The 113,905-nt window shown below is 60.4% G+C and carries 105 protein-coding genes, 1 other RNA gene and 1 pseudogene (2 of these 107 cut by a window edge); 35 read left to right on the forward strand and 72 right to left on the reverse strand.

Features of this window, described 5'->3' with window-relative positions; genetic code table 11:
• Nucleotides 1–1,187, forward strand: the 3' portion of a protein-coding gene (locus DKB71_RS31625) for an L-cystine transporter (RefSeq protein WP_274075682.1). 205 nt of this gene lie to the left of the window's left edge; 1,187 of the gene's 1,392 nt are visible here — the last part of the coding sequence; its start codon lies beyond the left edge, outside the window; the stop codon is at nt 1,185–1,187.
• Between the two features lie 87 nt (nt 1,188–1,274).
• On the opposite strand, the gene DKB71_RS31630 is transcribed toward DKB71_RS31625, so the two are convergent.
• Entirely contained in the window at nt 1,275–2,237 is a 963-nt protein-coding gene (locus tag DKB71_RS31630; protein WP_408597243.1) for an IS110 family transposase, read from the reverse strand.
• 220 nt (nt 2,238–2,457) lie between these two features.
• Nucleotides 2,458–2,970 carry a dihydrofolate reductase gene (locus DKB71_RS31635; protein WP_408599250.1) on the reverse strand — a complete coding sequence of 171 codons (513 nt, stop codon included), beginning with the start codon at nt 2,968–2,970 and terminating at the stop codon, nt 2,458–2,460.
• 85 nt (nt 2,971–3,055) lie between these two features.
• On the opposite strand from DKB71_RS31635, the gene DKB71_RS31640 reads away from it, so the two are divergent.
• Both DKB71_RS31640 and DKB71_RS31645 read left to right on the forward strand, forming a co-directional pair.
• Nucleotides 3,056–4,426 (forward strand): DUF2868 domain-containing protein, encoded by a 1,371-nt coding sequence (locus DKB71_RS31640; protein WP_408599251.1) that lies wholly within the window; start codon nt 3,056–3,058, stop codon nt 4,424–4,426.
• The gene (locus tag DKB71_RS31645) at nt 4,419–5,795 is read left to right on the forward strand and encodes a GTPase/DUF3482 domain-containing protein (RefSeq protein WP_323606640.1); all 1,377 of its coding nucleotides are present in this window, start codon (nt 4,419–4,421) and stop codon (nt 5,793–5,795) included. Before DKB71_RS31640 ends, DKB71_RS31645 begins: the two co-directional genes overlap by 8 nt.
• A 137-nt stretch (nt 5,796–5,932) precedes the next feature.
• On the opposite strand, the gene DKB71_RS31650 is transcribed toward DKB71_RS31645, so the two are convergent.
• The 8 genes from DKB71_RS31650 to DKB71_RS31685 form a co-directional block, all read right to left on the reverse strand.
• Entirely contained in the window at nt 5,933–6,490 is a 558-nt protein-coding gene (locus DKB71_RS31650; RefSeq protein WP_248685973.1) for a phosphonate degradation HD-domain oxygenase, read from the reverse strand.
• Nucleotides 6,490–7,623, reverse strand: coding sequence for a TIGR03364 family FAD-dependent oxidoreductase (locus DKB71_RS31655; RefSeq protein ID WP_408599252.1), 1,134 nt, complete (start codon nt 7,621–7,623; stop codon nt 6,490–6,492). The genes DKB71_RS31650 and DKB71_RS31655 overlap by 1 nt, the downstream gene beginning before the upstream one ends.
• 302 nt (nt 7,624–7,925) lie before the next feature.
• On the reverse strand, nt 7,926–8,984 hold the full coding sequence (locus tag DKB71_RS31660) for an IS110 family transposase (RefSeq protein ID WP_274078160.1): 1,059 nt from the start codon (nt 8,982–8,984) through the stop codon (nt 7,926–7,928).
• A gap of 196 nt (nt 8,985–9,180) precedes the next feature.
• Nucleotides 9,181–10,206 carry a putative 2-aminoethylphosphonate ABC transporter substrate-binding protein gene (locus DKB71_RS31665; RefSeq protein ID WP_274075688.1) on the reverse strand — a complete coding sequence of 342 codons (1,026 nt, stop codon included), beginning with the start codon at nt 10,204–10,206 and terminating at the stop codon, nt 9,181–9,183.
• Between the two features lie 33 nt (nt 10,207–10,239).
• A complete protein-coding gene (locus tag DKB71_RS31670) occupies nt 10,240–11,964 on the reverse strand; it encodes a putative 2-aminoethylphosphonate ABC transporter permease subunit (protein ID WP_408599253.1) in 1,725 nt (574 codons plus the stop codon).
• Complete coding sequence (locus tag DKB71_RS31675; protein WP_408599254.1) at nt 11,964–13,040, reverse strand: putative 2-aminoethylphosphonate ABC transporter ATP-binding protein; 1,077 nt, start codon at nt 13,038–13,040, stop codon at nt 11,964–11,966. The genes DKB71_RS31670 and DKB71_RS31675 overlap by 1 nt, the downstream gene beginning before the upstream one ends.
• Before the next feature lie 212 nt (nt 13,041–13,252).
• On the reverse strand, nt 13,253–14,116 hold the full coding sequence (locus tag DKB71_RS31680) for a LysR family transcriptional regulator (protein ID WP_274075691.1): 864 nt from the start codon (nt 14,114–14,116) through the stop codon (nt 13,253–13,255).
• Between the two features lie 16 nt (nt 14,117–14,132).
• A complete protein-coding gene (locus DKB71_RS31685; RefSeq protein ID WP_408599255.1) occupies nt 14,133–16,391 on the reverse strand; it encodes a heavy metal translocating P-type ATPase in 2,259 nt (752 codons plus the stop codon).
• Between the two features lie 85 nt (nt 16,392–16,476).
• Here DKB71_RS31685 and cadR point away from each other — a divergent pair, with 85 nt between their 5' ends.
• Nucleotides 16,477–16,926 carry a Cd(II)/Pb(II)-responsive transcriptional regulator gene (gene cadR, locus DKB71_RS31690; RefSeq protein WP_408599256.1) on the forward strand — a complete coding sequence of 150 codons (450 nt, stop codon included), beginning with the start codon at nt 16,477–16,479 and terminating at the stop codon, nt 16,924–16,926.
• Between the two features lie 126 nt (nt 16,927–17,052).
• Here the strand turns inward: cadR and DKB71_RS31695 are convergent, their stop codons facing one another.
• From DKB71_RS31695 to DKB71_RS31705, 3 genes are all read right to left on the reverse strand, one after another.
• On the reverse strand, nt 17,053–18,024 hold the full coding sequence (locus tag DKB71_RS31695; protein WP_274073599.1) for a thymidylate synthase: 972 nt from the start codon (nt 18,022–18,024) through the stop codon (nt 17,053–17,055).
• A gap of 49 nt (nt 18,025–18,073) precedes the next feature.
• Nucleotides 18,074–18,880, reverse strand: a complete 807-nt coding sequence (lgt, locus tag DKB71_RS31700; RefSeq protein WP_408599257.1) for a prolipoprotein diacylglyceryl transferase — start codon at nt 18,878–18,880, stop codon at nt 18,074–18,076.
• A gap of 90 nt (nt 18,881–18,970) precedes the next feature.
• Nucleotides 18,971–19,753, reverse strand: coding sequence for a sulfite exporter TauE/SafE family protein (locus DKB71_RS31705; RefSeq protein WP_408599258.1), 783 nt, complete (start codon nt 19,751–19,753; stop codon nt 18,971–18,973).
• 133 nt (nt 19,754–19,886) lie between these two features.
• Between DKB71_RS31705 and DKB71_RS31710 the strand changes: the two genes are divergently transcribed.
• The gene (locus DKB71_RS31710) at nt 19,887–20,633 is read left to right on the forward strand and encodes an NRDE family protein (protein WP_408599259.1); all 747 of its coding nucleotides are present in this window, start codon (nt 19,887–19,889) and stop codon (nt 20,631–20,633) included.
• Nucleotides 20,634–20,745: 112 nt separating this feature from the next.
• Here the strand turns inward: DKB71_RS31710 and ptsP are convergent, their stop codons facing one another.
• Nucleotides 20,746–23,025 carry a phosphoenolpyruvate--protein phosphotransferase gene (ptsP, locus tag DKB71_RS31715; protein WP_408599260.1) on the reverse strand — a complete coding sequence of 760 codons (2,280 nt, stop codon included), beginning with the start codon at nt 23,023–23,025 and terminating at the stop codon, nt 20,746–20,748.
• 22 nt (nt 23,026–23,047) lie between these two features.
• The gene (locus tag DKB71_RS31720; protein ID WP_007897732.1) at nt 23,048–23,527 is read right to left on the reverse strand and encodes an RNA pyrophosphohydrolase; all 480 of its coding nucleotides are present in this window, start codon (nt 23,525–23,527) and stop codon (nt 23,048–23,050) included.
• 143 nt (nt 23,528–23,670) lie between these two features.
• Between DKB71_RS31720 and DKB71_RS31725 the strand changes: the two genes are divergently transcribed.
• Nucleotides 23,671–24,327 carry an HAD family hydrolase gene (locus DKB71_RS31725; protein WP_406592326.1) on the forward strand — a complete coding sequence of 219 codons (657 nt, stop codon included), beginning with the start codon at nt 23,671–23,673 and terminating at the stop codon, nt 24,325–24,327.
• A 108-nt stretch (nt 24,328–24,435) separates the two neighbouring features.
• On the opposite strand, the gene DKB71_RS31730 is transcribed toward DKB71_RS31725, so the two are convergent.
• Nucleotides 24,436–24,861 carry a DUF2269 family protein gene (locus DKB71_RS31730; protein ID WP_408599261.1) on the reverse strand — a complete coding sequence of 142 codons (426 nt, stop codon included), beginning with the start codon at nt 24,859–24,861 and terminating at the stop codon, nt 24,436–24,438.
• 39 nt (nt 24,862–24,900) lie between these two features.
• Nucleotides 24,901–26,415 carry a threonine ammonia-lyase, biosynthetic gene (gene ilvA / locus DKB71_RS31735; protein ID WP_274073606.1) on the reverse strand — a complete coding sequence of 505 codons (1,515 nt, stop codon included), beginning with the start codon at nt 26,413–26,415 and terminating at the stop codon, nt 24,901–24,903.
• A 272-nt stretch (nt 26,416–26,687) separates the two neighbouring features.
• On the opposite strand from ilvA, the gene rpiA reads away from it, so the two are divergent.
• Nucleotides 26,688–27,362: a ribose-5-phosphate isomerase RpiA gene (gene rpiA, locus DKB71_RS31740; RefSeq protein ID WP_046818391.1), complete on the forward strand. Its 675-nt coding sequence runs from the start codon at nt 26,688–26,690 to the stop codon at nt 27,360–27,362.
• A gap of 123 nt (nt 27,363–27,485) precedes the next feature.
• On the opposite strand, the gene DKB71_RS31745 is transcribed toward rpiA, so the two are convergent.
• The 4 genes from DKB71_RS31745 to DKB71_RS31760 all read right to left on the reverse strand — a co-directional run bounded on the left by DKB71_RS31745 (nt 27,486) and on the right by DKB71_RS31760 (nt 31,702).
• Nucleotides 27,486–28,403, reverse strand: coding sequence for an SdiA-regulated domain-containing protein (locus DKB71_RS31745; protein WP_274073607.1), 918 nt, complete (start codon nt 28,401–28,403; stop codon nt 27,486–27,488).
• 119 nt (nt 28,404–28,522) lie between these two features.
• Complete coding sequence (locus DKB71_RS31750) at nt 28,523–29,449, reverse strand: SdiA-regulated domain-containing protein (protein ID WP_274073608.1); 927 nt, start codon at nt 29,447–29,449, stop codon at nt 28,523–28,525.
• Between the two features lie 156 nt (nt 29,450–29,605).
• Nucleotides 29,606–30,271, reverse strand: coding sequence for a fumarylacetoacetate hydrolase family protein (locus DKB71_RS31755; protein ID WP_408599262.1), 666 nt, complete (start codon nt 30,269–30,271; stop codon nt 29,606–29,608).
• Nucleotides 30,272–30,307: 36 nt separating this feature from the next.
• Complete coding sequence (locus DKB71_RS31760) at nt 30,308–31,702, reverse strand: FAD-binding oxidoreductase (protein ID WP_408599263.1); 1,395 nt, start codon at nt 31,700–31,702, stop codon at nt 30,308–30,310.
• A 204-nt stretch (nt 31,703–31,906) separates the two neighbouring features.
• Here DKB71_RS31760 and serA point away from each other — a divergent pair, with 204 nt between their 5' ends.
• Nucleotides 31,907–33,136: a phosphoglycerate dehydrogenase gene (serA, locus tag DKB71_RS31765; protein ID WP_020797315.1), complete on the forward strand. Its 1,230-nt coding sequence runs from the start codon at nt 31,907–31,909 to the stop codon at nt 33,134–33,136.
• A 51-nt stretch (nt 33,137–33,187) separates the two neighbouring features.
• On the opposite strand, the gene DKB71_RS31770 is transcribed toward serA, so the two are convergent.
• Nucleotides 33,188–33,613: a DUF4399 domain-containing protein gene (locus tag DKB71_RS31770; RefSeq protein ID WP_408599264.1), complete on the reverse strand. Its 426-nt coding sequence runs from the start codon at nt 33,611–33,613 to the stop codon at nt 33,188–33,190.
• Between the two features lie 135 nt (nt 33,614–33,748).
• Between DKB71_RS31770 and DKB71_RS31775 the strand changes: the two genes are divergently transcribed.
• On the forward strand, nt 33,749–34,333 hold the full coding sequence (locus DKB71_RS31775; protein ID WP_274073611.1) for a transporter substrate-binding domain-containing protein: 585 nt from the start codon (nt 33,749–33,751) through the stop codon (nt 34,331–34,333).
• A gap of 124 nt (nt 34,334–34,457) precedes the next feature.
• On the opposite strand, the gene DKB71_RS31780 is transcribed toward DKB71_RS31775, so the two are convergent.
• Both DKB71_RS31780 and DKB71_RS31785 read right to left on the reverse strand, forming a co-directional pair.
• Nucleotides 34,458–34,943 carry a DUF523 domain-containing protein gene (locus DKB71_RS31780; RefSeq protein ID WP_408599265.1) on the reverse strand — a complete coding sequence of 162 codons (486 nt, stop codon included), beginning with the start codon at nt 34,941–34,943 and terminating at the stop codon, nt 34,458–34,460.
• 2 nt (nt 34,944–34,945) lie between these two features.
• Nucleotides 34,946–35,578: a 2OG-Fe(II) oxygenase gene (locus tag DKB71_RS31785; RefSeq protein WP_408599266.1), complete on the reverse strand. Its 633-nt coding sequence runs from the start codon at nt 35,576–35,578 to the stop codon at nt 34,946–34,948.
• Between the two features lie 108 nt (nt 35,579–35,686).
• On the opposite strand from DKB71_RS31785, the gene DKB71_RS31790 reads away from it, so the two are divergent.
• Nucleotides 35,687–36,439, forward strand: coding sequence for a DUF2059 domain-containing protein (locus tag DKB71_RS31790; RefSeq protein ID WP_408599267.1), 753 nt, complete (start codon nt 35,687–35,689; stop codon nt 36,437–36,439).
• Between the two features lie 117 nt (nt 36,440–36,556).
• Here the strand turns inward: DKB71_RS31790 and DKB71_RS31795 are convergent, their stop codons facing one another.
• A complete protein-coding gene (locus DKB71_RS31795) occupies nt 36,557–37,507 on the reverse strand; it encodes an alpha/beta hydrolase (RefSeq protein ID WP_408599268.1) in 951 nt (316 codons plus the stop codon).
• A gap of 95 nt (nt 37,508–37,602) precedes the next feature.
• On the opposite strand from DKB71_RS31795, the gene DKB71_RS31800 reads away from it, so the two are divergent.
• A complete protein-coding gene (locus DKB71_RS31800) occupies nt 37,603–38,184 on the forward strand; it encodes a DUF6436 domain-containing protein (RefSeq protein WP_323606653.1) in 582 nt (193 codons plus the stop codon).
• 111 nt (nt 38,185–38,295) lie between these two features.
• Nucleotides 38,296–40,707, forward strand: a complete 2,412-nt coding sequence (locus DKB71_RS31805; protein ID WP_408599269.1) for a penicillin acylase family protein — start codon at nt 38,296–38,298, stop codon at nt 40,705–40,707.
• 120 nt (nt 40,708–40,827) lie between these two features.
• Here the strand turns inward: DKB71_RS31805 and DKB71_RS31810 are convergent, their stop codons facing one another.
• The gene (locus tag DKB71_RS31810) at nt 40,828–41,793 is read right to left on the reverse strand and encodes a GlxA family transcriptional regulator (RefSeq protein WP_408599270.1); all 966 of its coding nucleotides are present in this window, start codon (nt 41,791–41,793) and stop codon (nt 40,828–40,830) included.
• A 192-nt stretch (nt 41,794–41,985) separates the two neighbouring features.
• On the opposite strand from DKB71_RS31810, the gene DKB71_RS31815 reads away from it, so the two are divergent.
• A complete protein-coding gene (locus DKB71_RS31815) occupies nt 41,986–42,627 on the forward strand; it encodes an HD domain-containing protein (RefSeq protein WP_406592318.1) in 642 nt (213 codons plus the stop codon).
• A 148-nt stretch (nt 42,628–42,775) separates the two neighbouring features.
• Here DKB71_RS31815 and DKB71_RS31820 read toward each other — a convergent pair whose 3' ends face one another.
• The 8 genes and pseudogenes from DKB71_RS31820 to DKB71_RS31855 all read right to left on the reverse strand — a co-directional run.
• The gene (locus DKB71_RS31820) at nt 42,776–43,666 is read right to left on the reverse strand and encodes an ABC transporter permease subunit (RefSeq protein WP_274073620.1); all 891 of its coding nucleotides are present in this window, start codon (nt 43,664–43,666) and stop codon (nt 42,776–42,778) included.
• Nucleotides 43,663–44,544 (reverse strand): ABC transporter permease subunit, encoded by an 882-nt coding sequence (locus tag DKB71_RS31825; RefSeq protein WP_274073867.1) that lies wholly within the window; start codon nt 44,542–44,544, stop codon nt 43,663–43,665. The genes DKB71_RS31820 and DKB71_RS31825 overlap by 4 nt, the downstream gene beginning before the upstream one ends.
• Nucleotides 44,545–44,579: 35 nt before the next feature.
• On the reverse strand, nt 44,580–45,722 hold the full coding sequence (locus DKB71_RS31830) for an ABC transporter ATP-binding protein (RefSeq protein WP_274073621.1): 1,143 nt from the start codon (nt 45,720–45,722) through the stop codon (nt 44,580–44,582).
• 73 nt (nt 45,723–45,795) lie between these two features.
• Nucleotides 45,796–46,893, reverse strand: coding sequence for a polyamine ABC transporter substrate-binding protein (locus DKB71_RS31835; RefSeq protein ID WP_274073622.1), 1,098 nt, complete (start codon nt 46,891–46,893; stop codon nt 45,796–45,798).
• 246 nt (nt 46,894–47,139) lie between these two features.
• On the reverse strand, nt 47,140–48,252 hold the full coding sequence (locus DKB71_RS31840; RefSeq protein WP_406592317.1) for a polyamine ABC transporter substrate-binding protein: 1,113 nt from the start codon (nt 48,250–48,252) through the stop codon (nt 47,140–47,142).
• 169 nt (nt 48,253–48,421) lie between these two features.
• Nucleotides 48,422–49,786 (reverse strand): aspartate aminotransferase family protein, encoded by a 1,365-nt coding sequence (locus DKB71_RS31845; protein ID WP_408599271.1) that lies wholly within the window; start codon nt 49,784–49,786, stop codon nt 48,422–48,424.
• A gap of 59 nt (nt 49,787–49,845) precedes the next feature.
• Nucleotides 49,846–51,204, reverse strand: coding sequence for a glutamine synthetase family protein (locus DKB71_RS31850; RefSeq protein ID WP_274073625.1), 1,359 nt, complete (start codon nt 51,202–51,204; stop codon nt 49,846–49,848).
• A gap of 125 nt (nt 51,205–51,329) precedes the next feature.
• Nucleotides 51,330–51,602 (reverse strand): annotated as a pseudogene (locus DKB71_RS31855) (gamma-glutamyl-gamma-aminobutyrate hydrolase family protein); the annotation flags it as partial.
• 278 nt (nt 51,603–51,880) lie between these two features.
• On the opposite strand from DKB71_RS31855, the gene DKB71_RS31860 reads away from it, so the two are divergent.
• Together DKB71_RS31860 and DKB71_RS31865 are read left to right on the forward strand one after the other, a co-directional pair.
• The gene (locus tag DKB71_RS31860) at nt 51,881–53,257 is read left to right on the forward strand and encodes a glutamine synthetase family protein (RefSeq protein ID WP_274073626.1); all 1,377 of its coding nucleotides are present in this window, start codon (nt 51,881–51,883) and stop codon (nt 53,255–53,257) included.
• 221 nt (nt 53,258–53,478) lie between these two features.
• Nucleotides 53,479–54,114 (forward strand): TetR/AcrR family transcriptional regulator, encoded by a 636-nt coding sequence (locus tag DKB71_RS31865; RefSeq protein WP_323625683.1) that lies wholly within the window; start codon nt 53,479–53,481, stop codon nt 54,112–54,114.
• A 94-nt stretch (nt 54,115–54,208) separates the two neighbouring features.
• On the opposite strand, the gene DKB71_RS31870 is transcribed toward DKB71_RS31865, so the two are convergent.
• The 9 genes from DKB71_RS31870 to DKB71_RS31910 form a co-directional block, all read right to left on the reverse strand.
• On the reverse strand, nt 54,209–54,424 hold the full coding sequence (locus tag DKB71_RS31870) for a molybdopterin-binding protein (protein WP_007967989.1): 216 nt from the start codon (nt 54,422–54,424) through the stop codon (nt 54,209–54,211).
• A gap of 33 nt (nt 54,425–54,457) precedes the next feature.
• Complete coding sequence (gene ssuB / locus DKB71_RS31875; RefSeq protein WP_408599272.1) at nt 54,458–55,264, reverse strand: aliphatic sulfonates ABC transporter ATP-binding protein; 807 nt, start codon at nt 55,262–55,264, stop codon at nt 54,458–54,460.
• On the reverse strand, nt 55,261–56,043 hold the full coding sequence (gene ssuC / locus DKB71_RS31880; RefSeq protein ID WP_274073629.1) for an aliphatic sulfonate ABC transporter permease SsuC: 783 nt from the start codon (nt 56,041–56,043) through the stop codon (nt 55,261–55,263). Before ssuC ends, ssuB begins: the two co-directional genes overlap by 4 nt.
• Before the next feature lie 8 nt (nt 56,044–56,051).
• Nucleotides 56,052–57,200, reverse strand: a complete 1,149-nt coding sequence (ssuD, locus tag DKB71_RS31885) for an FMNH2-dependent alkanesulfonate monooxygenase (protein WP_408599273.1) — start codon at nt 57,198–57,200, stop codon at nt 56,052–56,054.
• Between the two features lie 26 nt (nt 57,201–57,226).
• Nucleotides 57,227–58,207 (reverse strand): sulfonate ABC transporter substrate-binding protein, encoded by a 981-nt coding sequence (locus DKB71_RS31890; RefSeq protein ID WP_408599274.1) that lies wholly within the window; start codon nt 58,205–58,207, stop codon nt 57,227–57,229.
• A gap of 89 nt (nt 58,208–58,296) precedes the next feature.
• On the reverse strand, nt 58,297–58,890 hold the full coding sequence (gene ssuE / locus DKB71_RS31895) for an NADPH-dependent FMN reductase (protein ID WP_408599275.1): 594 nt from the start codon (nt 58,888–58,890) through the stop codon (nt 58,297–58,299).
• A gap of 331 nt (nt 58,891–59,221) precedes the next feature.
• The gene (locus DKB71_RS31900) at nt 59,222–59,860 is read right to left on the reverse strand and encodes a peroxiredoxin (RefSeq protein WP_274073633.1); all 639 of its coding nucleotides are present in this window, start codon (nt 59,858–59,860) and stop codon (nt 59,222–59,224) included.
• A 295-nt stretch (nt 59,861–60,155) separates the two neighbouring features.
• The gene (locus tag DKB71_RS31905; RefSeq protein WP_408599276.1) at nt 60,156–61,496 is read right to left on the reverse strand and encodes an OprD family porin; all 1,341 of its coding nucleotides are present in this window, start codon (nt 61,494–61,496) and stop codon (nt 60,156–60,158) included.
• 403 nt (nt 61,497–61,899) lie between these two features.
• Nucleotides 61,900–63,237: an OprD family outer membrane porin gene (locus DKB71_RS31910; RefSeq protein WP_408599277.1), complete on the reverse strand. Its 1,338-nt coding sequence runs from the start codon at nt 63,235–63,237 to the stop codon at nt 61,900–61,902.
• A gap of 363 nt (nt 63,238–63,600) precedes the next feature.
• Here DKB71_RS31910 and tauA point away from each other — a divergent pair, with 363 nt between their 5' ends.
• Nucleotides 63,601–64,590, forward strand: a complete 990-nt coding sequence (tauA, locus tag DKB71_RS31915) for a taurine ABC transporter substrate-binding protein (RefSeq protein WP_408599278.1) — start codon at nt 63,601–63,603, stop codon at nt 64,588–64,590.
• 104 nt (nt 64,591–64,694) lie between these two features.
• On the opposite strand, the gene argA is transcribed toward tauA, so the two are convergent.
• Together argA and argE are read right to left on the reverse strand one after the other, a co-directional pair.
• Nucleotides 64,695–65,993, reverse strand: a complete 1,299-nt coding sequence (gene argA, locus DKB71_RS31920; RefSeq protein ID WP_008064942.1) for an amino-acid N-acetyltransferase — start codon at nt 65,991–65,993, stop codon at nt 64,695–64,697.
• A gap of 246 nt (nt 65,994–66,239) precedes the next feature.
• The gene (gene argE / locus DKB71_RS31925) at nt 66,240–67,409 is read right to left on the reverse strand and encodes an acetylornithine deacetylase (protein ID WP_408599279.1); all 1,170 of its coding nucleotides are present in this window, start codon (nt 67,407–67,409) and stop codon (nt 66,240–66,242) included.
• Nucleotides 67,410–67,565: 156 nt separating this feature from the next.
• Here argE and DKB71_RS31930 point away from each other — a divergent pair, with 156 nt between their 5' ends.
• Nucleotides 67,566–68,933, forward strand: coding sequence for an inorganic triphosphatase (locus tag DKB71_RS31930; RefSeq protein WP_408599280.1), 1,368 nt, complete (start codon nt 67,566–67,568; stop codon nt 68,931–68,933).
• Between the two features lie 87 nt (nt 68,934–69,020).
• Here the strand turns inward: DKB71_RS31930 and DKB71_RS31935 are convergent, their stop codons facing one another.
• Complete coding sequence (locus tag DKB71_RS31935; protein WP_274073639.1) at nt 69,021–69,485, reverse strand: Lrp/AsnC family transcriptional regulator; 465 nt, start codon at nt 69,483–69,485, stop codon at nt 69,021–69,023.
• Between the two features lie 125 nt (nt 69,486–69,610).
• Here DKB71_RS31935 and DKB71_RS31940 point away from each other — a divergent pair, with 125 nt between their 5' ends.
• From DKB71_RS31940 to DKB71_RS31955, 4 genes are all read left to right on the forward strand, one after another.
• Nucleotides 69,611–69,949, forward strand: coding sequence for a hypothetical protein (locus DKB71_RS31940; protein WP_323625688.1), 339 nt, complete (start codon nt 69,611–69,613; stop codon nt 69,947–69,949).
• 89 nt (nt 69,950–70,038) lie between these two features.
• Entirely contained in the window at nt 70,039–71,823 is a 1,785-nt protein-coding gene (locus DKB71_RS31945) for a GspE/PulE family protein (RefSeq protein WP_274073641.1), read from the forward strand.
• A gap of 67 nt (nt 71,824–71,890) precedes the next feature.
• Complete coding sequence (locus DKB71_RS31950; RefSeq protein ID WP_169857239.1) at nt 71,891–72,211, forward strand: DUF2388 domain-containing protein; 321 nt, start codon at nt 71,891–71,893, stop codon at nt 72,209–72,211.
• A 192-nt stretch (nt 72,212–72,403) separates the two neighbouring features.
• Nucleotides 72,404–73,462: an IS110 family transposase gene (locus DKB71_RS31955; RefSeq protein WP_274078160.1), complete on the forward strand. Its 1,059-nt coding sequence runs from the start codon at nt 72,404–72,406 to the stop codon at nt 73,460–73,462.
• 350 nt (nt 73,463–73,812) lie between these two features.
• Here the strand turns inward: DKB71_RS31955 and gcvP are convergent, their stop codons facing one another.
• The 10 genes from gcvP to DKB71_RS32005 all read right to left on the reverse strand — a co-directional run bounded on the left by gcvP (nt 73,813) and on the right by DKB71_RS32005 (nt 86,345).
• Complete coding sequence (gene gcvP, locus DKB71_RS31960; protein WP_408599281.1) at nt 73,813–76,686, reverse strand: aminomethyl-transferring glycine dehydrogenase; 2,874 nt, start codon at nt 76,684–76,686, stop codon at nt 73,813–73,815.
• A gap of 201 nt (nt 76,687–76,887) precedes the next feature.
• Nucleotides 76,888–77,271, reverse strand: a complete 384-nt coding sequence (gene gcvH, locus DKB71_RS31965; protein ID WP_274073643.1) for a glycine cleavage system protein GcvH — start codon at nt 77,269–77,271, stop codon at nt 76,888–76,890.
• A gap of 50 nt (nt 77,272–77,321) precedes the next feature.
• Entirely contained in the window at nt 77,322–78,404 is a 1,083-nt protein-coding gene (gene gcvT / locus DKB71_RS31970) for a glycine cleavage system aminomethyltransferase GcvT (protein ID WP_406592770.1), read from the reverse strand.
• Nucleotides 78,405–78,559: 155 nt separating this feature from the next.
• The gene (locus tag DKB71_RS31975; RefSeq protein ID WP_406592769.1) at nt 78,560–80,176 is read right to left on the reverse strand and encodes an ABC transporter permease; all 1,617 of its coding nucleotides are present in this window, start codon (nt 80,174–80,176) and stop codon (nt 78,560–78,562) included.
• A gap of 126 nt (nt 80,177–80,302) precedes the next feature.
• Nucleotides 80,303–81,307, reverse strand: a complete 1,005-nt coding sequence (locus tag DKB71_RS31980; protein ID WP_274073646.1) for an extracellular solute-binding protein — start codon at nt 81,305–81,307, stop codon at nt 80,303–80,305.
• Nucleotides 81,308–81,535: 228 nt separating this feature from the next.
• The gene (locus tag DKB71_RS31985) at nt 81,536–82,753 is read right to left on the reverse strand and encodes a 2-octaprenyl-3-methyl-6-methoxy-1,4-benzoquinol hydroxylase (protein WP_408601179.1); all 1,218 of its coding nucleotides are present in this window, start codon (nt 82,751–82,753) and stop codon (nt 81,536–81,538) included.
• Between the two features lie 9 nt (nt 82,754–82,762).
• Nucleotides 82,763–83,248 carry a DUF4442 domain-containing protein gene (locus tag DKB71_RS31990; RefSeq protein ID WP_274073647.1) on the reverse strand — a complete coding sequence of 162 codons (486 nt, stop codon included), beginning with the start codon at nt 83,246–83,248 and terminating at the stop codon, nt 82,763–82,765.
• Nucleotides 83,241–84,428: a 2-octaprenyl-6-methoxyphenyl hydroxylase gene (gene ubiH, locus DKB71_RS31995; protein ID WP_274073648.1), complete on the reverse strand. Its 1,188-nt coding sequence runs from the start codon at nt 84,426–84,428 to the stop codon at nt 83,241–83,243. Before ubiH ends, DKB71_RS31990 begins: the two co-directional genes overlap by 8 nt.
• Entirely contained in the window at nt 84,425–85,759 is a 1,335-nt protein-coding gene (gene pepP / locus DKB71_RS32000; protein ID WP_408599282.1) for a Xaa-Pro aminopeptidase, read from the reverse strand. The genes ubiH and pepP overlap by 4 nt, the downstream gene beginning before the upstream one ends.
• Nucleotides 85,760–85,787: 28 nt before the next feature.
• A complete protein-coding gene (locus tag DKB71_RS32005; protein ID WP_274073650.1) occupies nt 85,788–86,345 on the reverse strand; it encodes a YecA family protein in 558 nt (185 codons plus the stop codon).
• Between the two features lie 194 nt (nt 86,346–86,539).
• Here DKB71_RS32005 and DKB71_RS32010 point away from each other — a divergent pair, with 194 nt between their 5' ends.
• From DKB71_RS32010 to DKB71_RS32025, 4 genes are all read left to right on the forward strand, one after another.
• Nucleotides 86,540–86,749, forward strand: a complete 210-nt coding sequence (locus DKB71_RS32010) for a TIGR02449 family protein (RefSeq protein ID WP_007982902.1) — start codon at nt 86,540–86,542, stop codon at nt 86,747–86,749.
• Nucleotides 86,746–87,063, forward strand: a complete 318-nt coding sequence (locus tag DKB71_RS32015) for a cell division protein ZapA (RefSeq protein ID WP_008055229.1) — start codon at nt 86,746–86,748, stop codon at nt 87,061–87,063. The genes DKB71_RS32010 and DKB71_RS32015 overlap by 4 nt, the downstream gene beginning before the upstream one ends.
• A 30-nt stretch (nt 87,064–87,093) precedes the next feature.
• Nucleotides 87,094–87,272, forward strand: a non-coding RNA gene (gene ssrS / locus DKB71_RS32020) — 6S RNA.
• 87 nt (nt 87,273–87,359) lie between these two features.
• Nucleotides 87,360–87,965 (forward strand): 5-formyltetrahydrofolate cyclo-ligase, encoded by a 606-nt coding sequence (locus DKB71_RS32025; protein WP_274073651.1) that lies wholly within the window; start codon nt 87,360–87,362, stop codon nt 87,963–87,965.
• A 35-nt stretch (nt 87,966–88,000) separates the two neighbouring features.
• Here DKB71_RS32025 and DKB71_RS32030 read toward each other — a convergent pair whose 3' ends face one another.
• Nucleotides 88,001–88,156: a hypothetical protein gene (locus tag DKB71_RS32030; RefSeq protein WP_274073652.1), complete on the reverse strand. Its 156-nt coding sequence runs from the start codon at nt 88,154–88,156 to the stop codon at nt 88,001–88,003.
• Nucleotides 88,157–88,352: 196 nt separating this feature from the next.
• Here DKB71_RS32030 and DKB71_RS32035 point away from each other — a divergent pair, with 196 nt between their 5' ends.
• A complete protein-coding gene (locus DKB71_RS32035; protein ID WP_408599283.1) occupies nt 88,353–88,805 on the forward strand; it encodes an EVE domain-containing protein in 453 nt (150 codons plus the stop codon).
• A 140-nt stretch (nt 88,806–88,945) separates the two neighbouring features.
• On the opposite strand, the gene DKB71_RS32040 is transcribed toward DKB71_RS32035, so the two are convergent.
• Entirely contained in the window at nt 88,946–89,350 is a 405-nt protein-coding gene (locus DKB71_RS32040; RefSeq protein WP_274073654.1) for a flagellar basal body-associated protein FliL, read from the reverse strand.
• 150 nt (nt 89,351–89,500) lie between these two features.
• Here DKB71_RS32040 and DKB71_RS32045 point away from each other — a divergent pair, with 150 nt between their 5' ends.
• Entirely contained in the window at nt 89,501–90,478 is a 978-nt protein-coding gene (locus DKB71_RS32045) for an NADPH:quinone oxidoreductase family protein (protein WP_408599284.1), read from the forward strand.
• Nucleotides 90,479–90,581: 103 nt separating this feature from the next.
• On the opposite strand, the gene DKB71_RS32050 is transcribed toward DKB71_RS32045, so the two are convergent.
• The 4 genes from DKB71_RS32050 to DKB71_RS32065 form a co-directional block, all read right to left on the reverse strand.
• A complete protein-coding gene (locus DKB71_RS32050; RefSeq protein WP_408599285.1) occupies nt 90,582–91,766 on the reverse strand; it encodes an MFS transporter in 1,185 nt (394 codons plus the stop codon).
• A complete protein-coding gene (locus DKB71_RS32055) occupies nt 91,763–92,704 on the reverse strand; it encodes a phosphotransferase (RefSeq protein WP_408599286.1) in 942 nt (313 codons plus the stop codon). The genes DKB71_RS32050 and DKB71_RS32055 overlap by 4 nt, the downstream gene beginning before the upstream one ends.
• Before the next feature lie 20 nt (nt 92,705–92,724).
• A complete protein-coding gene (locus DKB71_RS32060) occupies nt 92,725–93,720 on the reverse strand; it encodes a hypothetical protein (protein ID WP_408599287.1) in 996 nt (331 codons plus the stop codon).
• 441 nt (nt 93,721–94,161) lie between these two features.
• On the reverse strand, nt 94,162–94,776 hold the full coding sequence (locus tag DKB71_RS32065; protein ID WP_274073659.1) for an energy transducer TonB: 615 nt from the start codon (nt 94,774–94,776) through the stop codon (nt 94,162–94,164).
• 319 nt (nt 94,777–95,095) lie between these two features.
• Here DKB71_RS32065 and glpT point away from each other — a divergent pair, with 319 nt between their 5' ends.
• Complete coding sequence (glpT, locus tag DKB71_RS32070; protein WP_408599288.1) at nt 95,096–96,445, forward strand: glycerol-3-phosphate transporter; 1,350 nt, start codon at nt 95,096–95,098, stop codon at nt 96,443–96,445.
• Here glpT and DKB71_RS32075 read toward each other — a convergent pair.
• The 6 genes from DKB71_RS32075 to DKB71_RS32100 all read right to left on the reverse strand — a co-directional run bounded on the left by DKB71_RS32075 (nt 96,421) and on the right by DKB71_RS32100 (nt 102,642).
• Nucleotides 96,421–97,089: a gamma-glutamylcyclotransferase gene (locus DKB71_RS32075; RefSeq protein ID WP_274073661.1), complete on the reverse strand. Its 669-nt coding sequence runs from the start codon at nt 97,087–97,089 to the stop codon at nt 96,421–96,423. The genes glpT and DKB71_RS32075 overlap by 25 nt on opposite strands.
• A gap of 312 nt (nt 97,090–97,401) precedes the next feature.
• Entirely contained in the window at nt 97,402–98,370 is a 969-nt protein-coding gene (locus tag DKB71_RS32080; protein ID WP_323607211.1) for a CDP-6-deoxy-delta-3,4-glucoseen reductase, read from the reverse strand.
• A complete protein-coding gene (gene ubiD / locus DKB71_RS32085) occupies nt 98,370–99,836 on the reverse strand; it encodes a 4-hydroxy-3-polyprenylbenzoate decarboxylase (RefSeq protein WP_323607210.1) in 1,467 nt (488 codons plus the stop codon). Before ubiD ends, DKB71_RS32080 begins: the two co-directional genes overlap by 1 nt.
• Before the next feature lie 139 nt (nt 99,837–99,975).
• Nucleotides 99,976–101,235, reverse strand: coding sequence for a transcription termination factor Rho (gene rho / locus DKB71_RS32090; RefSeq protein WP_003206716.1), 1,260 nt, complete (start codon nt 101,233–101,235; stop codon nt 99,976–99,978).
• A 248-nt stretch (nt 101,236–101,483) separates the two neighbouring features.
• Nucleotides 101,484–101,813: a thioredoxin TrxA gene (gene trxA, locus DKB71_RS32095; protein WP_003206727.1), complete on the reverse strand. Its 330-nt coding sequence runs from the start codon at nt 101,811–101,813 to the stop codon at nt 101,484–101,486.
• Between the two features lie 121 nt (nt 101,814–101,934).
• Nucleotides 101,935–102,642 (reverse strand): FadR/GntR family transcriptional regulator, encoded by a 708-nt coding sequence (locus DKB71_RS32100; RefSeq protein WP_408599289.1) that lies wholly within the window; start codon nt 102,640–102,642, stop codon nt 101,935–101,937.
• 256 nt (nt 102,643–102,898) lie between these two features.
• Here DKB71_RS32100 and DKB71_RS32105 point away from each other — a divergent pair, with 256 nt between their 5' ends.
• From DKB71_RS32105 to ppx, 5 genes are all read left to right on the forward strand, one after another.
• On the forward strand, nt 102,899–103,684 hold the full coding sequence (locus DKB71_RS32105) for a transporter substrate-binding domain-containing protein (RefSeq protein WP_274073665.1): 786 nt from the start codon (nt 102,899–102,901) through the stop codon (nt 103,682–103,684).
• A gap of 22 nt (nt 103,685–103,706) precedes the next feature.
• Nucleotides 103,707–104,375: an amino acid ABC transporter permease gene (locus DKB71_RS32110; protein ID WP_274073666.1), complete on the forward strand. Its 669-nt coding sequence runs from the start codon at nt 103,707–103,709 to the stop codon at nt 104,373–104,375.
• Nucleotides 104,372–105,022, forward strand: a complete 651-nt coding sequence (locus tag DKB71_RS32115) for an amino acid ABC transporter permease (RefSeq protein ID WP_408599290.1) — start codon at nt 104,372–104,374, stop codon at nt 105,020–105,022. The genes DKB71_RS32110 and DKB71_RS32115 overlap by 4 nt, the downstream gene beginning before the upstream one ends.
• On the forward strand, nt 105,009–105,746 hold the full coding sequence (locus tag DKB71_RS32120; protein WP_408599291.1) for an amino acid ABC transporter ATP-binding protein: 738 nt from the start codon (nt 105,009–105,011) through the stop codon (nt 105,744–105,746). The genes DKB71_RS32115 and DKB71_RS32120 overlap by 14 nt, the downstream gene beginning before the upstream one ends.
• Before the next feature lie 207 nt (nt 105,747–105,953).
• A complete protein-coding gene (gene ppx, locus DKB71_RS32125; protein WP_323625774.1) occupies nt 105,954–107,456 on the forward strand; it encodes an exopolyphosphatase in 1,503 nt (500 codons plus the stop codon).
• Nucleotides 107,457–107,612: 156 nt separating this feature from the next.
• Here the strand turns inward: ppx and ppk1 are convergent, their stop codons facing one another.
• Together ppk1 and hemB are read right to left on the reverse strand one after the other, a co-directional pair.
• Nucleotides 107,613–109,835, reverse strand: coding sequence for a polyphosphate kinase 1 (gene ppk1 / locus DKB71_RS32130; RefSeq protein ID WP_274073669.1), 2,223 nt, complete (start codon nt 109,833–109,835; stop codon nt 107,613–107,615).
• 18 nt (nt 109,836–109,853) lie between these two features.
• Nucleotides 109,854–110,867 carry a porphobilinogen synthase gene (gene hemB, locus DKB71_RS32135; RefSeq protein WP_408599292.1) on the reverse strand — a complete coding sequence of 338 codons (1,014 nt, stop codon included), beginning with the start codon at nt 110,865–110,867 and terminating at the stop codon, nt 109,854–109,856.
• Between the two features lie 205 nt (nt 110,868–111,072).
• Between hemB and DKB71_RS32140 the strand changes: the two genes are divergently transcribed.
• The gene (locus DKB71_RS32140; RefSeq protein WP_408599293.1) at nt 111,073–111,705 is read left to right on the forward strand and encodes a DedA family protein; all 633 of its coding nucleotides are present in this window, start codon (nt 111,073–111,075) and stop codon (nt 111,703–111,705) included.
• Here DKB71_RS32140 and DKB71_RS32145 read toward each other — a convergent pair.
• Complete coding sequence (locus tag DKB71_RS32145; protein ID WP_408599294.1) at nt 111,686–112,921, reverse strand: sterol desaturase family protein; 1,236 nt, start codon at nt 112,919–112,921, stop codon at nt 111,686–111,688. The genes DKB71_RS32140 and DKB71_RS32145 overlap by 20 nt on opposite strands.
• 115 nt (nt 112,922–113,036) lie before the next feature.
• Between DKB71_RS32145 and elbB the strand changes: the two genes are divergently transcribed.
• Entirely contained in the window at nt 113,037–113,705 is a 669-nt protein-coding gene (elbB, locus tag DKB71_RS32150; protein WP_046818466.1) for an isoprenoid biosynthesis glyoxalase ElbB, read from the forward strand.
• A 116-nt stretch (nt 113,706–113,821) separates the two neighbouring features.
• On the opposite strand, the gene DKB71_RS32155 is transcribed toward elbB, so the two are convergent.
• Nucleotides 113,822–113,905 carry the 3' portion of a YaiI/YqxD family protein gene (locus DKB71_RS32155; RefSeq protein WP_408599295.1) on the reverse strand. It continues 372 nt past the right edge of the window, so 84 of the gene's 456 nt are visible here — the last part of the coding sequence; the start codon falls outside the window, past its right edge; it ends in the stop codon at nt 113,822–113,824.

The raw sequence follows: 113,905 nt of genomic DNA on the forward strand, positions 1-113,905 counted from the left end.
GCAACGGTTATGTGCAGCTACTGCAAATGATCGTGATCCCGCTGGTATTCGCCTCGATCCTCAGCGCTGTGGCTCGCCTGCACAACGCCTCGTCGCTAGGCAAGATCAGCTTCCTGACCATTGGCACGCTGCTGTTCACCACCGCCATCGCGGCCTTGATCGGCATCGGCCTGACCAACCTGTTCGGCCTGACCGCCGAGGGCCTGGTGGCCGGCACCCAGGAAATGGCGCGCCTGCAAACCATCCAGACCGACTACGCCGGCAAGGTCGCGGACCTCAATGTGCCGCAGTTGCTGCTGTCGTTCATTCCGCAAAACCCCTTCGCCGACCTGGCGCGGGCCAAGCCGACGTCGATCATCAGCGTGGTGATCTTTGCGGCGTTCCTCGGGGTCGCGGCTTTGCAGCTGCTCAAGGATGACGTGGAAAAAGGTCAGAAAGTGATCAACGCCATCGACACCCTGCAAGCCTGGGTGATGCGCCTGGTTCGCCTGGTGATGAAGCTGACCCCTTACGGCGTACTGGCGCTGATGACCAAGGTGGTCGCTGGCTCCAACCTGCAGGACATCATCAAGCTCGGCAGTTTCGTCGTGGTGTCCTACATCGGTCTAGGCCTGATGTTTGTGGTGCATGGCGTGCTGGTGTCGGCGGCGGGGATCAACCCGCTGCGGTTCTTCCGTAAGATCTGGCCGGTGCTGACGTTTGCGTTTACCAGCCGTTCGAGCGCCGCGACCATTCCGTTGAGCATCGAAGCGCAGACCAGCCGCCTGGGCATCCCGCAATCCATCGCCAGTTTCGCCGCTTCGTTCGGCGCGACCATTGGCCAGAACGGCTGCGCCGGTTTGTATCCGGCGATGTTGGCGGTGATGGTGGCGCCGACCGTAGGCATCAACCCATTGGACCCGTTGTGGATCGCGACGCTGGTGGCGATAGTGACCTTGAGTTCGGCCGGTGTGGCGGGCGTGGGCGGCGGCGCGACCTTTGCCGCGTTGATCGTGTTGCCGGCGATGGGTTTGCCGGTGTCACTGGTGGCGTTGCTGATTTCGGTCGAGCCGCTGATTGATATGGGGCGTACGGCGTTGAACGTCAGTGGTTCGATGACGGCCGGGGCGATTACCAGCCAGGTGATGCAGCAGACGGATAAAGAGCTGCTGGATGCGGATGAGCATTCGGCGTTGGCGCACGCTTAAGTCTTTCATTGCCTGAGCGGGCCTCTTCGCGAGCAAGCCCGCTCCCACAGGGGATGTGTGTCGTTCACAGATCCAATGTGGGAGATTCTATGTTTGGGGGGAAGCCCCCAAGACTGGATTTGGCTGATACTCGCTCTGGTTCTTCATCAGGGCGAACGCCACTCGTGCCAGCTTTCGAGCCAGGATGACCAGCACTTGAGTCGTCTTTAATCCTCGCTCCAGATAGCGTTCGTAAAATGGCTTCCAGGTCTTCGAGCGACTGGCAGCCATCGCGGCGTTATGCAGCAGACGCCGTATTTCTGAGTCACCTTTCTTGGTCAGCTTTCGACGTCCGTTCATCTGCCCCGAATCAGAGACTCTCAAATCCATTCCAAGAAACGCGATATAGGCGTCACCACTGGCGAAGTCGCCACGTTGAAATGCCATCGTCAGTGCGGTGGCGGTAAGAAAACCGACCCCCTCTACGGCCTGGCAGCGTTTGACTTGATCCAACAGACCCGCCTCTTTGACGACTTCCAACAGCTTCTTCTGGATGAGTAAATCCAATCGACCCATGGCAGCTATCTGTTGTTTGAATGCCGCTTTCAGCAGCGGCTCGTCGTTCCAGCTTTGAGTCAGGCTGACACGCGCCTGGACCAATGTCGCTCGTCTTCGAAGCAGGCTTTGAAGCTTGGTATAGACCTTCGGCGGCGGGCTCCAAGGACGTAGCTCTTCCTCTTCGTTCTTCAAGTAACGCGCCAGTAAACGCGCGTCGCTGGCATCTGTTTTGGCGCGGCCACCCACTCCTTTGCGGTAGTTACTCAAACGGAAACCGTCGATGACATAGACGACATGTCCCATTGCATGAGCCAGCTCAACCGTATCCAGGTGATAGATATTGGTGGCTTCAATCGCGATGGCGCTGTTTGCAGGTAACGTTTTCAGCCACTTTGTAAGAGACGGTTTATCGTTTGACACGGGCAACAGCAGATCCGTGTCGGCCTGATAGACCACCACTTCGGCCTTGGCGACATCCACTCCGACTACAGAACGCGAGACACTCATTGCCACAAAGAAAGCTCCGGGTTAGGGTTTAAAGGCTTGTCGGGGCTTCACCATTGCGCTGGCTTGCTTCTATCGTCGGTCATGGCCGATGCATTCCTTATCGGCGCTTTGGTGAAGGGGTGGGGCGAAGTCTCCCACGGTCTGTACTGGCTAGAGTCAGATGCTGGCTTTTAGTCCCACCACCCCTACAAGTCTAAACATACAAGCGGGCTTGCTCGCGAAGCTTTCAGGCTTTTTCCCAGACTTCGAAGTTGTACGCTGGCTTGTCATCCACAGCCGGATTTTCGGTGTTGGACACCAGCTTCCACTGCCCCAAATCAAACTCCGGAAACCACGCATCCCCTTCCGGGCTCAACGCCACGCGGGTCAGGTACAGCCGATCGGCCTGCGCCAACCCCTGCGCATACAACTGCGCCCCGCCAATCAGCATCAGCTCATCGACGCCCTGCTCCTTCGCCCACTCTTCAGCGCGAACCACGGCCGCCTCCAGCGACGGATAAACCTCCGCGCCTTCGAGCACCAGATCCGCCTGACGGCTGACCACGATGTTCAAGCGCCCCGGCAACGGGCGACCGAGGGAATCCCAGGTCTTGCGGCCCATGATGATCGGCTTGCCCAGGGTAGTGGCCTTGAAGTACTTGAAGTCCCCCGGCAGGTGCCAGGGCATGCTGTTGTCGACGCCGATCACACGGTTTTCACCGAGGGCTGCGATCAGGCTGAGGGGGAGTGATTTAGTCATGCCGGCGAGGATACCAGAGCCTCGCTTTCCCCGATAAGCGCCACAGCGGTTATGCTCACAGTTCAATTAAGCGACGGGATGCTGCGTGACTGAACTGAATACTCTCTGGCTGACAGAAACCATCCGCCTGCGCGAAGAACACGCCGGTCCCCTGGAAGATCTGGAAGCCAACCGATTGGCCCGCAGCGCCGGCGGCGATCTGCCGACGCGCATTCAACGCCGGGCCCTGTGGCTGGCCGAGCGCGATGGCCTGAGCGATGCACTCAAACACTGGCAACAAGGCGCGCGACTGGCGCTGATCGTTATGGCGGTGCTGGCCGTGGTCAGCGGCGCCGGCCTGGCCTTTGCCGCCATGGGCGACGGCCTGCACCCGGTGAATGTGTTCTGGGCGCTGGGCAGTCTGCTCGGGCTCAACCTGATCCTGCTGCTGAGCTGGGCCCTCGGCCTGGTGTTCGCCGGCGAGCACGGCGCCAGCCTCGGGCGCCTGTGGTTGTGGCTCAGCGAAAAACTCGCCCGGGACGCCAAGGCCGCGCAACTGGCACCGGCCCTGCTGCTGTTGCTGCAACGCCGGAAACTCAATCGCTGGGCCATCGGCGTACTGGTCAATGGCCTGTGGTTATTGGCAATGCTCAGTGCCCTGGTGGTTCTGCTGACGTTGATGGCCACCCGGCGCTACGGCTTCGTCTGGGAAACCACGATCCTCAGTGCCGACACCTTCATTGCCGTGACCCAGGCCCTCGGCGCCCTACCGGCCTTGCTCGGCTTCAGCGTGCCCACCGAGGCGATGATCCGCGCCAGTGGCGACGCCGCACTGAACATCGAAAGTGCCCGCCAGGCCTGGGCGGCTTGGCTGGTAGGCGTGTTGCTGGTCTACGGCGTGGCGCCGCGCCTGGTGTTGGCGCTGTTTTGCCTGTGGCGCTGGAAGTCCGGCCGGACAAGCCTGCAGCTCGACCTGAACCTGCCCGGTTATGCCCAACTGCGCGAACGGCTGATGCCCACCAGCGAACGCCTGGGTGTCAGCGATGCCGCGCCGGCACAACTTCATCGCGTGGAGAGCGGCGTCAGCGAACAGCACAGCGATGGCGCACTGTTGGTCGCCATTGAGCTGGACGACGACCGTCCGTGGCCGCCCCAACTGGCGAAGAACGTCAGCAACGCCGGGATCCTCGACAGCCGCGAATCGCGCAACAAACTCCTCGAGCAACTGAGCCGTTTTCCTCCTGCGCGCCTGGCGATCGCGTGCGATCCACGGCGCTCGCCGGACCGCGGCAGCCTGGCGCTGATCGCCGAACTGGCCCGCAGCGCCAGCGCCACCCGCGTGTGGTTGTTGCAGGCGCCGCCCGGGGAAGCGCTGGACGCCGAACGCCTGGGCGACTGGCATGTGGCGCTGCAACAGCTGGAATTGCCGTTCGCCGATTGCGCTCCGATGAACTGGCTGGAGACGGGTCATGACTGACACCAGCAAGCAGCCCCTGAAACTCGCCGTGGTCGGCCACACCAACGTCGGCAAAACCTCGTTGTTGCGCACCCTGACCCGCGATGTCGGTTTCGGCGAAGTGTCCCACCGCCCCAGCACCACGCGGCATGTCGAAGGCGCGCGGTTGTCGGTGGACGGCGAGCCCTTGCTGGATCTCTACGACACCCCGGGACTGGAAGACGCCATCGCCCTGCTCGACTACCTCGAACGCCTGGAGCGGCCCGGCGAGCGACTGGACGGCCCGGCACGACTGGCGCGTTTTCTTGAGGGCAGCGAAGCCCGGCAGCGCTTCGAACAGGAGGCCAAGGTGCTGCGCCAGTTGCTGGCGTCGGACGCCGGGCTCTATGTGATCGACGCCCGGGAACCGGTCCTGGCCAAGTATCGCGATGAGCTGGAAGTGCTGGCCAGCTGCGGCAAACCCCTGCTGCCGGTGCTGAATTTTGTCAGCAGCGCCAACCACCGCGAGCCGGCGTGGCGTGAAGCCCTGGCGCGCCTTGGTTTGCATGCGCTGGTTCGCTTCGACAGCGTCGCACCGCCGGAGGATGGCGAACGCCGGCTCTATGAAAGCCTGGCGCTGCTGCTGGAAACCGCACGGCCACAACTGGAACGCCTGATCGCCGACCAGCAGGCACAACGCCTGGCCCGTGAGCGCAGCGCCGTGCGCCTGATTGCCGAATTGCTGATCGATTGCGCCGCGTGCCGGCGCAGCGTTGTCAGCGATGTGCAGCAGGAACAGCAGGCGATCGATGAGCTGCGCAAAGCCGTACGCCAACGCGAGCAGCGTTGTGTCGAAGCGCTGCTCAAGCTCTACGCGTTTCGCCCGCAGGATGCCGCGGCCAGTGATCTGCCGCTGCTCGACGGGCGTTGGGGCGATGACTTGTTCAACCCCGAAACCCTCAAGCAACTGGGCGTGCGGGTGGGCGGTGGTATCGCTGCCGGTGCCGCCGCGGGGGCCGGCGTCGACTTGCTGGTCGGCGGCCTGACGCTGGGTGCTGCCGCCCTGGCCGGGGCGATTGCCGGCGGCGCCCTGCAAACCGCGCGCAGTTATGGCAGCCGCCTGCTGGGCAAGATCAAGGGCCAGCGCGAACTGACGGTGGATGACAGCGTGTTGCGGCTGCTGGCGTTGCGTCAGCGGCAACTGCTGCAAGCGCTGAACGCCCGTGGGCATGCGGCGATGGACAGCATTCAGGTGGCCACGCCGCAGGACAAGAGTTGGCGGGAAGGTAAATTGCCGGAAGCGCTGAACAGGGCGCGGGCGCATCCGCAGTGGTCTTCGCTTAATGCGCATCCGAAGTTGAATCAGGCGGAGCGGCAGGAGCAGGTTGAGGTGTTGGCGCAGCAGCTATAGCGGCTGGGTCGATTAGCTATGTTGCCAGCACTGGCCCCTTCGCGAGCAAGCCCGCTCCCACATTGGTGCGGCGGCTATCACAAATCCAATGTGGGAGCGGGCTTGCTCGCGAATGCAGCAACTCGGTATCACAGGCTTTACGCCGCCAGCAGGCGCGATGCTTTGCCCTTCAACACCGCCAGATCAATCACCGGCACATGCATCTCCTTGGCCAGCTCATCCCACTGGCGCATGCGCAAACTGACCGCGCACAACGGGTCCTGCTCGAATGCATCGGCCTCGGCCTCGGACATCACGCCGCCCTGATATTCCAAGGTGCGACGGCTGGCTTCGCTCAGACGCTCGTAGTACCCCGGCTCTCTGAGCGTCAGATAGCGCTTGGCTTGAACGTGATATTCCACCAACCGCGCCATCCGCTCGCTGAAACCTGCACGGCGCAAATAATCAGCGCCCAACCGCTCATGACTCACTATGCCGAAGCCGCCCATGTTCTCGGCACTGTCGGTACAGATATGCCCGATGTCGTGAAAAAACGCCGCCAACACCACTTCGTCATCGAAGCCTTCGGCCATCGCCAGTTGCGCGGCCTGGGACATGTGCTCGATCTGCGACACCGGCTCGCCGATGTAGTCGCTGTCACCGAAGCGCTCGTACAAAGCGAACACGTCGGCGATCACTTGCTCGTTGCGTTGCATCAGATTTCTCCCAACAGGGTGGCGACGTTACGTTCGGCCATGGCCGGCCCGACGCTCATGCCAACGCCGGTGTGCATCAATGCCACGCTCAGGCCCTTTTCCGGACGCAGGAACGAAAACGGTCCCGGCCCCCGTGAACCATAGACACCCTGCCAGCGTTCGACCACTTGCACTTTGCAGCCCAGCGTTTGCTCGGCCAACTCGATCATCCAGTCGTCGACCTGCTCGGCATTGAAGGGCGACGGATCACTGCCGTAATGGTGGGAGTCGCCAATGATCAACTCGCCATAGGGCGTCGGGCTGATCAGCAGGTGAATGCCGTGTTCATGCAAGTGCGGCGCGTGTTGCAGGATCTCGGCCTGCACCGCCGCGGCTTCGGGCAAATCGGCGAAGGCACCGTAATGCACGCAGCTCAAACCGGTGAGCACTGCGTGTTGCAGGTTAAGGTTGATCTGCGGCCGGGCGCGGAGCATCTGCAGGCGGCAGATTTGCGGGTCGAGCTGGGCGATCTGCTCGGCAAGCAACGTCTGATAGTCGTGACCGGAACAGAGGATAATCTGCTCGCCACTGAAACTGCCGGCGGTGCTGTGCAGGCGGCCCGGTTCGATGTCGCGCACCAGGGTGGAGAAGTGAAACTCGACGCCCAGGTCGCGACGCAAAAAGTCGATCAGCGCCGGAATCGCTTCGCGCGAATACAGTTGCTGGTCGTCCATGCCGTGCAACGCCGCGCGGTGATGGCGGAACTGGCCGTTGTACAGATCTCCCAGTTGGGCGTCACGCAGCAGCTCGACGCGGTAGCCGTGTTCCACGGCGCGACCGGCGCAAAAGGCTTCCAGCAACTGTTCTTCGGCTTCGGTGCGGGCGAACAGGTATGAGCCGTTGCGCTTGAGTTGCAGGCCGGCGAGCTGCGCCCAGTCGCCCCAGATGTCGCGACTGGCCCGGGCCAGCTCCAGCATCGGGCCCGGGGGTTGACCGGTGACCAGTGCCTGGCCGAAGTTGCGCACCGATGCGCCTAGAGGCGTTGCGCTGCGTTCGAAAACCCTGACCTTGAGACCGCGCTTGGCGGCGGCATAGGCATGGGACAGGCCCAGGATGCCGGCGCCGATGATCAGCATGTCGTTGTGTTGTGTCATCTAGAGGTGCTCTGAATGAGAGACCGCCTTCGCTGGCAAGCCAGCTCCTATGTATGGACTCGCCCCCACTGTCTACCCGCTTTTAAAAAACCGTCGCCCCGTTGCATCTATGTATAAGGCCTATTCGTGGAAGCCGTCTTCGGCTTCTGGCCAAAATTGGAAAAGCTCGTGGTATGCCGATTACATTCAGGCCTCGAAGGCCAGTAGGAGCTTAGGCATCAATCCACGCCGGTCTTACCTGGGGTCAATTTTTTTCAGCAAAGGGTCGGACAGTTGGTACCTCGGTGGCAGAACTCTGTCGCTCAGTGGCTCATCGTTGCCTGCTGGCCATCTCCGGCGTGGCGACGATAAGTCTGGTCATTCTGTAGAAGCACCCAGACGATTCGCAGGTTGCGGTTGGCTAGCCTGATCGCAGCTTCCTTACGACCCAACCGGCTCATCCAGTGCAACAAGCGGCGGTCATCGGGTTGCTGGGAATCAGGTCGTAGTTGTTGCAGCACCGCGTGGGCTCCTTGGATCATCAGGCTGCGTAAATAAGCATCACCTCGCTTGGTCATGTCCCCCAGCCGGATCTTTTCCCCGCTGCTGTGCTGGTCAGGCACCATGCCAAAGTACGCGGCAAACTTGCGGGCATTGGGAAATCGCTCAGGCTTGGTTTCCTTGGCCACCAGGGCCGTGGCTGTGACTGGGCCGATGCCGCGCACAGTCATCAGTCGCTTCGCCGTCATGTCGGCGTTGGCGGCCACTTCCAGGCGTCCCGTCAGTACGCTGATGCGCTCGCCCAAATGGCGCCACTCGGCCAGCAGTTCGTCGATCAGTTCACGCAGCAGGGCCGGCACCGGCTGGGTAGCATCTTCCAGCACCCGCGGAATTTTCTGGCTGATCGCAACATCGCCTTGCGCCAAGGCGACACCGTGCTCGAGCAGCAGGCCGCGCATCTGATTACTGACGGCCGTGCGCCGACGCACATAGCCCTGACGGGCGCGATGCAACGCCTGCATGGCCAGCGCCGCGACGCTTTTGACCGGTACTGCGCAGATTTTTTCATCGCGACCAGCCCGCAGAATCGCCAACGCATCGTTGCGATCATTTTTTGGCCCACTGCGATGTTTGGCCACCAAACCGGCTGGAAGAATCCGCGCCGAATTACCTTGGTCTTGCAGTTGCCGGGCCCAGGCTTGAGCACCCGGACCGGTCTCCATCAAAACCACAACATGAGGCGGCAACTTTTGGAGAAACTCATAGAACGCCTCGCGCGACTTGATCCGTTGCTCGAAGCGCACCTGGCCGAGAACATCTTCACCGGCGACCTGAAAAACCTGCTTGGCCAGATCGACCGCCAAGGTTGTGCAGGCCGACAAATCGGTAGAAGACAGGGATTGATCAATCGAACTATGCTTTTTCATGGACTCGCCCTCGCTGCCGTTGGCTGTTTAGACTGCCACCGTGGCGCATTGACGCCTCGGCTGGGGCGAGTCCATCCAATTACAAGGGGTATGCCATTACCTGTAGGGGCTGGCTTTGCCAGCGAAGAGGCCCTGTCAGCCGATGAAGATCTTACTTGGCCGCCACTTTCTCGGACTTGCCGTCATAGCGCTTGCGCCATTCGGTCAGGATCTCGTCACGGTTTTTCGAAGCCCAGGCGAAGTCGTTCTTGATCAAACGCTGCTCGTAGTCCGCTGGCAGTTCGGTCTGCGGCTTGGCAATGCCTGGCTGCGCAAGAACCGCGAAGTTCTCCTTGTACAGATCCATCGCTTCGGCGCTGGCGGAGAAATCAGCCAGTTTCTTCGCCGCTTCTTCATGTGGAGTGCCCTTGATCACGGCCGTCGCTTCGATCTCCCAACCCAGGCCTTCCTTCGGCAGGATGATGTCCAGCGGTGCGCCTTGGCGTTTCAGCTGAACAGCCGGGTATTCAAAGGAAATGCCGATCGGGAATTCCCCTGCCGCCGCCAGTTTGCAAGGCTTGGAACCGGAGTGAACGTACTGGCCGATGTTCTGGTGCAGGCCGTCCATGTAGGCCCAGCCCTGCTTCTCGCCGAAAGTCTGCAGCCAGGCGCTGACGTCGAGGAAACCGGTGCCGGACGATGCCGGGTTAGGCATGACGATCTTGCCTTTGTATTCAGGCTTGGTCAGGTCCTGCCAGCTCACGGGCTTGGTCAGGCCCTGTTTCTCGGCTTCGACGGTGTTGAAGCAAATGGTCGCGGCCCAGACGTCCATGCCGACCCAGGCTGGCGGGTTGGCGGCGTCGCGGTAGTTCGCGCCGATCTTGCCCAGGTCTTTCGGGGCATAGCTTTGCAGCATGCCTTGCTGGTCGAGGATCGCCAGGCTCGAAGCGGCCAGGCCCCACACGGCGTCAGCCTGCGGACGGGCTTTTTCGGCCAGCAGTTTGGCGGTGATGATCCCGGTGGAGTCACGCACCCATTTGATCTCGACGTCCGGGTTGGCCTTCTCGAAAGCCTCTTTGTAGGTCTTCAGTTGCTCGGCTTCGAGGGCGGTGTACACCGTCAACTCGGTTTTCGCCGCAAAGGCGTTCAGGCTGAAAGCGGTGAGGACAGCAGCGGCCAGGGCCATAGGCTTGAACATGATCTTTTCCTGTATGTGAGTTGAGGGTATGAATCAGTGACCGGGCGCGGTCTGCCGCCAGGCTTGCGAGCGGCGCAGCAAACCGCGCGAAGCCCAGGCCAGCAGCAGGGACACGCCCGCCGAGGTGAACAGAATCAGGGTCGACATCGCCGCCGCACCGCCGACGTTGCCGGCGTCGTCCATGTTCAGCACCGCCACCGCCGCGAGGATGGTGTCGGGGCTGTAGAGGAAGATCGCCGCCGAGACGGTGGTCATGGCCGAGACGAACAGGTAGCGCACGATGTCCAGCAGCGCGGGCAGACAGATCGGCACGGTGACCCGCAGGTAGTGCCGATACAGCGGCGCCTTGAGCGACAGCGCGGCGGCTTCGAACTCGGCATCGAGTTGGCGCAGCGCGGTGGTGGCGGTCATTTGCGCAGTGGTCAAATAGTGAGCAATGGTGCAGACCACTAACAGCGTCATGGTCCCGTAGAGCACGTGCAGCGGGTTGCCGGTGAGGTTGAAGAAGAAGACGTAACCCAGGCCCAGCACCAGCCCAGGCACCGCCATCGGTACGAAACTGAGCATTCGCAAGGTCAGGTTCAGCCCGCGCTGGCCCCTGGTTTTTTCCATCAGGTAGGCACCGGTGAAAATCAGCACACTGCCGATCAGCGCCGTGCACAACGCCATCTTCACGCTGTTGCCGTAGGCCAGCCAGCCACCGCCGGCGGTTTCGTTGAACTGGTAGTGGTTGAGCGACAGCGACAGGTTGTACGGCCAGAACTTCACCAGGGACGAGAACACCGCCATGCCGAACACCAGCAGCAAGGCGCTGCAGATCAGCAGGACCACGACCAGGTAGCAGCCGTCGCGCAGTTTCGAGGGCGCAGGCTTGAACACCTGGGCACGACCGCTCATGGAATCGCCATGACGGCGACGCAACCAGGCATCGACCCCGAAGCTGAACAGCGCCGGCAGCAACAGCACCATGCCGATCAATGCGCCGCGACCGAACTGTTGCTGGCCGACCACCGCCTTATAGGCTTCCAGCGCCAGCACCTGATAGTCGCCACCGACCACCACGGGTACGCCGAAGTCAGTGATGGTCAGGGTGAACACCAGGCAGAACGCGGCGAATATCGCCTGGCGGGTCGCTGGCCAGGTGATGCTGCGGAAGGCTTTTGCCGGGCTGGCACCCATGCTGGAAGCGGCATCGAACAGGCGCGCATCCGCCAGGGACAGGGCCGACAGCAGGATCATCAAGGCATGCGGAAAGGTGTAGATGACTTCACCGAGCACAATGCCCCAGAAGCCGTAGATGTTGTCCGAGAGCAGGCTACGCAGCATGCCCTGGTTGCCGAACAGGTACACCAGCGCGATGCCGGGCAGCATCGACGGCGCCATCAACGGCAGCAGCGAAATGCCACGCCAGATGCCTTTGCCGGGAATCAGGGTGCGTTGCAGTGCGTAGGCAAACAGGTAGGCCAGCGGTACGACAATGGCCGCCACGCTGAGGGACACCTTCAGGCTATTGCCCAGCAGCCAGTGGAAGTTCTCGCTGGTCACCAGCTCTTTGGCAGCGACCCAACCACCCCCCTGCCCGGCCTCGGCGCTGAAGCCACGCCAGAATATCGCCAGCAACGGCATCAATACGGCGACGCCCAACAACGCCAGCAGAAGGACTTTGCCGCCGACCACGAACAGCCGGTCGCCTATCTCGGCACGGGAAGTCTGCCGCACCTGATTTTGCGGCAGCGGCAGCGCGATATTCGCGCTCATCAGGCAAACACCTGCAGGCTGCGTGGTGGCAAGGCGACCATGATCTGCTGGGCGCCCAGGCGCGGCATGGCTTCCGGGGCCAGCTCCGCCAACAGCGCATGGCCCGGCAATTGATCGAGTTCGAAACTCATGCGGCAACGGTTACCGAGGAAGGTGATTTCACGAACCTTGGCCGGGAACAGGTTTTCCTCGTGCACCGGCGGGTTGACGTTGATCGCTTCCGGACGGCAGAACAGACGGCCCGACGCGGTCTTGGCGCCGCCATCGGCCAGGCGCATGTTCATCCCGCCGACCTGGGCGTGGCTGTCGCTGCTGCGCTGGAACGGCAGCCAGTTGCCCTGGCCGACGAACTCCGCCACGAACGGCGTGGCCGGGCGGTTGTAGATTTCCTGCGGCGTGGCGTACTGCTCGACCTTGCCGTTGTTCATCACGGCAATGCGGTCGGCCATCAGCATGGCCTCGTCCTGATTGTGGGTCACCATCAGGGTGGTGATGCCGAGGCTGCGTTGCAGCTGGCGCAGCTCGGTGCACAGGTGCTCACGGACGCGGGCATCGAGGGCCGACATCGGTTCGTCCAGCAGCAACAGCGAAGGTGCCGGGGCCAGGGCGCGAGCCAGCGCCACGCGCTGCTGCTGGCCGCCGGACAATTGGCCGGGGTACTTTTTCTCGCTGCCGCCAAGGCCCACCAGTTCCAGCATCTGGCCAACGCGCTGGCGCACCTGGTCGCGACCACTACCGGCCAGGCCGTAGGCAATGTTCGCTTCGACGGTGAGATTGGGGAACAGCGCGTAGGACTGAAACAGAATGCCGTAGTCCCGCGCCTGGGGCGCCAGGTGGGAAACGTCGCGATCGCCCAGGTACAGCTCGCCGCTGTCCTGCTTCTCCAGACCGGCGATGCAACGCAGCAAGGTGGTTTTGCCACAGCCCGAAGGGCCCAACAGGCACACCAGCTCACCGGCCGCCACGTCGAGGGAAACGTTGTCCAGCGCGGTAAAGGCGCCAAAGCGCTTCTGTACACCGCGCACCTTCATGGGGGCGCCGGGGTTGGTCAGGGCGGTTGCGATCGAGTTGTTCATGGACGGACCTCATCTGGCAGATGGGGCCATCCTAGGGTTGTAATGCGTCCGTCATGTGGCAGTAAGGCAAAAACTGCCGATAGTGGTATTCGAGGATTTTGGTTCGGTGTCTGTGCTGACCCCTTCGCTGGCAAGCCAGCTCCTACAGTTTATCGCATTCCCCTGTAGGAGCTGGCTTGCCAGCGAAGAGGACCGAACAATCACCGCAGATCTCAGGCCGGAGACATTTCCTGCGCCAACCCCAGGAACGCCGCCGGCAACCGGGCGTTTTTTCTCTCTTTGAGGCAATACAAATATTCAGGTATCTGCGGCGCATCCTCGATCGTCAGCACCCGCAACTGAGGATCGTGCGGCACTTCCTGGCGGGCAATGATGCTGATGCCGATGTTGCGCAACACCGCCTCGCGGATCGATTCGCGGCTGCCGATCTCCAGCAGCGGCCCGAAACACACACCGGCGCTGGCAAGCAACTCTTCGGTCAAACGACGGGTGGTCGAACCCGGTTCGCGCATCAACAAGGTATGCCCCGCCAAGGCACCCAGCGACACGTGATCGTGTACCGCCAGCGGATGATTGCGATGCACCGCCAGCACCAGCGGATCACTGCCGAGCACCCGCCGAATCAGCCGCGCATCCTCCAGCAACTGCGAGGACGCCGCGACATCGACCCGATAGTCCTCGAGCGCCTCCAGCACTTGCTGGGAATTGCCGATCTCCACCGACACTTCCACCTGCGGCAGGCGCTCGCGGAAGGTCTTCACCAGGTCAAGGATGTAATACGGCGCCGTGGCGGCAATGCGCAACGTGCCCTGGACCTGCCCGCTGTTGCGCAGGAAAAACTCGATGTCGGCTTCCTGCTGCAGCAGCGCCTTGACCATCGGCAACAGCCGCGCACCCTCATCGCTGACGCTGAGACGGCGGCCGCCTCGGTAGAACAATTCAACCGAGTACTGGCTTTCCAGGTTGCGAATCTGGGTGGTCACAGTGGGTTGGCTCAAGCCGAGCTTTTTCGCTGCCAGGGTGATGCTGCCCAGGCGGGCAACCATGTAAAACGCCTTCAGCTCGGCACTCAGCACAACCATCCCTCATCGTCTATTTGCGCAACAGGCGCAGTCCATTGAACACCACCAACAGGCTCACGCCCATGTCGGCAAACACCGCCATCCACATGGTAGCGAGCCCGGCGAAGGTTACCCCAAGAAAGATCGCCTTGATCACCAATGCCAGGGCGATGTTCTGCTTGAGGATGCTCGAGGTCTGCCGCGACAGGCGAATGAACGCGGGGATTTTGCGCAGATCGTCGTCCATCAGGGCGACATCCGCGGTTTCGATTGCGGTGTCGGTACCCGCGGCCGCCATGGCGAAACCAATTTCGGAACGGGCCAATGCCGGCGCGTCATTGATGCCGTCACCCACCATGCCGACGTTATGCCCTTTGGCATACAGCGCTTCGATTGCCTGCAACTTGTCGCTGGGCAGCAGATCGCCCTTGGCCTCGTCGATACCAACCTGCGCGGCAATCGCCTGGGCGGTGTGCACGTTGTCGCCCGTGAGCATCAGGGTCTTGATGCCCAGGTCATGCAGCTGCTGGATCGCTTCGCGGCTGGATTCCTTCACCGTGTCGGCCACGGCGAACAGCGCTAAAGGACCGGATTGATCTAGCAGCAGTACTACGGATTTACCCTGCTTTTCCAGCGCGAACAGCTTCTCCTCCAGCTCGGGCGAGCACAGGTTCAGCTCTTCCACCAGCCGATGGTTGCCCAGGTGATAGGTCTGACCATTGATATCACCGCGCACCCCGCGCCCGGCCAGCGCCTCGAAGTTATCCACAATCAGCGGCGCCAGTTGTTTATCCACAGCCGCATTGGCGATGGCCAGCGACACCGGGTGATCCGAACGACCGGCCAACGCGGCGGCAAGCGCCGGAGCAGATTCGTCGGCAGTCGGGTCAAGCGACAGATAATCGGTCTGCACCGGCTTGCCATGGGTGATGGTTCCGGTTTTATCCAGCGCCAGGTAGTCGAGCTTGTAGCCGCCTTCCAGATAAACCCCGCCCTTCACCAGAATGCCCTTGCGCGCGGCGGCGGCGAGCCCGCTGACAATGGTCACCGGGGTGGAAATCACCAGTGCGCAGGGGCACGCGACCACCAGCAAGACCAGTGCGCGATAGATCCAGTCGAACCACAACTCACCCATGAACAGTGGAGGAATCACCGCCACCGCGAGGGCTAGGATGAACACTGCCGGCGTGTAGATTTTCGAAAACTGGTCAACGAATCGCTGGGTGGGTGCCCGCGCGCCTTGAGCCTGTTCGACGGCGTGGATGATCCGCGCCAGCGTCGAATGGTTCGCTTCAGCGGTCACGGCATATTCCAGGGAACCGGCCTGATTGATGGTGCCGGCGAACACCTTGTCACCAACGGTTTTCTCCACCGGCAGGCTTTCACCGGTGATCGGCGCCTGATCGATGGTCGAACTGCCGGACACCACTTCACCGTCCAGGCCGATGCGCTCGCCAGGTCGCACCCGCACCCGGGCACCGAGCTGGATGGTTTTGACATCTTGCGTGGTCCAGCTGCCGTCGGCCTGCAACACCGTGGCCTGTTCCGGGGTCATCTGCATCAGGCCGCTGATGGCGTTGCGTGCCCGGTCCAGGGATTTGGCCTCGATCAACTCGGCCACGGTGAACAGGAACATCACCATCGCCGCTTCCGGCCACTGCCCGATGAGGATCGCGCCGGTCACGGCGATACTCATCAGTGCGTTGATGTTCAGGTTGAGGTTCTTAAGCGCGATCCAGCCTTTTTTATAGGTACCGAGGCCGCCGCTGAGGATCGAGACCAGCGCAATGATCGCTACCACCCAGTTAGGCGCAGCGTTGGTGAAATGGATCACTTCCGCGGCCAGTGCGCCAATACCTGACAGCGCCAAAGGCCACCAGGGTTTCTTCTCTGGAGCCGGCGCGGGTGCTTCAACACCCTTCTCTATCGGCTCGGCCTGCATGCCGAGGGACTTGATGGCGTCGATGATCGGCGCGGTGCTCGGCAGGTCATGGGTGACGCCCAACACACGGTTGATCAGGTTGAATTCCAGCTGCTGCACACCCGCCAGCTTGCCGAGTTTGTTCTGGATCAGTGTTTGCTCGGTCGGACAATCCATGGCCTCAATGCGGAAACTGCTCAGCCGCGCGCCAGCGGTCGGCGTTTCGCTCAACTTGATCAGCGATGGTGCTGCTTTCGACGAACAGCAGGAATCACCATGGCTGCCATGGGCATGTTTCTGCACAGGCTGCAGTTTGTGGCTGTGATCGTGCTCAGCCTCGGGTTTGTGGGTATGAAGGGAATCGCTCATCAGGTCGCGTCCTTGAAGGTGCCTGTTGCCAAGTAAAGACCCTGTAGCCACTATAGGGTCAAGCACCCATTTGGAGATTGCCGTCATGAAGATTGGAGAACTCGCCAAACTCACCGACTGCGCCGTAGAAACCATCCGCTACTACGAACGCGAGAACCTGCTGCCGGAGCCGGCCCGCAGCGACGGCAACTACCGCGTCTATACCCAGGCCCACGCCGAACGCCTGACCTTCATCCGCAACTGCCGCACCCTCGACATGACCCTCGAGGAAATCCGCAGCCTGCTGGCCTTCCGCGACAGTCCGCAGGATCAATGCGAAAGCGTCAACGCGCTGATCGACGAGCACATCCACCACGTCAAGGCGCGGATCGATGGGTTGATGGCGTTGCAGACACAGTTGCTCGACCTGCGCCAACGCTGTGGCGAAGGGCCGGATGTCGATCAGTGCGGGATTTTGCAGCGGTTGGAAGTGAGTGGCGGGGTTGTGGCGACGGAGGTGGAGCATTCACATGTAGGCCGCAGCCACGGCCACTAAGAACACCGCAAATCCAAATGTGGGAGCGGGCTTGCTCGCGAAGAGGCCGTGTCAGTCGATAGAGATGTCGGCTGACAGACCGCTTTCGCGAGCAAGCCCGCTCCCACATGGGTTCGGTGTTGTGCTTCAGACGGCCATTGGCGCGGTCATGGGTGCGTGGTGCTGGTAGCCCTCGAGCGAAAAATCACTCGGCTCCACCAGCTCCAGCCACTCCGGCTGATAAACACCGGTCTTGGCAAACTCCGGCACACGGTCGCTGATCACCAGCTTCGGCATCGGGAACGGCTCGCGCTTGAGCTGTTCGTTGAGCATGTCCAGGTGATTTTCGTAGACGTGGGCATCACCGATGAAATAGGTGAACCAGCGCGGCGTGTAGCCGGTCAGGCGCCCGATCAGGCTCAGCAACGCGGCGCCTTCGGTGAGGTTGAACGGCGTGCCCAGGCCCAGGTCGTTGGAACGGATGTAGAGGGTCAGGGAAATTTCCCTGGTCTCTACATTCGGGTGGAACTGGTACAGCAGATGGCATGGCGGCAAGGCCATTTCATCGAGCTGGGCAACGTTCCAGCCGTGGAACAGGATGCGCCGGCTGCCCGGGTCCTTGATGATGGTGTCGACGCACTGGCGAACCTGGTCGATGGCCTTGTACAGCACCACGTAGGCTTGGCCATCTTCTTCACCTTCGGCGATCTGGCGGTAGCCTTGCTTCAGGGTCTGCTCGATGGCGGCCGGGTTGCTGACCGGGATCTGCTTGTAGGCCGGCCATTTGCGCCATTGCACGCCGTAGATCTCACCGAGGTCGTCTTCACCCTGGCGGAACGGGTTGGCCAGCCACTGGGCGTTTTCGTTGGCGTTCTGGTCCCAGACCTTGCAGCCCAACGCACGGAATTCGGCGGCATTGTTCACGCCACGCAAGAACCCGCACATCTCGCCGATGGCCGATTTAAAGGCCATCTTGCGCGTGGTGATCGCCGGGAAACCTTCCTTCAGATCGTAGCGCAGCATCGCGCCCGGAAAGCTGATGGTGTTCACGCCCGTGCGGTTGGCCTGTTTGGTGCCGTTCTTGATGACGTGGGCGACCAGTTCGAGATATTGCTTCATGAGTTACCTGTGTCCTTGAACCCGCAGCCATCGCTGCGGGGTTCGAATTTTATACGGCTGCCGCTGGAGTTGCCGGGGCGCGGTGATACGCCAGCCAGATCAGGAACAGCCCGCCGACGATCATCGGCACGCACAGCACCTGGCCCATGGTCAGCCAGTTCCAGGCCAGATAGCCCAGTTGCGCATCCGGGACGCGGACGAATTCGACGATGAAACGGAAGATGCCATAGAACAGCGCGAACATCCCCGACACCGCCATGGTCGGCCGCGGCTTGCGCGAGTACAGCCAGAGGATCAGGAACAGCGCCACGCCTTCGAGCGCGAACTGATATAGCTGCGAGGGGTGACGCGCCAGTTGCGCCGGGTCGGTCGGGAAGACCATCGCCCACGGCACGTCGGTCGCCTTGCCCCACAACTCGGCGTTGATGAAGTTGCCGATACGCCCGGCACCCAGGCCGATCGGTACCATTGGTGCGACAAAATCCATCAGCTGGAAAAACGACTTGTTGTTCTTTTTACCGAACCACAAGGCCGCCAGCATCACGCCGATGAAGCCGCCGTGGAACGACATGCCACCCTTCCACACTTCAAAGATCAGCAGCGGGTTGGCGATATAGGCGCTCAGGTCGTAGAACAGCACATAGCCCAGCCTGCCGCCGACGATCACCCCCATCGACATCCAGAACACCATGTCGGAGAGCTTCTCCTTGGTCCAGGTCGGGTCGAAGCGGTGCAACCGGCGCGACGCCAGCAGCCAGGCACCGCCGATGCCGATCAGGTACATCAACCCGTACCAGTGGATTTTCAGCGGACCGATGGCCAGGGCCACCGGGTCGATCTGCGGGTAAGGCAGCATTGCGACTCCTCATGAGTTCAAATCAATTCCCGGGCGACGCTGCCACCTCAGGATTAAGCCAGGATTGTGCTGCCCGTCAGAGCAGATGCTTCAGACTAGAAAGTTCAGACCAACGCAGAACAGCAAAGCGGCAAACAGTCTTTTCAGCAACCTGGGCGACAGATTGTGCGCCAGTCGCGCGCCGAAGCGGGCGAAGACCATGCTGGTCAGGGCAATGCCCAATAACGCCGGCAAATAAATGAAACCGAGACTATGGGCTGGCAGCAATGGATCGTGCCAGCCCAGAATCATGAAAAATAATGCACTGGACAACGCGATCGGCAGGCCGCAAGCCGACGACGTCGCCACCGCTTGCTGCATCGGCACGCTGCGCCAGGTCAGGAACGGCACGGTCAGCGAACCGCCGCCAATGCCGAAAATCGCCGAAGCCCAGCCAATCACGCTGCCGGCAACAGTCAGACCGACTTTCCCCGGCACCGTTCGGCTGGCCTTGGGCCTGAGGTCCAACGCCAGCTGCGCGGCGATGACCAGGGCGAACACGCCGATGATCTTTTGCAGGTTGGGCCCGGAGATCGCTTCGGCGGTCAGTGCGCCAAAACCCGCACCGACCAGGATACCCAGGGTCATCCACGCAAAAACTGGCCAGCGCACCGCCCCGCGGCGGTGATGCTCACGAATGGCGTTGACCGAGGTAAAGATGATCGTCGCCAGCGAGGTGCCCACGGCCAGGTGCGTGAGGATCGACGGATCAAATCCCTGCGCTTTGAAACTGAACACCAGCACCGGGACGATGATGATTCCACCCCCCACGCCGAACAGCCCGGCCAGCACTCCGGCGCAGGCGCCAAGCGCCAGATAGAGCAGAAATTCCATGCTGTTTCCCCACCCAACCCCAAAACCGGAGCGGCATGGTAACGGATGCATGGCCTCAGGCTCCACTGGATGGCGATGGATACCCGCACCATGACTGCGTAGAGTGGGCAAAAAAACACACAGGGATCACCTTATGTGCCTGATTGTTTTCGCCTGGCGACCGGGCCACGCCCAACCGCTGATCGTGGCGGCCAACCGCGACGAATTCTATGCCCGCCCCAGCCTGCCGCTGGCGCAATGGCCCGAAGCTCCGCAGGTGCACGCCGGGCGCGACCTGGAGGCGGGTGGCACCTGGCTGGGTGTCGGCGCCAACGGGCGTTTTGCTGCGCTGACCAACATCCGCGACCCGCATCGACCGCCGGGGCGCCGGTCTCGCGGTGAACTGGTGGCAGGGTTCCTCACCAAAGACCTGCCAATTGACGACTATTTAGACGACGTTGTCGCCCGTTCGCCGGAATATGGCGGGTTTAACCTGCTGATCGGCAACGCCAACGAGCTGTGGCACTTCAATGCCCGGGAATCGGAAGCGGTGATGCTGCCGCCGGGGGTCTACGGCCTGTCGAACGCCGGGCTGGATACGCCGTGGCCGAAACTGGTCAAGGCCAAGGCGGCGTTGAGTGAGGTGCTGGATGATCCGCAACCCCAGGCGCTGCTCGCCTTGCTGAACGACCCGCAGACCGCACCCTTTGCCGAGTTGCCGGATACTGGGGTGGGGCTGGCGACCGAGACGTTGCTGTCGAGTGTGTTTATTGCCAGCCAGAGTTATGGCACGCGGGCGAGTACGGCGTTGATTGTGCAGGCGGATGGGTCGCGGCGTTTGGTTGAACGGAGTTTCGGGCCGTATGGCGGGCATTTGGGAGAGGTGGAGATCAGGATTTAGTTGCGTTGTCCGTGTCGGCCCCTTCGCGAGCAAGCCCGCTCCCACATTAGATCTCTGAACGACGCAGATTCAATGTGGGAGCGGGCTTGCTCGCGAAGGGGGCGCCGCAGGTTCAGAGGGCCTTGATCGCCGCCGGATTGATCATCCGCGCCAACCCAAGGTTCTTCAGCGCCAATTGCAGCGAGCTGTGGATAACCTGCGGGTTGTCGATGGTCATCAGCTCTGCGAGCAATTCCTTGGCCTTGCTCAGGTTGATCTGACGCAGCATCCACTTCACCTTCGGCAGGTTGGTGGCGTTCATCGACAGGCTGTCGAAGCCCATCGCCATCAACAGCACCGCCGCAGCCGGGTCACCGGCCATCTCGCCGCAGATGCTCACCGGCTTGCCTTCGGCATGGGCGTCGCGCACCACGTTCTGCAGGGCCTGGAGCACCGCCGGGTGCAGGTAATCGTAGAGGTCGGCCACCCGTGGGTTGTTGCGGTCCACGGCCAGCAGGTACTGGGTCAGGTCGTTGGAGCCGACCGACAGGAAATCCACCTGCCTTGCCAGTTCCTTGGTCTGATAAACCGCCGCCGGAATCTCGATCATCACGCCGACCGGCGGCATGGGCACGTCGCAACCTTCGTCGCGAACCTCGCCCCAGGCCCGGTGAATCAGGTGCAAGGCCTCTTCCAGCTCGTGAGTGCCGGAGATCATCGGCAGCAGGATCCGCAGGTTGTTCAAGCCTTCGCTGGCCTTGAGCATGGCGCGGGTCTGCACCAGGAAGATTTCCGGGTGGTCGAGGGTGACGCGAATGCCGCGCCAGCCGAGGAACGGGTTGTCTTCCTTGATCGGGAAGTACGACAGCGACTTGTCGCCGCCGATGTCCAGGCTGCGCATGGTCACCGGTTGCGGGTGGAAGGCGGCGAGTTGCTCGCGGTAGATCGCCAGCTGTTCCTTTTCACTGGGGAACCGCTGGTTGATCATGAACGGTACTTCGGTGCGATACAGGCCCACGCCTTCGGCGCCGCGTTTCTGTGCCCGCGCCACATCCGCCAACAGGCCGGTGTTGACCCACAGCGGCATGCGGTGACCATCGACCGTGACGCACGGCAGGTCACGCAGCGCATCGAGGCCCAGGGCCAGTTGTTTCTCTTCCTCGACCATCTCGGCGAACTGCTTGCGCAGCACGTCACTGGGGTTGGTGTAGACCTCGCCGCGATGACCGTCGACGATCATGCCGATGCCATCGACCTTGGAATACGGCAGGTCGACCAGGCCCATCACCGTCGGAATGCCCATGGCCCGGGCAAGAATCGCCACGTGGGAGTTGCCCGAACCGAGTACCGACACCAGGCCCACCAGCTTGTTTTCCGGCACCTCGCCGAGCATGGCCGGCGTCAGTTCCTCGCTGACCAGGATGGTGTTGTCGGGGTAGACCAGGGTTTGCTGGCGCTCTTCCTGCAAGTAGGCGAGCAGGCGACGGCCGAGGTCCTTGACGTCCGAGGCGCGCTCACGCAGGTAGGCGTCGTCCATCAGTTCGAAACGGTTGACGTGATCGGTGACCACCTGGCGTAACGCGCCCTGGGCCCACTGGCCGGTCTTGATCACGGTGGTCACTTCGTTGCCCAGCGCCGCGTCGTCGAGCATCATCAGGTAGACGTCGAACAGGGCCCGTTCTTCCGGGCGCAACTGGGTGGCGAGCTTGGCCGAAAGGGTGCGCATGTCGGCCCGAACGCCTTCGATGGCGGTCTTGAACAGCCCGAGTTCAGCTTCGATGTCGGTAATGGTCTTGTCGGGCACCACGTCCAGGTCGGCCGGTGGCAACATGACCACCGCCGTGCCCACCGCCGCGCCAGGCGAGCCCGGCACACCGACGAACTTGGCTTCCTGGATACCCTTGCCCTGCCGGCCCAGGCCACGGATCGAACCGGTGGCCTCGGCATGGGCGATAACCCCGGCGAGCTGCGCGCTCATGGTCACGAGGAAGGCTTCTTCACCTTCATCGAACTGGCGGCGTTCTTTTTGCTGGATGACCAACACGCCAACGACGCGGCGGTGGTGAATGATCGGCGCCCCGAGGAACGACGCGTAGCGCTCTTCACCGGTTTCGGCGAAGTAGCGGTAACGCGGGTGATCCGCGGCGTTTTCGAGGTTCAGGGGTTCTTCACGCGTGCCGACCAGGCCGACCAGACCTTCATTGGGCGCCATGCTGACCTTGCCTATCGAGCGCTTGTTCAAGCCCTCGGTGGCCATCAGCACGAAGCGGTTGGTCTCCGGGTCAAGCAGATAGACCGAGCAGACCTGGCTGCCCATGGCCTCTTTGACGCGCAACACAATAATCCCCAACGCCGCCTTGAGATCCTTGGCGGAGTTAACTTCCTGGACGATCTTGCGCAGCGTATTGAGCATGGCTCGGGGTCGAACTCCGTCGTCAGTCGCGCGCTAAAAGGCGCGGGGCAAGCTCTTTGAGGGCGCGTCGATACACCTCGCGCTTGAATGTCACCACCTGGCCCAACGGATACCAATAGCTGACCCAGCGCCAGCCATCGAATTCCGGTTTACCGGTCAAATCCATCCGCACCCGCTGCTCGTTGGAGATCAGGCGCAGGAGAAACCATTTCTGTTTCTGGCCGATGCACAGCGGCTGGCTGTGCGTCCTGACCAGACGTTGCGGCAAACGATAGCGCAACCAGCCCCGGGTGCAGGCGAGTATTTCAACATCTTCGCGCTCCAGGCCAACTTCTTCGTTCAGCTCGCGGTACAAGGCGTCTTCCGGCGTCTCCTGGGGGTTGATCCCACCTTGAGGAAACTGCCAGGCATCTTGATTGATACGGCGAGCCCACAGCACCTGGCCGGCATCATTCGTGAGAATGATCCCGACATTAGGACGGAAACCATCGGGGTCGATCACGGCAACAACCTCGCAAACGCATGTCGTCGCATTGTTCCACAAAGGTTGTGAAGGCAGCAACGCGCCGGTCTACGTTATGTGCACTCTTGTGAAAAGTCCGTATTCTGGACGCCTTTCTACAGACTTTTCAGCGAGTAACTGCAATGCGGCTGGCTTTATTCGACTTGGACAACACGCTTCTGGGCGGCGACAGTGACCATGCCTGGGGCGATTACCTGTGTGAGCGCGGCTTCCTCGACGCCGTCGCCTACAAGACACGCAACGACGAGTTTTACCAGGACTACCTGGCCGGCAAGCTGGATAACGCCGCCTACCTGAACTTCTGCCTGGAAGTGCTTGGCCGTACCGAAATGGCCACCCTGGATCTGTGGCACAGCGACTACATGCGCGACTGCATCGAACCGATCATGCTGCCCAAGGCGATCGAGTTGCTGGCCAAACATCGCGATGCCGGCGACAAACTGGTGATCATCACCGCCACCAACCGCTTCGTGACCGGCCCCATTGCCACGCGCCTGGGCGTCGAGACCCTGATCGCTACGGAATGTGAAATGCAGGACGGCCGTTATACCGGGCGCAGTACCGATGTACCGTGCTTTCGTGAAGGCAAGGTGACAAGGCTGAATCGTTGGTTGGAAGAGACCGGGTACAACCTCGAGGACAGCTACTTTTATAGCGACTCGATGAATGATCTGGCGTTGCTGGAGCAGGTGGCGAATCCGGTGGCGGTTGATCCGGATCCGAATTTGCGGGCTGAGGCTGAGAAGCGTGGGTGGCCGGTGATTAGCTTGCGCGATTAATTGAGCTCCACCCTGTAGGAGCGAGCTTGCTCGCGAAAAACTTAAGGTCGCTGCGGAGAGTCAGGCACCCCGCGTTTTCGTTAACGACCATCGCGAGCAAGCTCGCTCCTACACAGGCTTGGCCCCCATCAACCCGGCAATCGCCACAAAGCAGACAAAACTGAACAACGCCAAGGCAAAGGTAAATTTACCCACCCCACCCGGCGCCTTGCGCAATTTGTTAAGGCGCACCAGCAACCAGAACCACGCCAACGCCGCCACGGTGTAAAGCACACTGGAAGCCAGCAACCAAGTCTGCCCCAGCGGCCAACCCACCAGATGCACCATCCCCCAGCCGGTAAACGGCATGCTCAACAGCGCCAGCCCCATCAACAACCAAACAAACACTCGCGGCCGTTGCAGGGTGCGGCTGCCTGCCGTCGCGTCGCCGTTACGCCGCGCGCGCCAGACCCAGATTCCCAGGCCCAGCGCACCCAGCAGCAACACCACCGTCGCCACCATGTGCGCCGCTTTCAGGGCGGTTAGCGTTTCCATCGTCGGTATTCCTTATGACCTGCCCATCTGCGTAGCCGCTCAGCCAAGAAACAGCTGATAGGCCGGGTTGTCGCTTTCATCCCAGTACGGGTAGCCAATTTCTTCCAGTGCCGCAGGTACCAGGTGACGTTCATCGTGAGGTACTTGCAGGCCCGCGACCACACGGCCATCGGCCGCACCATGGTTACGATAATGGAACATCGAGATGTTCCAGCGCCCGCCGAGCTTGTTGAGGAAGTTGAACAGCGCACCCGGACGCTCCGGGAATTCGAAGCGCAGGATCACTTCATCGACCACGTGCGCGGCACGACCGCCAACCATGTGACGGATGTGCAGCTTGGCCAGTTCGTTGTCGGTCAGGTCGACGACCGGGAAGCCCTGCTCGCCCAGGCTGGCGATCAACGCGCGGCGCGGGTCGGTGTCCGGATGGGTCTGCACGCCAACGAAGATGTGCGCTTCGCTGCCGGTGTTGTAGCGGTAGTTGAATTCAGTGATCTGGCGCTTGCCGATGGCTTCGCAGAACGCCTTGAAGCTCCCCGGCTTCTCAGGGATGGTCACGGCGATGATGGCTTCGCGGCCCTCGCCCAGTTCGGCGCGCTCGGCGACGTGACGCAGGCGGTCGAAGTTGACGTTGGCCCCGGAGTCGATGGCCACGAAGGTCTGGCCGCTGACGCCGCGGGACTCGACGTACTTCTTGATCCCGGCCACGCCCAGGGCGCCGGCCGGTTCGGTGATCGAACGGGTATCGTCGTAGATGTCCTTGATCGCCGCACAGATTTCGTCGGTGCTGACGGTGATGACTTCGTCGACGTAGTCTTTGCAGATCTCAAAGGTGTACTGGCCGATCTGGGCCACCGCAACGCCGTCGGCGAAGATGCCCACGGTCGGCAACACCACGCGCTCGCCGGCCGCCATGGCGGCTTGCAGGCAATTGGAGTCATCCGGCTCGACGCCGATGATCTTGATGTCCGGCCGCAGGTATTTCACGTAGGCCGCGATACCGGCGATCAGGCCGCCGCCGCCCACCGGCACGAAGATCGCATCCAGGGGCGCCGGGTGCTGGCGCAAAATCTCCATGGCCACCGTGCCCTGCCCGGCAATGGTGTGGGGATCGTCGTAGGGGTGAATGTAGACGTAGCCTTTTTCGTCGACCAGTTTCAGCGAGTAGGCCAGGGCCTCCGGAAACGAATCGCCGTGCAGCACCACTTTGCCACCGCGCGAACGCACGCCTTCGACCTTGATCTCGGGCGTGGTCTTGGGCATGACGATGGTGGCTTTCACGCCCAGGACCTTGGCGGCCAGGGCCAGGCCTTGCGCATGATTGCCCGCGGAAGCGGTGACCACGCCGCGGGCGCGCTCTTCGTCGCTCAGTTGAGTCAGCTTGTTGTAGGCGCCGCGAATCTTGAACGAGAACACCGGCTGCAAGTCTTCACGCTTGAGCAAAATCTCGTTGCCCAGCCGCTCGGAGAGCTGACGGGCAGTCTGCAATGGGGTTTCTACGGCAACGTCATAAACGCGCGAGGTGAGGATCTTTTTGACGTACTGTTCAAGCATCGGAAAGCATCACTGAGCGGGTTGGGCAGGATCAAGGAGTCTAACCCGGCTTTTGGCCGCACGACCACCTGTTGTAGGAGCGAGCTTGCTCGCGAAAAACGCAATGACGCCGCTGGACACCTGTTTTTACGCGTTTTCGTTCACGACCATCGCGAGCAAGCTAGCGCCTACAGTAACCCGGGAGACCGACCCGCCAATCGGGCAATGACCTTCCCGGCCCCGAAGCCTATAATGCCGGCCTTTCGTTCCCTCTTCGGCACTTCGGAGCCCGCATGACCCAGGATCAACTCAAACAGGCCGTAGCCCAGGCCGCCGTCGACTTCATCCTCCCGAAACTCGATGACAAGAGCATCGTCGGGGTCGGCACCGGCTCCACCGCCAACTGCTTCATCGACGCCCTGGCCCAGCACAAAGGTGCATTCGACGGCGCGGTCGCCAGCTCCGAAGCCACCGCGGCACGCCTCAAGGGCCACGGCATTCCGGTGTACGAGCTCAATACGGTCAGCGACCTGGAGTTCTACGTCGACGGCGCCGACGAGAGCGACGAGCACCTGAACCTGATCAAGGGCGGCGGCGCGGCCCTGACCCGCGAGAAAATCGTCGCGGCCGTGGCCAAGACCTTCATCTGCATCGCCGACGCCAGCAAGCTGGTGCCGGTCCTGGGCGCGTTCCCGCTGCCCGTGGAAGTGATCCCGATGGCCCGCAGCCATGTGGCCCGCCAGCTGGTGAAACTCGGCGGTGACCCGGTCTACCGTGAAGGCGTGCTGACCGACAACGGCAACATCATTCTCGACGTGTTCAACCTGGAGATCACCAACCCGGTCGAGCTGGAATCGCAGATCAATGCGATCGTCGGCGTGGTCACCAACGGCTTGTTCGCGGCGCGTCCGGCGGATCTGCTGTTGCTGGGCACGAGCGAAGGCGTAAAAACCCTGCGCGCCCAGTAAGAACACGCACAACCCCTGTAGGAGCTGGCTTGCCAGCGATGGCGGCGTTACATCCAACGAAGATGTTGAATGTCATGGCCTCTTCGCTGGCAAGCCAGCTCCTACAGGGTGCTTGTTTCAGCTTCAGGGTTGTGCTGGCTTCTTGAAGACGTAAAACAAGTTCGGCTCACTCACCAGGTACATCGTTCCGTCATCGTCCATGGCGATCCCTTCCGCTTGCGGTACGGTCTTTTGCAGACCCTGACGCCCCTTGTTCAGCGACATGGTGCTCAGCGGCCGACCGTCCACATCCAGCTCCAGAATCAGTCGCGACTCGTCGGACAACGCCAGCAAGTGCCCGCTGCGCTCGTCGTATTGCAGGCTCGACAGATCCCGCACAAACATCCCGGCGTCGCGCTTGGGATTGTTGACCACATGCACCGCGTAGGATTTTTCCGGATTGAAATGCGGAAACCCGTGCACTTCGTAGATCAGCATCGGGTCGCGCTCCTTGGCCACGAACAGCCGTTTGCCCACCGAATCATAAGCCAGCCCCTCGAAACCCTTGTTGCCGCTCATGTGCACACCGAGGGTCATCTGCTCCGCGTCCGCGGCGTCGAGGAAGGTGGTGTCATGCTCAAGATGAATCTTGATCAACCGTTGCTGGCGCTCGTCCGTGATCACGTAGGTGTCGGCGCTGATGAACTCAACGGCCTCAGGATCACCAAAGCCGACCATCGCGATGCGGCGCAGAATCTTGCCGTCGAGGGACAGCTCGATCAATTCGGAGTTTTGGTTGGTGACGGTGAACAGGCTTTTGCGCACCGGATCGAAGGTCAACGCTGACACATCGTCGTCCAGCCCTTCAATGACCTGCCCCTCCAACACCACCCGATACTGGTCCAGGCCAATGGACTGGCTGTTCGTCGGCTGCCAGAGCGTGTGCAGGTTGAACCAGCCGCGCTCGAACAGGCGCAGGTACTGGCCGACCGCGATCAATACGCTCAGGGCAATCACCGACAAGAGCAAAAGCAGGGGTTTGGGGCGGGCTAATCGACGCATTCAGGTGGGCTCGGGATTCAGAACAGGCGGATGAAATATCACGCCTGGCTGAACTGAAGCTTAATGGCCATTGGCCTGATCCTACAACCAGCGGCAAAAATACCTACAGGTAAAGGCGATTACTTCTGTTTTTCCAAGCGATAAAACAGGTTTGGCTCACTCACGATGTAAATCGTGCCGGCCTCGTCCATGGTCACGCCTTCGGCCCGCGGAATGGTCTTCTTCAGGCCGTTGAAGCCAGCCAGCAAGGTCATGAAGCTGACCTGCTCGCCTTTCTCGTCCAGCTCAAGCAACAGGTGCGAGTCAGCAGACAATACCAGGGTGTGGCCGGTCCGTGGATCGATGGCCAGGGCAGACAGGTTACGGATGTCCAGCTCATCACTGGCAAGCTTTTGCTTGTCACCGGTGAGTGTCTTGCCGTCGCCTTTCCAGGTGAACAGCGCGGGTGGACGCTCTTCGCCCAGCAGCAATTGCTGATTGCGCGCATCCCAGGTGACGGCCTCGAAGGCCTTGTTCTGGTCTTTCGAAGGGCCGAGGTCGTACTTCGGATAATCAGCGATGTTCAGCTCGCGAGTGTCGGCGTCGACCTTGACGAGGATCACCTGGTGGTCACGCTCATCGACAATGGCCAGCATCCCGTTGCCCAGGGCCGTCACCCCTTCAGGATTGCTCCAGCCTACCAACGGCATTTTGCGCAGCACATCGCCTTGCAGCGACAACTCGACCAGGAACGGATTTTTACCCATCACCGAAAACAGGGTTTTGGTCTGGGCATCGTAGGTGACGTCCGACGCTTCGTCCTTTTCCATGCCCGGAAGTGGCTTGGCGTCGATCACCGCATGGTAGTCCGGCAGCCAGACACTGTCCTGGCGCTCGGCCGGGCTTTCAAAACGCTCCTGCAGCCAGAGCACGCCACGGTCATCCCAATGCATGGCAAACGCCAGGCCGTAGGCGGCGGCGACCAACAGCAACAGCCAGGAATACCAACGCAGGGCAAAGCGCGAGCGACGGGCAGGTTTGAGCGACGAGAGCGGTTGAGTGGCCATCAGGGCATGCGTTCCAGAAATTCAGGCGTGGGGTAATAGCACAACCGCACCCCCTGTAGGAGCTGGCTTGCCAGCGAAGGTGTAACAGTCAACGAAGATGTTGAATGTCAGGGCCCCTTCGCTGGCAAGCCAGCTCCTACAAGGGTTTTGTGTTGCTTAGCGAACGCTGCTGGTGAAGCTGCTGGCGCCCGGCAGTTCCAGGACGATCTCGTCACCGACATTCAGCGGGCCAACACCCACTGGCGTACCGGTGAGGATCACGTCACCGGCCTGCAGCGAGAAGCAGCCGGCCATGTACTGGATCATCGGCACGATCGGGTTGAGCATCGCGCTGCTGTTGCCGTCCTGGCGCACTTCGCCATTGATGGTCAGGCGAATGCCGATGTCGGTCAGGTCGGCGAAGGTGCCGCCGGAGACGAACGGCGCAATCACCGCCGCACCGTCGAAGGACTTGGCGATTTCCCAGGGCAGGCCCTTGGATTTCAGCTCGGCCTGCTTGTCGCGCAGGGTCAGGTCCAGGGCCGGGGCGAAGCCGGAGATGGCGTCGAGCACTTCCTCAACGCTGGGTTTGGTCGACAAGGGCTTGCCGATCAGCACCGCGATTTCCGCTTCGTAGTGCACCGAGCCACGCTCGGTCGGAATGCTGAAACCGCCTTCCAGCGGCACCACGCAACTGCCGGGCTTGATGAACAGCAGCGGCTCGGTCGGTACCGGATTGTCCAGTTCCTTGGCGTGTTCGGCGTAGTTACGCCCGATGCACACCACTTTCCCCAGCGGGAAGTGAATACGCGTTCCGTCGACATACTGGTGCTGATAGCTCATTACCGACTCCTGCTTCGTTGCACTTAAATTCGAAAATCAAACAGCGAAAATCTTGCCCGGGTTCATGACGCCGTTCGGGTCGAACACCGCCTTGACGGCTTTCATGTACTCGATTTCGACTGGCGAACGGCTGTAGGTCAAGTAATCGCGCTTGGTCATACCCACGCCGTGTTCGGCGGAAATCGAACCGTTGTACTTCTCGACGGTTTCGAACACCCACTTGTTGACGGTGGCGCACTTGGCGAAGAACTCGTCCTTGCTCAGGTTATCCGGCTTGAGGATGTTCAGGTGCAGGTTGCCGTCGCCGATGTGGCCGAACCAGACGATTTCGAAGTCCGGGTAGTGTTCGCCGACGATCGCGTCGATTTCCTTGAGGAACGCCGGGACTTTCGAAACAGTGACCGAAATGTCGTTCTTGTACGGCGTCCAGTGGGAAATGGTTTCGGAAATGTATTCGCGCAGTTTCCACAGATTCTGCAGCTGGGTTTCGCTCTGGCTCATCACGCCGTCCAGCACCCAGCCCTGCTCGACGCAGTGCTCGAATGTTTCCAGGGCGTGGTTGGCCACTTCTTCGGTGGTCGCTTCGAATTCCAGCAACGCATAGAACGGGCAGTCGGTTTCGAACGGCGCCGGCACGTCACCACGGCCCATGACCTTGGCCAGGGCCTTGTCGGAGAAGAATTCGAAAGCGGTCAGGTCCAGCTTGCTCTGGAACGCGTGCAGCACCGGCATGATCGAGTCGAAATCGGCAGTACCCAAGACCATGGCGGTCAGGTTTTTCGGCGCGCGATCCAGGCGCATGGTCGCTTCGACCACGAAACCGAGGGTGCCTTCTGCACCGATGAACAGCTGGCGCATGTCGTAGCCGGTGGCGTTCTTGATCAGGTCGCGGTTCAGCTCCAGCACGTCGCCCTTGCCGGTGACGACTTTCATGCCCGCCACCCAGTTACGGGTCATGCCGTAGCGAATTACCTTGATCCCGCCGGCATTGGTGCCGATATTGCCGCCAATCTGGCTCGAACCTGCCGAGGCGAAGTCCACCGGGTAGTACAGGCCTTTTTCTTCGGCCACGTTCTGCAGATGCTCGGTAACCACGCCAGGCTGGCACACGGCGGTGCGGTCGGTCAGGTTCACGTCGAGGATCTGGTTCATGTAGTCGAAGGACACGACGACTTCGCCATTGGCTGCGACGGCAGCGGCAGACAAGCCGGTACGACCACCGGACGGCACCAGCGCGACCTTGTGTTTATTGGCCCACAGGACAATGGCCTGGACCTGCTCGGTGGTCTTGGGGAACACGATGGCGGTCGGGGCCGGGGCGAAATGCTTGGTCCAATCCTTACCGTAAGCATTCAGGGAGTCGGCGTCGGTCAGCACCTTGCCAGGCTCAACCAGGGTCTTCAGCTCATCAATCAGGGCAGGATTGGTCATCGACAGAACTCTCGAACAATTCATGGTCATCCTGAGAACGCTTCACGTCGCAGGAATGAGTGTTTAGCGGGGTGCATATGCTAGCATACCGACCCCGCAGCATAGTGCCCAACGGCTGTTCTGCGGCGACGGCATTCTTGTCGTCCGGGTCAGCGTCTGTTGACCATTTCCTGCCATTTTTCTCCGGGATACAGGTTTACGCAGATGAGCAAGACTTCTCTCGATAAGAGCAAGATCAAGTTCCTTCTTCTCGAAGGCGTCCACCAATCGGCTGTCGACGTCCTCAAGGCGGCGGGCTACACCAGCATCGAGTACCTCACAGGTTCTCTGCCGGAAGCCCAGCTCAAGGAAAAGATCGCTGATGCTCACTTCATCGGCATTCGCTCGCGCACTCAACTGACCGAAGAGATCTTCGATCACGCGAAGAAGCTGGTGGCGGTAGGGTGTTTCTGCATCGGCACCAACCAGGTCGACCTGAGCGCTGCCCGCGAACGCGGTATCGCCGTGTTCAACGCGCCGTACTCCAACACCCGTTCCGTTGCCGAACTGGTGCTGGCCGAAGCGATCCTGTTGCTGCGCGGTATCCCTGAGAAGAACGCTTCCTGCCACCGTGGCGGCTGGATCAAGAGCGCGGCCAACTCCTTCGAGATCCGCGGCAAGAAGCTGGGCATCGTCGGCTACGGCTCGATCGGTACCCAACTGTCGGTCCTGGCCGAAGGCCTGGGCATGCAGGTGTACTTCTACGACACCGTGACCAAGCTGCCACTGGGTAACGCCACCCAGGTCGGCAACCTGCACGAACTGCTGGGCATGTCCGACATCGTGACCCTGCACGTACCGGAAACCGCTGCGACCCAGTGGATGATCGGCGAGAAGGAAATCCGCGCCATCAAGAAGGGCGGCATCCTGATCAACGCCGCACGCGGCACCGTGGTCGAACTGGACGCCCTGGCGGACGCGATCAAGGACAAGCACCTGATCGGCGCGGCCATCGACGTGTTCCCGGTGGAGCCACGCTCCAACGACGAAGAGTTCGAAAGCCCGCTGCGTGGCCTGGACAACGTGATCCTGACCCCGCACATCGGTGGTTCCACCGCCGAGGCGCAGGCCAACATCGGTCTGGAAGTGGCTGAGAAGCTGGTCAAGTACAGCGACAACGGTACTTCGGTATCGTCGGTGAACTTCCCGGAAGTGGCCCTGCCGGCTCACCCTGGCAAGCACCGCCTGCTGCACATCCACGAGAACATCCCGGGTGTGATGAGCGAGATCAACAAGGTCTTCGCCGAAAACGGCATCAACATCTCCGGTCAGTTCCTGCAGACCAACGAGAAAGTCGGCTACGTGGTCATCGACGTAGACGCCGAGTACTCGGACCTGGCGCAACAGAAGCTGCAACACGTCAACGGCACCATCCGTAGCCGTGTGCTGTTCTAAGCACAGCGTGCAGCGCTAAAAAGGGAGCCCCTTCGCAGGGGCTCCCTTTTTTTATTTCACATTGACGGTAATCTTCTCCGATACGATCGGCGGATCGAACGGCATGTGGCCGCTGTCGCCCAGCTCCAGCTGCAAGGTATGCTTGCCCGGTGTCAGTTTTACTTCAGCCTGGGTCTGCGCCTTGCCGAAGTGCAGGTGGTTGGCATCGTTGGGGATCGGCTGGCCGGCGGCCGGCAGTTCATCGACATCGATCAGCAGGTGGTGGTGACCGGTGTTCTTGGTGACATCACCCGCTGGCGCCAGCGCAATGTCCTTGACGGCGAACTTGACCACGACAGCCTGCGGGACCGTTGCACCGTCTGCCGGAGAAACGATGGACACTTCAGCGCCCTTGGGCGCTGGCGTTGCGGCACTGGCCAACACTGAAACGCCCATCAACAGGCCAGCGAAAGCAGCACGTGACATAAAGGTTTTCATTCTCTTCTCCAGTTTTTCCGTAAAATTTCCGTGACCATCACAACTTCATGGTCAATCGTTGTCGAAGGCACTCGACAACCATAGCAAAGCGAGCCTGATCCAGAGCGTCGCGATAATGATTTCAAAGGAGTGACCATGCGTTTTCTGCCTGGCCTGATCTGCCTGCTACCCCTTTTGAGCCCGTTGGCTCATGCCGAGCTGATTGATGACGTGAACGACCGCGGTGAATTGCGCATTGCCCTTGAGGCTAATACACCGCCCTTCAATTTCAAGAAAGACGGCAGCCTGACGGGCTTCGAAGTCGAATTGGGTCAAATGCTGGCCAGCGAACTGGATGTGCGCGCCGACTTTGTCGTCACTGACGCCAGTGACCTGCTGACCGGCGTGGAAAGCGGCAAGTACGACGTCGCCATCAATCACATTGCAGAGACCTCGGCGCTCAAGGATCGTTTCGATTTCAGCGAACCTTACATCAAGACCAATGCGCAATTGATCGCGCAGAAGGACGAGCCGCAATCGATCCTGCTGGTGCAGTCGCTGACGGAAGAAAAGCCCAAAGCCAACCCGGCCGTGAGCCTGGCGATTCCGTTCCAGAAGGGTAACCCGGCGTTTCACGCCAGCCTGGAAAGCGCGTTGCAGCGGATCAAGGCCGATGGCCGCCTGCAAGCGCTGGAGGAGAAATGGTTTGGGGCGGAATCGGGGGCGGCACCCAAGCCCTGAATTCGCGCAATAACCCTGTGGGAGCGGGCTTGCTCGCGAAAGCGGTGTGTCAGGCGATATGATTGTTGGCTGACACTACGCCTTCGCGAGCAAGCCCGCTCCCACATTGGTCCTGTGGTGGTAGTTAGTCGAGTGCTGCCAAGGATTCAGCTGCTTCGGCCAACTCCAGCTCGCTGAAGACCTGGACGCCATGGCGCCTGAGCAGCGCCGCCGTGACCCCTTCGCCAGTGACTTTCACCCCACTGAACGTCCCGTCATAGGTCAGCAGGTTGCCGCACGAGGGGCTGTTGGCCTTGAGCACGGCAATGCGGACGCCATGCCGTTGCACCAACTCCAGCGCCTGATAAGCCCCCGACAGAAACTGCGCGCTGACGTCCTCGCCCTCGGTGGTGATCACCGACGCCTGGCCATCCAGCACTTCACCGCCCTGCCCGCCCGGAATCTCCGCCGCCGCACGGGGCGTTGGCAGGCCACCGGCGACTTCCGGACACAACGGCACGACCCGACCTTCGTCGAGCCACGCCTGAAGCTGATCGAACGGCCCGCTGGCCCCGCCGTCGTAACGTACGCGGTGACCCAGCAGGCAGCGGCTTACCAGTATTTTCTGCATGATCAGAACGGCTCGTTGCCTCGACGGCGGAACCAGCCGGTCAACGACAGGCGCTCGCGGTTCGCAGGCAGGACTTCATGGGGCACCTCCCCCGACAGGAACACCACCAGGCATCCACCGACGGGTACCACATCGTATTGCTCAGCATCGTTCAGGTACATACGCAGCTGCCCCCCATGCTCCGGAAGCCAGGCGTCATTGAGGTAGACCACCGCCGACACCATGCGTCGGTCGTCGTCACGAAAACGGTCGACGTGCTTGAGGTAGAACGCTCCAGGTGGATACATCGCAAAATGGCTCTCGAAATCCTCCAGCCCCAGGAACAGGCCGCGGTTCAGCGCCTCGCGCAGGCTGTCCATCAAGCCCAGATAGCTGTCGCATACCTCGGCCTGGCCTGGCTCGATCCACTGGATATGATCACCGCGAATCCCCTCGCGGATCTCCGACGACGGGCCTCGCCCCACGGCGGCCGGGGCCAGCTCACCCTCGGCGGCACGTTTACGGCACTCGGCCGCCAGCGCTCGGGTCAGATCCTGAGACAGGAAAAAATTCTGCTGCGACCAACCGCTGGCGGCCAGGTCGTCGACGATTCGTAACAGCAGCGGGTGATCAGAAGGTATTTGCATGGCGCGCATAGTATTCCTGCGCCTGGAAATCCGACAGAGCCACGCAGCGGGTTGATACGAATTCTCGACAAGACTCTATGCCACACGGAGAATAGTCGCCTGCTGACAGGAGTCCCTATGCGCCGTTTGCTTTTCTCCCTGCTGATGCTCTGTGTGATGCCCGCCTGGGCAGACGGCCACGACCAACTGTACAAGGTCGCCGGCTGGCCAGAACAACGCGCGCATTTCAACGACGCCCTCTCGGCCGCCCAACAGCGCTTCCAAAGCAGCCTGCCACCCGCGGTGTTCCAGGCGTTGGTCGACAACAGCAATCAGCGTTTCAACCCCAAGGCTGTGGACCAGCGCGCCGAGGCGCAGTTGCGCAAGAACCTCGCCGATCCGAAACCGGCCCTGGCGTTCTTTCAATCACCCCTAGGCAAGAAGATCGTCGCCGCCGAATTGCTCGCCACCCGCCGCGATCAACTGGCGAAAAACGCCAAGGGCTTGCCCAAGATGCAGGCCAGCGATAGCCGCCTGTTGATCATCGGCCACCTGGCCCAGGCCCTGCCTGCACGCGAGGCCGGCGCGGAAGTCAGCCTGGCGATTGCCGGTGTCGCGGCCGACAGCCTCAGTTCGATGATTCCGGGGCTGCTCGGTGCAGGACAGGCCCAAGGCATGTTGAACGGGCAGCGTCAGCGCTTGATGGAGCAGATCGGCAGCGACCTGAACAACACGCTGCTGTACGTCTATCGCGATCTGTCGGATGAGGAACTGGAAGAGTTCGCCACCTTTGCCGAGTCGGCTGAAGGCAAGGCGTATTACCAGGCGGCGCTGGCGGCGATTCGGGCGGGGTTGGCGGTGGGGCAGAGTACTTCGAACCTGACCCAGTAATTTTCTGCGCCTGATCAATTGCGTTCGCGAGCAAGCCCGCTCCCACAGTGGACCGAGTTTTTCAGATAGACGCGGTCTAATGTGGGAGCGGGCTTGCTCGCGAAGAGGGCCGAATGGTCACACAGAATGGCGCCCCTTGATCCGCTTGCTCAAAAACCCGAAATACTCCCCGCGCAACACCAGCGTCTCATTCGCCAGATGATGCCGCGCCTCTGGCAGCAGCAATACCTGCGGCCGATCGAACTTGCCCCGCAGCACTTCAAGGTTGTGCTGCCAATCCACGGTCATGTCCGCCTGCCCCTGCACAATCAGCGGCCGGCGCGCGCTGGCCGGTGCCGCTTCGACGCGCTTGATCCAGCGCGCCAACGCTCCCACCCACGCCGTTGGCAGGCGTAGCGGCTGCAACGGGTCGGCTTGCAGGAATGGCAGGAAGGCCGGGTCGCCGGAGTTTTCGCTGAAGCGCCGGGCAATGGCTTTGACGAAAGGCCTGAGCAGGTAATAACTCACTTGCGACCAGCCCCACGCCCGTGGCCGCACCAGCGGCGCCAACAGGATCACCTGGCCCTGGGCCGGGCTGCTCGCCCCGGCATTGAGCACATGATCGACCACGATCGCGCCCCCCGTGCTTTGCCCGCACAAGTGCCACGGTTGCGGCAGGCCGATGGACAACGCCTCGGCGAACAATCCTTGCAGGGTGTCCTGATACTCGGCGAAATCCTTGATGCTCGCCCGCTCGCCACTGGACAGCCCATGGCCCGGCAAATCGCAGGCAATCACGGCGAAGCCCTGCTCCAGCGCCCACTCGATCACATGCCGGTAGAGACCGGTGTGGTCGTAGAAACCGTGAAAGACAAACAGCGTCGCCTTCACTTGCTCTGGCCACCAGACCTGGCTGACCACCTCATAACCATCGACCTTGAAACACCCCAGGCCGCTGCGGACATTGCGCGACGAAAAATCCAGCCCATAAAACCGCTGATAGGCCTGCGCCTCCGCTGACAAGGGCAGCGCCTGCGCCAGCGGCCGCAAGCTGGCACGCAGATGATCGGGGTCGAAGGTCACTGACATGGGCATTCCAGAGCGCGAAACGGACTTTATGGACCTGCGATATTCATCTGTCGCAGCAAGCATGGCAAGCTAGTCGACCTTCAAGGAGTGAACCCATGCGCTCGCCCTATCGCGCCGCCCTGCTCGCCAGCCTGCTTGCCCTCGTGTGCGCCGCAGTGCTGTGGGCCGCCTACGACTGGTTTCAGGGGCGCTACCTGCGGGCATTCAGCGAGCATACGGCGATGTTCTCCGGTGATCCGCTGCGCCTGCCCGACAACCTCGCCGGCCCCGGCGCCATCCGACTCGTGCACTTCTGGGACCCAGCCTGCCCGTGCAACGTCGGCAACCAGCAACACCTCAGCGAACTGGTTGAACTCTATGAGCCCCAGGGCGTGGAGTTTTATGCCGTGCAAAAGCCGGGCAGCCACGGCCAGTTGCCAGGCACCTTGAACACCTTGAAACCCATCAGCGTCCTGCCCGGCTCCGAACAGATCCCCGCCAGCCCCGCCGTGGCGATATGGGATCGCGCCGGCAAACTGGCGTACTTCGGGCCCTACAGCGAAGGCCTGACCTGCAACTCCAGCAACAGTTTTATCGAACCGATCCTGCAAGCGCTGAACCAGGGCCGCGAAGTGAATGCCACCCACACACTGGCCGTGGGGTGTTACTGCCCCTGGCCTGTCACCCCTACGCAGTAACGCAGACAGCCGACGAGAATCCCTCCTACGGGCGATGGGCCAAAACAGGCCTGTCGTGTTAAACAGTCTCGCCAGGGAATGCTGTCACCGATAACAATAAAAGGAGTCACCATGAAACGTAGCCTGACCGCGCTCGGTTTGCTGATCGTCGCGCTCGCCGCTGGCGGCGGCTGGTATGTCTACAGCAAGCAGCCGTCACGCCAGGGCATGGTGGAACTGCAGCACCTGCAAGGTTCGGTCACCGTGCGTTATGACGAGCGCGGCATCCCGCACATCCGCGCCGACAACGAAACCGACCTGTACCGCGCCCTCGGCTACGTCCACGCCCAGGATCGGCTGTTCCAGATGGAGGTCCTGCGACGCCTGGCCCGTGGCGAACTGGCCGAGGTACTCGGGCCGAAACTGCTCGACACCGACAAGCTCATGCGCAGCCTGCGCATTCGCGAACGCGCCGAAACCTACCTGGCCAACATGGACAAGCAATCACCCGCCTTTCTTGCCCTGCAGGCCTACCTGGACGGCATCAACCAGTACCAGGACAGCCACGCCAAACCGATAGAGTTCGATGTGCTGGGCATCGCCAAGCGCCCGTTCACCGCGCAGGACACCATCAGCATCGCCGGTTACATGGCCTACAGCTTTGCCGCGGCGTTTCGCACCGAACCGCTGCTGACCTACGTGCGCGATCAATTGGGTGGCGACTACCTGAGCGTCTTCGATCTCGACTGGCAGCCCAAGGGCGTGCTGGCAAACCAACACAACAAAGCCCCCTCACCTCTGGCCAGCGCCGACTGGAAAGACCTCAACGCCCTTGCCCGCCTGAGCGAACAGGCCCTGGCCGACAATGGCCTGCCACAATTCGAAGGCAGCAATGCCTGGGTGGTTTCCGGCAACCACACCAAAAGTGGCAAGCCGCTGCTGGCCGGTGACCCGCACATCCGCTTTTCCGCGCCGTCGGTGTGGTACGAAGCGCAGCTCTCGGCGCCGGGCTTCGAGCTCTATGGCCATTACCAGGCCTTGATGCCATTCGCGTCCCTGGGCATGAACCGCGACTTCGGCTGGAGCATCACCATGTTCCAGAACGATGACCTCGACCTGATCGCCGAAAAGGTCAATCCGGACAATCCCAACCAGGTCTGGTACCGCGGCAAGTGGGTGGACATGGTCAGCAGCGAGCAGCAGATCGCGGTGAAGGGCCAGGCACCGGTAACCCTGACGCTGCGCCAGTCACCCCACGGTCCGATCGTCAACGATGCGCTGGGCAAGGCCGGCGGCAAGACGCCGATCGCCATGTGGTGGGGGTTTCTCGAAAGCCAGAACCCGATCATCGAAGGCTTCTACCAGCTCAACCGCGCCGACACCCTGGCCAAGGCCCGTAGCGCGTCTGCGAAGGTCCAGGCGCCCGGCCTGAACATCGTCTGGGCCAACGCCAAGGGCGACATCGGCTGGTGGGCCGCGGCGCAACTGCCCAAGCGCCCTGCCGGAGTGAAGCCGTGGTTCATCCTCGATGGCAGCACCAGCGACGCCGACAAGGACGGATTTTACCCGTTCAGCGCCAACCCCCAGGAAGAGAACCCTGCACGGGGCTATATCGTCTCGGCCAACTTCCAGCCGCTGTCGCCGACGGGGATGGAGATCCCCGGTTACTACAACCTCGCCGACCGAGGCCAGCAGCTCAATCGCCAGCTCAGCGACAAGACCATCAAGTGGGACCTGGAAAACAGTCAGGCGCTGCAACTGGGCACCACCACCGCCTACGGCCCGCGCCTGTTGGCGCCCCTGCTGCCGACGCTGCGCGAAGTGGTCAGCGATCCTGCAGAGCTCAAGCTGGTGGAGCAGCTGTCCCAGTGGAAGGGTGACTACCCGCTGGACTCCACCAGTGCCACGCTGTTCAACCAGCTCCTGTTCGACCTGGCTGACGCGGCGATGCGCGATGAATTGGGCAATGATTTCTTCGAAACGCTGCTCTCAACCCGGGTGATCGATGCCGCACTGCCGCGCCTGGCGGCCACGGCGGATTCACCCTGGTGGGACAACCGCAATACCCCCGCCAAGGAAACCCGCGCCGATACCGTCAAGGTTGCCTGGCAGGCCAGCATCGCCCACCTCAAGACCACCCTGGGTGGCGATTTCTCGCAATGGCAATGGGGCAAGGCGCACACACTCACCCATGGTCATCCGCTGGGGCAGCAAAAGCCGCTGGACCGACTGTTCAATGTCGGGCCGTTCGCGGCTCCCGGCACCCATGAAGTGCCGAACAATCTCTCGGCCAAGATCGGCCCGGCGCCGTGGCCGGTGACGTACGGCCCATCGACCCGGCGCCTGATCGACTTCGCCGACCCGGCCCACAGCCTGACGGTCAACCCGGTCGGCCAGAGCGGCGTGCTGTTCGACAGGCACTTTGACGATCAGGCCGAGGCGTACATCGAGGGGATGTATTTCCAGGCGCATCTCAATGATGAAGAGGTGACGGCGAATACTCGGAGTACGTTGAAGCTGTTGCCGGCGCGTAGCGCCCAGTAGATTGTATTGGCTGGACTGGCCTCTTCGCGAGCAAGCCCGCTCCCACAGTTGAATTGCATTCCAATGTGGGAGCGGGCTTGCTCGCGAAGGCGTCCTCAAGAACACACAAATTTTCATACCTCAAACCACCGCCGCAAAATTCTGCCTGAACTGCTGCGGCGTCACCCCCAGCCTGCGGTTGAACACGCTGCGCATGTGCTGGGCATCGCGGAATCCGCACTGATAGGCCACGGTCTTGAGCGGCGCCAGGGTGCTTTCCAGCAGCACCCGCGCCGCATCCACCCGCGCCCGCTCGACAAACTCGGCCGGGGTGATTTTCGCCTCCTTGGCAAACACCCGGGAAAAGTTGCGGGCACTCATGTTGGCGGCATTGGCCAGGTCGGCGATGGTCAGGTCGCCTGTCAGGTTCGCCAACACGTAATGCTGAACCATCGCCACGGCGGAGGTCGGCTCAGCGTGAGGCGTAAGGAACGGGCTGAACTGTGATTGCCCACCCGAGCGCTGAGTGAACACCACCAATCGTTTTGCCACGCTCAAGGCCACGTCCGGCCCGTGATCGCGCCCCAGCAGATACAGCGACAGATCGATCCCCGCCGTCACCCCGGCCGAGGTGAACAGCTCGCCGTCCAGGACGTAAAGCCGATCGGCTTCGACCTGAGTCGTCGGACACAACTCAGCCAACGCAGCGGCATCGCCCCAATGGGTGGTCACCGTCCGCCCTTCCAGCAATCCCGCCCGGGCAAGCATGAACGCACCGTTGCAGATCGAGCCAAAACGCTGCGCCCGCGCGCAGGCATCGCGCAGCCAGGCATCGAACGCAGTGCCGAAGGACATGAAGGGCAATTGCGGTCCGCCGGCCACCAGCAGCAGGTCATAGGACGCCAGCGCTTCGCTGAAATGCCGGTGGGCGTTCAGCGCCAAACCGTTGGAACACGCCATCTCCCCGCGTTCCACGCCAATGACCTCGAGCAGGTAGTGATCCTCGGGGGCGAGGAAGCGGTTGGCTTCGGAAAACACATCCATGGGGCCGGTGACGTCCAGCGCCTGGACGCCGGCGAAGACCACGATGGCGACGGTTTTCTGCATGGTTCAAATACACCTTCAAAATTGAAAGAGATCACACGCCACCCTAGCCAAACCACGCTCTACAAGCGAGGTTGGCGCGATATGCATGCTCATTGGCAAGGATCGCAGCCATGGGTCGATTGTCCCGTTTGCCGGCCGCGAACAGACTTTAACCCTCAGCGCCGCTTCGGCGTCTACCTTGAGGAAAAGCCCATGAGCACCACCATCGCCGGCATCAAGATCCCCGACAGCGCCTTGGCCAAAGCCACCACCGAATACATCCGCGACATCGAGTCCGACCTGCTCTACCACCACTCGCGCCGGGTGTTCCTGTTCGGTGCGCTGAGCGGTGAACGCAAGCAACTGGCCTACAACCCGGAGCTTTTGTACGTGGGTGCGATGTTCCATGACCTGGGTCTGGTGGAAGGTTATCGCAGCGACAACGAGCGCTTCGAAGTCGACGGCGCCAACGCGGCGGCGGCGTTTCTCAAGCCCTACGGGTTCAGCGATGACGACATCGAGCAGGTCTGGCTGTCGATCGCCCTGCACACCACGCCGGGCGTGCCGCAACACCTGCGGCCAAACGTGGCGCTGGTAACCGCTGGTGTTGAAATGGACGTGCTGGGCATGGACTACGCGGCGTTTTCCACCGTGCAGCGTGAAGCGGTGGTGCATGCGCATCCACGGGGTGAGGGGTTCAAGGAGTGCATCATCTGCGCCTTTGCCGACGGCTTGCGCCATCGTCCGCAGACCACGTTTGGCAATGTGAAGACCGATGTATTGATGGATCAGGAGCCGGGGTTCAAGCCGATGAACTTTGTCGAGGTCATCCGCAAATCCCCTTGGGTAGCGTGAACGCCAAAAAAACCTGTGGGAGCGGGCTTGCTCGCGAAGGGGTCGTGTCAGTCAATAGAGATGTCGACTGACACACCGCTTTCGCGAGCAAGCCCGCTCCCACATGAGATCCCGGTTGACCATGATTCTGCGGCCAACCGGTCGAGACTTACGCCGCTTCCGGTGCCTGCGCGCGACGCACGTCCGGTTGCTTCCACGAATCGGCGGCGCTTTCTTCGATGGCTTGCTGGATCGCACGCTTGCGCGCTTCTTCGGCGCGACGGCTGAAGAACCAGACCAGGAAGGTCATCAGCGACACCGCCAGCAGAATCAGGCTGGCCACGGCGTTGATTTCCGGTTTCACACCCAGGCGCACCGCCGAGAACACTTCCATCGGCAAAGTGGTGGAACCCGGGCCCGACACGAAGCTCGCCAGCACCAGGTCATCCAGCGACAGGGCAAACGACATCATGCCGCCGGCACCCAGGGATGGCGCGATCATCGGGATGGTGATCAGGAAGAACACCTTCCACGGCCGTGCTCCCAGGTCCATCGCTGCTTCTTCGATGGACAGGTCCAGCTCACGCAAGCGCGCCGACACCACCACCGCCACATACGCCGCACAGAACGTGGTGTGGGCGATCCAGATGGTGACGATGCCACGTTCCTGTGGCCAGCCAATCATCTGCGCCATGGCCACGAACAGCAGCAACAGCGACAGACCGGTGATCACTTCGGGCATTACCAGCGGCGCGGTGACCAGGCCACCGAACAGGGTGCGACCCTTGAAGTGGGTGATCCGGGTCAGCACGAACGCGGCCAGCGTCCCCAGTGCGACTGCTGCAATCGCCGTGTAGCAGGCGATTTCCAGCGAGCGCAGCACCGAGCCCATCAGTTGGGTGTTGTCCATCAGGCCGACGTACCACTTGATCGACCAGCCGCCCCACACCGTCACCAGTTTCGAGGCGTTGAACGAGTAGATCACCAGGATCAGCATCGGCGCGTAGATGAACAGCAATCCCGCTACCAGCATGAAACTCGAGAAACGGAAGCGCTTCATTCCTTGCCCTCCATTTCTTTGGCTTGGCTACGGTTGAACAGGATGATCGGCACGATCAGGATCGCCAGCATCACCACCGCCAGGGCGGACGCCACCGGCCAGTCACGGTTGTTGAAGAACTCTTGCCAGAGCACTTTACCGATCATCAGGGTCTCCGGACCGCCGAGCAGTTCCGGGATCACGAACTCACCCACGACCGGGATGAACACCAGCATGCAGCCGGCGATGATGCCGTTCTTGGACAGCGGAATGGTGATCTTCCAGAAGCTGTTGAAGGTGCTCGAACCGAGGTCGGACGCGGCTTCCAGCAGGCTGTTGTCGTGCTTCACCAGGTTGGCGTACAGCGGCAGGATCATGAACGGCAGATAGGAATACACCACACCGATGTACACGGCGAGGTTGGTGTTGAGGATCTGCAGCGGCTCGTCGATCCAGCCCATGGTCATCAGGAAGCCGTTGAGCAGGCCGTTGTTGCTGAGGATGCCCATCCACGCGTAGACGCGGATCAGGATCGCGGTCCAGGTCGGCATCATGATCAGCAGCACCAGCACCGTTTGCAGCTCTTTGCGGGCACTGGCGATGGCGTAGGCCATCGGGTAGCCGATCAGCAGGCAGAGGATGGTGCTGATCAGCGCCATCTTCAACGAGCCGAGGTAGGCGGCGATGTACAACTCGTCGTCGCCGAGCATCGCGTAGTTGCCCAGGTTCAGCAGCACCTGCAGTTTCTGTTCGGCGTAGCTGTAGATCTCGGTGTACGGCGGAATGGCCACATCGGCTTCGGCGAAGCTGATCTTCAGGACGATGAAGAACGGCAACATGAAGAACAGGAACAGCCAGATGAAGGGAACCCCGATGACCAGCTGGCGGCCACCGGGAATTATTCGATTGAGGCGGCGTTTGAATTTGCGCATGTTCATGAGCGGAGTACCACGCCGCTATCGTCTTCCCAGTACACGTAGACCTGATCACCCCAGGTCGGCCGCTGGCCACGGCGCTCGGCGTTGGCGACGAACGACTGGACGATCTTGCCGCTCGGCAGCTCGACGTAGAACACCGAGTGGCCGCCCAGGTAGGCGATGTCGTGGACCTTGCCGCTGGACCAGTTGTATTCGCAGGTCGGCATGGTCGGGGTGACGAGCAGTTTTTCCGGACGGATCGCGTAGGTCACGGCCTTGTCCTGCACCGAGGTGCTGATGCCGTGGCCGACGTAGATCTTCCGGTCGAGGTCCTTGCAGGTGATGATCGCGTGGCCTTCGGCATCGTCGATCACTTCACCGTCGAAGATGTTGACGTTGCCGATGAATTCGCAGACCAGGCGGCTGGTCGGGGTTTCGTAGATGTCGATCGGGCTGCCGATCTGGGCGATCCAGCCCAGGTGCATGATCGCGATGCGCTCGGCCATGGTCATGGCCTCTTCCTGGTCGTGGGTCACCATGACGCAGGTTACGCCGACGCGCTCGATGATCTCCACCAGCTCCAGCTGCATTTGCGAACGCAGTTTTTTATCCAGCGCGCCCATCGGTTCGTCGAGCAACAGCAGCTTCGGCCGCTTGGCCAGGGAACGGGCCAGGGCCACACGCTGGCGCTGGCCACCGGACAACTGATGCGGCTTGCGCTTGGCGTACTGGCTCATCTGCACCAGCTTGAGCATGTCGGCCACGCGGGCATCGATTTCCGCAGACGGCAGCTTGTCCTGCTTGAGGCCGAAGGCGATGTTCTGCGCCACGGTCATGTGCGGGAACAGGGCGTAGGACTGGAACATCATGTTGATCGGCCGCTCGTACGGCGGCATGTCCGTGATGTCTACGCCATCGAGGAAAATGCGCCCCTCAGTCGGTCGTTCGAAGCCGGCGAGCATGCGCAGCAAAGTGGATTTGCCCGATCCCGAACCGCCGAGCAAGGCGAAGATCTCGCCTTTCTTGATTTCCAGGGACACATCGTCCACGGCAATCGTCTCGTCGAACTTCTTCGTGACCCGGTCGATTTTGACCAGCACCTGTTTAGGTGACTGGTCGCCCTCGAGGGCTTTCTTATAGGCGCCGGAGGCAACTGCCATTTACGAAACTCCCAGAAAAAAAGAGTGCAGTTCGCTCAAGGTGAGCCAACCTTGGATAGTTTGAGCCTTGAAGCTATTTGCCCGACTTGACCTTGGTCCAGCTGCGGGTCATCAAACGTTGAATGTTTGGCGGCAGTTCGATGGACACGTAGGTCTTGTCGAGGACCGATTGCGGTGGATAAACCGATTCGTCGGTGCGAATCGACTGTTCCATCAGCTTGTCCGACGCCGGGTTAGGGTTGGCGTAGCCAACGTAGTCACTGACCTGGGCGATCACCTCGGGTTTCAACAGATAGTTGATGAACGCGTGGGCTTCCTTGACGTTGGCGGCGTCCTTGGGAATCGCCAGCATGTCGAACCACAGCGCGCCGCCTTCCTTGGGAATCGAGTAGACGATGTCCACGCCTTTCTTGGCTTCGGCCGCGCGGTTGCGGGCCTGGAACATGTCGCCGGAGAAACCGATCGCCACGCAGATATCGCCGTTGGCCAGGTCCGCGATGTATTTGGAGGAGTGGAAGTAGGTCACGTAAGGCCGCACCGCCAGCAACTTGGCTTCAGCCTTCTTGTAGTCTTCGGGGTTGGTGCTGTTGGGATCCAGGCCCAGGTAGTTGAGGACCGTGGGCATCATTTCATCGGCGGAATCGAGGAACGCCACGCCGCAGCTTTGCAGCTTCTTGATGTTCTCCGGCTCGAAGACCGCGGCCCAGGAGTCGATCTTGTCGACGCCCAGCGCAGCCTTGATCTTTTCGGGGTTGTAACCGATGCCATTGGTGCCCCACAGGTACGGCACGGCGTACAGGTTACCCGGATCGTTTTGCTCCAGGCGCTTGAGCAGCACCGGGTCGAGGTTCGAATAATCCGGCAACTGCGACTTGTCGAGCTTCTGGAATGCCCCGGCCTTGATCTGCTTGCCGAGGAAGTGGTTGGACGGCACTACCACGTCGTAACCGGTGCGCCCGGCCAGCAACTTGCCTTCCAGGGTTTCGTTGGAATCGAATACGTCATACACCGGCTTGATTCCGGTGGCTTTCTGGAAGTCGGCCAGGGTGGTCTCGCCGATGTAATCCGACCAGTTATAAATATGCACGGTACCGGCAGCCTGGACACTGGCAGCGAGTGTCAGTCCGGCGCCGATCAACATGGCATTGCGCAACAAAGAAAAAATAGGCAAGTGGAGGTCCTCTAAAATGAGTTGGGCTCAAGTTGCCCCGTGTTACATGACAGCCATGGCTGCCTGGCAACTAAACCGGCGCGCAACTTACCCTCGAAAAACCGTTCCAGCAAACTTTATGAAGACCCTTGTAGGAGCGAGCTTGCTCGCGATGGTCGTCAACGATAACGCTGGGTGCCTGACACCCCGCGGCGTTGCGATTTTTTTCGCGAGCAAGCTCGCTCCTACAGAGGTTTTACTTACTCCTTATTTACCGGATTTGATCTTGGTCCAGCTGCGGGTCATGATCCGCTGGGTCGCGGCCGGCAGGTCGGCAATCGCGTACAGCTTGGCCAATACATCCGCCGGCGGGTAGATGCCCGGGTCGTCAGTGATTTCTTTATCAACCAATGGCGTAGCGGCGGCGTTACCGTTCGGGAAGCGTACGGCGTTGGTGATTTCAGCCATGATTTCCGGCTTCTGCAGGAAGGTCATGAACTTGTAGGCGCCTTCGACGTTTTCGGCATCTTTAGGGATGGCGACCATGTCGTAGAAGCTGCCTGCACCTTCTTTCGGAATGTTGTAGCTGACTTTCACCTTGTCGCCGGCTTCAGCCGCGCGGGACTTGGCCTGATAGATGTCACCCGAGTAACCCACGGCCACGCAGATGTTGCCGTTGGCCAGGTCGGAGATGTACTTGGACGAGTGGAAGTAGCCTACCGAAGGACGGATTTTCAGGAACAGCGCTTCAGCTTCGGCCAGTTGTTTCTTGTCCTGGCTGTCGGTTGGATAGCCCAGGTAGTGCAATGCCACCGGAATCATCTCGGTCGGCGAGTCGAGGAAACTGATACCGCACGACTTCAACTTGGCGGCGTTTTCAGGTTTGAACAGCAGATCCCAGGAATTGGTCGGTGCGTCGGCACCCAGCGCAGCCTTGACCTTCTCGGCGTTGAAGCCGATACCGATCGAACCCCACATGTACGGGAAAGCGTGTTCGTTACCCGGGTCGCTGACCGACACGGCCTTGAGCAGGTCAGTGTTCAGGTTTTTCCAGTTAGGCAGCTTGGACTTGTCCAGCTTCTGGTAAACGCCGGCCTTGATCTGCTTGGCCAGGAAGTTGTTCGACGGTACGACGATGTCGTAACCGGACTTGCCTGCCAGCAACTTGGCTTCGAGTGTTTCGTTACTGTCGAAGACGTCATAGACGACTTTGATACCCGACTCGTCTTCGAACTTTTTAATGGTGTCCGGGGCGATGTAATCGGACCAGTTATACACGTGCAGAACTTTGTCATCCGCCTGAACCGCGCCCGCCATCAAGCCCATCAGGGACATGGCGAGGAGGGTCTTGCCAGCAAGCTTTTTTCCTAATGCCTTCATGCGTAATGCTCCAAATTTTTCTTTTTTGAACCACTTTGTTCAGCGGCCGAACCCGGACAACTGGAACCGCGGCTAGTCTGGCAAGATCCGAGGCGGTCTTTCAAGGAAAGGCCAGCCTTTCTCACGGCTCCGGGCGAAAGTTTCATGCCTTGCGCCCAGAGCCTAGCACTTAGGCCTGCAACGCACTCAGGGTCAGGTCCAGGCACTTGCGCGCCTTGGTCACCAACTCATCGATTTCCGCAGGCGTAATCACCAGCGGTGGCGCGATGATCATGGTGTCGCCCACGGCACGCATGATCAGCCCGTTATCGAAGCAGAACTGCCGGCAGATCATGCCGACGCCCTTGCCTTCATAGCGCTTGCGAGTGGCCTTGTCCTGAACCAGTTCGATCGCCCCCAGCAGACCGACCCCACGAACTTCCCCTACCAGAGGATGATCGTTGAGTTCACGCAAACGTTTCTGCAAATACGGTGCCGTTTCAGCGTGGACGCGCTCGATAATTTTTTCATCGCGCATGATGCGGATGTTTTCCAGCGCCACTGCCGCGGCCACCGGGTGCCCGGAATAGGTGAAGCCGTGGTTGAAGTCGCCACCTTCGTTGAGCACGTCCACCACTTCGTCGCGCACGATCAGGCCACCCATGGGGATGTAGCCGGAGGTCAGGCCCTTGGCGATGGTCATCATGTCTGGCTTGAGGTCGTAGAAATCGCTGCCAAACCACTCGCCGGTACGGCCGAAACCGCAGATCACTTCGTCCGCCACGAACAGGATGTCGTACTTGGCGAGAATTTCCTTGATGCGCGGCCAGTAGCTGTCTGGCGGAATGATCACACCGCCAGCGCCCTGGATCGGCTCGGCAATAAAGGCGCCGACATTGTCCACGCCGACTTCGAGGATTTTATCTTCCAGCTGGTTGGCCGCCCAGATCCCGAACTCTTCAGGGGTCATATCGCCGCCTTCCGCGAACCAGTACGGCTGGGCGATGTGGACGATGCCCGGAATCGGCAAGTCGCCCTGTTCGTGCATGTAGGTCATGCCACCCAGGCTCGCCCCGGCCACGGTGGAACCGTGATAACCGTTCTTGCGGCTGATGATGACTTTCTTCTTCGGCTGGCCCTTGATCGCCCAGTAGTGACGAACCATGCGCAGCATGGTGTCGTTGCCTTCAGAGCCGGAACCGGTGAAGAACACGTGGTTCATGCCTTCTGGCGCGACATCGGCGATGGCCTTGGCCAGCTCCAGTACCGGCGGGTGGGCGGTCTGGAAGAACAGGTTGTAGTACGGCAGTTCGCGCATCTGCTTGCTGGCGGCATCGGCCAGTTCATCGCGACCGTAACCGATGGCCACGCACCACAGGCCGGCCATGCCGTCGAGGATCTTGTTGCCTTCGCTGTCCCACAGGTAGACGCCCTTGGCATTGGTGATGATCCGCGGGCCTTTCTCTTTCAGCTGCTTGAAGTCGCTGAACGGAGCCAGGTGGTGATCATTGCTCAGGGTTTGCCATTCACGGGTTTGCGGATTGTTGCTGGTCATACCAATCTCCTAAAAAATCCAGGTGAGAGCGCCACCCGACAACGGCGGCGCCCGGCGCATCAGACGGCAAAAAGCAGGAATTCCCGTTCCCACGAACTGATGACGCGCTTGAAGTTTTCATGCTCGGCCCGCTTGACCGCGACGTAGCCAGTGATGAAATTCTTGCCCAGGTAACGCTCGATGGTTGCGCTGTTTTCCATGCGCTCGAGCGCGTCTTCGATGGTCAGTGGCAGGCGCAGGTTGCGGCGCTCATAACCACGGCCCACCACCGGCGCGCTCGGGTTCAGGCCCTCGACCATGCCGATGTAGCCGCACAGCAAGCTCGCGGCAATGGCCAGGTACGGGTTGGCATCGGCGCCCGGCAGGCGGTTTTCCACGCGACGGTTCTGTGGCCCGGCATCCGGCACCCGCAGGCCCACGGTGCGGTTCTCTTCGCCCCACTCCACGTTCACCGGCGCCGAGGTGTCCGGCAGGAAGCGGCGGAACGAATTGACGTTGGGGGCGAACAGCGGCAGCAGTTCCGGAATCAGCTTCTGCAAACCACCGATGTGGTTGAGGAACAGCTGGCTCATGGTCCCGTCTTCATTGGAGAAGATGTTCTTGCCGGTCTCCATGTCGATGATGCTCTGGTGCAGGTGCATAGCGCTGCCAGGCTCGCCGGTCATCGGCTTGGCCATGAAGGTCGCGGCCACGTTGTGCTTGAGTGCGGCCTCGCGCATGGTGCGCTTGAACACCAGGATCTGGTCGGCCAGGGACAGGGCATCGCCGTGACGGAAGTTGATCTCCATCTGTGCCGTGCCGTCCTCGTGGATCAGCGTGTCGAGATCCAGTTCCTGCAGTTCGCACCAGTCATAGACGTCCTCGAACAGCGGATCGAACTCGTTCGCCGCCTCGATGGAGAACGACTGGCGACCGATTTCCGGGCGACCGGAACGGCCGACCGGTGGCTGCAACGGATAATCCGGGTCGTCACTGCGCTTGGTCAGGTAGAACTCCATCTCCGGCGCCACGATTGGCTGCCAGCCCCGGTCGGCATAGAGCTTGAGGACCTTCTTGAGCACGTTGCGCGGCGACAGCTCGATCGGGTTGCCCTGCTTGTCGTAGGTGTCGTGGATCACCTGGGCGGTCGGTTCGATGGCCCATGGCACCAGGAACACTGCGTTCTGGTCGGGACGGCAGATCATGTCGATGTCGGCCGGGTCGAGCAGCTCGTAATAGATGTCGTCTTCGACATAGTCGCCGGTCACGGTCTGCAGCAGAACGCTCTCGGGCAGGCGCATGCCCTTTTCGGCGATGAATTTGTTGGTCGGCGAGATCTTGCCCCGGGTGATCCCGGTCAAGTCGGCGATCATGCATTCGACTTCTGTGATCTTGTGGTCTTTCAACCAATCGGTGAGCTGGTCGAGGTTGTTACTCATAAATGCCTCTAGGCTTTGAGTTTCCTGACTCTTGGGAGTCAGGCAGTAGTTGACGCATCGGCGTCGCGTTGAAATGCAAGTTTGCGCCAGGCTATCGTGCTTGTGTGTACTTCTGCGCATGACAGGCGTGCAGAATCGCGAGCGGTGCCCTGCACGATGGCCGAGCCGCTATTGTGAATCGGTTCTATATTGAATGGAGTAACCGTAATGGGTGTGCCGTCGAGACCGTCCAGAATATCGGACGGGGTCGGTCGATCCGCCAGGGACGGGAAGATCACCGACAGGTCCGGAGCCGCTGCGGCCACGGCGCTGACGCAGGTGTCGCCACTGCTGTGATAAGCATACAGACCGATCTGCAAAGAGCAGGCGGTGACGCCGATTATCGGCAGGCGAGACATGAAGCACCCCGGTATTATTGCTGTTATGGGTTTGATTCGAGCTTAGCCTTGTTCATTTTTTTACACAACACCCCCGTAAAAAATACAACACGGCCCGCTCAAGCCTGCGGGCGTCAAACGGCCAAGGGGGGTAAAAACGCCCCAAAGCGCCTCAAAAAAGCCACACGAGCGCTTTTTTAGGGCAAAAAAGGCCTCGCTTGACTTCGGCAAGCCGTTCGGGTTGACTGGAATCCGAAAAGATCAATGATTGATATTTTTAACAACAAAGGTGTTGCATCATGTCGGTACCCCCGCGTGCCGTTCAGCTTAACGAAGCGAACGCGTTCCTTAAGGAACATCCTGAGGTTCTGTACGTTGACCTTCTGATTGCGGATATGAATGGTGTGGTGCGCGGCAAGCGCATCGAACGCACCAGCCTCCACAAGGTTTACGAGAAAGGCATCAACCTGCCGGCCTCTCTATTTGCTCTGGATATCAACGGCTCCACGGTGGAAAGCACCGGCCTGGGCCTGGACATCGGCGACGCCGATCGAATCTGCTATCCAATCCCCGATACCCTGTGCAACGAGCCATGGCAGAAGCGCCCCACCGCGCAACTGTTGATGACCATGCACGAACTCGAAGGTGATCCTTTCTTCGCCGACCCGCGGGAAGTCCTGCGACAAGTCGTGACCAAGTTCGATGAAATGGGCCTGACCATCTGCGCCGCGTTCGAACTGGAGTTCTACCTGATCGACCAGGAGAACGTGAACGGTCGTCCGCAACCGCCGCGCTCGCCGATCTCCGGCAAACGCCCGCACTCGACACAGGTCTACCTGATCGACGACCTCGACGAATACGTCGACTGCCTCCAGGACATCCTGGAAGGTGCGAAAGAGCAAGGCATCCCGGCCGACGCCATCGTCAAGGAAAGTGCCCCGGCGCAGTTCGAAGTGAACCTGCACCACGTGGCCGACCCGATCAAGGCTTGCGACTACGCCGTACTGCTCAAGCGCCTGATCAAGAACATCGCCTACGACCATGAAATGGACACCACCTTCATGGCCAAGCCTTACCCGGGCCAGGCGGGCAACGGTCTGCACGTGCACATTTCGATTCTCGACAAGGACGGCAAGAATATTTTTGCCAGTGAGGATCCCGAGCAGAACGCCGCGCTGCGTCACGCGATCGGCGGTGTGCTCGAGACCCTACCGGCGCAGATGGCTTTCCTCTGCCCGAACGTCAACTCCTACCGTCGATTCGGCGCGCAGTTCTATGTGCCGAACTCCCCGTGCTGGGGCCTGGACAACCGCACTGTGGCGATTCGCGTACCCACCGGCTCCGCCGATGCCGTGCGTATCGAACACCGTGTGGCCGGCGCCGACGCCAACCCGTACCTGCTGATGGCTTCGGTCCTGGCAGGCGTGCACCACGGCCTGGTCAACAAGATCGAGCCGAACGCACCGGTCGAAGGCAACAGCTACGAGCAGAACGAGCAGAGCCTGCCGAACAACCTGCGCGATGCGTTGCGCGAGCTGGACGACAGCGAGGTCATGGCCAAGTACATCGATCCGAAATACATCGATATCTTCGTGGCCTGCAAGGAGAGTGAGCTGGAGGAGTTTGAACACTCCATCTCCGACCTTGAGTACAACTGGTACCTGCATACCGTTTAAGTGGTTGCAGTGAAAAGAAACGCCGTCGGCCGCAAAGCCTGCGGCGTTTTTTTATGGGTAATTTCAGTTGCACCGAGTCGCCTGCTTCGCGAGCAAGCCCGCTCCCACATTTGTCCTGCGTACACAGTTCAAGTGTGGGAGCGGGCTTGCTCGCGAAGGCGTCCTGGCAGACAACACAGATACCTGCTCGTACAATGCCCCCTGCCCCGCAGGAGACTCCAATGACGCGCACCGCCACCGCTCGCAAACCCCGCGCCCGCAGCCAGGCCCGGATCGATTCGATACTCGACGCCGCCCGCACGCTGCTGGCCGCCGAGGGCGTGGCCAGTCTGTCGATCTACAGTGTCGCCGAACGCGCGCAGATCCCACCCTCCTCCGTCTACCACTTCTTCGCCAGCGTCCCGTCCCTGCTCGAAGCGCTGACCGCTGACGTCCACGCGGCCTTCCGCGCCTGCCTGCAAGCACCCATCGACCATGGCGCCTTGAGCGGCTGGCGTGACCTGTCGCGACTGGTGGAGCAACGCATGCTCGAGATCTACAGCGAAGACGCCGCCGCCCGGCAACTCATCCTCGCCCAACACGGCCTGACCGAAGTGACCCAGGCCGACCGCCAGCACGACATCGAACTGGGCGACCTGATGCACAAGCTGTTCGACCACCACTTCGAGCTGCCGAAGCTGCCGAACGATGTCGATGTGTTTGCCCTGGCCATGGAGCTCGGTGATCGGGTGTATGCGCGCTCGGTGCAGCAGCATGGGCAGATCACGCCGCGCATGGCCGAGGAAGGGATGCGGGTGTTCGATGCGTACCTGGGGCTGTATTTGCCGCCTTACCTGCCCAAGCGCGTTGCGCTTTAAAAGATCGCAGCCTGCGGCAGCTCCTACAGAGGAATCCGTTCCCCTGTAGGAGCTGCCGCAGGCTGCGATCTTTTGACTTTGAAAACACCGGCGATCACAACTTGGCGATCGACACCTCGGTGGATTTCACGAACGCGATCACTTCGCTGCCCACCGCCAGCTCCAGCTCTTTCACCGAACGAGTGGTGATCACCGACGTGACGATCCCGGAAGCGGTCTGCACGTCGATTTCCGACAGCACATCGCCCAGAACGATTTCCTTGATCGAGCCTTTGAACTGGTTGCGTACGTTGATGGCCTTGATAGTCATGATATTGATTCCTGTCGTTGATTGAGGCTTGAGTTATTGAGCCCAACGCAACTGCGTAGGCAAGGGTGAAACAGGTTCCGGTTCCGGCGGTTGGCCGGGCAGTGACAGCACGCGGTTGAGCACTTCGGTTTCCAGTGCCGCCAGCCGGTGGGAGCCACGAACCCGAGGGCGCGGCAGTTCCACGTGCAGGTCCAGGCCCACTTCGCCGTCTTCGATCAGGATCACCCGATCGGCAATTGCCACCGCTTCACTGACGTCGTGGGTCACCAGCAACACGGTGAAGCCGTGCTGTTGCCAGAGCCGCTCGATCAGCTGCTGCATCTCGATTCGCGTGAGCGCATCCAGGGCGCCCAATGGCTCGTCAAGCAACAGCAAGCGCGGTTGGTGGATCAATGCGCGAGCCAACGCCACCCGTTGCTTCTGCCCACCGGACAGGGCCGCCGGCCACTCGTTGGCGCGATCCGCCAGGCCGACCGCTTCCAGCGCTTCCAGCGCCTTTGGCCGCCAGTTGCCCGTGAGTCCCAGGCCGACGTTGTCGATGATCTTTTTCCACGGCAACAGACGCGCTTCCTGGAACATCAAGCGAGTGTCTTCCCGCGCCTCACTCAGCGGCGCGGAGCCGGCCAGCAATTCACCACCGGTAGGCTTGTCGAGGCCCGCGAGCAAACGCAGCAAGGTGCTTTTGCCACAGCCACTGCGACCGACCACCGCGACGAACTGACCCGCCGGAATGTGCAGGTCGATCTCACGCAGCACCTGCCGCGAGCCGAAAGTTTTTTGCAGCTTGCGCACCGCCAGCGGAATTCCGCGCAGCAAGCGTGGAGGTTGTTGAGCAGTCATGCGGCACCTCCCTTGACGACCTGATAAGCCGGATGCCAGCGCAGCCACACACGTTCAAGTCCACGGGCGGCGAGGTCGGCCAGTTTGCCGAGCACCGCGTAGAGCAGAATCGCCAGTACCACCACGTCGGTCTGCAGGAACTCCCGGGCGTTCATCGCCAGGTAGCCAATGCCGGAACTGGCGGAAATGGTTTCCGCGACGATCAGCGTCAGCCACATGAAACCCAGGGCAAAACGCACACCGACCAGGATCGAGGGCAGCGCCCCCGGCAGGATCACCTGGCGGAACAGGCTGAAGCCGGACAGACCATAGCTGCGCGACATTTCCACCAACGCCGGATCGACGTTGCGGATGCCGTGATAAGTGTTGAGGTAGATCGGGAACAAGGTGCCCAACGCTACCAGGAAAATCTTCGCCGACTCGTCGATGCCGAACCACAGGATCACCAGTGGAATCAACGCCAGGTGCGGCACGTTGCGGATCATCTGCACCGAGCTGTCGAGCAGGCGCTCGCCCCATTTCGACAGGCCGGTGATAAAACCCAGGGTCAGGCCGATGCCGCCGCCGATCGCGAAACCCAGCGCCGCGCGCCAGCCGCTGATTGCCAGGTGCGTCCAGATTTCGCCGCTGCGCACCAGGTTCACACCGGCTTCGATCACGGCAATGGGCGCCGGCAGAATCCGCGTCGACAACCAGCCCGCCGACACCGACAACTGCCACACCGCCAAGAGCAAGACTGGCAACGCCCAGGGCGCAAGGCTGTGAATGATCTTCTTCATGGCGCGCCTCAGCTCTGGGACGCGGCTTTAGGGAGAATGTCGTTGGCGACCATCTCGCCAAACGGGCTGACGTAGCCGGTGCTTTTCGGTAGCTCCGGACGTTCGATATCCAGGTGCGGGAACAGCAGCTCGGCGACGCGATACGACTCTTCCAGGTGTGGATAACCGGAGAAGATAAAAGTGTCGATCCCCAGGTCCGCGTATTCCTTCACGCGCGCCGCAACGGTCGGGCCGTCACCCACCAGCGCTGTGCCGGCACCGCCGCGCACCAGGCCGACACCGGCCCACAGGTTGGGACTGACTTCCAGGTTGTCGCGATTGCCGCCGTGCAGCGCGGCCATGCGTTGCTGGCCAACGGAATCGAAGCGCGCCAGCGAAGCCTGGGCGCGAGCGATGGTGTCGTCGTCCAGGTGCGAGATCAATCGATCAGCCGCTTGCCAGGCCCCGGCGTTGGTTTCACGCACGATCACATGCAGGCGAATACCGAAGCGCACGGTGCGCCCGAGCTTGGCGGCCTTGGCGCGCACCTGGGCGATTTTCTCGGCAACGGCGGCCGGTGGCTCACCCCAGGTCAGGACCATTTCGACCTGCTCGGCTGCGAGGTCTTGCGCCGCTTCCGACGAACCGCCGAAGTACAGCGGCGGACGCGGTTGCTGGATCGGTGGATAGAGCAACTTGGCGCCCTTCACGCTGATGTGCTGGCCGTCGTAGTCGACGGTTTCGCCTTCCAGCACCCGACGCCAGATGCGGGTGAATTCCACCGAGGCCTGGTAGCGCTCTTCATGGCTGAGGAACAGACCGTCGCCGGCTAACTCTTCTGGATCGCCCCCGGTGACCAGGTTGAACAGCGCACGACCGCCGGACAGACGATCCAGGGTCGCGGCCTGCCGCGCTGCCACCGTCGGGGAAATGATCCCGGGGCGCAGGGCGACGAGGAATTTCAAACGCTGGGTCACCGGGATCAGCGACGCCGCCACCAGCCACGAGTCTTCGCAGGAACGCCCGGTGGGAATCAGCACCCCGCCGAAGCCCAGTCGATCCGCCGCTTGCGCGACCTGTTGCAGGTAACCGTGATCGACGGCGCGAGCGCCTTCGGCGGTGCCAAGGTAATGGCCGTCGCCGTGGGTAGGCAGGAACCAGAAGATATTGAGGCTCATGGAGTGGTCTCCTTGGGGGTTCGAATTTACTGGGCTTTGGTTACTGAGCTTTGGGCAACGGCCGCCGGTGGCGTCCAGATCACGTCTTTGATACTCAGCGGCTTGGGAATCAGCTTGAGCTGGTAGAAGCTGTCGGCGATTTTCTGCTGGGCGGCGACCACTTCCGGGGTCAGGAACAACGCGCCGTAGCCCTGGCGTTTCACCGAAGTCAGGGTGATGTCCGCCGGCAGGCCGAGCAGTGGCGAAACCTGTTTGGTCACGTCTTCAGGGTTGGCTTTGGACCATTCGCCGACTGCCCGCACTTCTTCCACGAGGGTCTTGATCACCTCAGGATTTTTCTGCGCATAGGGCTTGGTGGCGAGGTAGAACTGGTGGTTGTCGACGATGCCCTGGCCATCGCGCAGGGTGTGCGCTTGCAGCTGCTGTTCGGCGGCGGCCTGGTAAGGGTCCCAGATGACCCAGGCATCGACGCTGCCACGCTCGAACGCGGCGCGGGCATCGGACGGCGGCAGGAAGACGGTCTGGATATCGGTGTATTTGAGCCCGGCGTCTTCCAGGGCGCGCACCAGCAGGTAGTGCACGTTGGAGCCTTTGTTCAGCACGACTTTCTTGCCCTTGAGGTCCTTCACCGATTTGATCGGCGAGTCCTTCGGCACCAGGATCGCTTCGCTGTGCGGCGCTGGCGGTTCGTCGGCGACGTAGAGCAGATCCGCGCCCGCTGCCTGGGCGAACACGGGCGGGGTTTCGCCGGTGACGCCGAAGTCGATGGAGCCGACGTTCAGGCCTTCGAGCAGTTGCGGGCCGCCGGGGAATTCAGTCCATTGCACGTCGACGCCTTGGGCGGCGAGGCGTTTTTCCAGGGTGCCTTTGGCTTTGAGCAGCACCAGGGTGCCGTATTTCTGATAACCGATACGGAGTGTCTCGGCTTGAGCTTGTGTAATGGCGCCGAAGGTGACAGCCGCAGCAAACAGAGCGACCAGACCGCGACGCAAAATGACAGGGCGCATGGCGCTCTCCTTTTTGCAGTGGGGTTTTGGCTGCACCTGCTTGCCCGTTGGCGGGCGAGTAAGGCCAGTACTTCAAATTTCGATGAGGTTTAAATGCTCCAGCGAGCACTCAACAAACGATCATTCAACAGGTTCGGATCGAGCGGCCTGGACCGTCGTGCCATGGCGCTGAAAAACAGCTCCAGCGACTCGTCCAGTCGTTGCTCCAGCTCCGGCGCCAACTGCGCCAGGGCGCTGCCTTCGCCATAGGCGATCTGGCTGTCGACGGCGAAAATCCCTTGCAGCAGCTCCTGGGCCTTCAATGCCGACAGCACCGGCTTGAGGGCATAATCCACCGCCAGCATGTGGGCAATGCTGCCCCCCGTGGCCATCGGCAGCACCACCTTGTGGCTCAGGGCGCGTTCGGGCAGCAGGTCCAGCACGGTTTTCAGGGCTCCGGAAAACGAAGCCTTGTACACCGGCGTGGCGATCAGCAGGCCATCGGCGTTTTCAATCTGTTGCAGCAGATCGACGACCTTCGGGCTGTCGAAGCGTGCGTGCAGCAAGTCTTCGGCCGGGAAGTCCCGTACCTGATAACTCACCACTTCCACGCCCCGCTCTTGTAACCAACGTCGGGAGCGATCCAGCAGCACCCCGGATCGGGAGCGCTGGCTGGGACTGCCACCCAGTGAGACGACCAGCATTGAGAGACTTCCTTAAACGGTGTTGGCGATTCGCGGCTTGCGATCTCGCTTTGATGCAGTGACCTTAACAGGTGATTTATATATCTATAAATCATATTTATTCATTTGGTTATTCGTTTAAGAGATATGCGAGTCAGTTTCTTCCAGGCAAAAAACAGGCCGTTAAAACGACCTGAAATCCCCTGCTTTATGGATGCATTTCACTCTTGACACTGCGTTGCCTGACCCGCCGCCTTCGCGAGCAAGCCCGCTCCCACAGGGGGTACGCGGTCACTGTGGGAGCGGGCTTGCTCGCGAAGGCGGCATCTGCCACAGCACAAAGCTCAATGACTCATTTGTTTGGCTGCGGCGTCAGGCGCAGGTACGGTTTCACTGCGCGATAGCCCTTGGGAAAACGCTGGCGGATTTCATCTTCATCCTTGAGCGACGGCACGATCACCACCTCGTCACCGTCCTGCCAGTTGGCCGGGGTGGCCACCTTGTAGTTGTCGGTGAGTTGCAGCGAGTCGATCACCCGCAGGATTTCATGGAAGTTGCGCCCGGTGCTCGCCGGGTAGGTGATGGTCAGCCGGACCTTTTTGTTCGGGTCGATCACGAACAGCGAACGCACCGTCAGGGTGTCGTTGGCGTTCGGATGGATCAGGTCGTACAGGTCCGAGACCTTGCGGTCGGCGTCGTCGAGAATCGGGAAATTGACCAGGGTGCCCTGGGTTTCGTTGATGTCTTCGATCCACTTGTGGTGCGATTCCACCGGGTCGACGGACAGGGCGATGGCCTTGACCCCACGCTTGGCGAATTCATCTTTCAGCTTGGCGGTGAAGCCCAGCTCCGTGGTGCACACCGGCGTGAAGTCGGCCGGATGGGAAAACAGCACACCCCAGCTATCGCCCAGCCACTGGTGGAACTGGATAGCACCAGCGCTGGAATTCTGTTCGAAATCGGGGGCGATATCGCCGAGTCTGAGGCCCATGGTGCTGCTCCTTGTGAGTGCTGGATGAGCTCAACTGTGCCTGTATTTTTTATCTATTAAAAAGAATAAATATCGATTTATTTAGCACTAAATTGAATATTAAACTTCTCTTCACTGGACGCGCGAAGCCATCGCGCCGAACATCGGCCCCAAGGTTCGAGAAGGCCTTGAGTTGCTGCAAAAGAGGGGACTTTCCTGGCGGGTTTACGGGGGTGAGCCCGCCTTGAAAACACAAAAGCCCCGCCCGGCGTGATGCCGGGTGGGGCTTTTTTTACCTCTGGTTACCCGAGCGCTGTTAAAGCAGCGGGATCGAATAGCTGACGATCAGGCGGTTCTCGTCCTGGGAACGAGTATTCGGCAGATCGGTGCGCCAGGTGGCGTTTTTCCACATCACGCCGAGGTTTTTCAACGCACCGGACTGGACCACGTAACCCACGGTCAGGTCGCGTTCCCACTCGGAAGCGCCGCTGGCCGCTTCACGACCGGCAGCGTTGACGGTATCGATGTCATCGCCATGCAGATACACCACACCCGCCGTCAGGCCAGGTACGCCGAGCTTGGCGAAGTCATAGGAGTAGCGCGCCTGCCAGGTGCGTTCGCCGGCACGGGCGAACTTCTGGATTTGCGAGTCGGTGATGATGTAGGCCGACGACCCGTCGCCCTGGTTCAGCCAAGGGAAGTCGCTGCTGCCGTTGCTCACCTGATAACCGCCACCGAAGGTGTGACCGGCAACGGTGTACAGGAACAGGCCGCTGTACAGGTTGTTGTCGACCTTGCCTTTACCGCTCGGCGCGTTGTAATTGCCGGTGGTGTAGTACAGCGGATCGTGGCCGTTGGCACCGTCATCGGTGCTGTTGAAGTAGCGCAGGTCCGACTTCAACACACCTGGGCCGATTGACCAGTTGTGCACCAGGCCCAGGAAGTGTTGCTTGTAGAACTCTTCGAGGTTGCCGTAGTAGTACTGGGCCGTCAGGTCTTTGGTGAGCTTGTAGTCACCACCGGCGTAGATGAACTTGTTGCTGTCACGACCTGTTGTGGCACGGCTGTTGGCGCCCGAGATCGACAGCTGTTCGTTGTTGCTCGAGTTACGGCCTTTGACCTGCTCGATCTGGCCACCGATCAGGGTCAGGTCCTTGATGTCGCCCGAGGTGAGTTGGCCACCCTGCCAGGTTTGTGGCAGCAGACGGCCGTCGTTGGTCACGATCACTGGCAGTTTTGGCTGCAGGGTGCCCAGTTTCAGCTCGGTCTGGGAGATCTTGGCTTTGGCAGTCAGGCCCAGGCTGGAGAAGTTATCAACGGCTTCGCCGTTGGACTTGCTCGGGAAAACAGTACCGCCGTAGGAGTTGTTGGAAGCACCGTTGGTGCCGCCACCCGAATCCAGCTTCACGCCCAACAGGCCGATCGCATCAATACCGAAGCCAACCGGGCCTTGGGTGTAACCGGAGGTGAAACGCAGATCGAAGCCCTGGCCCCATTCTTCGTTTTTGTTCGGACCGGTACCGTCACGGTAGTCGGTGTTGATGTAGAAGTTGCGCAGCCCCAACGTTGCCTTGCTGTCTTCGATGAAACCGGCGGCGCTTGCCTGCTGCGCCAAAACCCCTACGGCCACAGTCAGGGCCAAGGTGGACTTGTTCATTGTTTCGCTCCTATCGTTTTCTAATTCCTGGTCCTGGGTCGAATGCCCTGGATCCGCAAGCGCCATTGGCGCCAGACCGTCTGGATCGGTCGTTTTTTTTGGCCGCGCAGAATACTCCTTCATAATCCTAAAAAGAATTGAAAAATCACTTTTAATCGCATTTAGGAATATGACCCGACAGCGCTGACCCGAGGTTGTCGGCGATAAAACCGATTCCGGTGTTGTTGGGTGTTCGGGGATTTGAAGCTCGATCCGAAGCTTACGGTGCGTGTCGGATGGCCTTACTTTAAGCGGATTAGTAAAAAGCTAAAAAGAATAAAAAATCATCACATGCATTGTTTATGGAATATAAAAATGCACGCGAAAAAAAGCCTCGTCCGGTGACGAGGCTTTTGGCTACGGCTTACTTGAAGGCGTAGGTGTAGTTGAAGATCAGACGGGTCTGGTCTTCATCAAGGGTACTGGTGTTACCACGGTACATACCGTGACGCAGCGTCGTGCCGAACCCTTTAAGCGGACCGGTTTGAATCACGTAATCCACACGCAGGTCGGTCTCGCGCTCGTTCAGGTCATCACCCACGCCATTGGTGGCCTTGATGTCCCGGCCATACAGGTAGGCAGCCGACGCTTTCAAACCTGGCACGCCCAGCGAAGCGAAGTCATAGGAGTATTGACCGTAGGTGGTGTTTTCACCGGCACGGATAAAGCTGGCCACAGTGGCATCGGTGAACGAGTAGAAACTGGCGCCGCCAGCACCTTCGTTGCGACCGTTGCCATCGACAACGTTGCCCTGGTTGAGGAAGACGAAGCCGCCGTCATCGCTGACACGCTGATGTCCGAGCAGGAATGCACTGCCGCCCAGGGTATAGGTGAACGTGGCGCTCCAGGTCTTGTTATCGACCTCGCCCGGGGTCTTGGCGTAGCCGTTGTTGTTGTTGAACTGATAGCCGGCCTGGCCGTTCTTGCCGTCGGAGCTACTGTCGAAATAGCGAATGTCGGTCTTGAACGACTGGTTGGCTGCGATCGGGTAAACGTGCACCAGGCCGAGGAAGTTCTGCTTGTAGTAGTCTTCCAGGTTCGCGTAGTAGTACTGCAGCAACAGGTCCTTGGTGACCTTCCAGTCAGCACCGGCGTAGCGGAACTGGTTGCTGTCCTGAGTACCGCCAGCCACGGCCAGGCCAGTGCTGTTGGAAGAGGCGCGACCTGTCGCGTGTTCCAACTGACCCACGTTGAAGGTTACGTTGTCGATTTCCTTGGAGGTGATGGTGCCACCCTCAAAGGTCTGTGGCAGCACGCGGCTGTCGTTCGCGATCAGGATCGGCATGTTCGGCTGCAGGGCGCCACCGAGGTGGGCCTCGGTCTTCGAGACACGTGCCTTGACGTTGCCCGCCAGACGGCTCCACGCGCTCTCTGCAGAACCATCGGAATCGCTTGGGGTAAAGGAGTTGTTGTCCGGGTGATGGCCCTTGCCACCGTCCAGGTGGATACCGACCAGCGCCTGGGCGTCGATACCGAAACCGACAGTACCCGGGGTATAGCCGGACTGGAAGTCGAACTTGAGACCTTCAGCGGCCTCTCGCTGCCGGTTGGCAGGCGTGCTCGCGCCTTCACGCTTATCGGCGTCGAAATAATAGGTACGCGAACTGACGGAAGCCTTGCTGTCTTCGATGAAACCGGCGGCGCCTGCCTGCTGCGCCAAAACCCCTACCGTCACGGCCAGGGCCAAGGTGGACTTGTTCATTGTTAAACTCCTCTCGTCTCTAATTCTTGTATTCCTGGCCGGGGGTCAATTGCCCCTGATCCTAAGATTCGCGATTAGCGCCGCAGCGTGACTCACAAGTCAATCGTAACTATGTGTGTCTACGACCATAGTCTAATCATCGGTTTTTTGGTCCATGCAGGGTCATGAGTTCGTCATAAACCTGAAAAGAACGGACAAATTCTTTTCTCATACCCTTTAGGAATTTAGCTCACCGTCTTGCCTACCTCAGGATAGAGCGGCTGACTCATAAGCTAATTCCTAAATGGTATTTATTAGGCGTTTTTTAGATCGATTAGGTTTAGTAGTAATTCCGCCACAAAACCTATCGAAAAGGCCGCCGCCATGACGACCAAGCGCGCACTATCCCGACCATTTGTTACAGTTTGTGTATCGTTGATTTTTTCTTTTTCCGCCCATGCGGCGAACCTCACGGTTGGCTACCAGACCGGTATCGACCCCAGCAAAGTCCCGCAGGCCGATGGCCTTTACGAAAAAACCATTGGCGAGAAAATCGACTGGCGACGTTTCAACAGTGGCCCGGAAGTGGTCACCGCCATCGCCTCCGGTGATGTGCAGATCGGCAACCTCGGCTCCAGCCCACTGGCCGCCGCGGCGTCGCGCAATCTGCCGATTGTCGCGTTCCTCGTTTCCGCACAGATCAACGCCGCCGAAGCCTTGGTGGTACGCAACGGCAGTGGCATCGATAAACCGCAAGATCTGATCGGCAAGACCATCGCCACGCCGTTCGTTTCCACGTCCCACTACAGCCTGTTGGGTGCGCTGAAGCACTGGGGCCTGGACGCCTCGAAAGTTAAAGTGGTGAACCTGCAACCGGCGGAAATTGCCGCCGCGTGGAAGCGCGGAGACATCGACGGCGCGTTCGTCTGGTCGCCCGCCCTGGGGGAAATTCGCAAGACTGGCAAGACCTTGACCGATGCCGCGCAGGTCGGCCAATGGGGTGCACCGACCTTCGAAGTCTGGGTCGCGCGCAAGGATTACGCCGAGAAACACCCGGAGGTCATCGCCCGCTTCGCCAAGGTCACCCTGGACTCATTTGCCGACTATGCGGCACACAAGGACAGCTGGACCGCCGATTCGGTGCCGGTGCAGAAAATCGCCAAACTGACCGGTGCCAACGCCGCCGACGTACCGGAGCTGCTGGCCGGTTCCGCGTTCCCGGATGCCAAGGCACAACAGACCGGCGCCCTGCTGGCCGGCGGTACGGCGCAGGCGATTGGCGAGACGGCGAAATTCTTGAAGGAACAGGGGAAAGTCGAGACAGTACTGGCGGATTATTCGCCCTATGTCAGCGCGAAGTTCGTCCAGGAATAACGCAACATCCCCTGTAGGAGCTGCCGCTGGCTGCGATCTTTTGATCTTGAAAAATCAAAGTCAAAAGATCGCAGCCTGCGGCAGCTCCTACAGGGGGTTCGTGGTTACAGGGCTTTTTCGAAGATCTTCGAATTGCGCTGATAGTTGTACAGCGACGCCCGCGCCGATGGCAGGCGATCGACGCTGCTCGGCACGAAGCCGCGCTCGCGAAACCAGTGCGCCGTGCGCGTGGTGAGCACGAACAGGGTTTTCAACCCTTGGGCCCGGGCGCGGGTTTCAATGCGCTCGAGCAGTTCATCACCGCGACCGCCATGGCGGTACTCCGGGTTCACCGCCAGGCACGCCAGCTCCCCGGCATCGGAGTCGGCGATCTGGTACAGCGCCGCACAGGCGATAATCATGCCCTCACGCTCCACCACGCTGAACTGCTCGATCTCCCGCTCGAGCACTTCGCGCGAGCGGCGTACCAGAATGCCCTGCTCTTCCAGCGGGCTGATCAGGTCCAGCAAGCCGCCGACGTCTTCGATGGCCGCTTCGCGCACCACCTCGAATTGCTCCTGGGCCACCAGCGTGCCGCCACCATCACGGGTGAAGAGCTCGGTCAGCAGCGCACCGTCTTCGGCGTAGCTGACGATATGGCTGCGGGCCACGCCGCCACGGCAGGCTTCAGCGGCGGCATCGAGCAGCTCGGCCTGGTAGTTGCTGCCCAGGCGCTGCAGATGCGCCGGCACCTGTTGTGGACGCAGCTCGCGGACCAGCCGGCCGTGTTCATCGATCAGGCCAAGGTCGGCGCCAAACAAAAGCAGTTTGTCCGCGCCCAGGTCGATGGCCGCGCGGGTGGCGACATCTTCACAGGCGAGGTTGAATATTTCACCGGTCGGCGAGTAGCCCAATGGCGACAAGAGCACGATGGAGCGCTCGTCCAGCAGGCGATTGATGCCCTTGCGATCAACCCGACGCACTTCACCGGTGTGGTGATAGTCGACACCTTCCAGCACGCCGATCGGCCGCGCGGTCACCAGGTTGCCGCTGGCCACCCGCAGGCGCGAGCCCTGCATCGGCGACGACGCCATGTCCATCGACAAGCGCGCTTCGATGGCGATGCGCAGTTGACCGACCGCATCGATCACGCACTCCAGGGTCGCGGCATCGGTGATGCGCATGCCGTGGTGGTAATGCGGGGTCAGGCCGCGAGCCTCGAGGCGTGCTTCGATCTGCGGGCGCGAACCGTGCACCAGCACCAGGCGCACGCCGAGGCTGTGCAACAGCACCAGGTCGTGGACGATGTTGCCGAAGTTCGGATGTTCAACGCCGTCGCCGGGCAGCATGACGACAAAGGTGCAATCGCGGTGGGCGTTGATGTAGGGCGAAGCATGACGAAGCCAATTGACGTATTCGGGCATGAACCTGGGCCTGTAATAAATAGCAGCCGAAAAAAGGGCGAAACAGTAAAACGCACAGCGGGCTGATGGTTATCGTCGGAACAGGCTTGGCGACACGCGCGCTCTCCTCATGGATACGGGTTTTGAACCTGACAAATTAATCGAGAACCCCTGTAGGAGCTGCCGAAGGCTGCGATCTTTTGATCTTTGTTTTACAAGCAAGATCAAAAGATCGCAGCCTTCGGCAGCTCCTACAAGGGCTTGCGTTCAACCGACAGACGCCAGTTCTTTGGCCGGCGTCAGGCAGTAATGTTCAATCAACTGACGTAATAGATGCACCGTAGGCTGCAAACGTGACATTTCGAGGAATTCCCCCGGTTGGTGGGCGCAGGCGATATCGCCCGGGCCGAGCACCAGTGTTTCGCAGCCAAGGCGCTGAAGATAAGGCGCTTCGGTGCCGAATGCCACTGCTTCGGCGGCATGGCCGGTGAGCTTTTCGGCAATGCGCACCAGTTCCGCATCCTCAGCCTGCTCGAAAGGCGGCACGGCGGGGAACAGCGGTGCGTAATCGATCTTGACCTGATGGCGTTCGGCAATCGGCTTGAGCTTCTGCAGAATCTCGGCACGCAGGACCTTGGGATCCATCCCCGGCAACGGCCGCAGATCGAATTCCAGCGAACACTGGCCGCAGATACGGTTGGGGTTGTCGCCACCATGGATGCAGCCGAAGTTCATGGTCGGCATCGGCACGCTGAACTGCGGATTACGGAATTCGCGCTGCCACAGCAGGCGCAGGCCGCGCAGTTCGCCGATGGCATCGTGCATGGCCTCGAGCGCGCTGTGACCCAGGCGCGGGTCCGAGGAGTGGCCGCTTTGCCCAAGGATATCGATGCGCTCCATCATGATGCCTTTGTGCATGCGGATCGGCTTGAGCCCGGTCGGCTCGCCGATCACCGCCGCACGCCCCAGCGGCCGCCCCGCCTCGGCCAGCGCCCGGGCACCGGACATCGAGCTTTCTTCATCGCAGGTGGCCAGGATCAGCAGCGGCTGCTTGAACGGTTGGTCGAGCAGCGGCCTGACGGCCTCGATGGCCAGGGCGAAAAAGCCCTTCATGTCGCAACTGCCCAGGCCGACCCAGCGGCCGTCGACTTCCGTCAGCTTCAGCGGGTCGGTCTGCCACAGCGCGCCATCGAACGGCACCGTATCGCTGTGACCGGCGAGCACCAGCCCGCCGGGCCCGCTGCCAAAACTGGCGAGCAAGTTGAATTTGCCGGGGCTGACCTGCTGGATGTCGCAGGCAAAGCCCAGGTCGCCGAGCCAGGCGGCCAGCAGGTCGATCACCGGTCGATTGGATTGATCGAGGCTTGCCTGGGTGCAGCTGACGGATGGTGCAGCGATCAGCGCAGCGAACTGATCTTTCATGGACGGCAAAGGCATCGCTGACTCCAACTCCCGGATTGAAGTCCATCATAGAGCCATCCGGTGACAGGAATAAACCGCCGCGCGGCGTAGGCAGGTCGAGTCCTGTACACTGCACGGCCTTGGCAGCCACCTTTTCCCCCGGCTGCGCTCCCGATCCTGGATTTTCCGGCCATGCAGAAAGAAACCGAAATCAAACTCCGCGTCAGCCGCGAAACCCTCGCCGCCCTGCGCGAGCACCCGTTACTGAAAAAACGCAACAAAAGTGGCTGGGAACGCCGTGAGTTGATGAATCAATACTTCGACACCCCGGAGCGGGACCTGGCCCGGGCCAAAGTCGCCCTGCGCCTGCGCAAGGATGGCGAAGAATTGATCCAGACCCTCAAGACCCGCGGCCAGAGCGTCGCCGGCCTGTCCGTACGTAACGAGTACGACTGGAACCTGCCGAAAGCCAAGCTCGATCTGAAAAAACTCGACGGTGAGTGCTGGCCCGAAGAGCTGGCTGAACTGGACAAGAAAACCCTGAAAGCCATCTTCACCACCGATTTCGTCCGCGAGCGCGCGGAAATCGCCTGGGGCCGTGGCAAGACCAAGGTGGTCATCGAAGCGGCGCTGGACCTGGGCCATGTGGTGGTCGGCAAGCAGAAAGAAGAAATCTGCGAACTGGAACTGGAATTGCGCGAAGGCGAGCCCGCCGCGCTCCTGGAACTGGCCGCCGAACTGGCCGAGAAACTGGCCCTGATGCCATGCGACATCAGCAAGGCCGAACGCGGCTATCGCCTGTACGACGCCCACAGCTACTCGTTGAGCCTGCCGGCACCGCAGATCAGCGCCGAAACGCCACTGGACGACGCCTTCGCCGCGCTCAGCTGGCACTTGCTGGGCAGCAGCCAGCGCCTGGCCGAGCAGTATCGCTTCAATGGTCATTGGCGCCTGTTGCAGGACTGGGTCGAGAGCCTGGCTGAAATGCGCGCGCTGATCAGCAGCCTCGGCCAAGCCGCGCCACGTCAGTCCACCCACGACTTGCGTGTCGCGCTCGACGCCTTGCTGGAAGACTGGCGCCCGCTGGTCCAGGCCGGCCTGGACGACGAAGACGTGCGCAAGGCCGCGCCGGAGCAGTTCCTCGAAGAACTCGAAGACCCGCGCTGGGGCCTGTTCTCCCTGAACACCTCGCGCTGGTTGCTGGCCCGCACCTGGACCGCCGACCGCAACACCCGCGGCAACCGCCAGGGCGCCGCGCAATTGGGCAGCTGGCTGCCACGTTTGCTGGGCGAAGAAGCCACTTCGTTGCAATTGCAGCGTTACCAGCAGCAGCCGGAAGACCTGGCCGAGCAACTGCCGCGCATCGAACGCATCCAGGTGTGGCTGCATCACGCACGCAACGTGCTGGAAATCCCGGAAATGGATCGCCTGTACGGCGAGCTGAACAAACTGGCGCAACTGGCCAACGAGCCGATCACCGACGAAGTCCTGGATGCGCGTAAGCAGCAGGCGATCGCGGTGTATCAGAATCGTGCCTGGAAGATGCTTCTGCGTCTGTAATACCGCTATCGCCAGCAGGCTGGCTCCCACAGGGGATTTGTGGCGTACACAAAACCAATGTGGGAGCCAGCCTGCTGGCGATGGATTTCAGACCGGCAAACTGGTGGTCGACTTGATCTCCGACAACGCCACGACCGAGTTCACCTCCTGTATCCCCGGCACCAGCGACAGCTTCTCAAAGAAGAACCGCTCATACGCCTCGATGTCCGCCGCAACGATGCGCAGCATGAAATCCACCGCCCCCATCAGCACGTAACACTCCAGCACCTCCGGAAACCCTCGAATCGCCTCGGTGAATTCGGTGAAGTTCGAACGGCCATGGGCGTTGAGCTTTACCTGGGCAAAGATCTGCGTGTTCAGGCCGATTTTCTTGCGGTCGAGCAAGGTGACCTGGCCACGAATGATCCCCTCCTCCTTCATCCGCTGAATCCTTCGCCAGCAAGGCGACTGCGAAAGCCCCACCTGCTCGGCGATCTGCGCGCTCGAGAGCGAAGCATCCTCTTGCAGCAAGGCGAGAATCCTGCGGTCGTAGTTGTCCAGCTCGCTGTGCATAAAAAAACCTTAAACCGATAATTATGTGAATTGCACTATTCAACAAAGCCGCAATATGCCTAATCATAGATAAGAAATACCCGGCGGCGAATGTAAAAATTTCTCCAACAACTTGGAGACCGAGCATGCCGTACCTGGAAGCCGTAAATACCTCGCCCACCCGCTTTGATGCCTGGAATGCCGGCAACGCCCATTGCCGCGTTCACTACCAATTGCTGGCGGAAGCCGAGCCAGATCTGCTGTGCCGTGCGCTCAATCTGTTCGCCTTGCAGTTCCTGACACCAGAACAGGTGCAGGTGCAGCGCCAGGAGGACTTGCTGGCGATCGATATCGTCATCGACGGATTGAGCTGGCATCGCGCCCAGGTGATCGCGGAAAAACTTCGAAACCTGATCAGCGTTTGCTCGGTCGAGCTGCAAAGCGTTGATTCGGCGTGGGTTGAAGCGGCCCGGGCAGCCGGCTGAAAAAACCCGATACGGCTTCGTCGGGTAGTGGCCCAACGGCCTGCAGGGTCACGACTATCCTTTGCGCACTGTCGTTCAAAGGAGCCCGCATGTCCGTACAAATCGCCTTTCAGGACCGCTGGCTGGATCTCAATGATGTGCTGCGTGAACTGGTCGCCCAGGGCTTCGTCAGCCAGGATTCGGCCGAACAGGCGCTCAATGCCCGACGCCGTCACGCCGCCCATGGCCAGATGCACCCGCTGGAATTCATCGCCAGCCAACACCTGGACGACCTCAGCCGTCCCGGCAAGCACCTGGACCTTGAAAGCCTGACCCTTTGGTTGTCCCAGCAGGCCGGCCAGCCCTACCTGCGGATTGACCCGCTGAAAATCAACGTCGCGGCCGTGACGCCGCTGATGTCCTACGCCTTCGCCCAGCGCCACAAGATCCTCGCGGTCTCGGTCGATCGCGACGCAGTGACGATCGCCAGCGCCCAGCCCTACGTCACCGCCTGGGAAGCCGACCTGACCCACGTGCTGAAGCTGCCGATCAAGCGCGTGGTGGCCAACCCGGTGGACATCCAGCGTTTCAGCGTGGAGTTCTTCCGCCTGGCCAAATCGGTCACCGGCGCGAATAGCGGCGATCAGCAGGTCAACACCCTGGGCAACTTCGAACAGTTGCTCAACCTCGGCGCCAGCGATCAGGAGCCCGATGCCAACGACGCGCACATCGTCAATATCGTCGACTGGCTGTTCCAGTACGCCTTCCAGCAACGCGCCAGTGATATCCACATCGAGCCCCGGCGCGAACAGGGCACGGTGCGCTTTCGTATCGACGGCGTACTGCACAACGTCTACCAATTCCCGCCACAGGTGACCATGGCCATCGTCAGTCGCCTCAAAAGCCTCGGGCGAATGAACGTCGCAGAAAAACGCAAACCCCAGGATGGCCGGGTGAAAACCAAGACCCCGGAGGGCGGCGAAGTCGAGTTGCGACTCTCGACCCTGCCCACGGCCTTTGGCGAAAAAATGGTCATGCGCATCTTCGACCCGGAGGTGCTGCTCAAGGACTTCGATCAGCTGGGTTTTTCCGCCGACGACCTGCGGCGCTGGCAGGACATGACCGGCCAGCCCAATGGCATCATCCTGGTCACCGGCCCCACCGGGTCGGGCAAGACCACCACGCTCTACACCACGCTGAAAAAGCTGGCGACGCCGGAGGTCAACCTCTGCACCATCGAAGACCCGATTGAAATGGTCGAGCCGGCGTTCAACCAGATGCAGGTCCAGCACAACATCGACCTGACCTTCGCCGCCGGCGTCCGGGCGTTGATGCGGCAGGATCCGGACATCATCATGATCGGCGAGATCCGCGACCTGGAAACCGCCGAGATGGCCATCCAGGCTGCGCTGACCGGGCACCTGGTGCTGTCGACGCTGCACACCAACGATGCGCCCAGCGCCATCAGCCGCCTGCTGGAACTCGGCGTGCCGCATTACCTGATCAAGGCCACCGTGCTCGGCGTCATGGCCCAGCGCCTGGTGCGCACCTTGTGCCCACACTGCAAGGCCCCGCAAGCCTTGGCTGAAGAGGATTGGCAAACCCTGACCCGCCCCTGGCAAGCCCCGCTGCCTGGCAACGCCCAGCGCGCCATTGGCTGCCTGGAATGCCGCGATACCGGCTATCACGGTCGCGCCGGGGTGTACGAAATCATGCAACTGAGCGACGGCCTCAAGGCGCTGATCAATCCCGACACCGACTTGCTGGCGGTGCGGCGCCAGGCGTTCAAGGAAGGCATGCGCAGCCTGCGACTGTCGGGTGCACAGAAAGTGGCGGCCGGTTTGACGACCATCGAGGAGGTGTTGCGGGTGACGCCGCAGAGCGAGCAGAAGTAGCCGGGCCGGGAGGGAACTCGATTGAGGGACGACAATCCAACACCGCAGTTAATCAGTGGAGTCACCCATCATGCGTCTCAAACTTGCTGTCGCTACCATCGCCCTGTTGTCCCTGCCTGTCGGTTCGGCGATGGCCGATAGCTTTTGGCGTAACGTCATTTCCTCCGGTGCAACCACCGGTTCGACCTACCTGACGTTCAAGGATCACAAGCTGATCGTCGCTGCCCAGGACGATGCCGGCAGCTTTGTCGCCAGTGACGGCGGCATCCGCGGCCCGTACCTGGAAGCGGCGATGCAGAAGGTTCGCGCCGACAACCCGGGGCTGCAGGCTACGGACATGGAACTGGCGAATGCGATTTTGGCGAAGAATGCCGTGGCTTCGGAATAAGCTTAGCTGAACAAAAATGCCGCTCCCATGAGCGGCATTTTTTATGGCCAACACAAAACCCTCTGTAATTGGATGGACTCGCCCCAGCCGAGGCGTCAATGCGCCACGGTGGCAGTCTAAACAGCCAACGACAGCGAGGGCGAGTCCATGAAAAAGCATAGTTCGATTGATCAATCCCTGTCTTCTACCGATTTGTCGGCCTGCACAACCTTGGCGGTCGATCTGGCCAAGCAGGTTTTTCAGGTCGCCGGTGAAGATGTTCTCGGCCAGGTGCGCTTCGAGCAACGGATCAAGTCGCGCGAGGCGTTCTATGAGTTTCTCCAAAAGTTGCCGCCTCATGTTGTGGTTTTGATGGAGACCGGTCCGGGTGCTCAAGCCTGGGCCCGGCAACTGCAAGACCAAGGTAATTCGGCGCGAATTCTTCCAGCCGGTTTGGTGGCCAAACATCGCAGCGGGCCAAAAAATGATCGCAACGATGCGTTGGCGATTCTGCGGGCTGGTCGCGATGAAAAAATCTGCGCAGTACCGGTCAAAAGCGTCGCGGCGCTGGCCATGCAGGCGTTGCATCGCGCCCGTCAGGGCTATGTGCGTCGGCGCACGGCCGTCAGTAATCAGATGCGCGGCCTGCTGCTCGAGCACGGTGTCGCCTTGGCGCAAGGCGATGTTGCGATCAGCCAGAAAATTCCGCGGGTGCTGGAAGATGCTACCCAGCCGGTGCCGGCCCTGCTGCGTGAACTGATCGACGAACTGCTGGCCGAGTGGCGCCATTTGGGCGAGCGCATCAGCGTACTGACGGGACGCCTGGAAGTGGCCGCCAACGCCGACATGACGGCGAAGCGACTGATGACTGTGCGCGGCATCGGACCAGTCACCGCCACGGCCCTGGTGGCCAAGGAAACCAAGCCTGAGCGATTTCCCAATGCCCGCAAGTTTGCCGCGTACTTTGGCATGGTGCCTGACCAGCACAGCAGCGGGGAAAAGATCCGGCTGGGGGACATGACCAAGCGAGGTGATGCTTATTTACGCAGCCTGATGATCCAAGGAGCCCACGCGGTGCTGCAACAACTACGACCTGATTCCCAGCAACCCGATGACCGCCGCTTGTTGCACTGGATGAGCCGGTTGGGTCGTAAGGAAGCTGCGATCAGGCTAGCCAACCGCAACCTGCGAATCGTCTGGGTGCTTCTACAGAATGACCAGACTTATCGTCGCCACGCCGGAGATGGCCAGCAGGCAACGATGAGCCACTGAGCGACAGAGTTCTGCCACCGAGGTACCAACTGTCCGACCCTTTGCTGAAAAAAATTGACCCCAGGTAAGACCGGCGTGGATTGATGCCTAAGCTCCTACTGGCCTTCGAGGCCTGAATGTAATCGGCATACCACGAGCTTTTCCAATTTTGGCCAGAAGCCGAAGACGGCTTCCACGAATAGGCCTTATACATAGATGCAACGGGGCGACGGTTTTTTAAAAGCGGGTAGACAGTGGGGGCGAGTCCATACATAGGAGCTGGCTTGCCAGCGATGGTGGGTCAGACAAATTGATGTCGACTGACACTCCATCGCTGGCAAGCCAGCTCCTACAGGAGGGGTGTGTGTTTTTCAGCGGTACTCGTCCAGCGGCACACACGCACAAAACAGATTCCGGTCGCCGTAGACATTGTCCACCCGGTTCACCACCGGCCAGTACTTGTGCGCCTTGGTGTGAGCATCCGGCGTGACCGCTTGCTCAATGCTGTAAGGCCGCTCCCACACCCCAGTGATGTCCGCCAGCGTATGGGGCGCACGTTTCAACGGGTTGTCCTCGGCCGGCCAGTTGCCGTTCTGCACCTCGGTAATCTCCGCGCGGATACTCAGCATCGCCCCGATGAAGCGGTCCAGCTCCGCCTTCGACTCACTTTCAGTAGGCTCGACCATCAAGGTCCCCGGCACCGGGAACGACATGGTCGGCGCATGGAAGCCATAGTCCATCAGGCGCTTGGCCACGTCTTCTTCGCTGATACCGGTCAGCGCCTTCAGAGGTCGCAGGTCGAGAATGCATTCGTGGGCCACCCGCTCGTTGCGCCCGGTGTAGAGGACTGGAAACGCGCCGGACAGGTGCCGCGCCAGGTAATTGGCCGCCAGGATCGCCACTTCGCTGGCGTCGGCCAATTGCGGCCCCATCATGGCGATGTACATCCAGCTGATCGGCAGAATGCTCGCGCTGCCCCAAGGCGCGGCACTGACGGCGCCGTTCTGCGGCAGCGGCCCTTCGATCGGCACCACCGGGTGGTTGGCCACGAAGGGTGCCAGGTGCGCGCGCACGCCAATCGGCCCCATACCCGGCCCACCGCCGCCATGGGGAATGCAGAAGGTCTTGTGCAGGTTCATGTGTGACACATCGGCGCCGATGTCCGCCGGGCGCGCGAGGCCAACCTGGGCATTGAGGTTGGCGCCGTCCATGTACACCTGCCCGCCGTGGCTGTGGATAACTTCACAGATTTCGCTGATGCCTTCCTCGTACACGCCATGGGTCGACGGATAAGTCGCCATCAGGCAGGCGAGCTGATCCCCGGCCTGGGCGGCTTTGTCTTTCAGGTCATCGAGATCGACGTTGCCCGCTTCGTCGCACTCGACAATCACCACGCGCATCCCGGCCATTTGCGCCGAGGCCGGGTTGGTGCCATGGGCCGATGAAGGAATCAGGCAGATATCCCGCCCGCCCTCCTGGCGGCTCTCGTGGTACTTGCGGATCGCCAGCAACCCGGCGTACTCGCCCTGGGCCCCGGAGTTGGGCTGCATGCAGATCGCATCGAAACCGGTGATCGCGCAGAGCCAACGCTCCAGTTCTTCGATCATCAATGAGTAACCGACAGCCTGCTCCTTGGGCGCGAACGGATGCAAATTGGCGAACTGCGGCCAGGTAATCGGGATCATCTCGCTGGTAGCATTGAGCTTCATGGTGCAAGAGCCCAGCGGGATCATCGATTGATTGAGCGCCAGATCCTTGTTTTCCAGTTGCTTGAGGTAGCGCAGCATCTCGGTTTCGCTGTGATGGGCGTTGAACACCGGATGGCGCAGGTAGGGCGAGGTTCGCCTGAGCGCGTCGGGAATGCCGCCATCCAGGGTTTCAGCATCCAGTTCGTCGACGTTGAGCCCATGATCGGCCCCCAGGAACACATCGAGCAGTTTCGCCACCGTGCTTTCGTCAGAGGTTTCGTCGAGGCTCAAAGCCAACTGCCCACGCCCAAGAATGCGCAGGTTGATCTGCGCGGCCTGGGCGCTTTCGAGGATCGCGGTCTGGGTGCCACCGACTTCCAGGGTCAAGGTGTCGAAGAAGTGTTGGTTGAGGCGGTTGATGCCCTTGCGCTCAAGGCCGGCGGCAAGGATGCAGGTCAGCCGGTGCACGCGCTGGGCGATCCGTTTGAGCCCCTCCGGGCCGTGATAAACCGCATAGAAACTGGCGATATTGGCCAGCAGCACCTGCGCGGTGCAGATGTTCGAGTTGGCCTTTTCACGACGAATATGCTGCTCGCGGGTTTGCAGCGCCATGCGCAGGGCAACGTTGCTGCGGGCATCTTTTGAGACGCCGATGATGCGTCCGGGAATCGCTCGTTTGTACTCGTCACGGCTGGCAAAAAACGCCGCATGAGGGCCGCCGTAGCCCATGGGCACGCCGAAACGCTGGGATGAGCCGAACACCACGTCGGCCCCCAGCTCCCCCGGCGGGGTCAGCAACAGCAGGCTCAACAGATCGGTGGCGACACAGGCCAGCGCCTGCTGGGCATGCAGATGATCGATCAACGGACGCAGGTCACAGATCTCGCCGCGGGTGTCGGGATATTGCAGCAGCGCACCGAACACCTGGTGCTGTTTCAAATTATCCACAGCGTCGACGATCAGCTCGAAGCCGAAGCCTTCGGCGCGGGTTTGCACCACGGAGATGGTCTGCGGATGGCAATGTTCGTCGACAAAGAACAGATTGCTTTTCGACTTGGCGACCCGCTTGGCCAGCGCCATGGCTTCCGCCGCCGCAGTGGCTTCATCCAGCAACGAGGCGTTGGCCAGTTCCAGGCCCGTGAGGTCGATGGTCAATTGCTGGAAATTCAGCAGCGCTTCGAGCCGGCCCTGGGCGATTTCCGGTTGATAGGGTGTGTACGCGGTGTACCAGCCGGGATTTTCCAGGACGTTGCGCAGGATGACGGCCGGCGTCAGCGTGCCGTGATAGCCCATGCCGATCAGGCTGGTCCAGACCTGGTTCTGCTCGGCGTATCCGCGCAGCTTGGCCAGCGCGGCTTCTTCGTCGAGGGCCGGCGGCAAATCGAGTGGCCGGTTCAGGCGGATTCCCGGCGGCACCGTCTGCTCGATCAACTCGACCCGGCTGCCGAGGCCCAGGCTGTCGAGCATTGCCTGTTGCTCGGCGGCATCAGGCCCGAGGTGGCGGCGAAGGAAGGCATTGGGGTCGCGTAACTGGCTCAGGGACGGCAACTGGGACATGACGGGCTCTCTCTTGACTGGCGCTCAGCGTCGATGCAACACGGTCAAACCAGCATAGCAGTCCCCTGAAAATCAAAAGATCGCAGCCTTCGGCAGCTCCTACAGGGGACCGCATTTCAATGTAGGAGCTGGCGAAGGCTGCGATCTTTTAGGGTACAAAAAAGCCCCGACAGGTCGGGGCTTTGGGGTAACGCTGAAGGCTTATTCGCCGATGGCGGCCTTGTAAGCCGCTGCATCGAGCAGCTTTTCCAGGTCAGCCGCGTTGCTTGGCTTGATCTTGAAGATCCACGCACCGTACGGGTCGGAGTTGAGCAACTCAGGTTCAGCGCTCAGTGCTTCGTTGACCGCGATCACTTCACCGGCAATCGGGGAGTAGATGTCGGAAGCGGCTTTCACCGATTCAACGACACCGGCCTGGTCTTCAGCGGCAAACACATTGCCCACTTCGGTCAGCTCAACGAACACCACATCACCCAGCGCTTCCTGCGCGTGATCGCTGATGCCCACGGTGACGGTGCCATCGGCTTCCAGGCGAGCCCATTCGTGACTCTCGGCAAAACGCAGGTCGGCAGGGATATCGCTCATGTTCTGTGTCCTCAGGAAAATGATTGGCGGTCAAGGTCCGCCGGAAAAGGTTAGATCAAGGTTTTGCCATGGCGGACGAAGGTCGGCTTGACCACTCGGACCGGGTACCACTTGCCACGGATTTCCACTTCTGCGCGGTCGGCCGTGGCCATTGGCACGCGCGCCAGTGCAATCGACTTGCTAAGCGTAGGAGAGAAACTACCACTGGTGATCTCCCCTTCGCCAACATCGGCGATGCGGACCACTTGATGAGCACGCAAAACCCCGCGTTCCTCAAGGACCAGACCGACCAGTTTGTGTTGTACGCCACCACTGCGCTCGGCTTCCAGCGCCGTGCGGCCGATGAACTGGCGAGCGGCCGGCTCCCAGGCGATGCTCCAGGCCATGTTGGAGGCCAGCGGGGAAACGTCCTGGTGAATGTCCTGACCGTACAGGTTCATGCCCGCCTCGACCCGCAGGGTGTCACGCGCGCCCAGGCCAATGGGGGAAATGCCCGCGCCCACCAGATCGTTGAAGAATCCCGGTGCCTGGTCGGCCGGCAGAATGATTTCCAGGCCGTCTTCACCGGTATAGCCGGTGCGTGCGATGAACCAGTCACCGTCGGGCTTGCCCTCGAAAGGCTTGAGCTGCTGGATCAATGTGCCGCGTGCCTGGTTCACCAACTCGGCAATCTTGTTCCGGGCATGAGGCCCCTGGATGGCCAGCATGGCCATTTCGGAACGCTCGTTAAGCTGCACATCGAAACCGTCGAGATGCGCCTGCATCCACGCCAGGTCCTGATCGCGGGTGGAGGCGTTGACCACCAGGCGGTAACCGCTTTCGAGGCGATAGACGATCATGTCGTCGACGATACCGCCGCGCTCATTGAGCATGGCGCTGTACAACGCGGAACCGGGTTTGTGCAGGCGTTCGACGTCGTTGGTCAGCAAATGCTGAAGCCATGCCTTGGCCTGGGGGCCGTCGACATCGATCACGGTCATGTGGGATACATCAAAAACACCGCAATCGCGGCGCACCTGATGATGCTCCTCGACCTGGGATCCATAATGCAGAGGCATATCCCAACCGCCAAAATCGACCATCTTCGCGCCCAGGGCGAGATGAAGGTCATACAGAGGCGTACGCTGTCCCATGGGTTTCTCCTTCCGGGCGTGGCGAAGGTGCGGGCGAGTGATGCGGCTTGCGGGCGCCTTGAAATAAGAGGCTTCCAGCCGTTTTCACTACCTTGTCTGTCAGACGGACCGCACCGAATGCCGCGCATTGTAGCCGCATGGTGTAGGACTGGCACCTAGCTGTTTCGATGCGCCGAACGACGTATCAATCCGATGACCGGTAGCAGTCCGACCAAAACCAGGGTCAAGGCCGGCAAAGAGGCCCTCGCCCACTCGCCTTCACTGGTCATTTCGAAGATCCGCACCGCCAGCGTATCCCAGCCAAACGGGCGCATCAGGAGGGTCGCGGGCATTTCCTTGAGCACATCGACGAACACCAGCAACGCCGCGCTCAACGAACCGGGGAGCAGCAACGGCAGATACACTTTGAAAAACAGTCGCGGACCACTGACGCCCAAGCTACGTGCCGCTTCGGGCAAAGATGGCCGTATTCGCGCCAGACTGCTTTCCAGCGGACCGTAAGCCACGGCGATGAAGCGCACCAGATAGGCCAGCAGCAACGCCAGCAGGCTGCCCAGCAGCAACGGCTTGCCAGCCCCACCGAGCCAGCCGGAGAGCGGGATCACCAGTTCACGATCCAGGTAACTGAACGCCAGCATGATCGACACCGCCAACACCGAACCGGGCAAGGCGTAGCCAAGGTTGGCCAGGCTGACCCCGGCGCGGATGCCTTGGGTAGGCGCCAGCCGCCGGGCAAACGCCAAGACCAGGGCGACACTGACGGTGATCAACGCCGCCATCGTCCCCAGGTACAAGGTGTGGAGTATCAGCGCGGTGTAGCGCTCATCCAGGTCCAGGCGCCCGCGCTGCCAGAACCAGACCAGCAGCTGCAGCATCGGAATGACGAAGGCACAGGCGAACACCAGCGCGCACCAGGCTGTCGCCAACAGCGCCTTGAGCCCGCGCAGGTGGTACAACGCCTTGACCCGTGGCCGTTCGTTGCTCGCCCGGTTGGCACCGCGGGCGCGCCGCTCGCCGTACAGTACGAGCATCACCACCAGCAGCAACAGGCTGGCCAGTTGCGCGGCGCTGGAGAGGCTGAAAAAACCGTACCAGGTCTTGTAGATGGCGGTGGTGAAGGTGTCGAAGTTAAAGACCGACACGGCGCCGAAATCCGCCAGGGTTTCCATCAGCGCCAAGGCGACGCCAGCGCCGATGGCGGGACGCGCCATGGGCATCGCAACGCGCCAGAACGCCTGCCATGGGGATTGACCGAGCACCCGCGCCGCTTCCATCAGGCCCTTGCCCTGGGCCAGGAACGCGGTGCGGGCCAGCAGGTAAACGTAGGGATAGAAGACCAGCACCAATACCAGGATCACCCCGCCCGTGGAGCGCACGCGCGGCAATCGCAGGCCAGTGCCGAACCACTCCCGCAGCAGGGTCTGCACGGGGCCGGCAAAATCCAGCAGCCCGACAAAGACGAACGCCAGCACGTAGGCCGGAATCGCAAAGGGCAGCATCAGCGCCCAGTCCAGCCAGCGCCGGCCGGGGAATTCGCAGAGGCTGGTGAGCCAGGCCAGGCTCACCCCCAGCACCGTCACGCCAACGCCGACACCGAGTACCAGGGTCAGGGTGTTGCCCAGCAGGCGCGGCATCTGGGTTTCCCAGAGGTGAGACCAGATCTGCTGGTCGATGGTTTGCCAGGACAACAGCAGGACGCTGAGGGGCAGCAGGACCAGCGCAGCGATGGCGAAGACCAGGGGATACCAGCGGCGTTGGGCGGGGTGGGCCAAGGGATGGTTCTCGCAAAATCCTGAATTGTAGGGAAAACGCAAAAGATCGCAGCCTCCGGCAGCTCCTACAGGGGGCCTGTGTAGGAGCTGCCGAAGGCTGCGATCTTTTGCTTTTAAACCGTGGCGTCAGTTCCAGCCAGCCCGGTCCATCATGCGAATCGCTTCGGCCTGGCGCTTGCCCGCGACTTCCACCGGCAGGGTATCGGCGACGAACTTGCCCCAGGCGGCGACTTCGGCGGAGGGCTGCACGGTCGGGTTGGCCGGGAATTCCTGGTTCACGTCGGCGAAGATCTTCTGCGCCTCAGGCGTGGTCATCCACTCCACCAACGCCTTGGCCGCTTCCGGGTGCGGCGCGTTTTTGATCAGGCCGATGCCCGACAGGTTGACGTGCACGCCGCGATCCGCCTGGTTCGGCCAGAACAGTTTTACCGGCAGGTCCGGCTTCTGCTTGTGCAGGCGGCCGTAGTAGTAGGTGTTGACGATGCCGACGTCGCACTGGCCGGCATTGATGGCCTCGAGCACCGCCACGTCGTCGGAGAACACGTCAGTGGACAGGTTGTTGACCCAGCCCTTGAGGATCTTCTCGGTTTTCTCGGCGCCGTGCACTTCGATCATGGTGGCGGTCAGGGACTGGTTGTAGACCTTCTTCGCCGTGCGCAGGCACAGGCGACCTTCCCAGTTCTTGTCGGCCAGCGCTTCGTAGGTGGTCAGTTCGCCCGGTTTCACCCGGTCGGTGGAATAGGCGATGGTCCGCGCGCGCAGGCTCAGGCCGGTCCAGGCATGGGAGGCCGCGCGGTATTGCAGCGGAATGTTGGCATCAATGGTTTTCGAGGTGAACGGCTGGAGGATGCCCATCTGCTCGGCTTGCCAGAGGTTGCCGGCATCGACGGTCAGCAGCAGGTCGGCGGGCGTGTTCTCGCCCTCGGCCTTGATCCGCTGCATCAGCGGCGCTTCCTTGTCGGTGATGAACTTCACCTTGACCCCGGTTTTCGCGGTGTAGGCATCGAAGACAGGCTTGATCAGTTCATCGATGCGCGAGGAGTAGACAACTACCTCGTCAGCGGCCTGGGCGGCGGTGCTGCCGATCAGAGTCAGGGCCAGTGCGGTCAGTAGACGCTTCGGTGCCAACATGGGAGCGGTCTCTCGATTGAAAAGGTGAGGGCAAATGATAAGGACTCACATTTGCCTTCTCAATCGAACAGTTTGCGGAGGAGTTACCAGATGTTGCACAGGTCCGCGAATTTGCTGTGATCCCTGTAGGAGCTGCCGAAGGCTGCGATCTTTTGATTTTGCTTTTAAAAAGAGCAAGATCAAAAAATCGCAGCCTGCGGCAGCTCCTACAGGGGTATAGGGGAGGTGTCAGGCCTTGGCGAGGGCCGGCAGGTCGCCGATCAATCCCAACGCCTCACGCACGAACAGCGCCTTGGCCTCGGGCATCCGGTCGACCATCTTCAACCCGGTATTACGCAACCAGCGCACCGGCAATGGATCAGCCTGGAACAGCCGTTCGAAGCCTTCCATCGCCGCCATCAGCGCCAGGTTATGCGGCATGCGCCGACGCTCATATCGACTCAACACCTTGACATCCGCCAGGCGCTCGCCACGTGTGTTGGCCTGCAACAGGACTTCAGCCAGCACCGCCGCATCGAGGAAACCGAGGTTCACGCCCTGCCCGGCCAATGGATGAATGGTGTGCGCCGCGTCGCCGATCAGGGCCAGGCCCTCGGCCACGTAGCGCTTGGCATGGCGTTGACGCAGGGGCACGCACAGACGCGGGTCGGCGCTGAGCACGCTGCCTAGCCGGCCTTCGAAGGCCCGCTCCAACGCACGACAGAAATCCTCGTCATCCAGCGCCATCAGGTGTTCGGCTTCGCTCGGAGTGGTCGACCAGACGATCGAGCACCAATCCTGCTGACCGTCGCGCTCCAGCGGCAGGAACGCCAGCGGACCGTTGTCGGTAAACCGCTGCCAGGCGGTCGCTTGATGGGGCTTGGAACTGCGCACGCTTGTGACGATGGCGTGGTGCAGGTAATCCCACTCCCGCGTGGCGACACCGGTCAGGCGCCGCACCGCCGAGTTGGCGCCATCCGCCGCGATCACCAGCGGCGCGCGCAAGGTACGGCCATCGGCCAGGGTCAGCAGCCAGTCGTCGCCGGAGCGGCGCATCTGCTCCAGTCGCGCGTTGGCCAGCATGCCCAGGTCACAGTCGTGCAATCGGTCGAGCAAAGCGTCCTGAACCACACGGTTCTCGACGATATGCCCCAGCACCTCGGCATGCACGCTGGTCGCGGAAAAATGGATTTGCCCTGTGCCGCTGCCATCCCAGACCTGCATCTCGCTGTAAGGACTGCTGCGCCGGCTGGCGATGCCGTCCCAGACACCCAGGCGTTCGAGAATTCGCTGACTGGCAATGGACAACGCACTCACCCGCGGCTCGAACGGCGCCTGCGGGTCATAGGGTTTGACGCTCATCGGGCTGCCATCGAGCAGCAGGACTTCCAGCCCGCTGTCCTGCAACGCCAGCGCCAGGGCGCTGCCGACCATTCCGGCCCCGACAATCAGCAGATCTGCGCGCATTTCCATGCTTTAAGCCTGTCTCGCTTGCGGCTTGAGCCGCACGTAAAGGGTTTTTCCGACACGCGCCACCAGGTTACCCGCGCCGTCATGAATATCGACCTGCAATTGCGGCAGGTACTTCCTGCCATCCGCCGTCTGCCGCCGGATTTCGTCGAGCAAGGTGTCGTCGATGTTGAAACGGGCAAACACCGGGCCTTTGCCCGGCGCGATGAAATCGATGTCGGCGGCTTTGTCCCAGACGATGTAGTCGCGACCCAGGTTCTCCATCAACATCAACATGAAGAACGGGTCGACCATCGAATACAGGCTGCCACCGAACTGCGTGCCGACGTAATTGCGGTTGTACCAGCTCAGGCCCATGGACACCTGGACGTCACGAAAGTCATCGCTGATGTGCCGTACCCGAACCCCGGCGCCAAGGTACGGCGGGTAGAGGTTCATGAACCGGCACATCAGGCGGGCCTTGCCAAACCGGCGGGTCAGCCACTTAAACATCAGGACGGGTACCCAGGCCCATGGCTTGCCGGGCGAACCAGCGCTTGGCCGGCGGCAGCAAGTCCAGGCCGAGCAGGCCCAGGTTGCGACCCAGTGATACCAGGGGCTGGGTGCTGCCGAACAGGCGCGTGACCTGGTCGGAGAATCCGACGGTGAGGTTCTGGTCCAATCGCTGGCGCTCGCGGTAATCCTGCAAGGTGGCGAAATTGCCCGGCAGCTGTTCGCTGGCGAGCAGTGCATCGGCCAGCGCCTGGGCATCGCGCAGGGACAGGTTGAAGCCCTGGCCGGCAATCGGGTGCAGGCTGTGGGCCGCATTGCCGAGCACCACCAGGTGCGAGCGCACCTGCTCTTCGGCCTCCACCAGCGCCAGCGGATACAAGTGCCGCACACCGACTTGCTTCAAGGTGCCGAGGCGATAACCGAACACCCCCTGCAGCTCGCTCAGGAAACTGCGCTCATCGAGGGCGGCCAGGCGTTGCGCATCCATGCCCTGACGCGTCCAGACCAGCGCACAGCGGTTGTCCGGCAACGGCAGCAACGCCATCGGGCCGTCGTCGGTGAAGCGCTCGAACGCCATGCCTTCATGGGCTTCGCTCGGGGTGATGTTGGCGATCAGCGCGCTCTGGTTGTACGGGCGCTTCCTGATGCCGATGCCCAGTTGCTCGCGCAGGCCGGAACGGCCGCCATCGGCGAGCACGGCGAGATCACAATCGAACGAGGTTTCATCACTCAGGGTCAGGCGGTAGCCGTCGGTGAGCGGCTCCATGCGCGTGACTTCCGCCGGGCAACGCCAGCTGATCACGTCCTTGTCCAGGCCTTGCCACAGACAATGGCCGAGCCAGGCGTTTTCCACCACGTAACCCAGCGCCGGAACGCCCTCTTCCATCGCCGACAGTCGCGCCGTGGAAAAACGCCCGCGGTCAGAGACGTGGATCTGCTTGATCGGCTCGGCGCGGCGGGAGATTTCCTGCCAGGCGCCCAAGCGTTGATAGATCTGCCGTGCACCAAAGGACAACGCCGTGGAGCGTGCGTCGTAACTGGGTTGGTAGGCGTCACCGGGGGCAAACGGTTCGATCAGCACGATCTTCCAGCCACGCGCCTTTGCCCCGGCCTGCAAGGCCAACGCCAGACTGGCACCGACCAGTCCGCCACCGATAATCGCCAGGTTGAATCGACTCATGCCGCTTGTGTCCGTGCTTGCGCCATCAGGGCCTCGATTTCGGCGACCGTTTTCGGCGCGCCTTTGGTCAGGATTTCACAGCCGGTTTTGGTGACCACCACGTCGTCCTCGATGCGCACGCCAATGCCGCGCCATTTCTTCGCTACGCTCTGGTTGTCTGCAGCGATATAAATCCCCGGCTCCACGGTCAGCGCCATGCCGACTTCCAGCACGCGCCATTCACCGCCGACCTTGTACTCGCCGACGTCGTGCACATCCATGCCCAGCCAATGGCCGGCGCGATGCATGTAAAACGCCTTGTAGGCCTCGCTGGCAATCAGTTCGTCGACATCGCCTTGCAGCAAGCCCAACTCGACCAGACCCGCAGTGATCACCCGGACCGTGGCTTCGTGCGCCTGATTCCAGTGCTTGTTCGGGGCAATCTCGGCAAATGCCGCTTCCTGGGCCGCCAGCACCAACTCGTAGATCGCCTTCTGTTCCGCGGAATACTTGCCGTTGACCGGCCAGGTACGGGTGATGTCGCTGGCGTAGCAGTCGATCTCGCACCCGGCGTCGATCAGCACCAGATCGCCGTCCTTGAGCAGCGCGTCATTCTGCTGGTAGTGCAGGATGCAGCTATTGCGCCCTGCGGCGACGATCGACCCGTAGGCGGGCATCTTGGCCCCGCCCTTGCGAAATTCGTAATCGAGCTCCGCCTCCAGGCTGAACTCATGCAGCCCGACACGGCTGGCCTGCATCGCGCGCACGTGCGCCTGGGCGGAAATCCGTGCGGCTTCGCGCATCACTTTCACTTCTGCCGCCGATTTATACAGGCGCATGTCGTGCAGCAGATGATCCAGGGCAACGTATTCGTTCGGCGGCTGGGCGCCGAGGCTGGCCTTGGAGCGGATCACGTTGATCCAGTCCATCAGGTGCCGGTCGAACTCCGGGTTGCTGCCCATGGCCGAATACACCCGGTCACGGCCTTCGATCAGGCCGGGCAGGATGTCGTCAATATCAGTGATCGGGAAGGCGTCGTCGGCACCGAAGTCGCGAATCGCGCCCTCTTGCCCGGCACGCAGGCCGTCCCACAACTCGCGCTCGGCGTTGCGTTCACGGCAGAACAGGATGTATTCGCCATGCACACGCCCCGGCATCAGGACCAGTACGGCCTGGGGCTCGGGAAAACCGCTGAGATACTGGAAGTCGCTGTCCTGACGGTAGACGTGCTCGACGTCGCGGTTGCGGATGGCCACCGCGGCGGCAGGCAGGATGGCGATGCTGTTGGGTTCCATCTGCGCCATCAGGGCCTTGCGGCGACGGCTGTATTCCGCTTTCGGGATATGAATCATGGGCAGATGGCTTTCCCTGGCTTTTTGATCAGTGCAGCGACGGCTTGGCGGCAGCCGCCACGTCTTTTTTGGTTTCGGAGAACAGCAGCAACGGCGCGATGCGCACGTACTCCATGACTTCCATATAGTCGCTTTCGCCGTCGTCCGACTCTTCCAGTGCTTCTTGCACCTGGGAAATGGCTGCAAGGTCCTGCAACACTTCGGTGGCCTCCAGGCTCAGGCTGCTGCTGTCGCGGCAGTTCAGGCCGAAACCGCTGAGAAAGCCCTGGCACCATTGGCCCAGTGCCGCGGCACGCTCGGCGAGCGGGGCGTCATCGGTCGGCAGCAACAGGACCACGGTCACGTCGTCGCCGGTGAGCTCGCCCTTGACCATTTCCTGCAGGCCGATCAAGGCGCTGCGAACGTTGTCCTGAGGCTCGTTTTCGAGCAATTCGGCGGCGTCGATCAGCCAGCCTTCGGCCTCGAAGCCGGCGCCGGCGCAGCTGCGGCCGAGCAACAGGCCGTGCAGTTCGGCAGGCGAGACGTTATGACCGCTGGAAGTCAGCAGGTTGGCGAAGGCTTGGTACGGGGAATTCTGAATGGTCATGGGCAGCTAGGCGCCAGACGGCGCTATGTCTAGAATGAAGGCCTTGTATCCTACATCGACTACCCCTGTAGGAGCGAGCTTGCTCGCGATGGTCGTCAACGATAACGTTGGTTACCTGACACCCCGCGGCGATCTCTGGTTCATCGCGAGCAAGCTCGCTCCTACAGTCCATCACCCATCAGACAGTGAAGACAATGGAAGACACCGACCTGCAAGCGCTGATGGCCAGACTCGAACTGCTGATTACCCGAGTCGAGCAACTTAAGAGCCAAAACGGACTCTTACTAGCTCAGGAAAAGACCTGGCGCGAGGAACGCGCGCACCTCATTGAAAAAAACGAAATCGCCCGGCGTAAGGTCGAATCGATGATTTCGCGCCTCAAGGCCCTGGAGCAAGACTCATGAGTTCAAGCAATAGCGTCACTGTGCAGATCCTCGACAAAGAATATTCGATCATCTGCCCCCAGGAAGAACGCAGCAACCTGGTGAGCGCCGCCCGCTACCTGGACGGCAAGATGCGCGAAATCCGCAGCAGCGGAAAAGTCATCGGCGCCGATCGCATCGCCGTCATGGCCGCGCTGAACATTACCCACGACCTGCTGCACAAGGAAGAACGACCGGACATCCAGGCCAGCGGTTCGACCCGCGAACAGGTGCGCGACCTGCTCGATCGAGTCGATCTGGTGCTCGCCACTGATCCGGATGTCACCAAAGGCTGATTCGTGTCACCGCTTGCGGTATACTCTGATCACTCCCTGGGGTGCTTGCCAGTTGGCGATGTCCCTGAGCCGATTTGCTATACCCTGGAGGTTGCACGTTGGGCTGGTGTGCATGTCCGCTAGACGGAAAGCCTGAAAGCCTACTGCATCTTCCACCTTGAACTTTCGGGTTCAAGGGCTAAGTCGACAGCGGTACATCCGGGGAGCCTGATTCCAGTCCGATGCCGGTTTAAATACCGGCATCGGCGTTTTTACAGATACGATATCTGTAATTGCATTACCGAAGCCCCGAATCCATGACCGAACCTGCGCTGCTCCCTCGCCCGCAACTTCGACGCATGTTGCGCAAGGCCCGCCGCGCACTGACGCCCTGTCAGCAACGCCAGGCGGCCCGCGGGCTGTACAAGCAATTGGCCCAGCAACCGCTGTTTCGCCGCGCCAGGCACATCTCTCTATATCTGCCCACCGACGGTGAAATTGACCCGCGCCTGCTGCTGCGTGCGGCTCAACGTCGGGGCAAGGCCACCTATCTACCGGTGCTCAGCGCCTGGCCGCGCACCAAGATGGTGTTCCAGCGCATCCGCCCCGGCGAAAAACTCAGGCTCAATCGCTTCCGTATCCTGGAACCCAGGCACAACCTCGCCCGGCAACGTAAAGTCTGGGCGCTGGATCTGGTGCTGCTGCCATTGGTGGGGTTTGACGATGTCGGCGGGCGCCTGGGCATGGGCGGCGGCTTCTATGATCGCAGCCTGGCCTACCTGGCGCGCCGCAATGACTGGCGCAAGCCGACGTTGCTGGGGCTGGCCCACGAATGTCAGAAGGTCGAGCGACTGGCTCAGGCGAGCTGGGATGTGCCGTTGCAGGGAACGGTGACGGACAAGGCCTGGTATTACGCAGGCTAGACGCCACCGGATTCAGCGGCGTCGAAAAGCGCGGATCAGCGCTTGAAGGCTGTCGACTGTTGCTGCAATGACGAGATTTCGACCGGTGCATCGTTCTTGTTGACCCACAGGCTTTGGGCATAGCCAGTGGTCACGACGCCGAGGCCGAACAAAATAACCAAAATCCATAGTAAATCCGGTTTGCGTTTCATCGATTGCCCCCCAAAGGCATATCAACACGATGACAGCAGCGGTTTCCGTTTGTTGGCCGTGCAGCAGCGTCAAGCTTGAAAGGCCGGCATTTTGCGACAACGTGAACCGGCACGCAAATGCTGGCGTCAACCGACTGTCGGTTTGTCATAAAATTGCCCGACAACCTCTCCACCCACTTCGCAAGGAGCCAGAACCATGGCCTATTGGCTGATGAAGTCCGAGCCCGACGAGCTCTCGATCAAAGACTTGGAAAAGCTCGGCAAAGCGCGCTGGGACGGGGTTCGCAACTATCAGGCGCGTAACTTTTTGCGGGCCATGGCGGTGGGGGACGCGTTCTTTTTCTATCACTCGAGCTGCCCGGAGCCGGGGATTGCTGGCATCGGCAAGATTGTCGAAGCCACGTATCCCGACCCGACGGCGCTCGAGCCTGAGAGCCACTACTACGATCCAAAGGCAACGGCAGAAAAAAACGCCTGGAGTGCGATTGATGTCGCGCATGTCGAGACGTTTTCCCGGGTGTTGAAACTCGATTATCTGAAGCAGCAGACGGCGCTGGCCGAGATGCCGCTGGTGCAGAAGGGCTCGCGGCTGTCGGTGATGCCGGTGACAGAGGAGCAGTGGGCGGCGGTGATTGCGCTCAAGCCGTAATATTTGCAGCGACTCTGCGAATGCCTTCGCTGGCAAGCCAGCTCCTACAGGGTTCTGTGGTGAAAACAGGATTGTGATTCACCACAAACCTTGTAGGAGCTGGCTTGCCAGCGAAGAGGCCGGTAAAGGCGCTGCAAAACTTATTGGATGATCAGGTTGTTGAATAACAAATCCTCAACCACCGGCTTACCCGTTTCATCATTCATGATCTGCTGGGTTTGCTTCAAGGCTTCCTGACGCAGCTTTTCCTTGGCCTCGACATTGTTCATCGTCTCGCTGGACTGCTGGGCAAACAACGCCACCAGTTGATTGCGGATCAGCGGCTCGTTGGCCTTCACCGCCTTGGTGGCCTCGTCCCCCGTCACACGCAAGGCCACATCGGCCTTGTAGACCTTGAGCTTGGGCGTGCCATCCAACCCGTAGTTGCCCACGAACGGCGGGCTCAAGGTGACGTAATTGACCTTCGGCGCCACCTCTTCCTTTTCCTCGGCCACCGCTGCCACAGGTAGGGACAGGGCCAGCAACAACATGATCCACGCTTTCACAATTCGCTCCTTATCCGGTTTGCGGCCCAGCATAACCACCCGCCACGCCAACACAAGCTTATGGCTGACTATCAGGCCCGGGCATGCTCGTTGACCCGTCGACTCACACACCTACACTTATCGGCCATCACTCCAAAAGGAATAGCCCTGATGAAAGCCGTGCTGTGCAAAGCCTTCGGTCCTGCCGAATCGCTGGTGCTGGAAGACGTCGCCAGTCCTGTCGCGAAGAAGAACGAAATCCTGCTGGAGGTACACGCCGCCGGGGTGAACTTCCCCGACACGCTGATCATCGAGGGCAAGTACCAGTTCAAGCCGCCCTTCCCTTTTTCCCCGGGCGGTGAAGCCGCAGGCATCGTCAGCGAAGTGGGCGAAAAGGTCAGCCACCTGAAAGTCGGCGACCGGGTCATGGCCCTGACCGGCTGGGGCAGTTTTGCCGAACAGGTCGCAGTGCCCGGCTACAACGTGTTGCCGATCCCTCCCTCCATGGACTTCAACACCGCCGCCGCCTTCAGCATGACCTACGGCACCTCGATGCACGCCCTCAAGCAACGCGGCAACCTGCAACCCGGCGAAACCCTCCTGGTACTGGGCGCCTCCGGCGGTGTCGGCCTGGCGGCAGTGGAAATCGGCAAGGCCATGGGCGCCCGGGTGATCGCCGCGGCCAGCAGCGCGGAAAAACTCGCCGTGGCCAAGGCCGCGGGTGCCGATGAACTGATCAACTACAGCGAAACCAGCCTCAAGGACGAAATCAAACGGCTGACCGACGGCCAGGGCGCCGACGTGATCTACGACCCGGTAGGTGGCGACCTGTTCGACCAGGCCATCCGCGCCATCGCCTGGAACGGCCGCCTGCTGGTGGTCGGTTTCGCCAGCGGACGCATCCCCGAACTGCCGGTGAACCTGGCACTGCTCAAGGGTGCAGCGGTATTGGGCGTATTCTGGGGCTCGTTTGCCCAGCGCCAGCCCCAGGACAACACCGCGAACTTCCAGCAATTGTTTGGCTGGTTTGCAGAGGGCAATTTGAAGCCGCTGGTGTCGCAGGTGTATCCGTTGAGCAATGCGGCGCAGGCCATCAATGATCTTGGCCAGCGCAAGGCGGTCGGGAAGGTGGTGGTGCAGGTTCGCTGATTTTCAATGGCAAAAAGGCCAGAACAACTCTGTAGTTGTTCTGGCCAGTCGGACAATGTGGAAATAACCAAATTACGCCATTATGTGCAATGTGCGGCGCACCTTAATGTAGTTTGAGTTCGCGAGACGGGTCATATATCAGCTGGGAACTGTTGACTCCTGATGTCTTATAGAAAGCGATCCAAACAGCACATCCTACCGCCCCAGACACCGCAGGCAATAACCAGGCGAACCCAACGTATTTCTCCAACACAATTCCTGATGCAGCAGAAAAAATAGCAATACCGATGCCGTGAGCCACCGCTAAATATAAAGATATGGCCGTCGCAGAATAGCGCTCAGCGAAAAAGCGTCGGATCGACATCACGAAAGCAACATGTGGAATTGAAAATGTTACGCCTTGCAGCACAAATGACAGTACAGCTTGAATCACACCGGGATTGTACCAAAGTAACAAAGCTCTAATAGCAAAACACATCGCCACAATTGGTATGATAATTACGTAGTGTCTTGACGCAAAGACATTTGAGTAGCGAAAAACAAAGGCCTCAGCGATGAAACCCATAGTCCAGGCAAGCAAAATTTGCGAATTGGTCAAACCCATCCTTTCTAGCCAAGGCGTGCCAATCGAATAGTAGGTGCCTTGTGCACCAATGATTAACGCCGTGGCTGCAAACATAAAAAATGCGCTACGCTTTGGAATACTCGGCTTTAATGATGATACCGCAAACTCTACTGGATGAGTTTCTTCTTTTGACATCAATATAATAACAACACTAAAAGACAGCGTAGAGAATGTTAATATCCAGATAAATATCAGGTCGGGTGCCAAATCAAGAGCACTTAACCCAGCCAGCGTGGCTGTCCCCACGGCGACCGATAACGAGCCTGCGAATCGGACCCGGCCATAGCCACCCTCAGCCCCCCGAATCGTACTCGCGGCACTCTCTAATAAACTTTGAAAAAAATTGCGCGACATCATTAAAATGCAAAAACCAACAGCGAGTAAAACTCTGTATTGGCTAAAGAACACTACAAAAGCACACACTACCGCCAGCAATGAAAATGAAACATTGAAAACATGCTTTGAATGCGCGCGATCAGCAAAAAAAGCAATTACTGGGTTAACAATAATCTTGATTACAAAGGTGCTGGCGACGACCCAGCCAGCTACACTATACGAGAACCCAGAGTTAACCAAAAATTGAGAAAGGTAACTTTTTAATAATCCAGATGGAAAATAAAAAATGACATAACTCAGAACCACCAGACCTATAGACTGCTTCATAAGTAGCTTATGAACTCATCGGTGCACCACGCTTCAATTTTGGCTCTTATATCACCATCCAAGTGCCCTGTCCAAACGTGACGAGACGGTCCTTTCAAACGATACAATACTTGAAAACAAAGGTGACGTCTAAAGCGTGTATATTTCTCAATATTGAACAAGTCAGTTTCATAGCAGCCCCAAAGCAAATTGATTAGGGCCTCGACTGATTCATTGACAACGAAACTGGCAATGACTATTTCTGAGATCAGATAGGCAGCATCGTGCGAACCACATCCGACTTGAGCTTGTTCAAAATCAATTATTGCAATACGCCCGTCGGCACAAATTATAATGTTCCGACTATTCAAATCTCCGTGCAATACAGATTCTTGATTTTTCAAATGCTGATCTAGAAACAAATTTGCGGCAGCAAGCTTGCCATCGGGCAAAAACTCAAATAGCTTCCTGTACTGAAGGGTCGCTTTGTAACACTTAAAAGCTTCACTGTTAGCACTTACAGATAGCGCCTTGAATTTACTCGATGCATGCAATGACGTTAGCCATATTAAAACTTGTGAAATCTGTTCAACCGCAAAATGAAATTTATCTTTATTCAACAGGCACTCATATAAATCACTCCCCTTGGCACCCTCCATTGCAATTGCTCGGTTGTCGGGATCCACAGCCATCAATCGAGGGACGTAAACGTTACCGCTCACTATTTCTTGAGCATGTTCATGTAGACTAACAGCAACTTCATAGCGCTGAAGAGAAGTGGTTGGCAGAGGTGGGAATCCTGCAGTTTTTGCTTCATCTGCAAATGACTTTATATAAAAAAGTTCATCTGCCCTGATCACTCGATGGACGTCGTTGAATAAGCCTCCTGTAACCTCATAAGCAATATCATCAAATGTCAGGTTTAGAGCGTCGTATAGTTTTTGGTGGCGAGGAATCATTTTTTATCCTTTTTTTTGGCTCATCCCGCAATGATACGCTTTTTACCTGGAATTACATGCTTTGCATGTTGATCCAAATTGTTTACATTGACAGTTTTCATTAGCCAACGATTTCTTAACTCTTGCGGATTACTGATTAATCTCACCTCTTTGTTGTGAACACATTCATTGTTGGCCGACCCTATGAAAACTCCCGGAAGGACGTGAATTGGAGTCTTTACGCTATGCAGAGTTCTATTGAGAACTTCAATCGCACCACGAGCCCGCTCAGTAGTACCAACTGTACGGCGTTCAAAATAACGAATATCGTAATCGGTAGCGCCACCAAGAACAGGATGATCTGGAGCACTACCCATTTTTAGATTCCCCGAGATTGTAGTCAGGTCATCAAAGGGAGTATTGAATTCGGACTCCCTAAGCAAGGCTTTTATACTTTCAGGCAAATCCGCAAGAATCTTTTTATTGGAAGCGAAGCAAGTGTAAACCTCATTTTCCTCGCACCCTCGCAATCCTATAATATTCACCCAGTCTGGCCTAACGAAATGATTAGCCAGATCCTTGTGAAAATATATATCATTTAGAGCCTTTTGTGACTGAGTTTCACAAAGACTTTCCATAGGATGGATATCCTGAAAAACATCACCGTCATTGACATTAACGTAGCCAATCGGCTCCTGCGACATCAATTTAGCGTAGATCAGTAAAAACCCTTCAGCAACATAAGAACGTTTCTTTATTCGCTTGTCGATAACCGGTGATTTGAAGTCCAAATACGGTAGATGAGGGTCTATAGGGCAATTGTGGATAAAAATGTAGGGATTGGCGAACGTATCCACATACTTTCGGGCTTCGCAAAGTCTGACCAGTTCGGCGGGAACCCTACCTCTACTTATGACATCGTCAACTTCTTCTTCGAAGCACTCGTAATCACTGTAGGGGTTATTTTTTAGTTTTAGCAAAATATCTTGAAGATAAACCCTATCCTTTTCTTTGAAAGTAAGGTCTACGCTGATCATATGCGCTCTCCTGAACAGTATTGTCCGAAACAACCCGAAAGCCTGTATCCCGCAAGAAAATCAGAATCTCTAGTTTGCGTGCCGCTTAAACACCCATAGTCAAACCACTCACTATCTTTCCGTATCGGAAACTATTGAGCACGACCGAGCAAAACACGACCTTGCGGAATATGTAGGCATCTGGCTGCATAGCGTTACTGCAGCAAACCTATTTCGAGGACATACAACACGTCAAGAGCTCATGAGATTTTCAGAAGTTACTTACACTTACAATCCTTGGTCGAGGTAGGACTATTCCTGAAATTTGTAAGAACATTCCTGTAGACAAACTTTCCTACCCACCCCTCCATGCCATATTTCGGGGCATGTAGCGCAAGGCACCTGTTTAAACCAAAGCGCGATGCGCAAAAAGAGCGCGGTCAGATAGCAGCGCGCTCATTTTCAGAGCAACTGTCGAATATCCTTCGGCAAATACCGCACGTACCTGGAAACAGGGTTGTTCTGGCATTCCCTGACGATGATTGGCACCTTGCGGTTCATCTGGGCAATTAGTTCAAGGCGCCTTTCGTTCGACAACATGGCTTTGGAAAACGCTTTCGTCAGATAAGCACGGGTGTGGTAGAACGCCGCGGAATCTGTCCACCTGTGTTCTGGCGTATCGGCAAGCGCGTTATTGAGATCGCGACATCTCAGTTCGTTGAGCCACTTGTTGGAATCGATCGATATATCCCAATCATATCCAAACACCATCGGCGCAATCATGTCCTGCTCCGCAGGTTTACCGCCTTCGACTGTCCAGGGCTTGAACCGCCACTGTGCTATCGCCTCCCTAGTCGCTTCGGCCAGATCCGGGTGATCGCTTTGCACAATCCTCACCTTGCTGACCGAACCATCGGCCTTGACCGTGAACCCGACCCGGACAGTACCGACGACCCCGGCCCTCTGCAGCGCCAGTGGATAGATCGGCTTGGGATTGTTCTCCGGTATCACAAAAAACTCTTCAGCCTGGATTTCACCCGATACCACCAGGATCAACATCAACACAAACCACCGCATACCTCCTCCCTCTTGATGCAAATGCCAGGTCCTGGCCGCAACAAAAAGGCTACAGACCGACGGCCTCAAGCTGAAGGTCGCGGCTTCCGGTAAAGGCGCAGGACATTTCCCAAAGGCCTGCCTTACACCCACCGCGTCAAAAAGGAATGCAGTAATAATTCCTACAACGCCCCGCATTTACACCTGAGCGACATGTTCATAAAGGAACGCTCGAATTCCAACATTTCCGCTGTTTTGCCGATGCGAACCGATGCTATTTTCGGTAACGAAACTGTAACATTCGCATCCGCAGTCAAAACAAGAAATTTGGAGCTCTTGAATGTTTGCTTTCTTTCGTCCTGCCACGCATCAGGCTCCCCTGCCTGAAGAAAAAATAGACAGCACCTACCGACGCCTGCGCTGGCAGATCTTCGCCGGTATCTTCATCGGTTACGCCGGTTACTACCTGCTGCGTAAAAACTTCTCACTGGCCATGCCTTATCTGATCGAAGAGGGCTACACCCGTGGAGAACTGGGGGTGGCGTTGTCGGCGATTGCCATCGCCTACGGCTTGTCCAAGTTCCTGATGGGCATCGTTTCCGACCGTTCCAACCCGCGTTACTTCCTGCCGTTCGGCCTGGTGGTCTCGGCGGCGGTGATGTTCACGTTCGGTTTTGCCCATTGGGCGACGTCCAGCGTGACCATCATGTTCGTCCTGCTGTTCATCAATGGCTGGGCGCAGGGTATGGGCTGGCCGCCGAGCGGGCGGACCATGGTGCACTGGTGGTCGCAGAAGGAACGCGGTGGCGTGGTGTCCCTGTGGAATGTGGCGCACAACGTCGGTGGCGGTCTGATCGGCCCGCTGTTCCTGATCGGCATGGGCCTGTTCAACGACTGGCACGCGGCGTTTTATGTGCCGGCGGCGGTGGCCATGGCCGTGGCGGTGTTTGCCTTCATCACCATGCGCGACACCCCGCAATCGGTAGGCCTGCCACCGATCGAGAAGTACAAGAACGATTACCCGGAAGGCTACGACGCCAGCCACGAAGAAGAATTCAGCGCCAAGGAAATCTTCGTCAAATACGTGCTGCGCAACAAAATGCACTGGTACATCGCCCTGGCCAACGTCTTCGTCTACCTGCTGCGCTACGGCGTGCTGGACTGGGCGCCGACCTATCTCAAGGAAGCCAAGGGTTTCACCGTGGACAAGACGTCCTGGGCATACTTCTTCTACGAGTGGGCCGGTATTCCGGGCACGCTGCTGTGCGGCTGGATGTCGGACAAGATCTTCCGTGGCAACCGTGGCCTGACCGGCATGGTGTTCATGGCATTGGTGACCGTGGCGACGCTGGTGTACTGGCTCAACCCGGCGGGTAACCCGACGGTTGACATGATTGCGCTGGTGTCCATCGGCTTCCTGATCTACGGGCCGGTGATGTTGATCGGTTTGCAGGCGCTGGAACTGGCGCCGAAGAAAGCCGCCGGCACGGCTGCGGGCTTCACCGGTCTGTTCGGGTACCTGGGGGGATCGGTCGCGGCCAGTGCAGCGATGGGCTACACCGTGGACCATTTCGGCTGGGACGGCGGTTTCGTCCTGCTGATCGGTGCCTGCCTGCTGGCGATGGCCTTCCTTGCGCCGACGTTGTGGCACAAGCAGGTCGCCAGTCAGAGCCGCGAAGCACTCGCTTGATCGTCCTTTGACTTGCAGCGCTTGAGCCGCGCCTCCAGATTCCGGTCTGGCATGGCGTGGCTACGCAGGGCGTGGGCGGTCTGCTCGACATAATCGCGAGTGGTGCCGTAACGCCCGCAAGCGTTTTCGAACACGTGGCTCAGCACGTGATCCGGCAGGTTGCCAGCGTAGCTGGGCAGATGCCGCTCCAGAACGAATCCCAACGCCTGAACCTGGTTGCCGTCTTCAAGTCGGCAGTTGAGCCAGTGCGGGCGATAGGACGGGAATGGCATCTCTCTTTTCCACAGCGCATACAGCGAAGCGTCCAGTTGCTCTTCCGGCAAGCGGTAGGCGAACCCGCTGCAGGAGCCGCCGCGATCCAGGCCAAACACCAGGCCGGGCATTTCCGGCGTGCCGCGATGTTCGTGGGACCACAGGTACAAACCACGATGGTAGCCATGCACGCGACCGCGAACCCGCTCCACCGCCGTGCACTCCGGTCGCCAGATCAGCGAGCCGTAGGCGAACAGCCACACCGGGCCGCCCTTGTGGCGCGCCATGGTCGACTGCATCGAGCTGAGCAATTGTTCGTGCGTGAGCTGCGGCCCCAGATCGAGCCGCGGAGGGTAAGCCAGGTTCAAGATCGAAGATTCAATGGCGCTCATGGCGAATAGCGTTCAGCTCCCCGCGAGTTAAGAGTTACTTAATAGAACGCACCGCTGTAACAATAAGGCACATATGTTTTTCAAAGCAATTCAAGTGCCATGGCACTGTTGTTAATTAATTACCTGAACACAATATAACCTACCGGCATTTATATGATTTTATAAATACCGATAAGCTATATATGGGGTTATAACCTGTAGGAGCGAGCTTGCTCGCGATGGACTCAAGAGCGCCGCGGGCATCCTGACTGCCCGCGTAATCGTTAACGACCATCGCGAGCAAGCTCGCTCCTACAGTGTGGTGGGACAGAATCAGGATCGTGGCGCGTACGCAAATACGTCGGCGCGCATCTGATGAGCGTCCATTCCTGCCTCGACCAGCGCATCCAGGGTGCCGTAGACCATGGCCGGCGAGCCACTGGCGTAGACATGCAGGGCCTTGAGGTCGGGGAAGTCTTCGCAGACCGCTTCATGCAACATGCCGCAGCGCCCCTGCCAGCCGCATTGGTCGCTGACGACTTTATGCAGGAACAGGTTGGGCAGTTTCAGCCACTCATCCCAATGTTCGATTTCGTAAAAGTCTTCAGGACGACGCACTCCCCAATACAAGTGCACCGGGTGCTTGAAGCCTTCGGCGCGGCAATGTTCGATCAAGCCATGAACCTGGCCCATCCCGGTGCCCGCCGCAATCAGCACCAGCGGACCGTCCGGCAACTCGGCCAGGTGCGCATCACCGAACGGCATGTCGATACGCACCATCGTGTTGCGTTGCAGTTGCTCGATCAGGCTGAGCGCACTGGGTTCGCGCGCCAGCACGTGGATTTCCAGATCTCGCCCGCCAGAGGGCGCCGAGGCCAGGGAGAAGGAGGACTTGTCGCCGTTGTCACGATGGATCATCAGGTACTGGCCCGCGTGATAACGCGGTGGCTTGCCGGCAGGAGCCCGCAGCCGCACCCGCCAGGTATCGCCACCAACCTCGGTGCAACTGGTGACCTGACACGACAGACTGCGCACCGGCAATTCTCCCAGCGCGAGCACGCCATCCCACAGCACGATGCAGTCTTCCAGCGGCTCTGCAATGCAAGTGTAGAACTCGCCATGGTCGCGCACGAGACCTGCCTGCTCGACGCGGCCTTCCACCAGCAGCGCGGCGCACACGTGGCAGTTACCGTTGCGACAGCTTTGTGGGCATTCATAGCCCAGGCGGCGTGCGCCATCGAGAATCCGCTCGCCGGGCAAGATATCCAGTACTGCGCCGGAGGGCTGCAAGGTTACACGCATCAATCTATTCCTAACTGATTCCAGATGGCATCGATCCGTTGGGTCACGGCGTCGTCCTTGACGATTACACGACCCCACTCACGCGTGGTTTCACCCGGCCATTTATGCGTGGCATCGAGCCCCATCTTCGAACCCAGGCCGGAAACCGGCGAGGCGAAGTCCAGGTAGTCGATCGGTGTGTTCTCGATCATCACCGTGTCGCGCTTGGGGTCCATGCGCGTGGTGATGGCCCAGATCACGTCGTTCCAGTCCCGCGCGTTGATATCGTCGTCAGTGACGATAACGAACTTGGTGTACATGAACTGTCGCAAAAACGACCAGACACCGAGCATTACCCGCTTGGCATGCCCCGGGTACGACTTCTTCATGGTCACGACGGCCATGCGGTACGAACAGCCCTCGGGTGGCAGGTAGAAGTCGGTGATCTCCGGGAACTGCTTCTGCAGGATCGGCACGAAAACTTCGTTCAGCGCCACACCCAGGATCGCCGGCTCATCCGGTGGACGACCAGTGTAGGTGCTGTGGTAAATCGGCTTGATCCGGTGAGTAATGCGCTCGACGGTAAACACCGGGAAGCTGTCGACTTCGTTGTAGTAACCGGTGTGGTCGCCGTACGGCCCTTCATCGGCCATCTCGCCCGGATGAATCACGCCTTCGAGGATGATTTCCGCGGTCGCTGGCACTTGCAGGTCGTTGCCACGGCACTTGACCAGTTCAGTCCGATTGCCGCGCAGAAGGCCGGCAAAGGCGTACTCGGACAGGCTGTCCGGCACCGGGGTCACGGCACCGAGGATGGTCGCCGGGTCAGCCCCCAGCGCCACGGCCACCGGGAACGGCTGGCCAGGGTGCTTCTCGCACCATTCACGATAATCCAGCGCGCCGCCACGGTGACTCAGCCAGCGCATGATGACCTTGTTGCGGCCAATCACCTGCTGACGGTAGATACCGAGGTTCTGCCGGTCCTTGTTCGGCCCCTTGGTGACCGTCAGGCCCCAGGTGATCAGCGGGGCAACGTCGCCTGGCCAGCAGGTCTGCACGGGCAAGGTCGACAGGTCGACGTCGTCGCCTTCGACCACCACTTCCTGGCAGATCGCGTCTTTGACGACCTTGGGCGCCATGGAGATGATCTTGCGGAAGATCGGCAGCTTGGACCAGGCGTCTTTCAGCCCCTTCGGCGGCTCGGGTTCCTTGAGGAACGCCAGCAACTTGCCGATTTCACGCAGCTCGCTGACCGCTTCGGCGCCCATGCCCAACGCTACGCGCTCGGGGGTACCGAACAGGTTGCCGAGCACGGGAATGTCAAAACCGGTAGGTTTTTCGAATAGCAGGGCCGGGCCCTTGGCGCGCAAGGTGCGATCGCACACCTCGGTCATTTCGAGCACTGGGGACACCGGAACCTGGATGCGCTTGAGTTCGCCGCGCTTTTCCAGGCCGCTGATAAAGTCGCGCAAGTCGCGATACTGCATGCGTGAGCCTCGTATTGGCCGTGGCGTTCGGGGTGGGCAGTTTAGCGCCGAACCCCTCTATTCAGAACCACGAACTGGCGGTTCATCAAAAATCAGATAGCAAAAAGCCGGGTTTCCCCGGCTTCTTGGCCCGTTCGACTTACTTGCGTTTCATCGACAGGAAGAACTCATCGTTGGTCTTGGTCGTTTTCAGCTTGTCGACCAGGAACTCGATGGCAGCGACTTCATCCATCGGATGCAGCAGCTTGCGCAGGATCCACATGCGCTGCAACTCGTCGTCGGCCGTCAGCAACTCTTCGCGGCGAGTACCGGAACGGTTGATGTTGATGGCCGGGAATACGCGCTTTTCAGCGATGCGACGGTCCAGAGGCAGTTCCATGTTGCCGGTGCCTTTGAATTCCTCGTAGATCACTTCGTCCATCTTCGAGCCGGTTTCAACCAGCGCGGTGGCGATGATGGTCAGCGAGCCGCCTTCTTCGATGTTCCGCGCAGCGCCGAAGAAACGTTTCGGTTTCTCCAGGGCGTGGGCATCGACACCACCGGTCAGTACCTTGCCGGAGCTCGGGATCACGGTGTTGTAGGCACGGGCCAGACGGGTGATGGAGTCGAGCAGGATCACCACGTCCTTCTTGTGTTCGACCAGGCGCTTGGCCTTCTCGATCACCATCTCGGCAACCTGCACGTGGCGGGTTGGCGGCTCGTCGAACGTCGAGGCAACCACTTCGCCGCGCACGGTGCGCTGCATTTCGGTTACTTCTTCCGGACGTTCGTCGATCAGCAGCACGATCAGATGAACTTCAGGATTGTTACGGGCGATGTTCGCGGCGATGTTCTGCAGCATGATCGTCTTACCGGCTTTCGGCGGTGCAACGATCAGACCGCGCTGGCCTTTACCGATCGGGGCGCACAGGTCGATGACTCGACCGGTCAAGTCTTCGGTGGAACCGTTACCGGCTTCCATCTTCATGCGCACGGTCGGGAACAGCGGGGTCAGGTTCTCGAAGAGAATCTTGTTTTTCGCGTTTTCCGGACGGTCGAAGTTGATCGTGTCGACCTTGAGCAGCGCGAAATAACGCTCGCCTTCCTTCGGAGGGCGGATCTTGCCAACGATGGTGTCACCGGTGCGCAAGTTGAAGCGACGGATCTGGCTCGGCGAGACGTAGATATCGTCAGGGCCGGCAAGATAGGAGGCGTCTGCAGAGCGGAGGAAGCCGAAGCCGTCCTGGAGAATCTCCAGCACGCCATCACCGGAGATTTCCTCGCCGCTTTTCGCGTGCTTTTTCAGCAGGGAGAAAATCACGTCCTGCTTGCGCGAACGGGCCATATTTTCTATGCCCATCTGTTCGGCCAATTCGAGCAGTTCGGTAATCGGCTTTTGCTTGAGTTCAGTCAGATTCATATAGGAATGACGTAATCATTTATGGAGGGGGGAAATTAAGCTTTTGGCTTAATGAGGCCGCGCCGCGGAGAAGGCGACAGGATCGCGTACTTATTCGAAAAGGAGAGCGTCGGCGACGGCTAGCAGGGGGCACTGGAGAAACCAGCGCGGGGCCGAATGTAACACCTGAGTTTCGGAGCGTCTAGCCCTCCACAACGAAAAAAGCCCCGCTATTTGCGGGGCCTTTTTCTGACAGGCTGCTAAGACGCTTAAATGTTGGCGTCGAGGAAAGCTGCCAGCTGCGACTTCGACAGTGCGCCGACCTTGGTCGCTTCAACGTTGCCGTTCTTGAACAGCATCAGCGTCGGGATACCACGCACGCCGTGCTTGGCGGGGGTTTCCTGGTTTTCGTCGATGTTCAGTTTGGCAACGGTCAGCTTGCCTTTGTAGGTCTCGGCAATTTCGTCCAGGACAGGAGCGATCATTTTGCAAGGGCCGCACCATTCAGCCCAGTAGTCGACCAGTACAGCGCCTTCAGCCTTGAGTACGTCGGCCTCGAAGCTAGCGTCGCTAACGTGTTTGATAAGATCGCTGCTCATGGAATTCTCCAGGGTTGTAAGCAAAAAAACGTGGCCCATCATAGCCGCCCTTCCCCCGTTCAGGAAGGTGCAGATGATTGAGTCTCGCTATGGTGTTACATGAGTTTGGGTATAGCTCAGGTCACGCGGTGGCGGGAGCGACGAAGGCGATTCCGGTACGCAGGGCCGCGTTGCGCACATGTTCGTGCATGGCCTTTTGCGCGGCCCCCGAGGCCCGGCGCGCCAGTGCGCGAAGGATTTTGCGGTGTTCCTGCCAGGTTTCCATGGCCCGTTCGGCCCGGATGAACGGTAGCTTCTGGCTCTCCAGGAAGATGTCGGCGCTGGCCGTCAGGATGCTCAGCATCGCCTGATTGCCGCTGGCCAACAGGATTCGACGGTGGAATTCGAAGTCCAGCCGCGCCGCCGCTTCAAAGTCGCCGGACTTCAGATCGTTGCGCATGGCAGCGACGTTGTCTTCCAGCGCATCGAGTTCATCGGTACTCAAGGTAACGGCCGCAAGCCCCGCCGCGAATCCCTCCAGCGCATACCGCAACTGGAAGATATCCAAGGGCGAAGCCTGTGCCGCGAACGGCCAACCGGGCGCGGCCTCGCCTCGCGGCAGCTCCACCGGTGACTGCACGAACACCCCTTTACCCGGCTGGATGCTGATCACACCCAGGGCACTGAGCGATGACAGCGCCTCGCGCAACGACGCCCGGCTGACCCCCAATTGCACGGCCAGGTCCCGCTGCGAGGGCAAGGCATCCCCCGGCACGAACCCCTCTTCGGTGATCAGTTTGCGGATGGCTTGCAGCGCCACTTCAGGTACGGCGCGGGAGATCGAATTCATGGTTTTCCACTAGAACCAGGCCAATGTGCGATCAGTTGTAAAGCTATTCGCCGCGCCCGGCAAGTCGTGCCCCATGGGGGTTCGGCAACGTTAACGGCTGCGCCATCGGGGTGCGAAACGCCACCGGACTGTTCAGACCAGTAAGACCGTGCAACGCCAACAAAACCGCGGCCTGGCGCCCGGGAAACGCCATGTTGGCATGGCCCGTGCTCTGTCGATCCGCAGAAATCACTTCTCGAAGATCCGGAGACTTGCCATGACCCAGCGTTACAGCGCCCTCCTCGCTGCCTTGTTCGCCAGCCTCGTGCTGAGCCAGGCACCCGCCCATGCCGACGCCCTGGAAGATGTGGTCCAGCGCGGCGTCCTCAAGGTCGCCGTGCCCCAGGATTTCCCGCCCTTTGGCTCGGTCGGCCCGGACATGAAACCGCGCGGCCTCGACATCGACACCGCCAAACTGCTGGCCGAACAGCTCAAGGTCAAGCTCGAACTGACCCCGGTCAACAGCACCAACCGCATCCCGTTCCTGACCACCGGCAAGGTCGACCTGGTGATCTCCAGCCTGGGTAAAAACCCGGAGCGGGAAAAAGTCATCGATTTCTCCCGCGCCTACGCCCCCTTCTACCTCGCCGTGTTCGGGCCGCCAGACGCCGACATCAAGAGCCTTGACGACCTCAAGGGCAAGACCATCAGCGTCACCCGTGGCGCCATCGAAGACATCGAGCTGACCAAGGTCGCCCCCGAAGGCGTGACCATCAAGCGCTTCGAAGACAACAACTCGACCATCGCTGCCTATCTGGCGGGGCAAGTGGACCTGATCGCCAGCGGCAACGTGGTGATGGTCGCCATCAGCGAGAAGAGCCCGAAACGCGTGCCGGCGCTCAAAGTGAAGCTCAAGGACTCGCCGGTCTACGTCGGCGTGAACAAGAACGAGCCGGCGTTGCTGGACAAGGTCAACCAGATCCTCGTCACCGCCAGGAGCGACGGCGCGCTGGAGAAAAACGCCCTGACCTGGTTGAAAGAACCGCTGCCGGCCGACCTCTGATCCGGCGCGCAGGAGACTCATGATGGCTTATCAGTTCGATTTCTTGCCGGTGGTGCACAACACCGATTTGCTGTTGCGCGGTGCGCTGTTCACCCTTGAGCTGACGGCCATCGGCGCGGTGCTGGGGGTAGGCTTGGGCATCGTCGGGGCGCTGGTGCGGGCGTGGAATATCCGCCCCTTCGCCGGGATTTTCGCGGTCTACGTCGAGTTGATCCGCAATACACCGTTCCTGGTGCAATTGTTTTTCATCTTCTTCGGCCTGCCGTCGCTGGGCGTGCAGATTTCCGAATGGCAGGCCGCCGTGCTGGCGATGGTGATCAACCTGGGAGCCTACTCGACCGAGATCATCCGTGCCGGCATCCAGGCGATCCCGCGCGGCCAACTGGAGGCTGCGGCGGCACTGGCCATGACGCGCTTCGAGGCGTTCCGCCACGTGGTGCTGCTGCCGGCACTGGGCAAGGTCTGGCCGGCCCTGAGCAGCCAGATCATCATCGTCATGCTCGGCTCGGCGGTCTGCTCGCAGATCGCCACCGAAGAGCTGAGCTTCGCCGCCAACTTCATCCAGTCGCGCAACTTCCGCGCCTTTGAAACCTATGCCCTGACCACGCTGCTCTATCTGTGCATGGCCTTGTTGATCCGCCAGCTGCTGAACTGGATCGGCCAGCGATTCATCGCGAGGAGCACTCGATGAGCGATTTCACCTTCTGGGACATCGTGCGCAACCTGCTCATGGGCCTGCAATGGACGCTGGCGCTGTCGCTGGTGGCGTTCGTTGGCGGCGGGCTGATCGGATTGCTGGTCATGGTGCTGCGCATCTCGAACAAGCCCCTGCCGCGCAGAGCTGCCCGCACCTACATCGAACTGTTCCAGGGCACGCCGCTGTTGATGCAGCTGTTCCTGGTGTTCTTCGGCGTCGCGCTGGCCGGGGTAGAGATATCGCCCTGGGCCGCGGCAGCCATCGCCTTGACGTTGTTCACCAGCGCCTACCTGGCGGAGATCTGGCGGGGTTGCGTCGAGTCGATCCCCAACGGCCAGTGGGAAGCCTCGTCGAGCCTGGCGCTGAACCCGCTGGAGCAACTGCGCTACGTGATCCTGCCGCAAGCGTTGCGCATTGCCGTGGCGCCGACCGTGGGTTTCTCGGTGCAAGTGGTCAAGGGCACCGCCGTGACCTCGATCATCGGCTTCACCGAACTGACCAAGACCGGCGGCATGTTGGCCAATGCCACCTTCGAGCCCTTCATGGTCTACGGCCTGGTCGCCCTCGGCTACTTCCTGCTCTGCTACCCCTTGTCCCTCAGTGCGCGCTACCTGGAAAGGAGACTGCATGCCTCTACTTAGAATTTCCGCCCTGCATAAATACTACGGCGACCACCATGTGCTCAAAGGCATCGACCTGAGTGTCGAACAAGGCCAGGTGGTGGCAATCATCGGCCGCAGCGGGTCGGGCAAGTCGACCCTGCTGCGCACCCTCAACGGCCTGGAATCGATCAACGACGGCGTCATCGAAGTCGACGGCGAATACCTCGACGCCTCCCGCGCCGACCTGCGCAGCCTGAGGCAGAAAGTCGGGATGGTGTTCCAGCAGTTCAACCTGTTCCCGCACCTGACTGTTGGCGAAAACGTGATGCTGGCGCCGCAGGTGGTGCAGAAAGTACCGAAAGCCAAGGCGGCCGAACTGGCCCGGGAGATGCTGGAACGCGTAGGCCTGGGGGAGAAATTCGATGCCTTCCCGGATCGGTTGTCCGGCGGGCAGCAACAGCGCGTGGCGATTGCCCGCGCGCTGGCGATGTCGCCCAAGGTGTTGCTGTGCGACGAAATCACCTCGGCGCTGGACCCGGAGCTGGTCAACGAAGTGCTGAGCGTGGTTCGGCAGCTGGCCAGGGAAGGCATGACCTTGATCATGGTGACCCATGAGATGCGTTTTGCCCGGGAGGTGGGGGACAAGTTGGTGTTCATGCATCAGGGACTGGTGCATGAGGTGGGTGATCCGAAAGAGTTGTTTGCCAATCCGCAGACTGTGGAGCTGGCGAATTTCATTGGCACGGTGGAAGCGGCAGTCTGATGGAAATTTAGTGCCTGTGAGGCCGCATTCGCGAGCAAGCCCGCTCCCACAGGGTTCTCTGCCGGAGCACAATGGTGTGTTCGACGCAAAAACCTGTGGGAGCGGGCTTGCCCGCGAAGAGGCCATTTGCATCGCCGCAACGCCTACGCGTTGGCGCCAGCCTTTGATCGTGGCACGATGTCGAGGTTATCGACCGAGACCCTGACCATGCCGCAATCCCAAGCCAAGAATCTGTCCCTGATCGCCGCTATCGACCTGGGCTCCAACAGCTTTCACATGGTCGTGGCCAAGGCCCAGAACGGTGAAATCCGTATTCTCGAACGTCTCGGGGAGAAGGTTCAGCTGGCCGCCGGTATCGATGAAGAGCGCAAGCTCAGCGAAGAATCCATGCAGCGCGGGCTCGATTGCCTCAAGCGCTTCGCCCAACTGATCAACGGTATGCCCACCGGCGCCGTGCGGATCGTCGGCACCAACGCCCTGCGTGAAGCCCGTAACCGCAACGAATTCATCCACCGCGCCGAAGAAATCCTCGGTCACCCGGTGGAAGTCATCTCCGGCCGTGAAGAAGCGCGCCTGATTTATCTGGGCGTATCCCACACCCTGGCCGACACCCCGGGCAAACGCCTGGTGGCCGACATCGGCGGCGGCAGTACCGAATTCATCATCGGGCAGAGATTCGAGCCATTGTTGCGCGAAAGCCTGCAGATGGGTTGCGTCAGCTACACCCAGCGCTATTTCAAGGACGGCAAGATCACCCCGGCCCGTTACGCCCAGGCGTACACCGCAGCGCGGCTGGAGATCATGAGCATCGAGCACGCCCTGCACCGCCTGACCTGGGATGAGGCCATCGGCTCCTCGGGCACCATCCGCGCCATCGGCCTGGCGCTGAAGGCCGGTGGCCACGGCAGCGGCGAGGTCAACGCCCAGGGCCTGGCCTGGCTCAAGCGCAAGCTGATCAAGCTGGGCGACGTCGACAAGATCGATTTCGAAGGCATCAAGCCGGACCGTCGGGCGATTTTCCCGGCAGGCCTGGCCATCCTCGAAGCCATCTTCGATTCCCTTGAATTGCAGCGCATGGACCACTGTGAAGGCGCGCTGCGCGAAGGCGTGCTCTATGACCTGCTGGGTCGCCATCATCACGAAGACGTGCGTGAACGCACCCTGACCTCGCTGATGGAGCGTTACCACGTCGACCTGGAGCAGGCGGTGCGCGTCGAGCGCAAGGCCCTGCATGCCTTCGACCAGGTGGCCAGGGACTGGGACCTGGAAGACGGCGTCTGGCGCGAACTGCTCGGCTGGGCGGCCAAGGTGCATGAAGTGGGCCTGGACATCGCTCACTACCAGTATCACAAGCACGGTGCATACCTGATCGAACACTCGGACCTGGCCGGCTTCTCCCGCGAGGACCAACTGATGCTCGCGCTGCTGGTGCGCGGCCACCGACGCAACATTCCCAAGGACAAGTTCGCCGAGTTTGGCAAAGACGGCACCAAGCTGATTCGTTTGTGCGTGTTGCTGCGCTTTGCAATCCTGTTCCATCACATCCGCGGCACCCAGCAGATGCCTCAGGTGGAATTGAATGCCAATGGCAACAGCCTGGAAGTGGTGTTCCCGGAAAACTGGCTGGATGAGAACCAACTGACCCAGGCGGATTTCGAAATTGAAGCGCAGTGGCTGACGCGGGTGGATATCGTCCTGACCGCGCGCTGAAACCCCTGTAGGAGCGAGCTTGCTCGCGATGGACGTGAACGATAATGCGTGCGGCCTGAATAAACGCGCTGCCCTCAGGTTTTTCGCGAGCAAGCTCGCTCCTACAGGGACGGCGGTCATAACAAAAATGGCGATCCCTTGGGATCGCCATTTTTTTTAGCGTACCGCCAGAATCGGGCTACCCAACCGCTCCAGCAACGTAGCCTGGGCACTGCGCGGGTTCTGGTTGCCGGTCGGCGTATTGCGGATGTAACGGCCGTCCGACTGCAGGCTCCAGCTGTGGGTGTTATCGGTCAGATACAGCTCCAGCTCTTTCTTCACTCGCATGATCAGCTTCTTGCCTTCCACCGGGAAGCAAGTCTCGACGCGCTTGTCGAGGTTGCGCTCCATCCAGTCGGCACTGGACAGGAACATCTGTTCATCGCCGCCATTGAGGAAGTAGAAGACCCGGGTGTGCTCCAGGAAGCGCCCGATGATCGAACGCACGTGGATATTGTGCGAGACCCCGGCGATGCCCGGCCGCAGGCAGCACATGCCACGCACCACCAGGTCGATGCGCACGCCCGACTGGCTGGCCTTGTACAACGCGCGAATGATCTTCGGATCGGTCAGCGAGTTGAACTTGGCGATGATGTGCGCCGGCTTGCCCTCGAGGGCGAACTGGGTTTCCCGGGCAATCATGTCGAGCATGCCCTTTTTCAGGGTGAACGGCGCGTGCAGCAGCTTCTTCATGCGCAACGTCTTGCCCATGCCGATCAACTGGCTGAACAGTTTGCCGACGTCTTCGCACAGGGCGTCGTCGGAAGTCAGCAAGCTGTAGTCGGTGTACAGGCGGGCGTTGCCGGCATGATAGTTACCCGTGCCCAGGTGCGCGTAACGCACGATCTCGCCCGCTTCGCGACGCAGGATCAGCATCATCTTGGCGTGGGTCTTGAAGCCGACCACACCGTAGATCACCACCGCACCGGCCGCTTGCAGACGGCTGGCCAGTTGCAAGTTGGATTCCTCGTCGAAGCGCGCGCGCAATTCGATCACCGCGGTGACCTCCTTGCCGTTACGCGCCGCGTCCACCAACGCATCGACGATTTCCGAGTTGGCGCCGGAGCGGTACAGGGTCTGGCGCACCGCCAGCACGTGCGGGTCCTTGGCGGCCTGGCGCAGCAGGTCGACCACCGGGGTGAACGACTCGAACGGGTGCAGCAGCAGGATGTCCTGCTTGCTGATCACGCTGAAAATGTTCTCGCTGTTTTGCAGCAGTTTCGGGATCTGCGGGGTGAACGGCAGGTACTGCAGCTCGCGCTGGCTGTCCAGGCCGGTGATGCTGAACAGACGCGTCAGGTTCACCGGACCGTTGACCTGATACAGCTCGGTCTCGCTCAGGTTGAACTGCTTGAGCAGGTAGTCGGACAGGTGTTTCGGGCAGGTATCGGCCACCTCCAGTCGCACCGCGTCGCCGTAACGACGGGAGAACAACTCGCCGCGCAGGGCGCGGGCCAGGTCTTCGACGTCTTCGGAGTCCAGCGCCAGGTCGGCGTTTCGGGTCAGGCGGAACTGGTAGCAGCCCTTGACCTTCATGCCCTGGAACAGGTCATCGGCGTGGGCGTGGATCATCGACGACAGGAACACATAGTTGTCGCCGGCGCCGCCGACTTCTTCCGGCACCTTGATGATGCGCGGCAGCAGGCGCGGGGCCGGGATGATCGCGAGGCCAGAGTCGCGACCGAAGGCGTCGATGCCTTCGAGTTCGACGATGAAGTTCAGGCTCTTGTTCACCAGCAACGGGAACGGGTGCGTCGGGTCGAGGCCGATCGGGGTGATGATCGGGGCGATTTCGTCGCGGAAATAACGGCGCACCCAGGTCTTGAGCTTGGTCGTCCAGTTGCGGCGACGGATGAAGCGGACCTGATGCTTTTCCAGTTCCGGCAGCAGAATGTCGTTGAGGATCGCGTACTGGCGGTCAACGTGACCGTGCACCAGTTCACTGATGCGGGCCAGGGCCTGGTGCGGTTGCAGGCCGTCGGCGCCGGCCTGCTCACGGGCGAAGGTGATCTGCTTCTTCAGGCCGGCGACGCGAATCTCGAAGAACTCGTCCAGGTTGCTGGAGAAGATCAGCAGGAACTTCAGCCGCTCCAGCAACGGGTAGGACTCGTCCAGTGCCTGTTCCAGCACGCGGATGTTGAACTGCAGTTGCGACAGCTCACGGTGGATGTACAGGCTGCTGTCATCCAGGCCGGGAATGGCAATCGCTGGCGCTGCCACTGCGGGCTCGACGACCGCCGCGGGCGGAGCGGGCTCCACCTCCGGCGGGGTTTCGTCGACCTGCTCCACCACTGGTTGAGCGTCTTTTACGGCAACTTCAGTGAGTACTTCGGTATTCATCGAATGTTCCTGGGAGGGCTATTTTTGCTCTCGTAACAATTGAGCGGCACGAACGGCAAAATACGTGAGGATGCCATCAGCGCCTGCGCGTTTAAAAGCGGTCAGGGATTCGAGGATAACCCCTTCGCTCAACCAGCCATTCTGGATCGCCGCCATGTGCATGGCGTATTCGCCGCTGACTTGATACACAAAGGCCGGCACTTTGAATTCTTCTTTGACCCGGCAGAGGATGTCCAGATACGGCATGCCTGGCTTGACCATGACCATGTCTGCGCCTTCTGACAAGTCAGCCGCCACTTCGTGCAGGGCTTCGTTGCTGTTGGCCGGGTCCATCTGATAGGAGGCCTTGTTGGCCTTGCCCAGGTTCAGTGCCGAGCCGACCGCATCGCGGAACGGGCCATAATAGGCACTGGCGTACTTCGCCGAGTAGGCCATGATCCGCACGTTGACGTGACCGGCCACTTCGAGGGCCTCGCGGATCGCCTGGATGCGACCGTCCATCATGTCCGACGGCGCCACCACCTGGGCACCGGCTTCGGCATGGGACAGGGCCTGGCGGACCAGTGCGTCGACGGTGATGTCGTTCTGCACGTAGCCTTCTTCGTCGAGAATACCGTCCTGACCGTGGGTGGTGAACGGGTCCAGGGCGACGTCGGTGATCACGCCCAGATCAGGGAACTGCGCACGCAGGGCGCGGGTGGCGCGTTGGGCGATGCCTTCCGGGTTCCAGGCTTCGGCGGCGTCCAGCGACTTGAGCTCTGCCGGGGTCACCGGGAACAGCGCCAATGCCGGAATGCCCAGCTCGACCCACTTGGCCGCTTCTTCCAGCAACAGATCGATGGTCAGGCGCTCGACGCCCGGCATCGAAGCCACCGCTTCACGACGGTTCTCACCGTCCAGCACAAATACCGGCAGGATCAGGTCGTCGACGGTCAGCACGTTTTCACGGACCAGACGACGCGAAAAATCGTCACGACGGTTGCGGCGCAGGCGGGTGGCGGGAAACAAACGGTTGGCGGGGGTAAAGCTCACGACAGACTCCTGAGCCCGCAGGCGTGCGAGCGTGACAGTTATAAGCGGCCATTATGACGAACGTATTACAGTTGTGTGCGCCCTATGTCATGTAGCCGTATTCCATTGTCCTTGTAGGAAATGTTCACGTCGAGACACATTTGGACACTTTCCTGAATGTGTACGAAGGGTTAGGCTGCGCGTTCATTTCGCCAGCACCCAGACAATGCTCCAACAATTTCTGCATGACTTCGGCTACTTTGCCCTGTTTCTTGGCACGTTCTTCGAAGGCGAAACCATCCTGGTGCTCGCGGGCTTCCTCGCGTTCCGTGGTTACATGGACATCAACCTGGTGGTGGTCGTGGCGTTCTTCGGCAGCTATGCCGGCGACCAGCTGTGGTACTTCCTGGGACGCAAGCACGGGCGCAAGCTGCTGGCACGCAAACCGCGCTGGCAGATGATGGGTGACCGGGCGCTGGAACATATTCGCAAACACCCGGACATCTGGGTCCTGAGCTTCCGCTTCGTCTACGGCTTGCGCACCGTGATGCCGGTGGCCATCGGCCTGTCGGGCTATCCACCGGGCCGCTATCTGCTGCTCAACGGGATTGGCGCGGCGATCTGGGCCACCGCGCTGGCGGCGGCGGCCTATCACTTTGGCGCTGTACTGGAAGGGATGCTCGGCAGTATCAAGAAATACGAGCTGTGGGTGCTCGGCGCCCTGCTCATCCTGGGCCTGGGCCTGTGGCTGCGCCGGCGCTTCAAGAATGCGCGCCTGGCCCGGCAGATCTATGCCGACGAGCAAGCCCTGAAGGCCAGGCAGCACACTACCGGCGGTCCTAAGACGCCAGCCGAGTAAAGCGGTTTCGGCAGCAGTAAAGCCCGATACCGCTGATCAGGCTGTAACTGAGCAGGCCGACCCAGCCCACCGCGCTGGCCGGCCACAGCCCCACCAGCGGCGCCAGCCAGACCAGCGGCACATTCGATGCCAGGCGCAGCAATTCCAGCTTCAGCGCCCACGGGCGATTCTCCAGGGCCACGCCCAAAACGAACAGGCCCAGCGCCACCGCCCCCCAGCCCAACACCAACGCGGCCGTCGACAGACTGGGTTCCAGGTTCATCAAATAGCTGCCCAGGGCGATGTAGACGCAGAACTGCAACAGCACGTAGAGCTGCTGGCGCCCATCCAGCGGCACCTCGAATTTGCGGAACTGGCTCAGGTCCGGTTTACTCATCGGGTACCTGGCTGCCACGTCCGCCGGCCGCCAGCCGGTGCGCATGAACCAGATCCGCAGCTTGTCCCAGGTGCTTTCGGCACGCCGCGCATCCGCCCACAACTGCGCGTAGAACTGCACGTTGGCCCACACCGGGTTCCAGCTCGCCAGGGGCGTGGTCACGCCGAAAATCACCGGCTCGTTGTCGTCTTCTTCCTGGAACGAGCCGAATAGACGGTCCCAAATAATGAACACGCCGCCGTAGTTGCGATCCATGTAGAGAGCGTTCTGTGCATGGTGGGCCCGATGATTGGATGGCGTGACGAAAAACCACTCGAACCATCCCAGCTTGGGAATGTGCCGGGTGTGCACCCAGAACTGGTACAGCAGGTTCAGCGCGGCGACGCTGACGAACACCAGCAAGGGCACGCCGGCGACGGTCATGGGCAGGTAGAAGATCCAGCTCAGCAGAAACCCGGTGCTGGTCTGGCGCAGGGCGGTGGAGAGGTTGTAGTCCTCGCTCTGGTGATGCACCGAGTGCGCGGCCCAGAGAATGTTGCGCTCGTGGCCCATGCGGTGCAGCCAGTAGTAGCAGAAGTCATAAAAGACGAAGGCAAAAATCCATACCCAGACACTGTCGGCCGAGAGCTCGAACAGCGCCAGGTGCTTGAGGGCAAACGCGTAGGTCAGCAGCCCTACGCCTTTGGTCAGCAGGCCGGTGGTGGTCGAGAGCACGCCGGTGCTGATGCTGTTGATCGCGTCCGCCAGCCGATAGTTGCTGACCCCGCGCCAACGGTCGGCCAGCAGCTCGACGGCGATCAGCACGAAGAAAAACGGCACCGCATACAGAATGAAGTCCATGACGCGCCCTGTACGGAATCTTGAGGACAGATCCTATGTGTAACCTCGAATTATCCCTATGGCAACGAGTGACAAATTAGTGGACATTTAACGCCATGAATCTGGAGAAAAGCCCATGAGCAAAAAAGTTGCAGTGATCCTTTCCGGCTGTGGCGTGTACGACGGCGCCGAAATCTACGAAAGCGTGGTGACCCTGCTGCGCCTGGACCAGCGTGGCGCGCAGGTGCAGTGTTTTGCGCCGAACATCGCGCAGCTGCATGTGATCAATCACCTGACCGGCGAAGAAATGCCCGAGTCGCGCAATGTGCTGGTGGAATCGGCGCGCATTGCCCGGGGCGAGATCAAGGACATCCGCGAAGCGGACGCCGAAGACTTCGATGCGCTGATCATTCCCGGCGGTTTCGGCTCAGCCAAGAACCTCTCCAATTTCGCCATCGAAGGAACCGGCTGCACTGTTCAACCGGACGTCCTGGCCTTGACCGAAGCCTTTGCCGAGGCCGGCAAGCCGGTCGGCCTGATCTGCATCTCGCCTGCCCTGGCGGCGAAAATCTATGGGCCGGGCGTGACCTGCACCATCGGCAACGACGCCGAAACGGCAGCGGCCCTGAACAAGATGGGCGCCACCCACAAGGACTGTGCCGTGAGCGATATCGTCGAAGACAAGGCGCGCAAACTGGTGACGACGCCGGCGTACATGCTGGCGCAATCGATCAGTGAAGCGGCTTCGGGCATCAATAAACTGGTCGACCGCGTACTCGAACTGACCCACGAAAACGACGCCTGACACCGCCCCCTGTAGGAGCTGGCTTGCCAGCGAAGGCGTCATAGCATTCGACGCAGATGTTGAATGTTCGATCGCTTTCGCTGGCAAGCCAGCTCCTACAGGGGACCGCGTGAACCTTAAGACTGGCGCGACAGCCGCGTCAGGATCCGGTCCAGCGCATTGGCAAACGCCTGCTTCTCCCGCTCGCCAAACGGCGCTGG

The organism is Pseudomonas sp. PLMAX, assembly GCF_046042685.1.
Lineage (GTDB): Bacteria > Pseudomonadota > Gammaproteobacteria > Pseudomonadales > Pseudomonadaceae > Aquipseudomonas > Aquipseudomonas putida_AE.

Excerpts from the sequence above, each read along its gene's own strand:
- DKB71_RS31635 (WP_408599250.1), bottom strand. The coding sequence starts at position 2,970 with ATGACTAAATCACTCCCCCTCAGCCTGATCGCAGCCCTCGGTGAAAAC.
- DKB71_RS31645 (WP_323606640.1), top strand. The coding sequence starts at position 4,419 with ATGACTGACACCAGCAAGCAGCCCCTGAAACTCGCCGTGGTCGGCCAC.
- DKB71_RS31650 (WP_248685973.1), bottom strand. The coding sequence starts at position 6,490 with ATGCAACGCAACGAGCAAGTGATCGCCGACGTGTTCGCTTTGTACGAG.
- DKB71_RS31655 (WP_408599252.1), bottom strand. The coding sequence starts at position 7,623 with ATGACACAACACAACGACATGCTGATCATCGGCGCCGGCATCCTGGGC.
- DKB71_RS31665 (WP_274075688.1), bottom strand. The coding sequence starts at position 10,206 with ATGTTCAAGCCTATGGCCCTGGCCGCTGCTGTCCTCACCGCTTTCAGC.
- DKB71_RS31670 (WP_408599253.1), bottom strand. The coding sequence starts at position 11,964 with ATGAGCGCGAATATCGCGCTGCCGCTGCCGCAAAATCAGGTGCGGCAG.
- DKB71_RS31675 (WP_408599254.1), bottom strand. The coding sequence starts at position 13,040 with ATGAACAACTCGATCGCAACCGCCCTGACCAACCCCGGCGCCCCCATG.
- DKB71_RS31685 (WP_408599255.1), bottom strand. The coding sequence starts at position 16,391 with ATGAGCGATTCCCTTCATACCCACAAACCCGAGGCTGAGCACGATCAC.
- cadR (WP_408599256.1), top strand. The coding sequence starts at position 16,477 with ATGAAGATTGGAGAACTCGCCAAACTCACCGACTGCGCCGTAGAAACC.
- DKB71_RS31695 (WP_274073599.1), bottom strand. The coding sequence starts at position 18,024 with ATGAAGCAATATCTCGAACTGGTCGCCCACGTCATCAAGAACGGCACC.
- lgt (WP_408599257.1), bottom strand. The coding sequence starts at position 18,880 with ATGCTGCCTTACCCGCAGATCGACCCGGTGGCCCTGGCCATCGGTCCG.
- DKB71_RS31705 (WP_408599258.1), bottom strand. The coding sequence starts at position 19,753 with ATGGAATTTCTGCTCTATCTGGCGCTTGGCGCCTGCGCCGGAGTGCTG.
- DKB71_RS31710 (WP_408599259.1), top strand. The coding sequence starts at position 19,887 with ATGTGCCTGATTGTTTTCGCCTGGCGACCGGGCCACGCCCAACCGCTG.
- ptsP (WP_408599260.1), bottom strand. The coding sequence starts at position 23,025 with ATGCTCAATACGCTGCGCAAGATCGTCCAGGAAGTTAACTCCGCCAAG.
- DKB71_RS31725 (WP_406592326.1), top strand. The coding sequence starts at position 23,671 with ATGCGGCTGGCTTTATTCGACTTGGACAACACGCTTCTGGGCGGCGAC.
- DKB71_RS31730 (WP_408599261.1), bottom strand. The coding sequence starts at position 24,861 with ATGGAAACGCTAACCGCCCTGAAAGCGGCGCACATGGTGGCGACGGTG.
- ilvA (WP_274073606.1), bottom strand. The coding sequence starts at position 26,415 with ATGCTTGAACAGTACGTCAAAAAGATCCTCACCTCGCGCGTTTATGAC.
- rpiA (WP_046818391.1), top strand. The coding sequence starts at position 26,688 with ATGACCCAGGATCAACTCAAACAGGCCGTAGCCCAGGCCGCCGTCGAC.
- DKB71_RS31745 (WP_274073607.1), bottom strand. The coding sequence starts at position 28,403 with ATGCGTCGATTAGCCCGCCCCAAACCCCTGCTTTTGCTCTTGTCGGTG.
- DKB71_RS31750 (WP_274073608.1), bottom strand. The coding sequence starts at position 29,449 with ATGGCCACTCAACCGCTCTCGTCGCTCAAACCTGCCCGTCGCTCGCGC.
- DKB71_RS31755 (WP_408599262.1), bottom strand. The coding sequence starts at position 30,271 with ATGAGCTATCAGCACCAGTATGTCGACGGAACGCGTATTCACTTCCCG.
- DKB71_RS31760 (WP_408599263.1), bottom strand. The coding sequence starts at position 31,702 with ATGACCAATCCTGCCCTGATTGATGAGCTGAAGACCCTGGTTGAGCCT.
- serA (WP_020797315.1), top strand. The coding sequence starts at position 31,907 with ATGAGCAAGACTTCTCTCGATAAGAGCAAGATCAAGTTCCTTCTTCTC.
- DKB71_RS31770 (WP_408599264.1), bottom strand. The coding sequence starts at position 33,613 with ATGAAAACCTTTATGTCACGTGCTGCTTTCGCTGGCCTGTTGATGGGC.
- DKB71_RS31775 (WP_274073611.1), top strand. The coding sequence starts at position 33,749 with ATGCGTTTTCTGCCTGGCCTGATCTGCCTGCTACCCCTTTTGAGCCCG.
- DKB71_RS31780 (WP_408599265.1), bottom strand. The coding sequence starts at position 34,943 with ATGCAGAAAATACTGGTAAGCCGCTGCCTGCTGGGTCACCGCGTACGT.
- DKB71_RS31785 (WP_408599266.1), bottom strand. The coding sequence starts at position 35,578 with ATGCGCGCCATGCAAATACCTTCTGATCACCCGCTGCTGTTACGAATC.
- DKB71_RS31790 (WP_408599267.1), top strand. The coding sequence starts at position 35,687 with ATGCGCCGTTTGCTTTTCTCCCTGCTGATGCTCTGTGTGATGCCCGCC.
- DKB71_RS31795 (WP_408599268.1), bottom strand. The coding sequence starts at position 37,507 with ATGTCAGTGACCTTCGACCCCGATCATCTGCGTGCCAGCTTGCGGCCG.
- DKB71_RS31800 (WP_323606653.1), top strand. The coding sequence starts at position 37,603 with ATGCGCTCGCCCTATCGCGCCGCCCTGCTCGCCAGCCTGCTTGCCCTC.
- DKB71_RS31805 (WP_408599269.1), top strand. The coding sequence starts at position 38,296 with ATGAAACGTAGCCTGACCGCGCTCGGTTTGCTGATCGTCGCGCTCGCC.
- DKB71_RS31810 (WP_408599270.1), bottom strand. The coding sequence starts at position 41,793 with ATGCAGAAAACCGTCGCCATCGTGGTCTTCGCCGGCGTCCAGGCGCTG.
- DKB71_RS31815 (WP_406592318.1), top strand. The coding sequence starts at position 41,986 with ATGAGCACCACCATCGCCGGCATCAAGATCCCCGACAGCGCCTTGGCC.
- DKB71_RS31820 (WP_274073620.1), bottom strand. The coding sequence starts at position 43,666 with ATGAAGCGCTTCCGTTTCTCGAGTTTCATGCTGGTAGCGGGATTGCTG.
- DKB71_RS31830 (WP_274073621.1), bottom strand. The coding sequence starts at position 45,722 with ATGGCAGTTGCCTCCGGCGCCTATAAGAAAGCCCTCGAGGGCGACCAG.
- DKB71_RS31840 (WP_406592317.1), bottom strand. The coding sequence starts at position 48,252 with ATGAAGGCATTAGGAAAAAAGCTTGCTGGCAAGACCCTCCTCGCCATG.
- DKB71_RS31845 (WP_408599271.1), bottom strand. The coding sequence starts at position 49,786 with ATGACCAGCAACAATCCGCAAACCCGTGAATGGCAAACCCTGAGCAAT.
- DKB71_RS31850 (WP_274073625.1), bottom strand. The coding sequence starts at position 51,204 with ATGAGTAACAACCTCGACCAGCTCACCGATTGGTTGAAAGACCACAAG.
- DKB71_RS31860 (WP_274073626.1), top strand. The coding sequence starts at position 51,881 with ATGTCGGTACCCCCGCGTGCCGTTCAGCTTAACGAAGCGAACGCGTTC.
- DKB71_RS31865 (WP_323625683.1), top strand. The coding sequence starts at position 53,479 with ATGACGCGCACCGCCACCGCTCGCAAACCCCGCGCCCGCAGCCAGGCC.
- DKB71_RS31870 (WP_007967989.1), bottom strand. The coding sequence starts at position 54,424 with ATGACTATCAAGGCCATCAACGTACGCAACCAGTTCAAAGGCTCGATC.
- ssuB (WP_408599272.1), bottom strand. The coding sequence starts at position 55,264 with ATGACTGCTCAACAACCTCCACGCTTGCTGCGCGGAATTCCGCTGGCG.
- ssuC (WP_274073629.1), bottom strand. The coding sequence starts at position 56,043 with ATGAAGAAGATCATTCACAGCCTTGCGCCCTGGGCGTTGCCAGTCTTG.
- ssuD (WP_408599273.1), bottom strand. The coding sequence starts at position 57,200 with ATGAGCCTCAATATCTTCTGGTTCCTGCCTACCCACGGCGACGGCCAT.
- DKB71_RS31890 (WP_408599274.1), bottom strand. The coding sequence starts at position 58,207 with ATGCGCCCTGTCATTTTGCGTCGCGGTCTGGTCGCTCTGTTTGCTGCG.
- ssuE (WP_408599275.1), bottom strand. The coding sequence starts at position 58,890 with ATGCTGGTCGTCTCACTGGGTGGCAGTCCCAGCCAGCGCTCCCGATCC.
- DKB71_RS31900 (WP_274073633.1), bottom strand. The coding sequence starts at position 59,860 with ATGGGCCTCAGACTCGGCGATATCGCCCCCGATTTCGAACAGAATTCC.
- DKB71_RS31905 (WP_408599276.1), bottom strand. The coding sequence starts at position 61,496 with ATGAACAAGTCCACCTTGGCCCTGACTGTGGCCGTAGGGGTTTTGGCG.
- DKB71_RS31910 (WP_408599277.1), bottom strand. The coding sequence starts at position 63,237 with ATGAACAAGTCCACCTTGGCCCTGGCCGTGACGGTAGGGGTTTTGGCG.
- tauA (WP_408599278.1), top strand. The coding sequence starts at position 63,601 with ATGACGACCAAGCGCGCACTATCCCGACCATTTGTTACAGTTTGTGTA.
- argA (WP_008064942.1), bottom strand. The coding sequence starts at position 65,993 with ATGCCCGAATACGTCAATTGGCTTCGTCATGCTTCGCCCTACATCAAC.
- argE (WP_408599279.1), bottom strand. The coding sequence starts at position 67,409 with ATGCCTTTGCCGTCCATGAAAGATCAGTTCGCTGCGCTGATCGCTGCA.
- DKB71_RS31930 (WP_408599280.1), top strand. The coding sequence starts at position 67,566 with ATGCAGAAAGAAACCGAAATCAAACTCCGCGTCAGCCGCGAAACCCTC.
- DKB71_RS31935 (WP_274073639.1), bottom strand. The coding sequence starts at position 69,485 with ATGCACAGCGAGCTGGACAACTACGACCGCAGGATTCTCGCCTTGCTG.
- DKB71_RS31940 (WP_323625688.1), top strand. The coding sequence starts at position 69,611 with ATGCCGTACCTGGAAGCCGTAAATACCTCGCCCACCCGCTTTGATGCC.
- DKB71_RS31945 (WP_274073641.1), top strand. The coding sequence starts at position 70,039 with ATGTCCGTACAAATCGCCTTTCAGGACCGCTGGCTGGATCTCAATGAT.
- gcvP (WP_408599281.1), bottom strand. The coding sequence starts at position 76,686 with ATGTCCCAGTTGCCGTCCCTGAGCCAGTTACGCGACCCCAATGCCTTC.
- gcvH (WP_274073643.1), bottom strand. The coding sequence starts at position 77,271 with ATGAGCGATATCCCTGCCGACCTGCGTTTTGCCGAGAGTCACGAATGG.
- gcvT (WP_406592770.1), bottom strand. The coding sequence starts at position 78,404 with ATGGGACAGCGTACGCCTCTGTATGACCTTCATCTCGCCCTGGGCGCG.
- DKB71_RS31980 (WP_274073646.1), bottom strand. The coding sequence starts at position 81,307 with ATGTTGGCACCGAAGCGTCTACTGACCGCACTGGCCCTGACTCTGATC.
- DKB71_RS31985 (WP_408601179.1), bottom strand. The coding sequence starts at position 82,753 with ATGCGCGCAGATCTGCTGATTGTCGGGGCCGGAATGGTCGGCAGCGCC.
- DKB71_RS31990 (WP_274073647.1), bottom strand. The coding sequence starts at position 83,248 with ATGTTTAAGTGGCTGACCCGCCGGTTTGGCAAGGCCCGCCTGATGTGC.
- ubiH (WP_274073648.1), bottom strand. The coding sequence starts at position 84,428 with ATGAGTCGATTCAACCTGGCGATTATCGGTGGCGGACTGGTCGGTGCC.
- pepP (WP_408599282.1), bottom strand. The coding sequence starts at position 85,759 with ATGATTCATATCCCGAAAGCGGAATACAGCCGTCGCCGCAAGGCCCTG.
- DKB71_RS32005 (WP_274073650.1), bottom strand. The coding sequence starts at position 86,345 with ATGACCATTCAGAATTCCCCGTACCAAGCCTTCGCCAACCTGCTGACT.
- DKB71_RS32010 (WP_007982902.1), top strand. The coding sequence starts at position 86,540 with ATGGAAGACACCGACCTGCAAGCGCTGATGGCCAGACTCGAACTGCTG.
- DKB71_RS32015 (WP_008055229.1), top strand. The coding sequence starts at position 86,746 with ATGAGTTCAAGCAATAGCGTCACTGTGCAGATCCTCGACAAAGAATAT.
- DKB71_RS32025 (WP_274073651.1), top strand. The coding sequence starts at position 87,360 with ATGACCGAACCTGCGCTGCTCCCTCGCCCGCAACTTCGACGCATGTTG.
- DKB71_RS32030 (WP_274073652.1), bottom strand. The coding sequence starts at position 88,156 with ATGAAACGCAAACCGGATTTACTATGGATTTTGGTTATTTTGTTCGGC.
- DKB71_RS32035 (WP_408599283.1), top strand. The coding sequence starts at position 88,353 with ATGGCCTATTGGCTGATGAAGTCCGAGCCCGACGAGCTCTCGATCAAA.
- DKB71_RS32045 (WP_408599284.1), top strand. The coding sequence starts at position 89,501 with ATGAAAGCCGTGCTGTGCAAAGCCTTCGGTCCTGCCGAATCGCTGGTG.
- DKB71_RS32050 (WP_408599285.1), bottom strand. The coding sequence starts at position 91,766 with ATGAAGCAGTCTATAGGTCTGGTGGTTCTGAGTTATGTCATTTTTTAT.
- DKB71_RS32055 (WP_408599286.1), bottom strand. The coding sequence starts at position 92,704 with ATGATTCCTCGCCACCAAAAACTATACGACGCTCTAAACCTGACATTT.
- DKB71_RS32060 (WP_408599287.1), bottom strand. The coding sequence starts at position 93,720 with ATGATCAGCGTAGACCTTACTTTCAAAGAAAAGGATAGGGTTTATCTT.
- DKB71_RS32065 (WP_274073659.1), bottom strand. The coding sequence starts at position 94,776 with ATGCGGTGGTTTGTGTTGATGTTGATCCTGGTGGTATCGGGTGAAATC.
- glpT (WP_408599288.1), top strand. The coding sequence starts at position 95,096 with ATGTTTGCTTTCTTTCGTCCTGCCACGCATCAGGCTCCCCTGCCTGAA.
- DKB71_RS32075 (WP_274073661.1), bottom strand. The coding sequence starts at position 97,089 with ATGAGCGCCATTGAATCTTCGATCTTGAACCTGGCTTACCCTCCGCGG.
- DKB71_RS32080 (WP_323607211.1), bottom strand. The coding sequence starts at position 98,370 with ATGCGTGTAACCTTGCAGCCCTCCGGCGCAGTACTGGATATCTTGCCC.
- ubiD (WP_323607210.1), bottom strand. The coding sequence starts at position 99,836 with ATGCAGTATCGCGACTTGCGCGACTTTATCAGCGGCCTGGAAAAGCGC.
- rho (WP_003206716.1), bottom strand. The coding sequence starts at position 101,235 with ATGAATCTGACTGAACTCAAGCAAAAGCCGATTACCGAACTGCTCGAA.
- trxA (WP_003206727.1), bottom strand. The coding sequence starts at position 101,813 with ATGAGCAGCGATCTTATCAAACACGTTAGCGACGCTAGCTTCGAGGCC.
- DKB71_RS32100 (WP_408599289.1), bottom strand. The coding sequence starts at position 102,642 with ATGAATTCGATCTCCCGCGCCGTACCTGAAGTGGCGCTGCAAGCCATC.
- DKB71_RS32105 (WP_274073665.1), top strand. The coding sequence starts at position 102,899 with ATGACCCAGCGTTACAGCGCCCTCCTCGCTGCCTTGTTCGCCAGCCTC.
- DKB71_RS32110 (WP_274073666.1), top strand. The coding sequence starts at position 103,707 with ATGGCTTATCAGTTCGATTTCTTGCCGGTGGTGCACAACACCGATTTG.
- DKB71_RS32115 (WP_408599290.1), top strand. The coding sequence starts at position 104,372 with ATGAGCGATTTCACCTTCTGGGACATCGTGCGCAACCTGCTCATGGGC.
- DKB71_RS32120 (WP_408599291.1), top strand. The coding sequence starts at position 105,009 with ATGCCTCTACTTAGAATTTCCGCCCTGCATAAATACTACGGCGACCAC.
- ppx (WP_323625774.1), top strand. The coding sequence starts at position 105,954 with ATGCCGCAATCCCAAGCCAAGAATCTGTCCCTGATCGCCGCTATCGAC.
- ppk1 (WP_274073669.1), bottom strand. The coding sequence starts at position 109,835 with ATGAATACCGAAGTACTCACTGAAGTTGCCGTAAAAGACGCTCAACCA.
- DKB71_RS32140 (WP_408599293.1), top strand. The coding sequence starts at position 111,073 with ATGCTCCAACAATTTCTGCATGACTTCGGCTACTTTGCCCTGTTTCTT.
- DKB71_RS32145 (WP_408599294.1), bottom strand. The coding sequence starts at position 112,921 with ATGGACTTCATTCTGTATGCGGTGCCGTTTTTCTTCGTGCTGATCGCC.
- elbB (WP_046818466.1), top strand. The coding sequence starts at position 113,037 with ATGAGCAAAAAAGTTGCAGTGATCCTTTCCGGCTGTGGCGTGTACGAC.